This is a genomic window from Ruegeria sp. O5 (assembly GCF_056535105.1).
In genome coordinates, this window is sequence record NZ_JBQERN010000003.1 from 225,997 (window position 1) to 309,657 (window position 83,661).

General features: G+C 58.0%; 85 protein-coding genes, 1 tRNA gene and 2 pseudogenes (1 of these 88 only partly in view). 59 read left to right on the forward strand and 29 right to left on the reverse strand.

The window, feature by feature from the left end; translation table 11 throughout:
* Positions 1-896, forward strand: partial view of a DegT/DnrJ/EryC1/StrS family aminotransferase gene (locus tag ACR0M3_RS07215; protein WP_480910064.1) — the 3' portion only. It extends 295 nt beyond the left edge of the window; only the last 896 of its 1,191 coding nucleotides appear in the window; its start codon lies off the left edge, out of view; the stop codon is at positions 894-896.
* 164 nt (positions 897-1,060) lie between these two features.
* Positions 1,061-2,224: an isovaleryl-CoA dehydrogenase gene (locus ACR0M3_RS07220; protein WP_480481794.1), complete on the forward strand. Its 1,164-nt coding sequence runs from the start codon at positions 1,061-1,063 to the stop codon at positions 2,222-2,224.
* Between the two features lie 50 nt (positions 2,225-2,274).
* Here the strand turns inward: ACR0M3_RS07220 and ACR0M3_RS07225 are convergent, their stop codons facing one another.
* Positions 2,275-2,880: an OmpW/AlkL family protein gene (locus ACR0M3_RS07225; RefSeq protein ID WP_209504463.1), complete on the reverse strand. Its 606-nt coding sequence runs from the start codon at positions 2,878-2,880 to the stop codon at positions 2,275-2,277.
* Between the two features lie 136 nt (positions 2,881-3,016).
* Here ACR0M3_RS07225 and ACR0M3_RS07230 point away from each other — a divergent pair, with 136 nt between their 5' ends.
* From ACR0M3_RS07230 to ACR0M3_RS07390, 33 genes are all read left to right on the forward strand, one after another.
* Positions 3,017-4,543, forward strand: coding sequence for an AMP-binding protein (locus ACR0M3_RS07230; protein WP_480910065.1), 1,527 nt, complete (start codon positions 3,017-3,019; stop codon positions 4,541-4,543).
* Positions 4,540-5,100 carry a lysozyme inhibitor LprI family protein gene (locus ACR0M3_RS07235; RefSeq protein WP_480910066.1) on the forward strand — a complete coding sequence of 187 codons (561 nt, stop codon included), beginning with the start codon at positions 4,540-4,542 and terminating at the stop codon, positions 5,098-5,100. Before ACR0M3_RS07230 ends, ACR0M3_RS07235 begins: the two co-directional genes overlap by 4 nt.
* On the forward strand, positions 5,097-6,704 hold the full coding sequence (locus tag ACR0M3_RS07240) for a carboxyl transferase domain-containing protein (RefSeq protein ID WP_480910067.1): 1,608 nt from the start codon (positions 5,097-5,099) through the stop codon (positions 6,702-6,704). Before ACR0M3_RS07235 ends, ACR0M3_RS07240 begins: the two co-directional genes overlap by 4 nt.
* 1 nt (position 6,705) lies before the next feature.
* On the forward strand, positions 6,706-7,131 hold the full coding sequence (locus ACR0M3_RS07245) for an ASCH domain-containing protein (RefSeq protein ID WP_480910068.1): 426 nt from the start codon (positions 6,706-6,708) through the stop codon (positions 7,129-7,131).
* 3 nt (positions 7,132-7,134) lie between these two features.
* Entirely contained in the window at positions 7,135-9,066 is a 1,932-nt protein-coding gene (locus tag ACR0M3_RS07250; RefSeq protein WP_480910069.1) for an acetyl/propionyl/methylcrotonyl-CoA carboxylase subunit alpha, read from the forward strand.
* A 78-nt stretch (positions 9,067-9,144) separates the two neighbouring features.
* A complete protein-coding gene (locus tag ACR0M3_RS07255) occupies positions 9,145-9,996 on the forward strand; it encodes a hydroxymethylglutaryl-CoA lyase (protein WP_480910070.1) in 852 nt (283 codons plus the stop codon).
* A 1-nt stretch (position 9,997) separates the two neighbouring features.
* The gene (locus ACR0M3_RS07260; RefSeq protein ID WP_480910071.1) at positions 9,998-10,780 is read left to right on the forward strand and encodes a crotonase/enoyl-CoA hydratase family protein; all 783 of its coding nucleotides are present in this window, start codon (positions 9,998-10,000) and stop codon (positions 10,778-10,780) included.
* Between the two features lie 193 nt (positions 10,781-10,973).
* On the forward strand, positions 10,974-11,339 hold the full coding sequence (locus tag ACR0M3_RS07265; RefSeq protein ID WP_480910072.1) for an NADH-quinone oxidoreductase subunit A: 366 nt from the start codon (positions 10,974-10,976) through the stop codon (positions 11,337-11,339).
* Positions 11,330-11,863 (forward strand): NuoB/complex I 20 kDa subunit family protein, encoded by a 534-nt coding sequence (locus ACR0M3_RS07270; protein ID WP_209504454.1) that lies wholly within the window; start codon positions 11,330-11,332, stop codon positions 11,861-11,863. Before ACR0M3_RS07265 ends, ACR0M3_RS07270 begins: the two co-directional genes overlap by 10 nt.
* Before the next feature lie 12 nt (positions 11,864-11,875).
* The gene (locus ACR0M3_RS07275; RefSeq protein ID WP_267362853.1) at positions 11,876-12,481 is read left to right on the forward strand and encodes an NADH-quinone oxidoreductase subunit C; all 606 of its coding nucleotides are present in this window, start codon (positions 11,876-11,878) and stop codon (positions 12,479-12,481) included.
* Positions 12,481-12,654 carry a hypothetical protein gene (locus ACR0M3_RS07280; protein WP_010442775.1) on the forward strand — a complete coding sequence of 58 codons (174 nt, stop codon included), beginning with the start codon at positions 12,481-12,483 and terminating at the stop codon, positions 12,652-12,654. Before ACR0M3_RS07275 ends, ACR0M3_RS07280 begins: the two co-directional genes overlap by 1 nt.
* 1 nt (position 12,655) lies before the next feature.
* Positions 12,656-12,778, forward strand: a complete 123-nt coding sequence (locus tag ACR0M3_RS07285; protein ID WP_267362849.1) for a hypothetical protein — start codon at positions 12,656-12,658, stop codon at positions 12,776-12,778.
* A complete protein-coding gene (locus ACR0M3_RS07290) occupies positions 12,778-14,001 on the forward strand; it encodes an NADH-quinone oxidoreductase subunit D (protein WP_480910073.1) in 1,224 nt (407 codons plus the stop codon). Before ACR0M3_RS07285 ends, ACR0M3_RS07290 begins: the two co-directional genes overlap by 1 nt.
* Positions 14,001-15,101, forward strand: a complete 1,101-nt coding sequence (nuoE, locus tag ACR0M3_RS07295) for an NADH-quinone oxidoreductase subunit NuoE (protein ID WP_480910074.1) — start codon at positions 14,001-14,003, stop codon at positions 15,099-15,101. The genes ACR0M3_RS07290 and nuoE overlap by 1 nt, the downstream gene beginning before the upstream one ends.
* A gap of 30 nt (positions 15,102-15,131) precedes the next feature.
* Positions 15,132-15,353, forward strand: a complete 222-nt coding sequence (locus ACR0M3_RS07300; RefSeq protein WP_209598087.1) for a DUF5337 domain-containing protein — start codon at positions 15,132-15,134, stop codon at positions 15,351-15,353.
* A gap of 12 nt (positions 15,354-15,365) precedes the next feature.
* Positions 15,366-16,664: an NADH-quinone oxidoreductase subunit NuoF gene (gene nuoF / locus ACR0M3_RS07305; protein ID WP_209504919.1), complete on the forward strand. Its 1,299-nt coding sequence runs from the start codon at positions 15,366-15,368 to the stop codon at positions 16,662-16,664.
* 6 nt (positions 16,665-16,670) lie between these two features.
* The gene (locus ACR0M3_RS07310) at positions 16,671-17,087 is read left to right on the forward strand and encodes an MAPEG family protein (RefSeq protein WP_480910075.1); all 417 of its coding nucleotides are present in this window, start codon (positions 16,671-16,673) and stop codon (positions 17,085-17,087) included.
* A gap of 37 nt (positions 17,088-17,124) precedes the next feature.
* A complete protein-coding gene (locus ACR0M3_RS07315; protein WP_267362834.1) occupies positions 17,125-17,475 on the forward strand; it encodes a hypothetical protein in 351 nt (116 codons plus the stop codon).
* Between the two features lie 98 nt (positions 17,476-17,573).
* Positions 17,574-17,978 carry a DUF5333 domain-containing protein gene (locus ACR0M3_RS07320; RefSeq protein WP_480910076.1) on the forward strand — a complete coding sequence of 135 codons (405 nt, stop codon included), beginning with the start codon at positions 17,574-17,576 and terminating at the stop codon, positions 17,976-17,978.
* Between the two features lie 5 nt (positions 17,979-17,983).
* Complete coding sequence (gene nuoG, locus ACR0M3_RS07325) at positions 17,984-20,005, forward strand: NADH-quinone oxidoreductase subunit NuoG (RefSeq protein ID WP_480910077.1); 2,022 nt, start codon at positions 17,984-17,986, stop codon at positions 20,003-20,005.
* Positions 20,002-20,217: a hypothetical protein gene (locus tag ACR0M3_RS07330; protein WP_480910078.1), complete on the forward strand. Its 216-nt coding sequence runs from the start codon at positions 20,002-20,004 to the stop codon at positions 20,215-20,217. The genes nuoG and ACR0M3_RS07330 overlap by 4 nt, the downstream gene beginning before the upstream one ends.
* Positions 20,210-21,247 carry an NADH-quinone oxidoreductase subunit NuoH gene (gene nuoH, locus ACR0M3_RS07335; protein ID WP_117868407.1) on the forward strand — a complete coding sequence of 346 codons (1,038 nt, stop codon included), beginning with the start codon at positions 20,210-20,212 and terminating at the stop codon, positions 21,245-21,247. Before ACR0M3_RS07330 ends, nuoH begins: the two co-directional genes overlap by 8 nt.
* Position 21,248: 1 nt before the next feature.
* A complete protein-coding gene (gene nuoI, locus ACR0M3_RS07340) occupies positions 21,249-21,743 on the forward strand; it encodes an NADH-quinone oxidoreductase subunit NuoI (RefSeq protein ID WP_209504445.1) in 495 nt (164 codons plus the stop codon).
* Complete coding sequence (locus ACR0M3_RS07345; RefSeq protein WP_480910079.1) at positions 21,740-22,150, forward strand: carboxymuconolactone decarboxylase family protein; 411 nt, start codon at positions 21,740-21,742, stop codon at positions 22,148-22,150. Before nuoI ends, ACR0M3_RS07345 begins: the two co-directional genes overlap by 4 nt.
* Positions 22,147-22,749, forward strand: coding sequence for an NADH-quinone oxidoreductase subunit J (locus ACR0M3_RS07350; protein ID WP_480910080.1), 603 nt, complete (start codon positions 22,147-22,149; stop codon positions 22,747-22,749). Before ACR0M3_RS07345 ends, ACR0M3_RS07350 begins: the two co-directional genes overlap by 4 nt.
* Positions 22,746-23,234 (forward strand): hypothetical protein, encoded by a 489-nt coding sequence (locus ACR0M3_RS07355; RefSeq protein ID WP_480910081.1) that lies wholly within the window; start codon positions 22,746-22,748, stop codon positions 23,232-23,234. The genes ACR0M3_RS07350 and ACR0M3_RS07355 overlap by 4 nt, the downstream gene beginning before the upstream one ends.
* Before the next feature lie 4 nt (positions 23,235-23,238).
* Positions 23,239-23,544: an NADH-quinone oxidoreductase subunit NuoK gene (gene nuoK / locus ACR0M3_RS07360; protein ID WP_005984024.1), complete on the forward strand. Its 306-nt coding sequence runs from the start codon at positions 23,239-23,241 to the stop codon at positions 23,542-23,544.
* Positions 23,545-23,550: 6 nt separating this feature from the next.
* Positions 23,551-25,701 (forward strand): NADH-quinone oxidoreductase subunit L, encoded by a 2,151-nt coding sequence (nuoL, locus tag ACR0M3_RS07365; protein WP_480910082.1) that lies wholly within the window; start codon positions 23,551-23,553, stop codon positions 25,699-25,701.
* Positions 25,701-27,245 (forward strand): NADH-quinone oxidoreductase subunit M, encoded by a 1,545-nt coding sequence (locus ACR0M3_RS07370; RefSeq protein WP_480486200.1) that lies wholly within the window; start codon positions 25,701-25,703, stop codon positions 27,243-27,245. Before nuoL ends, ACR0M3_RS07370 begins: the two co-directional genes overlap by 1 nt.
* Before the next feature lie 15 nt (positions 27,246-27,260).
* Positions 27,261-28,703: an NADH-quinone oxidoreductase subunit NuoN gene (gene nuoN, locus ACR0M3_RS07375; protein WP_480910083.1), complete on the forward strand. Its 1,443-nt coding sequence runs from the start codon at positions 27,261-27,263 to the stop codon at positions 28,701-28,703.
* A 54-nt stretch (positions 28,704-28,757) separates the two neighbouring features.
* Positions 28,758-29,507 carry a biotin--[acetyl-CoA-carboxylase] ligase gene (locus ACR0M3_RS07380; RefSeq protein WP_480910084.1) on the forward strand — a complete coding sequence of 250 codons (750 nt, stop codon included), beginning with the start codon at positions 28,758-28,760 and terminating at the stop codon, positions 29,505-29,507.
* An 11-nt stretch (positions 29,508-29,518) separates the two neighbouring features.
* Positions 29,519-30,298 (forward strand): type III pantothenate kinase, encoded by a 780-nt coding sequence (locus ACR0M3_RS07385; protein WP_209504438.1) that lies wholly within the window; start codon positions 29,519-29,521, stop codon positions 30,296-30,298.
* Positions 30,295-31,962, forward strand: coding sequence for a ribonuclease J (locus ACR0M3_RS07390; RefSeq protein ID WP_480910085.1), 1,668 nt, complete (start codon positions 30,295-30,297; stop codon positions 31,960-31,962). Before ACR0M3_RS07385 ends, ACR0M3_RS07390 begins: the two co-directional genes overlap by 4 nt.
* A gap of 10 nt (positions 31,963-31,972) precedes the next feature.
* Here the strand turns inward: ACR0M3_RS07390 and ACR0M3_RS07395 are convergent, their stop codons facing one another.
* Both ACR0M3_RS07395 and ACR0M3_RS07400 read right to left on the reverse strand, forming a co-directional pair.
* Positions 31,973-32,674 carry an NUDIX hydrolase gene (locus tag ACR0M3_RS07395; RefSeq protein WP_480476934.1) on the reverse strand — a complete coding sequence of 234 codons (702 nt, stop codon included), beginning with the start codon at positions 32,672-32,674 and terminating at the stop codon, positions 31,973-31,975.
* Positions 32,675-32,699: 25 nt separating this feature from the next.
* Positions 32,700-33,098 (reverse strand): DUF983 domain-containing protein, encoded by a 399-nt coding sequence (locus ACR0M3_RS07400; RefSeq protein WP_480476112.1) that lies wholly within the window; start codon positions 33,096-33,098, stop codon positions 32,700-32,702.
* Positions 33,099-33,317: 219 nt separating this feature from the next.
* On the opposite strand from ACR0M3_RS07400, the gene ACR0M3_RS07405 reads away from it, so the two are divergent.
* From ACR0M3_RS07405 to ACR0M3_RS07420, 4 genes are read left to right on the forward strand one after another with little or no spacing between them, the layout of a single operon-like run.
* Complete coding sequence (locus ACR0M3_RS07405) at positions 33,318-33,788, forward strand: EF-hand domain-containing protein (protein ID WP_267362793.1); 471 nt, start codon at positions 33,318-33,320, stop codon at positions 33,786-33,788.
* A 6-nt stretch (positions 33,789-33,794) separates the two neighbouring features.
* The gene (locus ACR0M3_RS07410; RefSeq protein WP_480481774.1) at positions 33,795-34,412 is read left to right on the forward strand and encodes an RNA polymerase sigma factor; all 618 of its coding nucleotides are present in this window, start codon (positions 33,795-33,797) and stop codon (positions 34,410-34,412) included.
* Entirely contained in the window at positions 34,402-34,755 is a 354-nt protein-coding gene (locus ACR0M3_RS07415; RefSeq protein WP_267362789.1) for a hypothetical protein, read from the forward strand. Before ACR0M3_RS07410 ends, ACR0M3_RS07415 begins: the two co-directional genes overlap by 11 nt.
* A complete protein-coding gene (locus ACR0M3_RS07420) occupies positions 34,752-35,225 on the forward strand; it encodes a periplasmic heavy metal sensor (protein WP_480898963.1) in 474 nt (157 codons plus the stop codon). Before ACR0M3_RS07415 ends, ACR0M3_RS07420 begins: the two co-directional genes overlap by 4 nt.
* 5 nt (positions 35,226-35,230) lie before the next feature.
* Here the strand turns inward: ACR0M3_RS07420 and ACR0M3_RS07425 are convergent, their stop codons facing one another.
* On the reverse strand, positions 35,231-36,631 hold the full coding sequence (locus ACR0M3_RS07425) for a diguanylate cyclase domain-containing protein (protein ID WP_480898019.1): 1,401 nt from the start codon (positions 36,629-36,631) through the stop codon (positions 35,231-35,233).
* An 89-nt stretch (positions 36,632-36,720) separates the two neighbouring features.
* On the opposite strand from ACR0M3_RS07425, the gene ACR0M3_RS07430 reads away from it, so the two are divergent.
* The 5 genes from ACR0M3_RS07430 to ACR0M3_RS07450 all read left to right on the forward strand — a co-directional run bounded on the left by ACR0M3_RS07430 (position 36,721) and on the right by ACR0M3_RS07450 (position 41,095).
* Complete coding sequence (locus tag ACR0M3_RS07430; RefSeq protein WP_267362783.1) at positions 36,721-37,005, forward strand: DUF3572 domain-containing protein; 285 nt, start codon at positions 36,721-36,723, stop codon at positions 37,003-37,005.
* Positions 37,006-37,029: 24 nt separating this feature from the next.
* Positions 37,030-37,722 carry an HAD family hydrolase gene (locus ACR0M3_RS07435; protein WP_480481770.1) on the forward strand — a complete coding sequence of 231 codons (693 nt, stop codon included), beginning with the start codon at positions 37,030-37,032 and terminating at the stop codon, positions 37,720-37,722.
* 118 nt (positions 37,723-37,840) lie between these two features.
* Positions 37,841-39,400, forward strand: coding sequence for a trimethylamine methyltransferase family protein (locus ACR0M3_RS07440; protein ID WP_480481769.1), 1,560 nt, complete (start codon positions 37,841-37,843; stop codon positions 39,398-39,400).
* Between the two features lie 118 nt (positions 39,401-39,518).
* The gene (locus tag ACR0M3_RS07445; protein WP_480481768.1) at positions 39,519-40,106 is read left to right on the forward strand and encodes a heme NO-binding domain-containing protein; all 588 of its coding nucleotides are present in this window, start codon (positions 39,519-39,521) and stop codon (positions 40,104-40,106) included.
* Positions 40,103-41,095: a diguanylate cyclase domain-containing protein gene (locus ACR0M3_RS07450; RefSeq protein ID WP_480537459.1), complete on the forward strand. Its 993-nt coding sequence runs from the start codon at positions 40,103-40,105 to the stop codon at positions 41,093-41,095. Before ACR0M3_RS07445 ends, ACR0M3_RS07450 begins: the two co-directional genes overlap by 4 nt.
* Before the next feature lie 38 nt (positions 41,096-41,133).
* Here the strand turns inward: ACR0M3_RS07450 and ACR0M3_RS07455 are convergent, their stop codons facing one another.
* The 8 genes from ACR0M3_RS07455 to ACR0M3_RS07490 all read right to left on the reverse strand — a co-directional run bounded on the left by ACR0M3_RS07455 (position 41,134) and on the right by ACR0M3_RS07490 (position 48,689).
* Complete coding sequence (locus tag ACR0M3_RS07455; RefSeq protein WP_480910086.1) at positions 41,134-41,832, reverse strand: CbiX/SirB N-terminal domain-containing protein; 699 nt, start codon at positions 41,830-41,832, stop codon at positions 41,134-41,136.
* Between the two features lie 61 nt (positions 41,833-41,893).
* Complete coding sequence (locus ACR0M3_RS07460) at positions 41,894-42,826, reverse strand: AEC family transporter (protein WP_480910087.1); 933 nt, start codon at positions 42,824-42,826, stop codon at positions 41,894-41,896.
* 33 nt (positions 42,827-42,859) lie between these two features.
* Entirely contained in the window at positions 42,860-43,678 is an 819-nt protein-coding gene (locus tag ACR0M3_RS07465) for an MBL fold metallo-hydrolase (RefSeq protein ID WP_480910088.1), read from the reverse strand.
* Entirely contained in the window at positions 43,675-44,481 is an 807-nt protein-coding gene (locus tag ACR0M3_RS07470) for a TatD family hydrolase (RefSeq protein ID WP_480910089.1), read from the reverse strand. The genes ACR0M3_RS07465 and ACR0M3_RS07470 overlap by 4 nt, the downstream gene beginning before the upstream one ends.
* Entirely contained in the window at positions 44,478-45,599 is a 1,122-nt protein-coding gene (locus tag ACR0M3_RS07475) for a DNA polymerase III subunit delta' (protein ID WP_480910090.1), read from the reverse strand. Before ACR0M3_RS07475 ends, ACR0M3_RS07470 begins: the two co-directional genes overlap by 4 nt.
* A 3-nt stretch (positions 45,600-45,602) precedes the next feature.
* Positions 45,603-46,229, reverse strand: coding sequence for a dTMP kinase (tmk, locus tag ACR0M3_RS07480; RefSeq protein ID WP_267362759.1), 627 nt, complete (start codon positions 46,227-46,229; stop codon positions 45,603-45,605).
* Positions 46,226-47,392, reverse strand: coding sequence for a D-alanyl-D-alanine carboxypeptidase family protein (locus ACR0M3_RS07485; RefSeq protein WP_480910091.1), 1,167 nt, complete (start codon positions 47,390-47,392; stop codon positions 46,226-46,228). The genes tmk and ACR0M3_RS07485 overlap by 4 nt, the downstream gene beginning before the upstream one ends.
* Positions 47,393-47,408: 16 nt before the next feature.
* The gene (locus ACR0M3_RS07490; RefSeq protein WP_480910092.1) at positions 47,409-48,689 is read right to left on the reverse strand and encodes an SPOR domain-containing protein; all 1,281 of its coding nucleotides are present in this window, start codon (positions 48,687-48,689) and stop codon (positions 47,409-47,411) included.
* A gap of 202 nt (positions 48,690-48,891) precedes the next feature.
* Between ACR0M3_RS07490 and ACR0M3_RS07495 the strand changes: the two genes are divergently transcribed.
* Positions 48,892-48,981: transfer RNA gene (locus tag ACR0M3_RS07495), tRNA-Ser, on the forward strand.
* Positions 48,982-49,332: 351 nt separating this feature from the next.
* On the opposite strand, the gene ACR0M3_RS07500 is transcribed toward ACR0M3_RS07495, so the two are convergent.
* Genes ACR0M3_RS07500 through ACR0M3_RS07510 form a run of 3 tightly spaced genes read right to left on the reverse strand, consistent with a single transcriptional unit; the run spans position 49,333 to position 51,676 of the window.
* The gene (locus tag ACR0M3_RS07500; protein ID WP_480910093.1) at positions 49,333-51,036 is read right to left on the reverse strand and encodes a recombinase family protein; all 1,704 of its coding nucleotides are present in this window, start codon (positions 51,034-51,036) and stop codon (positions 49,333-49,335) included.
* Positions 51,033-51,449 carry a DUF2924 domain-containing protein gene (locus ACR0M3_RS07505; RefSeq protein WP_480910094.1) on the reverse strand — a complete coding sequence of 139 codons (417 nt, stop codon included), beginning with the start codon at positions 51,447-51,449 and terminating at the stop codon, positions 51,033-51,035. Before ACR0M3_RS07505 ends, ACR0M3_RS07500 begins: the two co-directional genes overlap by 4 nt.
* Positions 51,446-51,676: a DUF3489 domain-containing protein gene (locus tag ACR0M3_RS07510; protein ID WP_480506338.1), complete on the reverse strand. Its 231-nt coding sequence runs from the start codon at positions 51,674-51,676 to the stop codon at positions 51,446-51,448. The genes ACR0M3_RS07505 and ACR0M3_RS07510 overlap by 4 nt, the downstream gene beginning before the upstream one ends.
* Before the next feature lie 463 nt (positions 51,677-52,139).
* Between ACR0M3_RS07510 and ACR0M3_RS07515 the strand changes: the two genes are divergently transcribed.
* The 4 genes from ACR0M3_RS07515 to ACR0M3_RS07530 all read left to right on the forward strand — a co-directional run bounded on the left by ACR0M3_RS07515 (position 52,140) and on the right by ACR0M3_RS07530 (position 56,968).
* Positions 52,140-53,534 carry a site-specific DNA-methyltransferase gene (locus tag ACR0M3_RS07515; protein WP_480604333.1) on the forward strand — a complete coding sequence of 465 codons (1,395 nt, stop codon included), beginning with the start codon at positions 52,140-52,142 and terminating at the stop codon, positions 53,532-53,534.
* Positions 53,527-53,961: a DUF5681 domain-containing protein gene (locus ACR0M3_RS07520; RefSeq protein WP_480506340.1), complete on the forward strand. Its 435-nt coding sequence runs from the start codon at positions 53,527-53,529 to the stop codon at positions 53,959-53,961. Before ACR0M3_RS07515 ends, ACR0M3_RS07520 begins: the two co-directional genes overlap by 8 nt.
* A complete protein-coding gene (gene terL / locus ACR0M3_RS07525) occupies positions 53,948-55,426 on the forward strand; it encodes a phage terminase large subunit (RefSeq protein WP_480898941.1) in 1,479 nt (492 codons plus the stop codon). The genes ACR0M3_RS07520 and terL overlap by 14 nt, the downstream gene beginning before the upstream one ends.
* A 156-nt stretch (positions 55,427-55,582) precedes the next feature.
* Positions 55,583-56,968 carry an IS1182 family transposase gene (locus ACR0M3_RS07530; RefSeq protein ID WP_480910095.1) on the forward strand — a complete coding sequence of 462 codons (1,386 nt, stop codon included), beginning with the start codon at positions 55,583-55,585 and terminating at the stop codon, positions 56,966-56,968.
* Between the two features lie 198 nt (positions 56,969-57,166).
* On the opposite strand, the gene ACR0M3_RS07535 is transcribed toward ACR0M3_RS07530, so the two are convergent.
* Genes ACR0M3_RS07535 through ACR0M3_RS07565 form a run of 7 tightly spaced genes read right to left on the reverse strand, consistent with a single transcriptional unit; the run spans position 57,167 to position 65,505 of the window.
* Positions 57,167-58,552 (reverse strand): M20 family metallopeptidase, encoded by a 1,386-nt coding sequence (locus ACR0M3_RS07535; RefSeq protein ID WP_480472952.1) that lies wholly within the window; start codon positions 58,550-58,552, stop codon positions 57,167-57,169.
* Between the two features lie 12 nt (positions 58,553-58,564).
* Complete coding sequence (locus ACR0M3_RS07540; protein ID WP_480472950.1) at positions 58,565-59,971, reverse strand: amidohydrolase; 1,407 nt, start codon at positions 59,969-59,971, stop codon at positions 58,565-58,567.
* 20 nt (positions 59,972-59,991) lie between these two features.
* Positions 59,992-60,996 (reverse strand): ABC transporter ATP-binding protein, encoded by a 1,005-nt coding sequence (locus tag ACR0M3_RS07545; RefSeq protein ID WP_480910096.1) that lies wholly within the window; start codon positions 60,994-60,996, stop codon positions 59,992-59,994.
* Positions 60,993-61,970 carry an ABC transporter ATP-binding protein gene (locus ACR0M3_RS07550; RefSeq protein ID WP_480472948.1) on the reverse strand — a complete coding sequence of 326 codons (978 nt, stop codon included), beginning with the start codon at positions 61,968-61,970 and terminating at the stop codon, positions 60,993-60,995. Before ACR0M3_RS07550 ends, ACR0M3_RS07545 begins: the two co-directional genes overlap by 4 nt.
* Positions 61,967-62,890 carry an ABC transporter permease gene (locus ACR0M3_RS07555; RefSeq protein WP_480472946.1) on the reverse strand — a complete coding sequence of 308 codons (924 nt, stop codon included), beginning with the start codon at positions 62,888-62,890 and terminating at the stop codon, positions 61,967-61,969. Before ACR0M3_RS07555 ends, ACR0M3_RS07550 begins: the two co-directional genes overlap by 4 nt.
* Positions 62,887-63,864, reverse strand: coding sequence for an ABC transporter permease (locus tag ACR0M3_RS07560; protein ID WP_480486506.1), 978 nt, complete (start codon positions 63,862-63,864; stop codon positions 62,887-62,889). The genes ACR0M3_RS07555 and ACR0M3_RS07560 overlap by 4 nt, the downstream gene beginning before the upstream one ends.
* Before the next feature lie 60 nt (positions 63,865-63,924).
* Positions 63,925-65,505: an ABC transporter substrate-binding protein gene (locus ACR0M3_RS07565; RefSeq protein WP_480486505.1), complete on the reverse strand. Its 1,581-nt coding sequence runs from the start codon at positions 65,503-65,505 to the stop codon at positions 63,925-63,927.
* A 181-nt stretch (positions 65,506-65,686) separates the two neighbouring features.
* Here ACR0M3_RS07565 and ACR0M3_RS07570 point away from each other — a divergent pair, with 181 nt between their 5' ends.
* The gene (locus ACR0M3_RS07570) at positions 65,687-66,598 is read left to right on the forward strand and encodes a LysR family transcriptional regulator (protein ID WP_480486503.1); all 912 of its coding nucleotides are present in this window, start codon (positions 65,687-65,689) and stop codon (positions 66,596-66,598) included.
* On the opposite strand, the gene ACR0M3_RS07575 is transcribed toward ACR0M3_RS07570, so the two are convergent.
* On the reverse strand, positions 66,595-68,136 hold the full coding sequence (locus ACR0M3_RS07575; protein WP_480486501.1) for a M81 family metallopeptidase: 1,542 nt from the start codon (positions 68,134-68,136) through the stop codon (positions 66,595-66,597). The genes ACR0M3_RS07570 and ACR0M3_RS07575 overlap by 4 nt on opposite strands.
* Positions 68,137-68,239: 103 nt before the next feature.
* On the opposite strand from ACR0M3_RS07575, the gene ACR0M3_RS07580 reads away from it, so the two are divergent.
* Positions 68,240-68,788 carry an RES family NAD+ phosphorylase gene (locus ACR0M3_RS07580; RefSeq protein ID WP_480492724.1) on the forward strand — a complete coding sequence of 183 codons (549 nt, stop codon included), beginning with the start codon at positions 68,240-68,242 and terminating at the stop codon, positions 68,786-68,788.
* 217 nt (positions 68,789-69,005) lie between these two features.
* Here the strand turns inward: ACR0M3_RS07580 and ACR0M3_RS07585 are convergent, their stop codons facing one another.
* Positions 69,006-70,565: an acetolactate synthase large subunit gene (locus ACR0M3_RS07585; RefSeq protein ID WP_480473298.1), complete on the reverse strand. Its 1,560-nt coding sequence runs from the start codon at positions 70,563-70,565 to the stop codon at positions 69,006-69,008.
* A gap of 121 nt (positions 70,566-70,686) precedes the next feature.
* Positions 70,687-70,872, reverse strand: a pseudogene (locus ACR0M3_RS07590) (hypothetical protein); the annotation flags it as partial.
* A 153-nt stretch (positions 70,873-71,025) separates the two neighbouring features.
* Here ACR0M3_RS07590 and ACR0M3_RS07595 point away from each other — a divergent pair.
* Entirely contained in the window at positions 71,026-71,643 is a 618-nt protein-coding gene (locus tag ACR0M3_RS07595) for a GNAT family N-acetyltransferase (RefSeq protein ID WP_480473296.1), read from the forward strand.
* A 322-nt stretch (positions 71,644-71,965) separates the two neighbouring features.
* Positions 71,966-72,982: an alpha/beta hydrolase family protein gene (locus ACR0M3_RS07600; RefSeq protein ID WP_480486015.1), complete on the forward strand. Its 1,017-nt coding sequence runs from the start codon at positions 71,966-71,968 to the stop codon at positions 72,980-72,982.
* 217 nt (positions 72,983-73,199) lie between these two features.
* On the opposite strand, the gene gcvA is transcribed toward ACR0M3_RS07600, so the two are convergent.
* A complete protein-coding gene (gene gcvA / locus ACR0M3_RS07605; RefSeq protein ID WP_480910097.1) occupies positions 73,200-74,129 on the reverse strand; it encodes a transcriptional regulator GcvA in 930 nt (309 codons plus the stop codon).
* Positions 74,130-74,207: 78 nt separating this feature from the next.
* Here gcvA and ACR0M3_RS07610 point away from each other — a divergent pair, with 78 nt between their 5' ends.
* Positions 74,208-75,437 carry a serine hydrolase domain-containing protein gene (locus ACR0M3_RS07610; RefSeq protein WP_480910098.1) on the forward strand — a complete coding sequence of 410 codons (1,230 nt, stop codon included), beginning with the start codon at positions 74,208-74,210 and terminating at the stop codon, positions 75,435-75,437.
* 4 nt (positions 75,438-75,441) lie between these two features.
* On the opposite strand, the gene ACR0M3_RS07615 is transcribed toward ACR0M3_RS07610, so the two are convergent.
* The 3 genes from ACR0M3_RS07615 to ACR0M3_RS07625 are packed head-to-tail and all read right to left on the reverse strand — an operon-like array spanning position 75,442 to position 79,045.
* Complete coding sequence (locus ACR0M3_RS07615; RefSeq protein ID WP_480910099.1) at positions 75,442-77,229, reverse strand: ABC transporter ATP-binding protein; 1,788 nt, start codon at positions 77,227-77,229, stop codon at positions 75,442-75,444.
* The gene (locus ACR0M3_RS07620) at positions 77,226-78,101 is read right to left on the reverse strand and encodes an ABC transporter permease (protein WP_480910100.1); all 876 of its coding nucleotides are present in this window, start codon (positions 78,099-78,101) and stop codon (positions 77,226-77,228) included. Before ACR0M3_RS07620 ends, ACR0M3_RS07615 begins: the two co-directional genes overlap by 4 nt.
* A complete protein-coding gene (locus ACR0M3_RS07625) occupies positions 78,098-79,045 on the reverse strand; it encodes an ABC transporter permease (protein ID WP_480910101.1) in 948 nt (315 codons plus the stop codon). Before ACR0M3_RS07625 ends, ACR0M3_RS07620 begins: the two co-directional genes overlap by 4 nt.
* Positions 79,046-79,238: 193 nt before the next feature.
* Here ACR0M3_RS07625 and ACR0M3_RS07630 point away from each other — a divergent pair, with 193 nt between their 5' ends.
* From ACR0M3_RS07630 to ACR0M3_RS07650, 5 genes and pseudogenes are all read left to right on the forward strand, one after another.
* A complete protein-coding gene (locus ACR0M3_RS07630) occupies positions 79,239-80,102 on the forward strand; it encodes an alkaline phosphatase family protein (RefSeq protein WP_480910102.1) in 864 nt (287 codons plus the stop codon).
* A gap of 110 nt (positions 80,103-80,212) precedes the next feature.
* Positions 80,213-81,790, forward strand: a complete 1,578-nt coding sequence (locus tag ACR0M3_RS07635; protein ID WP_480910103.1) for an ABC transporter substrate-binding protein — start codon at positions 80,213-80,215, stop codon at positions 81,788-81,790.
* Positions 81,791-81,895: 105 nt separating this feature from the next.
* Complete coding sequence (locus tag ACR0M3_RS07640) at positions 81,896-82,999, forward strand: glycine cleavage T C-terminal barrel domain-containing protein (protein WP_480910104.1); 1,104 nt, start codon at positions 81,896-81,898, stop codon at positions 82,997-82,999.
* Positions 83,000-83,060: 61 nt separating this feature from the next.
* Positions 83,061-83,201: an FAD-dependent oxidoreductase gene (locus ACR0M3_RS07645; protein WP_480910105.1), complete on the forward strand. Its 141-nt coding sequence runs from the start codon at positions 83,061-83,063 to the stop codon at positions 83,199-83,201.
* 73 nt (positions 83,202-83,274) lie between these two features.
* Positions 83,275-83,432 (forward strand): annotated as a pseudogene (locus ACR0M3_RS07650) (transposase); the annotation flags it as partial.
* Positions 83,433-83,661 lie beyond the last annotated feature (229 nt).

An 83,661-nucleotide genomic window follows, 5' to 3' on the forward strand; every position in this document is an offset into this window, starting at 1 on the left:
CAATTGCCTCGGTCGGGGCGCGGGCGATCTTTGTCGGCGTCACCGAAAACCTGACCATCGATCTGGAGGATCTTGAGGGTAAACTGGATCAGGCCCGTGTCCTGATGCTTAGCCATATGCGCGGGCATCTGTGTGATATGGATCGTCTGATGCAGATGTGTGACGCGGCGGGCGTTATCGTGATCGAGGATTGCGCACACACGATGGGCGCGGCTTGGCGCGGTCAGTTGTCGGGACGGCAGGGGGCAATCGGGTGTTATTCCTGCCAGACCTATAAGCACGTAAACTCGGGCGAGGGTGGTTTGCTGGTTACAGATGACGCGGAACTGGCGGCCAAGGCTACAATGCTGTCGGGGTCATACATGCTGTATGAACGCCATCTGGCAGCGCCGGGACCTGAAGTGTTCGAGCGGATAAAGTACACCACACCCAATGTGTCCGGTCGCATGGACAATTTGCGCGCCGCTATCCTGCGCCCTCAGTTGCGGGATCTGGACCGGCAGGTGAAACGGTGGAACGAGCGCTATCGCGAGATCGAGACCGGGCTGCGCGGCACTCCGGGCCTGACAATAGTCGAGCGACCCGAAGAGGAAACCTATGTCGGGTCTTCGATCCAGTTCCTGCTGCTGGATTGGTCGCCTGAGCGGATAGCCGACGTTATCAGCCGCTGCGCCGCGCGTGGGGTCGAGATCAAATGGTTTGGCGGGGCTGAGCCAACAGGGTTCACGTCGCGCTATGACAGCTGGAGATATTTCGAAAGTGAACAGATGCCGGAAAGTGACCGTGTTCTGGCAGGCATCATGGATATGCGTGTGCCGCTGACCTTTTCGCTGGAGGATTGCCGAGTGATCGCGCGCATCATCCGAGCCGAAGTGGGCGCAGTTTATCAATCCTAGCCAAACAGAGTGCGCTTTCAGCGCACGCTCGACCCTTGAGAGCGCCGCCCGGTCCGGGCGGCGTTTTGTGTTTTGGTCCAGGCTTTCACAAAGATTGACCGAAGACAGATTCGCTGTTAGAGATTTATTGAACACTTGTTCATTAATGCGGAGGGAGGACACAGATGTTCATGGCCACGATGAAGTTTGATCTGGGTGAGGATGTGAACGCCCTGCGCGAGATGGTACATCGGTGGGCGCAGGAGCGCGTCAAGCCGATGGCGGCTGAGATTGATGCCAAGAACAGCTTTCCGAATGAACTGTGGAAAGAAATGGGAGAGCTTGGGCTATTGGGTGTCACCGTGCCAGAAGAATACGGCGGTGCGGGCATGTCCTATTTGGCGCATACAATTGCTGTCGAAGAGGTCGCGCGTGCTTCGGCCTCGGTTTCGTTGTCTTATGGGGCGCATTCCAACCTGTGTGTGAACCAGATCAAGCTGAACGGTTCGGAAGAGCAGAAACAGAAATACCTGCCGCGCCTGGTCTCGGGCGAACACGTAGGCGCGCTGGCAATGTCGGAACCTTCCGCAGGTTCAGACGTGGTGTCGATGAAGCTGCGGGCGGAAAAACGCAACGACCATTACCGCCTGAACGGCAACAAGTACTGGATCACAAACGGGCCGGACGCGGATACACTGGTGGTTTATGCCAAGACGGACCCCGATGCCGGATCAAAAGGCATTACCGCATTTCTGATTGAAAAAGAGATGAAGGGTTTTTCGACCTCACCCCATTTCGACAAGTTGGGGATGCGCGGGTCGAACACGGCTGAACTGATCTTTGAAGATGTTGAAGTGCCGTTCGAGAACGTACTGGGAGAAGAGGGCAAGGGCGTAGCCGTGCTCATGTCAGGTCTGGATTATGAGCGCGTGGTTCTGGCCGGGATCGGCACCGGCATCATGGCCGCCTGTCTGGATGAGGTGATGCCGTATCTGGCCGAGCGCAAGCAATTCGGCAAACCGATTGGCAGCTTCCAACTGATGCAGGGCAAGATTGCCGACATGTATACCGCGATGAACTCGGCCCGGGCCTATGTCTATGAGGTGGCTAAGGCCTGTGATCGTGGAGACGTAACCCGGCAGGATGCAGCGGCGTGCTGTCTTTACGCATCCGAACAGGCGATGGTTCAGGCGCATCAGGCGGTTCAGGCGCTGGGCGGGGCAGGGTTTCTGTCTGACGCACCGGTTAGCCGGATCTTCCGGGACGCCAAGCTGATGGAGATCGGCGCAGGCACCAGCGAGATTCGACGGATGCTGATCGGCCGGGAAATGATGAACGAAATGCGCTGAATGAAGACGCCCCGCAGACGAGGTTACAGCGGGGCGTTTCGATCAAAGGATCAGAAGCGATGAACGTAGGAAATACCGACCAGCCAAGGGTCGATGTTCGCAGTGCCAATATCGGCTCCGTTCAGAGTGACGTCCGAGTCGATGTCGAACCAGCGTACATTCAGACGGACTGCACCTTTGTCGGTGATCATGTAGTCGAGACCGGCTTGCAGCGAAACGCCGAAGGAATCATCGACCTTGAGGTTGCCAAGGGCAGATTGCTCGTCAAAGAAGATGGTATAGTTCAGACCGGCGCCGACATAGGGCTTCCAGGCGCTATTGGTCGGGAAGTGATAGTTCAGCGACAAGGTGGGCGGCAGATGCTTGACGCTGCCAGCGTCCACGCTTCCGCCCAAGGTGACGTTATGTTTGAACGGGGTCGCGGCCAGCAGCTCGATCCCCAGATTGTCCTGGATGAAATACTCGGCGGTGAAGATCGGGCGCGTATCCGAGTCGATATCGGCGCTAAGGCCGGCCAGTGTTCCGTTGTTGGATTTCGGGTCCAGATAACCCACACCGATACCGAGCGTCCAATCCCCCTGAGATTGGGCAAACGCAGGTGCAGCCAGAGCCACCAACGCGGTGGAAAGGGTCAATGCGGCGAGTTTCTTGGTCATTGTCTTGCCTTTGGTTCTGTTGATGACCTTGGTGTTGCAGCGATTGGAACTGCCCACTCTGATCTGCATCAAGTTTATGTGAAGGAATTGGGTGCAGTTGAACCGCGAAGTGCAGGAAATATAGGGAAAATTCGCCGTGCTAACCGCTGAGCGCATACCGGGTTTGCGCCCGGATGGAGGCTGGGTTCTGCCGGACAGGCTGAACATGGCGCAGCAGTGCCTGCGGCATGCGGGGGACCGGGTCGCGCTGATCGATTTGACCGGACCGGACCCGCAGCACATCAGCTTTGCGCAGCTGTCGCAAATGACAGACGGAATAGCCCGCGCATTATTGCGCCATGTGCAACCCGGTGATCGCGTCGGAGTGTTGCTGAGCCAGTCGCCATGGTGCGCGGCGGCCCATCTGGCGATCTGGAAGATCGGGGCTGTGTCGGTCCCTTTGTTCAAACTGTTCAAGCAGGACGCGCTGCGGTCGCGGGTCAGTGACGCTGGTGCCCGGATTGTACTGACCGACGCCGAAGGGGCTGATCTGTTGGGTGATCTGGCCGCGCCGTTGATTGCATCGGAAATTGGCGAAGATGGCCCCGCTGTGCCATCTGCCGCGACCGGCCCTGACGATCCGGCGGTGTTGATCTATACCTCGGGCACAACCGGCAGCCCGAAGGGCGCGCTGCATGGGCACCGGGTTCTGACCGGTCATTTGCCAGGGGTTTCGATCAGCCATAATCACTTGCGCGAAGGCGACTGTCTTTGGACCCCGGCGGATTGGGCGTGGATCGGCGGGTTGTTCGACGTGCTGATGCCGGGTCTTGCGCTGGGCATTCCTGTTGTCGCGGCACGGCTTGAGAAATTCACCCCCGAGGCCTGCGCTGACATCATCGCGCGTGGCGGGGTGCGGAACGTCTTTTTCCCACCAACGGCGCTGCGAATGCTCAAGGCAGCAGATCAGGTGATCCCCGGTCTGCGCTCGGTCGCGTCCGGGGGTGAACCGCTGGGTGCCGAAATGCTGGCATGGGGCCAGAAGGCCTTTGGTCTGACGATCAACGAATTCTATGGCCAGACCGAGTGCAACATGGTCGTATCCTCCTGCGCCGAAGATTTCCCTGTGCGCCCCGGCTGTATCGGCCAACCGGTGCCGGGGCATGAGGTTGCGGTGATTGATGAGGACGGAAACCCGACCGGGGACGAGGGCGACGTCGCCATCCGGCGCGGCTCGGCCTCGATGCTGCTGGAATACTGGAACCGACCCGAGGCAACCGCCGAGAAGTTCCGGGGCGATTGGCTGATCACCGGTGATCGCGGTGTATGGGAGGGCGACTATCTGTGCTTTGTCGGTCGGGATGATGACGTGATTACCTCCGCCGGGTATCGCATTGGCCCCGCCGAGATCGAGGATTGCCTGCTGACCCACCCGGCAGTGGCGACGGTTGGCGTGGTCGGCAAACCCGACCCGCTGCGGACCGAGATCGTGAAGGCTTATGTGGTGTTGAAGACGGGGGCCGAGGCGGCGGAACAGGAGTTGCAGGACTGGGTCAAAGAACGTCTGGCGCATTATTCGTATCCGCGCGAGGTGGCGTTTCTGGACGAGTTGCCGATGACGGTGACCGGGAAGGTAATCCGGAAGGAATTGAAAGCGCGGGCAGAAAGGGAATTGAGAAAATGAGCCGTTTCAACTCGTCAAATATGCTTCGTATTGTATCGGGTTTCTCATTGACCGTTTCGCTAACTTTCTCTGGAGGTAAGGCAGCAGTTGGGGATTCCGAAAATCTGATCTTCCTACCTTATGATGCAATGAAACAAGACGTTGTATCCTGTATGGAAAACGAGGACTTTCTAGGCGAACCAGAGTCCTGTGCTCGAGTATCATTCGAAACTTGTATGAAAGACTGGCAAGTTCCTGCCTCTCGCTCCAAAGCAGCTAGCTGCATCCATCATGAATATCTTATCTGGAGAGAGCAGTACCAAGAGGTTCTGTTAAACATGCTGTACACGGCGCAAAGTACCGATCGCGATGCAGCGACGGATGCAAGCCCAAACATTGATGCCTTCGCCCAGATAATGAGTATTGAGAGCCAATGGCAGCAGTTACGTGAAAGCGAGTGTAGATATGCGATGAGTCTGGCGGCTGGCGGAACCGCCGGAAACACGATTTACCCAGTATGCCTAGCTGAATTCACGGCGCAGCGTATTGCGCTCCTCAATGCTCGGAGAAGAAAATGAAACTCACATCCAAAGCCATGCCCGGCTCCGAGGGCTTCAAGACAAACCGCGCCGCTCATCTCGATGCGCTGGCGCAAATCTCTACTGCTGCCGAAGCAGCCCGTATGGGGGGCGGTGAGAAATCCCGAGCGCGGCATGAATCCCGAGGAAAGATGCTCCCCCGCCGAAGGGTGGCGAACCTGCTTGATCCGGGGTCTCCGTTTTTGGAAATCGGCGCGACAGCGGCGCATGGGATGTATGGTGATGCAGCACCTTGTGCCGGGGTGATCGCCGGGATTGGCCGGGTGCAGGGGCGCGAGGTCATGGTGGTGTGTAACGATGCCACCGTGAAGGGCGGCACCTATTATCCGATGACCGTCAAAAAGCACCTGCGCGCGCAGGAGATTGCCGAGGAAAACCATCTGCCGTGCATCTATCTGGTCGACAGTGGCGGCGCGAACCTGCCCAATCAGGATGAGGTGTTCCCAGACCGCGACCACTTTGGGCGTATCTTCTACAATCAGGCGCGGATGAGCGCGAAGGGTATCCCTCAGATTGCCGTGGTGATGGGATCATGCACGGCGGGTGGGGCCTATGTACCTGCGATGTCCGATGTGACGATCATCGTAAAGGAACAGGGCACGATCTTTCTGGCAGGGCCACCATTGGTCAAAGCTGCAACGGGTGAGGTTGTTAGCGCCGAGGATCTGGGTGGCGGCGATGTGCACACACGCCTGTCGGGTGTGGCGGATTATCTGGCCGAAGATGATGCACATGCGCTGGCATTGGCGCGGCGGGCTGTCGGGTCATTGGGGGGTGCCGGGCTGAAGCCCGGCCTACTGTTCGAAGCACCCGAGGAGCCAGCTTATGATCCGGATGAAATTCTGGGTGTCGTTCCCGCCGACTTGCGCACGCCCTATGACATCCGTGAAGTGATCGCACGGCTGGTCGATGGCTCTCGGTTTGATGAGTTCAAACCCCGCTTTGGCGAGACACTGGTCACCGGCTTTGCCCATGTCAAAGGGTGCCCAGTCGGGATCATTGCCAACAATGGCGTGCTGTTCTCGGAGGCTGCGCAAAAGGGCGCGCATTTTGTCGAGCTGTGTTCGCAGCGCAAAACGCCCCTGGTCTTCCTGCAGAACGTCACCGGCTTTATGGTCGGCCGCAAATACGAGAACGAAGGGATCGCCCGCCACGGCGCCAAGATGGTGACGGCAGTTGCAACGACGAGCGTTCCCAAGATCACGATGCTGGTGGGCGGCTCGTTTGGGGCCGGGAACTATGGCATGGCAGGACGCGCCTATCAGCCAAGGTTTCTGTGGACATGGCCGAACTCTCGGATTTCGGTGATGGGGGGCGAGCAGGCCGCAGGCGTATTGGCGACAGTCAGGCGCGACGGGATCGAACGACAGGGCGGTACCTGGTCGGCCGAGGAAGAGGCCGAATTCAAACGTCCGACGCTGGACATGTTCGAAGAGCAATCGCACCCGCTATATGCCTCGGCCCGTCTCTGGGACGATGGCATCATCGACCCGCGCAAAAGCCGCGATGTGCTCGCCTTGTCGCTGAGTGCGGCGCTGAATGCCCCGATTGAGGAGACACGTTTCGGCGTGTTCAGGATGTAAGATGAACGTTTCATTGAATGACGTCATGGCCCGCTATCCTGGTGCCCAGACTTTCAAGTTTGGTGACAATGCCCGGCTGAGTGCTGAGCTGCTGGCTCTGGTACGATCAGGGCGGAAAACGGCAACCTGCGGTGCGTTGCGCAACTATCCCGAAGGTAGCCCTGACACTCCTGTTGTCGGGCGGAGAGACATTGCGCTGGATTGGGATGATCGTCCGGCATTGGTGATCGAAACGGTCGACGTCTCGACCTGCCGATACTGCGACGTAACCGAGGATTTCGCGTTGGCAGAGGGCGAAAATGAAACGCTCGAGGGATGGAGAGAGGGGCATCGCCAGTATTTCGAACGCAATGGCGGGTTTGATCCCGAGATGGAGCTGCTGTGCGAACGATTTCGCCTTGTCGAAGTTCTGGCGGTTGAGGGGTAAGCTATGTTCAACAAAATCCTGATTGCCAACCGGGGCGAGATCGCTTGCCGGGTTATGGAAACCGCTCAGAGGATGGGCGTGTCCTGTGTGGCTGTTTATTCCGATGCGGACGCTGCGGCCAAGCATGTGCAGATGGCGGATAAGGTCATTCATATCGGCGGCCCCGCCCCGGCGGAAAGCTATCTGAAGGGCGATGTGATTATTCAGGCTGCGCTGGATACGGGCGCGCAGGCGATCCATCCCGGTTATGGCTTCCTGTCAGAGAACCCCGATTTCGTCGACGCGGTCGAGGCTGCGGGTTTGACCTTTATCGGCCCATCAGCGGATGCGATCCGCAAGATGGGCCTCAAGGATGCGGCCAAGGTGTTGATGGAACAGGCTGGCGTGCCCGTGGTGCCCGGCTATCACGGCGACAATCAGGATCCCGAACATTTGGCGGGTGCGGCGGATGCGATTGGGTATCCGGTGCTGATTAAGGCCGTTGCAGGCGGCGGCGGTAAAGGTATGCGTCTGGTCGAACGCCCCGAGGATTTCCGTTCCGCATTGGACAGCGCACGGGGCGAAGCCAAAACCGCTTTTGGCAATGACGCAGTGCTGGTCGAGAAATTCGTGGCCAAACCTCGCCATATCGAAGTGCAGGTATTTGGTGACGGTACCCATGCGGTGCATCTGTTTGAACGCGATTGCTCGTTGCAACGCCGCCATCAGAAAGTGATCGAAGAGGCACCAGCCCCGGGCATGACTTCTGAGATGCGCGAGGCGATGGGGCAGGCCGGTGTGCGCGCCGCCGAGGCGATAGGTTATAAGGGTGCAGGCACGGTTGAATTCATCGTCGATGCCTCGGACGGGCTGCGCCCCGACAGATTCTGGTTCATGGAGATGAACACGCGCCTGCAGGTTGAGCACCCGGTGACAGAAGCCATCACTGGCGTCGATCTGGTGGAATGGCAGTTGCGCGTTGCAGCAGGAGAGAGCCTTCCCAGGCAACAGGATGATCTGTCGATCTCGGGCCACGCCTTCGAAGCCCGGCTTTATGCCGAGGACGTGCCGAAAGGATTCTTGCCGGCGACAGGTACACTGACCCATCTGGTTTTCCCGGCCAACTGCCGTGCGGATAGTGGCGTTCGCGCAGGCGACACGATCAGCCCGTGGTATGACCCTATGATTGCCAAAGTGGTGGTACACGGTCCGACCCGCGCCGTCGCGCTTGAGACGTTGAACCGAGTGCTGCGGGAGACCGAAGTGGCGGGCACCGTTACGAACCTCGCCTTTCTGGGCGCGCTGACCCGCCATGACGGATTTGCCTCGGGCGATGTAGATACGGGCCTGATCGGGCGCGATCTTGACGGGTTGGTGCAGGAATCGCCGACTTCGGCCACAACCGCTGTTGCGGCTGCGATGACCGCACTGAATCTGGTGGATGTCGCGCCTGACACCGGGTTTTCGCTCTGGGCTCCGTTGCATCGGGCGGTGCAATTGTCCGATCAGGGAGAAGTTCTTGATCTGGACGTGCAAGTCGACGGGTCGGATCGCCAGCTTTGGCAGCTGGGCGAACACCGTGTCGTGGCCGAGCGGATCTCGGGGCGGTGGGCGCTGAGCGGCGCACCGATGCCCCGGGTGGCTGTCAGCGGAACTACTTTGACCGTATTTACTGACTACGGTCGCAGTTTCGACGTTATCGATCCGCTTGACCGGGATGCCAGCGCGACGGGTGACACCAACGTGATCGAGGCGCCGATGCCGGGTCTGGTCAAGGCAGTCTTTGCCACCGCGGGGCAAACCGTTCAAGAAGGCGACCGTTTGGCTATTCTCGAAGCGATGAAAATGGAGCATTCGTTGCTGGCCGCGCGCGATGGTGTGGTGGCCGAGGTGCTGGTCAAAGATGGCGCGCAGGTCGAGGCTGGGGCGGCTTTGGTGCGTTTGGAAGAAGAGTGATCTGTACCCGCGCGGTTTGACGTGGCACGGTCGCGCGATCCGTATTTGGAATGAGAACAAGCCATAAGGGGTTCTGACATGGGTGATCTGGTCGAAATCTACGAAGTTGGACCGCGCGACGGGCTACAAAACGAAACACGTGAGATACCGGTTGCCGACAAGGTGGCGCTGATCAATTGCCTCAGCCGCGCCGGATTTCGACGGATCGAAGTTGCAAGCTTTGTCTCTCCTAAATGGGTTCCTCAAATGGCGGGGTCGGCGCAAGTTCTGGCCGGTATTACCCGCGCGGACGGAGTGCGGTACGCGGCGTTGACGCCGAATATGCGCGGGTACGAGGATGCGCTGGCCGCCAAAGCGGATGAGATTGCCATTTTTGCGTCTGCTTCCGAGGGGTTTTCCAAGGCAAACATCAATGCCTCGATCGCCGAGTCAATCGAACGGTTCACGCCGATTCTCGAAGCGGCGCGTCATATCGACCTTCCGGTTCGCGGCTACGTCTCTTGCGTGACGGATTGCCCCTATGATGGCCCGACCCCGCCCGAGAAAGTCGCCGAAATTGCCGACCGGTTGTTTGCGTTGGGCTGTTACGAGGTGTCATTGGGGGACACGATCGGGCAAGGCACGCCAGACAAGATTGCTCATATGCTTCTGGCGGTTCGGGAAAGGGTTCCTGTGACGCGGCTTGCCGGGCATTTTCATGACACCAATGGGCGTGCAAACGACAATATCGATGCGGCACTTTCGCTGGGTGTGCGTGTGTTCGACGCGGCCGTGGGTGGGCTTGGCGGTTGCCCATATGCTCCGGGGGCTGCGGGTAATGTCGCGACTGAAACCGTTGCAGCGCATTTGCACCGGTTGGGCTATCAAACCGGTCTGGATATCGATGTGGTCGAAGAGGCCGCGCAGATGGCCAAGGCGTTGAGAGGCTAACATGTTCGAAACAATCTCGATTTCAGCAGACGAACGCGGTGTTGCCACGTTAACTCTGGACCGGGCGGAAAAGCACAACGCGCTCTCGGGTCAGATGATTGCCGAGCTGACGCAGGCCGCGTCGCAACTGGGTCAGGATGGCTCTGTCAGAGCGGTCGTTCTGGCTGCTGCGGGAAAGACGTTTTGCGCTGGTGGTGATCTGGGATGGATGCAGGACCAGATGGCGGCCGACAAGGCGACGCGGTTTGTCGAGGCGCGCAAGCTGGCCGAGATGTTGCAGGCGTTGAACACGATTCCCAAACCCCTGATCGGGGCGCTACAAGGCAACGCCTTTGGCGGAGGTGTTGGAATGGCGGCCGTGTGCGATGTCGCCATCGGTGTAGATAGTCTGAAGATGGGACTGACCGAGACCCGGCTTGGGCTGATCCCAGCGACAATCGGCCCTTATGTTATCGCTCGTATGGGTGAGGCGCGGGCACGGCGTGTATTCATGTCGGCCCGGTTGTTCGATGCGCCCGAAGCGGTTGATTTGGGATTGCTGGCAAAGGCTGTGCCTCCCGAGCAGCTTGCGACCGCGATAGAAGATGAAGTCCGGCCCTATCTTTCGTGCGCGCCGGGGGCAGTCGCGTCAGCCAAGGCTCTGGTTCGAACTCTGGGACCTCGTATAGATGATGCCACAATCGACCAGACCATCAACGAACTGGTCGAACGCTGGGAAACGGAAGAGGCGCGTGAAGGGATCGCGGCGTTCTTCGAAAAACGTAAACCTGCATGGAATAAGTAAGTTTACCGAGTTTCCGCAAGCCAATGCAAAACGCGCGAAATGCGATTCTATGCCGCGCTGTCAAGCGTATGTTTGATGGTGAACGGGGCTGTGTTCGGTTGACCCTCTGACCCGGCGGGGATAGAGAATGTCCAGTCAACACGCCAATTGACGGCGCACCCGACAAGATGCGTGCGCAAGAAAGGAGCTATTCGTGGAAGACCTGCTGCGGGAGTACCTCCCGATTCTGGTGTTTCTGGCCGTTGCCGTAGGCCTTGGAATCGTCCTGATTCTTGCCGCCGTTGTACTGGCTGTCCGCAGTCCCGACCCCGAAAAGGTCAGCGCATATGAATGTGGCTTCAACGCCTTCGACGATGCGCGAATGAAATTTGACGTCCGATTCTATCTGGTCTCGATTCTCTTCATCATCTTCGATCTTGAGATCGCATTCCTGTTTCCCTGGGCCGTCGGGTTCCGCGATATCAGCGATGTCGGCTTCTGGTCGATGATGGTGTTTCTGGCCGTGCTGACCATCGGCTTTGCCTATGAGTGGAAGAAAGGGGCCCTGGAATGGGAGTGATGACCGGTGCAAACACCGCTGGCGTCGACAAGGAAGTCGCCACCCAGGCCCTGAATGCCGAGTTGCAGGACAAAGGTTTTCTGCTGACCTCGAGCGAGGATATCATCAACTGGGCCCGTACCGGTTCGCTGCACTGGATGACCTTTGGTCTGGCCTGCTGCGCGGTTGAAATGATGCACACCTCGATGCCGCGCTATGATGCGGAACGTTTCGGCATCGCCCCGCGCGCCTCTCCGCGCCAATCTGACGTGATGATCGTGGCCGGCACGCTAACCAACAAGATGGCCCCTGCCTTGCGCAAGGTTTACGACCAGATGCCCGAGCCGCGCTATGTGATCTCGATGGGGTCCTGCGCGAATGGCGGTGGTTACTACCACTATTCCTATTCTGTCGTGCGTGGCTGTGACCGGGTTGTTCCGGTGGATATTTATGTGCCCGGCTGCCCTCCGACCGCCGAGGCGCTGCTTTACGGTCTGCTACAGCTACAACGCAAAATCCGCCGCACCGGCACAATTGTACGCTGAGGGGAAGGGTAGATGAGCGAAGCACTCAAAGAACTCGGCACCCAGCTTGAACTGAAACGAGCCGATTGTGTTCTGTCCTGGGATGTGACCCATGGTGAGCTGAACGTCGATGTAGCGCCGTCGAACCTCGTGGAATTCGTAGAATTCCTGCGGTCGGACCAAAATTGCAAGTTCTCGACACTGGTGGATATCACCGGCGTCGATTACCCCGAACGCGCCAAGCGGTTCGACGTGGTGTATCACTTCCTGTCGATGTACCAGAACCAGCGCATCCGTCTGCGGGTTTCGATCCGCGAAGATGACATGGTGCCTTCGATAGTCGATATCCACCCCTCGGCCAACTGGTTCGAGCGTGAGGTGTTCGACATGTTCGGCATCCTGTTCTCGGGCCATCCAGACTTGCGGCGCATCCTGACGGATTATGGCTTCCGTGGCCATCCGCTGCGCAAGGATTTCCCGACCACGGGCTACACCGAGGTGCGTTATGACGAGGCGCAGAAACGCGTCGTCTACGAGCCGGTCAGTCTAGTGCAGGAGTACCGTCAGTTTGATTTCATGTCCCCATGGGAAGGTGCGAACTACATTCTGCCAGGGGATGAGAAACAGGAGACCGAATAATGGGTGGCATCTGGTGGCTGATCCTGTCTGCGCTGACCATCATTCCGATGGTGAAGATTTTGCCGTTCTTCGGGATCAACAAATACTGGTGCCTGCTGTGTCTGGTTCCTTTCGGCACGATCGCATTGCTGTGGTGGGTCGGGCTGAAACTGCAAGAGTTGGAGCGCCGCTGAGATGATAGGTGAGTTGATCATTCTGGGCGCGTTTGGGGTTCTACTGGCCGGGTCTGCGGTCAAGGCGGTCGAGGCCGAAAAGGTCCGGGTTCGGGCCGAAGCAAAGAAGAAACGAGGGCGTTGATGGACGGCTCAAGATATGATGACGGCAGCACGGACGCGCTGAGCGGCGAGCAGAAGATCCGCAACTTCAACATCAACTTCGGCCCGCAACACCCCGCGGCGCACGGAGTTTTGCGTTTGGTGCTCGAGTTGGACGGCGAGATTGTCGAACGTTGCGACCCGCATATCGGCCTGCTGCATCGTGGCACCGAAAAGCTGATGGAAAGCCGGACGTATCTGCAAAACCTGCCGTATTTCGACCGTCTGGACTATGTGGCACCGATGAACCAGGAACATGCCTGGTGTCTGGCCATCGAAAAGCTGACCGGGGTCGAGGTGCCGCGCCGGGGCTCGCTGATCCGGGTTCTGTATTCCGAGATCGGGCGCATTCTGAATCACCTGTTGAACGTGACGACACAGGCGATGGATGTGGGCGCTCTGACCCCGCCGCTGTGGGGTTTTGAAGAGCGTGAAAAGCTGATGGTGTTTTATGAGCGTGCCTGTGGCGCCCGCCTGCACGCCGCTTATTTCCGCCCCGGTGGTGTCCATCAGGACCTGCCGCCCGAACTGCTGGACGATATCGAGGCCTGGAGTCACGAATTCCCAAGCGTCCTTGATGACATTGATGGGCTGCTGACCGAAAACCGCATCTTCAAGCAGCGCAACGCCGATATCGGCGTGGTGTCCGAGGATGACATCCAGAAATACGGCTTCTCGGGCGTGATGGTGCGTGGATCGGGTCTGGCCTGGGACCTGCGTCGCGCGCAGCCCTACGAGTGCTATGATGAGTTTGAATTCCAGATTCCCGTCGGCAAGAACGGCGATTGCTATGACCGCTACCTTGTCCGCATGGAGGAAATGCGCCAGTCGCTGCTGATCATCCGTCAGGCCATCGCCAAAATCCGCGAGTGTCCCGGTGACGTTCTGGCCCGCGGCAAGTTCACCCCACCGAAACGCTCGGACATGAAGACCTCGATGGAGAGCCTGATCCATCACTTCAAGCTGTATACCGAAGGCTTCCACGTGCCTGCCGGTGAGGTCTATGCTGCCGTCGAAGCCCCCAAGGGCGAGTTCGGCGTCTATCTGGTCGCCGACGGCACTAACAAACCCTACCGCGCCAAACTGCGCGCACCGGGCTTCCTGCACCTGCAAGCCATGGACCACGTTGCCAAAGGCCACCAACTGGCCGACGTCGCCGCCATCATCGGCACCATGGACGTCGTATTTGGAGAGATTGACCGCTAATGCTCCGCCGTCTTCATCCCGAACAACCCGAACGCTTTGCCTTCACCGCTGCCAACCAGCAATGGGCCGAAGCGCAGATCACCAAATACCCCGAAGGCCGTCAGGCCAGCGCGGTCATTCCGCTTCTGTGGCGCGCACAGGAACAAGAGGGATGGCTGAGCCGTCCGGCGATTGAATCCGTCGCCGACATGCTGGGTATGGCCTATATCCGTGTGCTTGAGGTTGCTTCGTTTTACTTCATGTTCCAACTGCAACCCGTTGGGTCGGCTGCGCATATTCAGGTTTGTGGTACGACCTCCTGCATGATCTGCGGAGCAGAGGACCTGATTGCGGTCTGTAAGGAAAAGATCTCGGCGAAACCGCACGAACTGTCGGCTGATGGCAAGCTGAGTTGGGAAGAGGTCGAATGCCTTGGCTCCTGCACCAATGCGCCGATGGCGCAGATCGGCAAGGATTACTACGAAGACCTGACCGCCGAGAGCTTTGGCAAGATCCTCGATGATCTGGTGGCGGGGAAAGTTCCGACGCCGGGCCCACAAAACGGACGTTATGCGGCTGAACCGCTCAGAGGGCTGACCAGTCTGACCGATCATGAGGCTGGAAAGGCCCGGTATAACGCCAGCGTCGAACTGGCCACCGGTATTGGCGATACGGTCAAACGCATCGACGGGACCGAGGTTCCGATCCTGACCCCTTGGTTGGGCAAGGATGGCAAAGCGGCTGCGACCAAAGCGGCACCGAAGCCGCCCAAAGCGCCAGCCCCGGCGAAACCTGCTGCGAAACAGGCCGCTGAGGCGAAGGCAGCGAAAGAGGACCAGCCCGAAACACTGGCAGGCGCGCGCGACGGCAAGGCAGATAACCTGAAACTGTTGAAAGGCGTAGGCCCCAAGCTGGAGCAGACGCTGAACGAGCTGGGCTTCTTCCACTATGATCAGATCGCTGCCTGGACACCGGAACAGGTCGCCTGGGTCGATGCACGGTTGAAGTTCAAGGGCCGGATCGAGCGCGATGGCTGGATTGAACAGGCAGCCATGCTTGCGGCGGGTGAGGAAACCGAATTTGCCAAACGTGCCAAGGAAGATGGCACCTACAAAGACTAAACGGGTGCCCTATCCGGGCATCGGGGGATGATGGACAAGGACAAGGATCAGGCTATAGCCCGAAAGGGCCGACATATCGGCATCGTCATTGCGGTGACGATGGTGATCTGGCTTGCCATGAACCTGTTCATTGGCCCTGCGCTGGGTTTAACGGCCCGGCACGCGCTGCTGTTTGATTTTGCCGCTCTGGCGGCATTCATTTATGCGGGTGTGAACATTTTTCAACTCTGGCGCATGCGTCAGGACAGCTGAAGGTAACGAATGATGCTGAAGGATCAGGACCGGATCTTTACCAACATCTACGGGATGCACGAACGCACGCTGAAAGGCGCGCAAGCCCGCGGGCATTGGGACGGCACAGCTGGCCTGATTGAAAAGGGCCGGGACTGGATCATTCAGACGATGAAGGATTCCGGGCTGCGCGGACGTGGCGGTGCGGGCTTCCCAACTGGCCTGAAATGGTCGTTCATGCCAAAGGAAAGCGACGGTCGCCCTTCCTATCTGGTTGTGAATGCCGATGAATCCGAGCCCGGCACCTGCAAAGACCGTGAGATCATGCGCCATGATCCCCACACGTTGATTGAAGGGTGTCTGATCGCCTCTTTCGCGATGAACGCACATACCTGCTATATCTACCTGCGCGGCGAATACATCCGCGAGCGTGAGGCATTGCAGGCTGCGATTGATGAGGCCTATGACGCGGGGCTTCTTGGCAAGAATGCCGCTGGTTCGGGCTGGGATTTCGATCTTTTCCTTCATCACGGGGCAGGGGCCTATATTTGTGGCGAGGAAACAGCCCTGATCGAAAGCCTTGAGGGCAAGAAGGGTATGCCGCGGATGAAACCTCCGTTCCCGGCGGGTGCCGGGCTGTACGGATGTCCGACCACTGTGAACAACGTGGAATCCATCGCGGTGGTGCCGACCATTCTGCGTCGGGGTGCGGATTGGTTCGCTGGATTTGGTCGCCAGAACAACGCCGGTACCAAGCTGTTTGCGATCTCGGGCCACGTGAACAACCCATGTGTCGTCGAAGAGGCGATGTCGATCCCGTTCGAACAACTGATCGAAACCCATTGCGGCGGCATTCGCGGCGGGTGGGATAATCTTCTGGCGGTTATCCCTGGTGGATCCTCGGTTCCCTGCGTGCGCGGTGAAAACATGCGCGACGCGATCATGGATTTCGATTACCTGCGCAACGACCTGGGGTCGGGTCTGGGTACGGCAGCGGTGATTGTGATGGACAAATCCACCGACATCATCAAGGCGATCTGGCGCCTGTCGAAGTTTTACAAGCATGAAAGCTGTGGCCAGTGTACGCCATGTCGCGAAGGCACCGGCTGGATGATGCGTGTGATGGATCGTCTGGTGCGCGGCGAGGCTGAACTGGAAGAGATCGACATGTTGTTCGACGTGACCAAACAGGTCGAAGGACACACGATCTGCGCTTTGGGCGATGCGGCCGCCTGGCCGATCCAGGGCCTGATCCGCAATTTCCGGGAAGAGATCGAAGACCGCATCAAGGCTCAGAAATCGGGCCGTATGGGTGCGATGGCAGCGGAGTGAACGAAGATGGAAGTGTTTGCTGAATATAGCCACGCGATTGCGTCGGTTGTGCTATTCACGCTGGTTGTATTGTTTCTGGCGCCGTTTTCTGCACTGGCCAAACAAGCCAAAGGGCTGGCACCCGGTGCGACGCCCGAGCGGGACTATGCCGACAAGGCGTATCGTCTGAACCGGGCCTATCTGAATGGAACGGAAACACTTCCTGCGTTTGTGACTGTCATAACAGCGGCGATTTTGCTGGGCGTCAGCCCGTTCTGGGTAAACCTGCTGGCCTCAGTGGCGTTGGTTGCGCGCTTGGCGATGCTGGTTGTGCACCTGAAAGGGATTGGCAAGCCAAGCAGCGGTCCGCGGACAATTCTGTATGTGATCGGCTGGGCGTGCATGGTCGTGATCGGGCTTATGGCATTGGTGGCGGCGTTTTGATGGCGACGCAGCGGAACAGAAAACAAAGAGGGAAAGTATGAAGGCCCCCAAAGCCCTTATTGTTGTGTTGGCGCTGGCTGGTGTTTCTGCATGCGGTCTGGTGAAGCCGTCGGCAGACCGGCTTTTGTTCGACGGCAAGTCGTTCAGGGCCAAGGCGAAGGTGGTCAACAAGAAAACCTCGCCCGCGGACTTTACGGTTGTCGTCAAAGGCGTCTCTGCTTCACTCGATGGTGCGCGCGAGGCCGGACGTCATGAAGGTACCAAATTCTGCATCCAGAACTTCGGATCGTCTCGGATTGCTTGGAAGGTGGGTCCGGATACTGACCCGCAGAACCTCAGCGTCAGCAATGATCAATTGACATTTGCAGGAACCTGCCAGCGGCCATGACCGGTGTTTTTCCATATCTTCGGTGGGCGGGCAGGGTGTTATTGCCTAGCAGCAGCGAACCGCTTCGTCTTGGACAGTCCAAGACGAAAGGAAAACTCATGTCTGTCATAAAACTAGTTGCCCTCGCATCGTTGATTGCCTTGCCGGTGGTGGCAGAAGCAAAGCCGCCCTTGAGGGATGTCAAAGAGATCGACAACGAACTCTACTACATCGCCATTGCAAATGAGATCTCCGAGTTCTGCCCATCGATCAGCGGGCGGCGATTGAAAGCGATTAGTGTGATGTGGGGACTGCGGTCCAAAGCGAATAATCTGGGGTACTCGGACACAGAAATCCGCTCCTATGTCGAGTCGGATGCTGAAAAGGATCGGATGCGGGCCAAGGGCGAGGCCTATCTGGCGAAAAACGGCGTGTCCTACGACAACCCCAAAACATTCTGCTCTCTGGGGCAGAAGGAAATCCAAAGAAACAGCGCCATTGGCGTTTATTTGAGAGCGAACTGAGAGCCATGTCTGACCTCCGCAAGATCAATATCGACGGGCAGGAAATCGAAGTCGATGGTGCGATGACCCTGATACAGGCTTGTGAACAAGCCGGGGTCGAGGTACCGCGTTTCTGCTATCACGAGCGTCTGTCGATTGCGGGAAACTGCCGGATGTGTCTGGTTGAGGTAGTGGGCGGTCCGCCGAAACCGGCTGCCTCGTGCGCGATGCAGGTGCGCGATCTGCGCCCGGGGCCGGAAGGGCAGCCGCCGGTAGTCAAGACGAACTCTCCCATGGTCAAGAAGGCCCGCGAAGGGGTGATGGAGTTCCTGCTGATCAACCATCCATTGGATTGCCCGATCTGTGATCAGGGCGGAGAGTGCGATCTTCAGGACCAGGCGATGGCTTATGGCCTGTCCGGTTCGCGGTTCAAGGAAGCCAAACGCGCGGTTGATGATCTGGATCTGGGACCGCTTGTGGGCACCGCAATGACCCGCTGTATCAGTTGCACCCGCTGCGTGCGCTTCACCACCGAAGTCGCCGGGATCACTCAGATGGGTCAGACAGGGCGCGGTGAGGATGCCGAGATTACCTCGTATCTGAACCAGACGCTGGATTCGAACCTGCAGGGCAACATTATCGACCTGTGCCCGGTTGGGGCACTGACCTCGAAACCTTATGCGTTTACCGCCCGCCCGTGGGAATTGACCAAGACCGAAAGCATCGACGTCATGGACGCGCTGGGATCGAACATTCGTGTCGATACCAAAGGGCGCGAGGTGATGCGCTTCCTTCCTCGCAATCATGACGGAGTGAACGAGGAGTGGATCAGCGACAAAACCCGCTTTGTCTGGGACGGGTTGCGGCGTCAGCGTCTGGACAAGCCTTACATCCGTGAAAACGGCAAACTGCGCCCGGCCTCATGGTCCGAAGCACTGACCAAGGCCGCTGAGGCGCTGAAAAGCGCTGAGAAGCCAGCCGGTATCGTCGGTGATCTGGCGCCGGTCGAGGCTGCGTTCGCTTTGAAGCAGATGATCGAAGGGCAGGGCGGTGTTGTCGAATGCCGCACCGATGGAGCCAAGCTTCCGGCTGGGAACCGTGGCGCATATGCCGGGACCGCCGCGATTGAAGACATCGATACGGCCGAGCGTATTCTTCTGATTGGCACCAACCCGCGCGATGAAGCACCGGTTTTGAACGCGCGTATCCGCAAGGCGTGGGCGCATGGGGCCGAAGTCGCTTTGGTAGGTCCAGCGGTCGATCTGACTTATGCGTACCATCATGTGGGCGATGACCGCGCGGCGCTGCAAAAGGTTGTCGACATGGGGGGCGACGATGAAATCAGGGGCAAACGCTCGCTGGTCATCATCGGGCAGGGAGCGCTGCAGGAGGCGGATGGTGCCGCTGTTCTGGCTGCCGCGCAAACAATTGCCGCAAATACGGAAAGCGGCCTGATCATTCTGCACACTGCGGCGTCGCGCGTGGGCGCGATGGATGTGGACGCGACCAACGCAGGCGGCATGGAAGCGATCAATGCTGCGGATGTGATCTATTACCTTGGTGCGGATGAGGTCGAAATTGGCGAAGGCGCGTTTGTGATCTACCAGGGCAGCCACGGAGATCGGGGCGCACACCGCGCAGATGTGATCCTGCCGGGCGCGGCCTATACTGAGGAAAACGGTCTGTTCGTGAATACGGAAGGCCGTCCGCAACTGGCGATGCGCGCCGGGTTTGCGCCTGGTGAGGCCAAGGAAAACTGGGCCATCCTGCGTGCGCTGTCGGCCGAGTTGGGGGCGACACTCCCCTATGACTCGCTTGCGCAGTTGCGCACAGCCTTGATCGAGGCGGTTCCCCATCTGGCCCGCATCGACGAGGTGATCGAGAATGAGGTTCAAGCGCTGGAGGCCGGGTCTTTGGGCAAGGCGACCTTCCGCAATGCGATCAAGGATTTCTATCTGACCAACCCGATCGCTCGGGCCTCGCAACTGATGGCCGAGCTTTCGGCGCAGGCGCAAGCCCGCAAAGCTGAGAAGATTGCGGCGGAATGAACGAAAGCAGTTTCATATCGCAAGCCAGCGGTGTGGTTGGGTCGCACCTGACTGCGCCGGAAATGTGCGGGAAACGAAAGAAAAAGGGTGGCGCTATGGCGGCAGATGCTGTTTACACCAACGCGCCGACCCAGCCGCAGTTTGCGCAGGCATCTGGCCTTTGCATCGCGCGCGAAAAACGGAATACCCACGGTGTGAGGACCAATGGCTGAATTCTTTAACACCCCCGGCGGAATAGCCATCATCATTCTGGCGCAAGTGCTTGCTGTTGTTGCCTTTGTGATGATCTCGCTGTTGTTCCTTGTTTATGGCGACCGCAAAATCTGGGCCGCTGTCCAGATGCGCCGCGGGCCCAACGTGGTCGGCGTCTACGGTCTGCTGCAATCGGTGGCAGATGCGTTGAAATACGTCGTCAAAGAGGTCGTGATCCCCGCAGGAGCCGACCGCACGGTTTTCATCCTCGCGCCGCTCACCTCTTTCGTGCTGGCGATGATCGCCTGGGCGGTGATCCCGTTCAACGATGGCTGGGTCCTGTCGGATATCAACGTTGCGATCCTCTATGTCTTCGCCGTGTCTTCGCTTGAGGTTTATGGCGTGATCATGGGCGGTTGGGCGTCGAACTCAAAGTACCCGTTCCTCGGCTCGTTGCGCTCAGCCGCGCAGATGATTTCATACGAGGTTTCCATCGGCCTGATCATCATCGGTGTGATCATCTCGACCGGGTCGATGAACTTTGGTGACATCGTGCGGGCACAGGATGGGTCGTTCGGCTTCTTCAGCTGGTACTGGCTGCCGCATTTCCCGATGGTCTTCCTGTTCTTCATCTCGGCACTGGCCGAGACGAACCGACCACCGTTTGACTTGCCCGAAGCGGAATCGGAACTGGTGGCGGGTTATCAGGTGGAATATTCGGCCACGCCCTTCCTGCTGTTCATGGCGGGCGAATACATCGCCATCTTCCTGATGTGCGCCCTGACGTCACTGCTGTTCTTCGGCGGCTGGCTGTCGCCGATTCCGGGTCTGCCCGATGGCGTGCTGTGGATGGTCGCCAAGATGGCGTTCTTCTTCTTCATCTTCGCGATGGTCAAGGCGATCACACCGCGCTACCGCTATGACCAGCTGATGCGCTTGGGCTGGAAAGTGTTCCTGCCGTTCAGCCTCGTTTGGGTGGTTTTTGTTGCCTTCGCGGCAAAATTCGACTGGTTCTGGGGCGCGTTTGCGCGTTGGAGCGTAGGAGGCTGATATGACCCAAATCGACTACACCCGCGCTGCCAAATACTTCCTGCTGCAAGACTTTTGGGTCGGCTTCAAACTTGGCATGAAGTACTTCTTCGCACCCAAGGCCACCGTGAATTACCCACACGAAAAGGGCCCCCTGTCCCCGCGCTTCCGGGGTGAACACGCCCTGCGTCGTTATCCCAACGGTGAGGAACGCTGCATCGCCTGTAAACTGTGCGAGGCGGTGTGCCCGGCGCAGGCCATCACCATCGACGCCGAACCGCGCGAAGACGGCAGCCGCCGCACCACGCGCTATGACATCGACATGACCAAGTGCATCTATTGTGGTTTCTGCCAAGAGGCCTGCCCGGTCGATGCCATCGTCGAAGGCCCGAACTTTGAATTCGCGACAGAAACCCGGGAGGAGCTGTTCTACGACAAGGAAAAACTCCTGTCGAACGGCGAGCGCTGGGAAGCCGAGATCGCGCGCAATCTGGAACTGGACGCACCGTACCGATGACTGACAGCCCGACAAATCCGTTCGAGCTGATGATGAAACAGGCTCAGGACATGGCCAAGGCGATGAACCCGGCGATGGAAAGCTTCTCGCCCAAAGGGTTTGAGGCGCTGTGGCCGACCATGCCGAAAGAGATCATGGAGATGATGTTCGGCAACACCGTCAACAAGGACGGGCTGGATGCCAAAACGCGCCTGTTGCTGACGCTGGCCGGGCTGACCTGTCAGGGCGCTCAGGCGGATTCGGCCGTGCGTCAGACCGTGCGCCATGCGCTTGAGGCGGGCGCAAAGAAACAAGAGATCGTGGAAACGATCGGTCAGATGTCGGTCTTTGCCGGCATCCCGGCCATGACCCGCGCGCTGGATCTGGCGCAAGAGGTCATGGGCGATAACGAGGATGAGGATCAATGACCGTCTTTGCCTTCTACCTGTTTGCCATCAGTGCCATCACCGGCGGGCTGTTCACGGTGATCAGCCGCCAGCCGGTGCACTCGGTCCTGTGGCTGATCCTGGCGTTTCTGTCCTCGGCAGGGCTGTTCGTGCTGCTGGGGGCCGAGTTCGTGGCGATGCTGCTGATCATCGTCTATGTCGGCGCGGTCGCGGTTCTGTTCCTCTTCGTGGTGATGATGCTGGACGTGGACTTTGCCGAGCTCAAGGCCGAAATGGCGCGCTATATGCCGCTGGCCCTGCTGATTGGTCTGATCATTCTGATGCAGTTTGTCATGGCCTTCGGTGCATGGGACAGCGCGCAGGGCGCGGCAGCCAATCTGGCCCAGCCGGTCCCGGCAGACCGCCACAACACCGAGGCGCTTGGCCTCATCCTTTACGATCAATATTTCCTTCTGTTCCAACTGGCGGGCCTGATCCTGCTGGTGGCCATGATCGGAGCCATCGTTCTGACTCTGCGCCACCGCAAAGACATCAAGCGTCAGGACATTATCGGCCAGATGATGCGCGACCCGGCCAAGGCGATGGAGCTGAAGGACGTGAAACCGGGGCAGGGGTTGTGAGGTTCAAAGCCGTGATACCTGGGCTAAGTTTCGCTTTTTTCCCCGCGACTGTTTTCGCAGCGGGTATCGAAGCTTGCGAAGCTCTTCCGATTATGTCGCATCACGTGTTCGAGACGAACCACAGAATCGTTGGCAACGGCGTTGTCTCTTACTCTGAGATTGGCTCTATCTGCACCGACGAATTGGTATGCACACATACTGAGTTTGTTTTGTTTGCGGCTTGTGAAAGCGGTCAAACGATGCGCGTCGTAGCGAAACTTGAACGGGACTTCGACGGTACTCATTTGGATCGCGTCGATGAAGCAAATGAAGTTGTCCAAGTACTAGCATCTGCTGAAACAAGTTATTCGTGGACTTCGGCAACAAAAGCCTTTGAGCGAAAGGCATTCCAGATCGACGACTACATTGAATCGAAAGAAAACTGCGCCTGTGCAATGGCGTTTCCCGAGCTTCGCAACGGGAAAGAGAAATTCGAGGGACTCTAAGACGATGATCGGACTTGAACACTATCTTACGGTCGCGGCGACGCTGTTCGTCATCGGCATCTTCGGTCTCTTCCTGAACCGCAAGAACGTCATCATCCTGCTGATGAGCATCGAACTGATGCTGCTGGCGGTGAATATCAACCTCGTGGCTTTCTCCAGTTTCCTCGGCGATCTGGTCGGGCAGGTCTTCACGCTGTTCGTGCTGACCGTTGCAGCGGCCGAAGCGGCGATTGGTCTGGCCATTCTGGTCTGTTTCTTCCGCAACCGTGGCACCATCGCGGTTGAAGACGTCAATATGATGAAGGGGTAAGGGAACATGGAAACCACCATCCTCTTTGCCCCGTTGGTGGGCGCGCTGCTCTGCGGGTTCGGCTGGAAGTTCATTGGCGAGAAAGCCGCCATGTGGACGGCCACGGGCCTACTGTTTCTGGCCTGTCTGCTGTCTTGGCTCGTATTCTTCACCTTCGACGGCCACACGCAGCAGATCGAGATCATGCGCTGGATCGAAAGCGGCTCGCTTTCGACAAGCTGGGCCATCCGTCTGGACCGACTGACGGCAATCATGCTGATCGTGGTGACGACCGTCTCGGCGCTCGTGCACCTGTACAGCTTCGGCTACATGGACCACGATCCGCAATGGCGCGAAGGCGAAAGCTATAAGCCGCGCTTCTTTGCCTATCTGTCCTTCTTCACCTTCGCCATGCTGATGCTGGTGACGGCGGACAATCTGGTGCAGATGTTCTTTGGCTGGGAAGGCGTGGGTGTCGCCTCATACCTGCTGATCGGGTTCTATTATCGCAAGCCTTCGGCCAATGCGGCGGCAATCAAGGCTTTCGTGGTCAACCGGGTTGGCGATTTTGGGTTTGCTCTGGGCATCTTCGCGCTGTTCTTCCTGACCGACAGTATCAACTTCTCGGATATCTTTGCCTCTGCTCCTGCGCTGGCAGAAGAGAAGCTGCATTTCCTTTGGGGGGAATGGACCGCGATCGAAGTTATCTGCGTTCTGCTGTTCATCGGTGCGATGGGTAAATCGGCGCAGTTGATCCTGCACACATGGTTGCCGGACGCGATGGAAGGCCCGACGCCTGTGTCAGCGCTGATCCACGCTGCGACCATGGTGACCGCAGGTGTCTTTTTGGTCTGCCGCATGTCCCCGCTGATGGAGTTCGCACCGGGCGCAACAGGGTTCATCACTGTTCTTGGGGCCTCGACTGCGTTTTTTGCGGCCACTGTTGGTCTGGTTCAAACCGATATCAAACGTGTCATCGCGTATTCGACCTGTTCCCAGTTGGGCTACATGTTTGTGGCGGCGGGCGTCGGCATGTATTCGGCGGCGATGTTCCACCTGTTCACGCATGCCTTCTTCAAGGCGCTGTTGTTCCTTGGGGCCGGTTCCGTGATCCACGCGATGCATCACGAACAGGAGATGACCGAATATGGCGGTCTGCGCAAAAAGATCCCCTATACCTTCTGGGCGATGATGATCGGCACTTTGGCGATTACCGGTGTTGGCATCCCGCTGACCACCTTTGGTTTTGCCGGTTTCCTGTCAAAAGACGCAATTATCGAAAGCGCCTATGCGGGCGGATCAAGCTATGGCTTCTGGTTGCTGGTCGTCGCTGCCGCGTTCACCTCGTTCTACAGCTGGCGTCTGATCTTCCTGACGTTCTATGGTGAGCCGCGCGGCGACAAGCACACGCATGATCACGCACATGAAAGCCCGATGGTGATGTTGGTGCCGCTGGGAGTTCTGTCGCTGGGTGCGGTATTCGCGGGCATGATCTGGTACGGAAACTTCTTTGGCCATGCGGACAAGGTTGGCAAATTCTACGGTATTCCGGTTGCAGAAGCTTCAGAGCATGCCGAGGCCGGTGATCACGCGGCGGCGGATGCGTCGCACGGCGAAGACAGCCATGCCGATGAAAGCCATGCGGCTGACAGCCATGCTGATGAAGGTCATGGTGAGAAGGATGTCAAGGGTGGCGATCATCACTATGTCTTTGCGGGCGAGCCGGGTGAAGGTGCGCTTTATATGGCGCCGGACAACCACATTCTGGACGATGCGCATGCGGCCCCGAAATGGGTCAAGGTTTCACCCTTCGTCGCCATGTTGCTTGGCTTTGTCGTGGCCTATTGGTTCTACATCGTGAACACATCGCTGCCGGCACGTCTGGCCGCGAACCAGCGTCCGCTGTACCTGTTCTTGCTGAACAAATGGTATTTCGACGAAATCTACGACGCGATCTTTGTCAAACCCACTATCGCTCTTGGCCGGTTCCTGTGGAAACGCGGTGACGGCAACACGATTGACGGCTTCCTGAACGGGGTTGCAATGGGCGTTGTTCCCTTCTTCACCCGCCTCGCAGGCAAGGCGCAGACCGGGTACATCTTTACTTACGCCTTCTGGATGGTTTTGGGCATTGCGGCCCTTGTCACCTGGATGTCGATCGGCGGAGGCGCACACTAATGGACAATATCCTATCTATTGTCACCTTTATCCCCGCCATCGCAGCAGGCATTCTGGCGCTGTTCCTGCACGGCAGCGACGTCGCAGCGCAGCGCAACGCCAAGTGGATTGCATTGCTGGCGACAACTGTGACGTTTCTGGTGTCTATTGGCATCTACACAGGCTTTGATCCTTCGAACACCGGCTTCCAGATGGTGGAAGAGGGTGAATGGCTGATGGGTCTGAAATACAAGATGGGTGTGGATGGCATCAGCGTTCTGTTCGTGTTGCTGACCACCTTCATCATGCCGCTGACCATTCTGGCCAGCTGGAATGTGACAGACCGCGTCAAGGAATACATGATTGCCTTCTTGCTGCTGGAAACGCTGATGCTGGGCGTGTTCATGGCGCTGGATCTTGTGCTGTTCTACCTGTTCTTCGAGGCGGGTCTGATCCCGATGTTTCTGATCATCGGTATCTGGGGCGGCAAGGATCGTATCTATGCCAGCTTCAAGTTTTTCCTTTACACCTTCCTTGGCTCGGTGCTGATGCTGGTGGCCATGGTCGCGATGTATGCTGACGCGGGCACCACGGATATCGAAGCTCTGATGGCCCATCAGTTCGCATCCGAGAGTTTCAGCGTGTTGGGTGTCTATGTCACCGGCGGTATGCAGACGTTGATGTTCCTGGCCTTCTTTGCATCTTTTGCGGTGAAAATGCCGATGTGGCCGGTGCACACCTGGTTGCCCGATGCGCACGTTCAGGCGCCGACGGCGGGCTCGGTTGTGCTGGCGGCGATCCTGTTGAAGATGGGCGGCTACGGCTTTCTGCGGTTCAGCCTGCCGATGTTCCCGGTTGGCTCGGCGGTGATGACTGATCTCGTGCTGTGGATGTCAGCCATAGCGGTTGTCTACACCTCGCTGGTGGCATTGGTGCAGGAAGACATGAAAAAGCTGATCGCGTATTCCTCTGTCGCGCATATGGGCTTTGTCACGATGGGCATCTTTGCTGCGAACCAGCAAGGCATTGACGGCGCGATTTTCCAGATGCTGAGCCACGGGTTTATTTCGGCCGCGCTCTTCCTCTGTGTCGGCGTGATCTATGACCGGATGCACACCCGCGATATCGATGCCTATGGCGGTCTGGTCATCCGGATGCCCGCCTATGCACTGGTCTTCATGCTGTTCACCATGGCCAATGTCGGACTGCCGGGCACCAGCGGGTTTGTTGGTGAGTTCCTGACACTCATGGGTACATTCCAGGTTAACACCTGGGTGACCGCCGTTGCGGCGACCGGTGTGATCTTCTCGGCAGCCTACGCGTTGTGGCTCTACCGCCGCGTTGTCTTTGGGGACCTGATCAAGGAAAGCCTGAAGGCGATGACCGACATGAGCTCTCGCGAGCGGCTGATTTTTGCCCCGCTGATCGTGATGACGATCCTGTTGGGGGTCTACCCGTCGCTGGTGACCGATGTGATCGGGCAATCGACGACGGCACTCATTTCGAACTATGACACGGCTCTGGCCGCGGCTGAGGCTGCGACCCAGACTGCCGCTTCGCATTAAGGGAGCTTTGGAGACATGATCCAGGCTGATCTGACAATTATCCTGCCGGAAATCGTTCTGGCGATCTATGCGATGGTGGCTCTGTTGGGGGCAGTCTACACGTCGAAAGACGGGCTGGCTTCGGTTCTGGTCTGGACCACGGCGGGCCTGATGGCGTTCCTGGCGATCTGGATCGCCACCCAGGGCAGTGGCACCAACGTGGCCTTCAACGGCATGTTCGTAGATGACGGGTTCGCGCGTTTTGCCAAAGTTGCCATCCTTTTGTCGGCAGGTGCCGTTCTGGTGATGAGCCAGGAATACATGGCACGCCGGGGTCTGCTGCGCTTTGAATATCCGCTGCTGGTGGCGCTTGCTGCCGTTGGTATGATGATGATGGTCAGCGCGGGCGATCTGATGTCTCTTTACATGGGGCTCGAGCTGCAATCCCTTGCGCTGTATGTTGTTGCCGCGCTGCGTCGTGACAGTGCGAAATCAACCGAAGCAGGGCTGAAATACTTTGTTCTGGGCGCTCTCAGTTCAGGTCTGCTGCTGTATGGTGCGTCGCTGGTCTATGGGTTCACCGGCACGACACTGTTCTCGGGCATTATTCAGACGGTCCATCATGGGGACGTCTCGGTTGGTCTGTTGTTTGGCCTGATCTTCCTGATCTCGGGTCTGGCATTCAAGGTCTCGGCGGTTCCGTTCCATATGTGGACACCGGATGTCTATGAAGGGTCGCCGACGCCAATTACGGCCTTCTTTGCCACCGCGCCGAAAGTCGCGGCAATGGCCTTGTTTGCACGTCTTCTGCATGACGCTTTCGGAGGCGTGGTCAAAGACTGGCAGCAAGTGATTGTTCTGCTGTCGGTGCTGTCAATGCTGCTGGGGGCGGTTGCCGCAATTGGTCAGCGCGACATCAAGCGACTGATGGCGTTCTCGTCGATTGCCCATATGGGCTATGCGCTGATCGGTTTGGCGGCTGGCACCGAGTTGGGTATTCAGGCGATGCTGATGTATCTGGCGATTTACGTGACCATGAACATTGGCACGTTTGCGTTTATCCTGATGATGGAACGCGACGGCAAACCCGTCACTGACATTGATGCGCTGCGCCAGTATTCCAAACGTGATCCGGGCAAGGCCCTTGCTGTTCTGATCCTGATGTTCTCGCTTGCCGGTGTCCCACCGATGCTGGGTTTCTTTGCGAAGTTTGGTGTTTGGCGGGCTGGTGTAAGTGCCGATTTGACAGGCCTTGTTGTGGTCTCAGCCATCGCATCGGTAATTGGCGCCTTCTATTACCTGCGGATCGTGTTCTACATGTATTTCGGGGCCGAGAACGAGGACCCGATCGAAACGCGGTCGACACCCGTTCTATGGGTCGCCCTGATGGGGTCCGCGGCGCTGATGCTGATCGGGGTCTTCTATCAGTTCGGGATCGAGGGCGCGGCCGCTGCCGCGGCGGCGACTCTTGTCAACTGAACGTTTTGCACAATCTGAGAGAGGGGCTCGGTCGCGTGACCGGGCCTTTTTGATATGACCAAGTGGCCACAAGGCTATGGCCTGCACGAGGTGCAGGAAGTCGATAGCACACTCAACGAAGCGGCGCGGATTGCCCCCAATGCCCGTGGTCCTGTCTGGATCATGGCGCATCATCAGACGGCTGCGCGTGGGCGACGCGGACGGCCATGGGCCAACCCCATGGGCAACCTTGCCGCGACACTTTTGATGCGCCCCGAAGGTGCACCAGAACAGGCGGCACTGCGCAGTTTTGTTGCGGCACTGGCTCTGTTTGACGCTTGCGTCTCTGTGACAGGGCGTGCGGCGGGGCTGTCGTTGAAATGGCCCAATGACGTACTGCTGAACGGTGGTAAGCTTGCTGGTATTTTGCTGGAAAGCGCCGGTCAGGGGCGCGGTGTAACGCATCTGTCGATCGGTATTGGCGTGAATTTGGCCAACGCCCCAGACGCCGACGTGGTAGAACCGGGCGCGATCCGTCCCGTCTCGCTGTTGTCGGAAACCGGTGCAAACGTCACGCCCGAGGATTTTCTGACCGAGCTTGCCTCGGCCTATGCCAAATATGAAACTCAGTTTGTTACCTACGGGTTCGAACCCATTCGCACTGCGTGGCTGTCCCGTGCTGCCCGGCTGGGCGAGGTTATCACGGCCCGTACCGGCACGTCCGAGACGGTTGGGACCTTCGAAACGGTAGACGCAAGCGGTAACCTTGTCTTAAACACCGCCAAAGGCCGCGTAAGCATTCCTGCGGCGGATGTCTATTTCTGAAAGGGGCGCAAATGCTTCTGGCCATTGATTGCGGCAATACCAATACAGTCTTCTCAATCTGGGACGGTCAGGAATTTCTGTGCACCCTGCGTACCTCGACCCATCACGCACGCACGGCGGACGCCTATTTCACCTGGTATTCGACGCTGGTGAAACATTACGGGATCGAGGCGAATATCTCGGATGTCATCATTGCCTCGACTGTGCCGCGCGTCGTGTTTAACCTGCGCATCTTTGCTGATCGCTTTTTTGGGTGCAGGCCTCTGGTTGTGGGTAGGCCGGATTGCCTGTTGCCTGTGCCGCCGCGCGTGGATCAAGGGACTGTGCCGGGCCCGGATCGACTGGCCAACGCGGTTGGCGCATTTGACCGTCATGGCGGCAATGTCGTCGTGGTGGACTTTGGTACCGCAACAAATTTCGACGTTGTCGCCGCGGACGGTGCTTATGTAGGGGGCGTCATCGCTCCGGGTGTGAACCTCAGCCTTGAGGCTTTGCACCAGGGCGCAGCTGCACTGCCGCATATCGACATCACGCGACCCGAGAAGGTGATCGGTACAAATACGGTTGGTTGTATCCAGTCGGGCGTGTATTGGGGATACTCCGGCCTGATTGAGGGGCTGATCGCGCGGATCAAGGCCGAATATGGAATGCCGATGAAAGTCGTGGGAACCGGAGGGTTGGCCCCCTTGTTCGATCAGGCCGACGTGGGGTTCGACGTAATCGAAGATGATTTGACGATGCACGGCTTGACCGTGATTCATCGCTACAACAAGGAAAATGGCTCGATATGAGCAGTGAAAGATTGATCTACCTGCCGCTGGGTGGCGCGGGCGAAATTGGCATGAATGCCTATGTGTACGGATATGGTCAGCCCGGGCAGGAACGCCTGATCCTGGTGGATCTGGGCGTCACCTTTCCCGATATGGACACAACACCGGGTGTCGACCTGATCTATGCGGATACTTCCTGGTTGAAAGAACGGGCCGACCGGCTGGATGGCGTTTTCATCACCCATGCGCATGAAGACCATGTCGGCGCGGTGGCTCATTGCTATGAGGCACTGGGAGCTCCGATCTATGCCCGAGCTTTCACGGCCAATATCGCGCGTCGCAAGATGGAAGAATATGCGCACCCGACCGATGCAGTGACAACCGTGTCCGCTTGGCCTGAAACGGTTTCAGTCGGACCGTTTACCGTCGGTTTCCTTCCGGTTTCACACTCGATCCCGGAAAGTGCTGCGTTGGTCATCGACACGCCCGCAGGACGCGTGGTGCACTCGGGTGATTTCAAGCTGGATGCAAACCCGGTCGTGGGCGAACCCTTCGATCCCGACCTGTGGGCTGAGATTGCCAAGCCGGGTGTCAAGGCGTTGGTTTGCGACAGCACGAATGTTTTCTCGGCGCATCCGGGCCGTTCGGAATCCGAGGTCGGGCCAGAGATTACAAAGCTAGTCGAAAGCGCCGAGGGTATGGTTGTGGCTACCACCTTTGCGTCCAACGTCGCGCGGGTCAAAACATTGGCAGAGGCGGGCGCACGCGCGGGGCGTTCAGTTGTGTTGCTGGGGCGCGCAATGCGGCGGATGATCGAGGCCGCGACTGAAACCGGTATCCTGTCGGACTTCCCCAAGGTGATCAGCGCGGAAGAGGCGCTGGACCTGCCGCGCCAGAACCTGATGCTGATCGTGACCGGCAGCCAGGGCGAGCGCCGTGCGGCAAGCGCGCAACTGGCCCGCGGCAAGTACCGTGGTCTGGAACTGTCCGAAGGCGACCTGTTCCTGTTCTCGTCAAAAACCATTCCCGGAAATGAACGTGGCGTGATTTTCATCATGAACCAGCTCAGTGAAAAGGGCGTGGATGTGGTGGATGACAGCTCGGGCCTCTATCATGTCTCTGGCCATGCGAACCGGCCCGATCTTGAGAAGGTGCACGCGCTGATCGATCCGCAAGTTGTGATCCCAATGCATGGAGAGCACCGGCACCTGCGCGAACATGTCAAACTGGCTGAGCAGGGTGGCAGAACGGGTGTGCTGGCCGTGAACGGCACCATGCTGGATCTCAGCGGCAATGCACCCGTGGTGATCGACTATGTCGAAACCGGGCGTACCTATCTGGACGGTACAGTGAAAATCGGTGCGATGGACGGTGTGGTACGGGACCGTATTCGCATGGCGCTGAACGGCCACGTAACTGTGACAGTCGTTCTGGACGAAGAAGACGAGCCGCTGGGCGAACCGTGGTGCGATACGATGGGTCTGCCCGAGGTTGGAACGTCCCGGGCCGGATTGGTCGAGGTGTTGGAAGAAGACCTGAACCAGTTCCTGATGCGGGCGGCAGCCAAGACCCTACGGGATGACGACAAGCTGGAAGACGAAATGCGCCGGATTGTGCGTCAGACGGCAAAAGCGGAAATCGGCAAAAAACCCGAAGTGACGGTGGTTGTCAGCCGGATGCGGTGAAACTGATCGGTCAGTCGTGCTCGGGCATCGGATAGCCTCTGAGCCGCAGGAACAGATTGGCTTCTTCGTTGTTCTGATAGAACGGAACCGATACTGGCGGCTCGGGTGAGGTCACCCGGGCCGCGACCTCGGCCAGAACAACCTCGGTGATAAACGGCAGATCCAGGTCGCGCGCCCGATCCAGTTCCACCCATTGCAGATGCGACAGCTCGTCCGAGGCATGGCTGAAATCATCCAGATCGCCCTGCAGCGCATCGGCATCGACCAGAAAAAACCGCGCATCGAACCGGCGGGGGCGACCGGGCGGTGTGACTGCGCGAAAAACAAACTGCAGCGCAGCTGCCGACGGCACGTAACCCATGGCGGAAAAGCTCTGCCAGTCGTCGGGAATGCTGCCCGGCCAGTGTCCTGTCTGGCCAAGGACAAGTCCTGTCTCTTCCCAAAGCTCGCGAATTGCTGCGGCGGCAAGGGCGTGTTGTTTTCCGGATTCCGCCTGTTCCGCCAACCGCTCAGAACACAGGTCAGGCAGTGCGGTCGCAAGCGGTACATCCGCATCCGCCGGATCGACCGCTCCACCGGGGAACACGAATTTGTTGGGCATGAACACAGCCTTGGACCCACGTTGACCCATCAGGATCGACGGATTGGTCCACCTGTTCCGCAAAACGATGACGGTTGCGGCGTCGCGGATGGCGGTCTTGTCGGTCATCATGCCCAGAACAATCGCTTCTTCCGGCTCATGAATCGTTGCCAAAACCGTGCATACGACGCGCCCACTGATAGGCGACCACAGCGCCTTTCAAACGGGGGAGCAAAAACAGCGACAGTGCAATGCAAGCAATGGAAAACCCGATGGCCATTACCCATGGGTCCGGGCGCCAGTTCACATACGAGACGTGCAGGGCCGGGGCCAACAAATGCCCGACCAGCAGGATCGTCAGATAGGCGGGCCCATCATCGGCGCGATGATGAAACAGTTCCTGTCCACAGTTCGAGCAGGTGTCATTCACTTTCAGGTAGCTGTGCAACAGCTTGCCTTCGCCGCAACTAGGGCACTTGCACCGAAACCCTTTGACCAAAGCGGGCCAGGTTTCACGCTCGCTCTGGGTTGTGGTGTCGATCGTCTGATCCGTCATAATATAACTCGCGCAGTAATCTTTGGCGGATAATGCGCCTGAACGGGTGGTTTTTAAAGGGGGGTGCGTCGCTTTGCAACGCACCTAGGGTGAACCACGTTGTGAAATACCGAGATGGTTCAAAAAAAGTTGCTGACACTGCGACGGAATTCCCTGCCTCGCGCGTTTGAATGGATATGAGCAGCGGCACTCAGGCCGCGTCAACAAGGGAAAACCGAAATGAAAAACGCAAAGTTCATCACGGCGATTGTCCTGTCGGGTGTTGCAATCACCGGCACGTCTGTTCTGGCGGCTGGCCCGGGTGGTCGTGAGCCAGTGTCCTTTCAGGAATTGGATGCCAATGGCGACGGTCAAGTGACACAGCAGGAAATGGAAGCACATCGCACCGAGCGTTTCTCGGCCGCGGATACTGATGGGGACGGCCAGCTCAGCCTTGAGGAGATGCAGGCCGCCGCTCAGAAAAAAGCAAACGACCGCGTCACCAAAATGTTCGAAAACAACGATGCGAACAAAGACGGGTTCCTAAGCCAGGACGAGTTGCCGAAACCGCGCCGGGGTGACAAGATGTTTGACCGGATGGATGCAGATAACAGTGGTGGAATATCGGAACAGGAATTTGCCGATGCCAAAGACCGGATGGGACGGCACCATAAGAAAAAGCACCACAAGTCGGGTGCAATCGACAACTGATGCAGGGTGGAGGACCTGACCTCCCACCTACACGATGTTCGCGGTGCGGGTTGCACCGCGAGCTCTCTCAGCGACGATGTGTTGCTGGGCCAATTTGCTGAGGGTGACGCACAGGCTGCGCGGGTCTTAACCGATCGCCTTGGGCCGCTTTGTTATTCCGTCGCGTTGCGTATGTTGGGCAATCGGGCCGAGGCAGAAGACGTAACGCAGGAGGCGATGATGCGGATGTGGCAGATGGCGCCGGAATGGGTGCCGGGTCAGGCCAAAGTGTCGACATGGCTGTATCGCGTGACGTTGAATCTGTGTGTGGACATTCGGCGCAGGAAGTCCCCCGGCAGGTTGTCGGATATTCCTGAGCCAGAAGATGGCAAAGCCAGCGTAGCCGACCGACTGCAGGATGAGGCCCGCGTGGATGCATTGCAGCTTGCCCTGTCTCAGCTGCCGGAAAGGCAGAGGCAGGCAGTGATTCTGCGCCACATCGAAGAGTTGCCCAACCCTGAAATTGCCGGGATCATGGGAATTTCAGTAGAAGCGGTCGAAAGCTTGACCGCGCGGGGCAAACGAAGTCTGACCGCGATACTGGCCGGGCGACGTGAAGAACTGGGGTATGACGATGACGGATGAAAACCTGGAACTGGATCATTTGTTTGCGCAGGCTCGGCAAAACCGACCGGCGCTGCCCGACGATCTGGCCGTGCGCATTCAGACAGATGCTGAAAAACTCCGCCTCAGTCGCCTAAGGCCCGAACCGCGTCCTCAATCTTCGATCTGGCATCGAATGATGGACAATGTAGGTGGCTGGCAGGGGTTGGGCGGCTTGATCGCCGCAAGTGCGGCGGGGCTCTGGATCGGCTTTTCCGCGCCGGGGTTCCTGCCTGATCCCGCCAATCTGCTGGCATCGCAGGAGACGGTCCTTTTTGTGGCGGACCTTGGGTATGACACGAGTTTTCTGGAGAGCACTGAATGAATGCTGCCCCTAAACCGAAACGCCGGTGGATGACGGTTTTGCTGGTTTCGTCATTGGCACTGAACCTGTTAGTTGTCGGTGTTGCAGTCGGAACCGTGCTGCGCCTGAAGGATGGAGATCACACCGAGGCACCGCCGGGGTTCGGTCCTGCGCTGTATCGCGCTTTGCCGAAAGATGACCGCAAAGCGATGCGAGGTGAACTGTCTGCGCTGCGCGAAAAAGACTTAAGGGGGCGCAAACAGGACTTTCAAGCCCTGAGCCTGGCGCTGCGCAGGGTGCCCTTCGATCCGGTCGCCGTTGAAGTGTTGTTGCAGCAACAGTCGCAGGCGACGGCAGAACTGCAACTAGCATTGCAGACACAATGGCTGGCTCGCGTCACCGCGATGAGTGACGCAGAGCGGCAGTCTTATGCGGACAGGTTGCAAAAGATCGTCGAACGCGGGCCGCATGGGCACAAGAAAAAGGATTGACGGGTTCAGGCTGCGCTTTGCCTGATACTCACCTGATTGCGCCCCGCTTTTTTTGCCGCGTAAAGGGCTTTGTCGGCGGCTTTCAGGATATCTTCAACAGGAACGGGTGTGCGTTCTTTTCCCGGCGTACCCGATTGCGGCATCTCCAGCCCAATGCTGATCGTGACGTTAACCCGCAAACCTTGGTCCGATAGTCGGAACGGGGCGCGACAAATGCTGTCACAGATGGTCTCAGCCAGTTTTCTGGCTTGCTTTTGTGACACATCAGGTACTGCAAACATGAACTCTTCACCGCCGATACGGGCGACAAAACCTTTGGATCCAAGTGCGCTTTGCATGCGTTTTGCGGCCTGCGTCAGAACACAATCACCGGCGCCATGGCCATGGCAGTCATTGATGGTCTTGAAGTGGTCCAGATCCGCCAGCATGACGGCAAAGCCACGTCCGGTACGGGCAGACTGGCGCGCGATCTGATCCAATGCCCGCATGGCGTAACGACGATTGTGCAGCCCGGTCAGCGGGTCAATCCAGGACTCGGCGATCCCTTTTCTCAGTGATACGCGCAAATGATCAAGCCGTGCCTTGCGCGCAATCTGATTGTTCAGCCGCAACAGGATCTCTTGCGCGCAGAACCCCCCCAGGCATACGGCGTCCGCTCCTCTGTCCAGCGCTTCCGAGGCCTGCACGGCGTCGTTGTCCTGCAGGATGCCAATCAGGACAGTGTTCCGGGTTGCTGCGCGTGACCTGAGATCTGCAAGGATATTCAGCGCGGACGGGGGCGAGCCCAGTTCGACCACAATCGCGTCCGGTATCGGCCCGGACAAAACGCCTTGCAGGTTCGATTGAAGATGCCAGGACAGATCGAAATGGTGGTGGCCTTGCAAGGCCTTGTGCCAAAGGGCACCAGTTCGGACAGTATCGGTCAAGATATCAACCCGGGCCGCGTTCGGTGGGCTGATCATGACAGGGGCGGGTTCCCCAAACCCAATAGGTTGCGATCCGTTGCTGACCTGCAAATCTTGAGTAGCTGCACGCGCGCGCAAAAGGCTGCGAATGCGTGCCAGTAGCAACGTATCTTTGAAAGGGTGCGTCAACACATCGTCCAGCCCGTCTTTCAGGGCACGCAGGCGCGCGTTTTTGTCATTCTGTGCTGCCAGTACGACAACGGGCACGTCATCAAGGCCTGATACTTCGGTGAGGGCTTTCTTGACATCTGCGGCTGTTCCATCGGGCAATGTTTGGGCCGTCAGAACAAGGTCTGGCTGCACGCGACGGGCAAGGGCTTGTAGCCCTTCAAGTTTTCCACCCTGCACCACGTGGTACCAGGCAGCAGTCAGTTGAACCTTCAGCATTATGCGGTTGGTTGATACCCCGTCGAGGACAAGGATGGTGCCTTGCACAGACATAGTCGTTCACCGTTGATTGCATGCGTGAACAAATTGTTTATGAGTCTGGTTAACAAACTCTTTCCAACACCATTCTCTGAGCGCGGTTTATGCCCCTATCGCCCGATTTAGCCGAGACTCTTGCTCTGACAGCCCTGGGGTGGCTGGTCAGCAATGACGAGCTTTTGCCTGTATTTCTTGGCTCGACAGGCGCTTCGATCGGGGATGTTCGCAATCGGGCCGGTGATAGGGACTTTCTGGCTTCGGTTCTCGATTTTCTGGTGCTTGACGATTCGTGGGTCATGGCGTTTTGTGACGCCAACTCGATCGCCTATGATCACCCGGCCCAAGCGCGGGCCGTTCTGTCAGGCGGTGGCGATGTACACTGGACCTGAACACCTTTTCCGCAGGAGCACGCGATGCCAATAGAAGCAATCGTCTTCGACAAGGATGGCACTTTGTTCGATTTTGCCAAAACCTGGGGAACCTTCGGGCGCTCGTTGCTGATGCGTCTGACAAAGGGGGATGTAGACCGGGCGGTGGAACTCGGGAGCGTCATCGGGTTTGACTACGAGCAAGAGCGGTATGCCACAGATAGCATTGTGATCGCCGCAACGGTCGAAGAAATCGCCGAGGTGCTTATTGCGCATGTTGACGATGTGACATTGCAGGAAGTTGTGGACATGATGAATGCCGAGGCCGCAGCCGCTCCTCAATCCCCTGCCGTGCCGTTGGGCCCATTCCTGAAAGGGTTGCAGCAATCCGGGATCAAACTGGGCGTTGCGACAAATGACAGTGAGCACCCGGCATTGCAGCATCTGGAATCTGCTGGAATACGCGAACACTTCGATTTTATCGCCGGGTATGACAGTGGTCATGGGTTCAAACCGGGGCCAGGTCAGTTGCTGGCCTTTGCCGCACAGGTCGGGGTCGAGCCGTCGCGCATTGCAATGGTGGGTGACAGTGTTCATGACCTGCAAGCGGGGCGCGCAGCCGGGATGATCACCATTGGCGTTTTGACCGGATTGGCAGAAGCAGATGCGCTGGCACCGATGGCGGATGTGGTCTTGCCGGATATCGGTCACATTCCTGCATGGCTGGCCGAAAAATGATGGGTTGATCCGGAAAATCGACGCTCAATTATAGAAAACCGACAAGCTCTGTCGCAGATGGAGCGGCCAGAAATGCGTCTTCGGGTCTTGCTTGTATCAAGCCAGAACGGAGGCAACCATGGCCGAGACCAACACACGCAAACGCCGCGGCGGAGGACGCGCAGGTGCGGCAGCACGCAGGGGCAGCGCGGTGATTGACCAGATGCCGTGGGACCCACCCATCAATATAGATCGCCCGACTGAACCGCTGGATCAGGCCGGGATCGAAGCGATCCATGAAGGGGCCATGCGTATTCTGGAAGAGATCGGGATCGAATTCTACAATGAAGAGGCAATCGGCATCCTGCGCGAGGCGGGGTGCACGATCGATGGTGACAACGTCCGCATGGGGCGCGATTTCGTCATGGAGATGATCGCCAAGGCGCCCAGCCAGTTTTCCATCACGCCCCGCAATGTTGACCACAGGATCGAGATCGGTGGAAAGAACATCCTGTTCGGCAACGTTTCGTCGCCGCCTAATTACTGGGACATGGAGATTGGAAAGAAAGTGCCCGGCAATCGCGAGATGTGCCAGAATCTTCTGAAACTGACGCAGTACTTCAACTGTATTCACTTCGCTGGCGGATATCCTGTAGAACCCGTCGATATTCATGCCAGCGTCCGGCATCTGGATGTGCTGTATGACAAGCTGACCCTGACCGACAAGGCGATGCACGCTTATTCGTTGGGTAAGGAACGTGTCGAAGATGTGATGGAAATGGTGCGCATCGCGGGCGGTCTCAGCCATGAGGAATTCGAGGCCTCGCCACGGATGTACACCAACATCAACTCGACCTCGCCGTTGAAGCATGACCATCCGATGATTGATGGCTGCCTGAGATTGGCGCGGCGCGGGCAGGCGATTGTCGTAACCCCCTTTACGCTGGCGGGGGCAATGGCACCGGTAACGATGGCGGGGGCGGTTGCCCAGTCCCTGGCCGAAGCCTTATGCGCTATCGCTTTGTTCCAATATGTGCGCCCCGGTATTCCCTGCGTAATCGGAACGTTCACATCGAACGTGGACATGAAATCAGGCGCGCCCGCTTTCGGGACGCCGGAATACATGCGCTCGACCCAGATGACCGGGCAGATGGCGCGATATTATGGGCTGCCGCTGCGTTCATCCGGTGTGTGTGCGGCCAATGTGCCAGACGGGCAATCCGTGTGGGAAACCTCGAATTCGCTCTGGGCGGCCGTGCAGTCGGGCACCAACATGGTGTACCACGCCGCCGGTTGGTTGGAAGGCGGCCTGATCGCAAGCCCGGAAAAATTCATTATGGATTGCGAGGTTTTGCAGCAAATTCAGCGTTATATGAACCCTGATCTAACCGCGACCGGACCGGATGAGATTGCTTTGGATGCCATCCGCGCGGTTGGCAATGACGGTCACTTTTTTGGAATCCAACACACACAGGATCGCTACACCACGGCCTTCTACCAGCCCTTCCTGAGCGACTGGAAGAACTATGAGGGCTGGGAGGCCGCCGGAGGCATCTGGACGGCTGAGCGTGCGCATCACATGTTCAAAGAGATCATCTCGAGCTTTGAGGCACCTCCGATGGACGATGGTATCCGCGAGGAACTGGCCGAGTTCGTTGAACGCCGCAAGGCTGAAGGCGGCGCGCCGACGGACTTCTGACTGGGCGGGTAGTGTCGACTTGATACTCCGTTGCTTTCACAGCAACTCGGGGCGAATTTTGGCTATTTGTTAAGGTTTCTCAGACCACAGTGCCAAGGACACCAAACTGAGGCATCCGATGCATGGTCTGATCAATCGGGCGATACAGTCCTTTGTCGGCGCGACCTACGGGCAATCCTGCTGGGTTCGCGTGACCGAAGGTGCGCGGCTAGGGTTTGTCGAATTTGAAGCCATGCTCATCTATGATGATGACATGACGACCCGGTTGCTTGAGGCCCTGAGTATTGACCTCAATCGACCACAGGCGGAAATCCTCGAAGATCTGGGAACATATCTGGTGTCCCATCCGAACATGGAAGGGCTGCGCCGACTGCTTAGGTTTGGGGGTGTCACCTATGTTGAGTTCCTTCATTCCCTCGATGATCTTGCGGATCGTGTAAGACTGGCTGTCTCTGATCTGAATTTGCCTGCGCTTGAGTTGAGAGAGCTTTCAGCCACGGAATACCAGTTGTGCTGCCTTCCGGACTTACCGGGATTCTCCAGTGTTATGGTCGGGGTCCTGCGCGCGATGGCCGATGATTATGGTGCGCTGGTGATGCTGTCGCATGAGGGTCGTCAAGAGTGTTGTGAAATCATTTCAATCATTTTGGTCGAAAGCGCCTTTGCCGAGGGGCGCCATTTTGATCTGGGGGCTCGGAACAGATGAAACATACTCAGGAACTGGCAGATCTTCTGGAAACGCTTTGCCCGATGTTCCTGTTGGTGGACCGAAGCGGACGCATTCAACAAGCGGGTCCGACACTGCAAAAGCTGCGGCCCGAATTGCCTTTGGTCGGGCTGGGTGTTCTGGACGTGTTCGAGCTGATCCGCCCCAGAACAGTCACCACCCTTCCCGCGTTGATGTCGATGGCCGGTGCCAAACTGCATCTGAGATTTCGCGATGAACCGCGTACGACCCTGAAAGGCCTGGTCGCGCCCTTGCCCGACTCGGGCGGTGCAGTCATCAATCTGTCATTCGGTATTTCGATTTTGGATGCGGTTCGGGATTACGCCCTGACAAGCGCTGATTTTTCCGGCACTGACCTGGCGATCGAGCTGTTGTATCTGGTCGAAGCCAAATCCGCCGCGATGGAAGCGTCTCGTTCACTTAATCTCAGGCTTCAGGGGGCAATGCTAGCCGCGGAAGAGCAGGCATATACCGATACATTGACAGGATTGAAGAACCGCCGCGCGATGGATCATTTGTTGGGGCATCTGATCCTGGCAAATTCTACATTTGCCCTTATGCATCTGGATTTAGACTTCTTTAAATCCGTGAATGATCGGCTGGGCCATGCCGCCGGGGATTACGTTCTGCAACAGGCGGCCCGCATCATGCTTGAAGAGACGCGTGGAGACGATACGGTTGCCCGGGTTGGTGGGGATGAGTTTGTCATAATTTTCAAGGGCCTGACGCGGGAAGAAACTCTGGAGTCCATCGCCGGCCGTCTGATCGCAAGGTTGAATGAACCCATGATGTTTCAGGACCAACCGTGCTGTATCTCTGCAAGTATCGGAACGGCCTTGTCCACCCAGTTCAAGGTTCCCAAAGCCGCCGACATCCTTCACGCCGCCGACGTCGCCCTTTATCAGGCCAAGCGAGACGGCCGGTCCTGCCACCGCCTGTATTCCACGCTGATCAAAGCGCAAACCTGAGTTTTCCTGCTTCCGGGTCAAAGATTTCAGGCGAATTTTCAAGCGAGCTGAACGGCCTTTTTTAACTGCTTGGCAATCTGGTGCCGGATGGGTGGCAGTTCCCCTACCACTGGCAGCAGAACGCCTTTGAACCCTGCTTGGCTCAATCCTGCAGGCACGTCGTCCACTGCGTGCCCCCCGGTGCAGGCAAAGAACGGAAGGCACAGCGCCTGAGCCCCCGTGCCGGTTGCGGCTTCGGAAATGGAAGGTGGTTCTTCAACAAACCCAACGCGGACAGATTTGAAAGCCAGCATTTCCTCAAGTTGAGATGCGAAGTTCAGAGCCACGACCGAGGGGTTTCGGCTACGCCCTGACCCATGTGCGGCAATAACCAGGTCGGTCGACGCAGCTGCCCAATTCCTTTCGGACAATTCGGATTGCAGGGCGCGTGCGGTCAATTCCGGTAGCTCTGGGTCAACACCCAACGGGTCTAGAATGCGCGCTTTGTGATCCCCTAATCGTTTGGGCAAAGCGCTGGTGACAAACCATCCATTTGCCATGAAAAGCGGATAAATGACCGTGTTTTCCGGCAGGCTGCTCAGCTTAGCCTCGAACGCGCCGGGCGCGGCCAGAGTTGCTGCATGCACCGTTACATGCTCGGTCAGGGCGTCGACCGTAGCCGCGAACGCAGCCAAAGCAGCCTCGGCCGGTTCTGGATCGGACGGCTGACCATGTGCGACGATGATGGCATGTGGCATTTGGATCTCCTGACACGATATGCGTTAGGTGCCTCTGTGCGAACCGAAGTCAACACTACTGTTAGCCCAGAACCGTTAGCCAAAGCCAGACAGTCAGGATGGATGTGGCTGTCCCAATGAGAACAGCCGAAGCTGCCACCCGCTTGGCGCGGCCATACATGTTAGCAAAGATATAGGCGTTGAACCCCGGCGCCATGGCTGCGTTCAACACGCCCGAGCGGAACAGATCCTGAGGCAGCCCTGTGGATTTGCCGAATATCCACACAAGGCTGGGATGCAGCATCAGCGAGATTGCGCAAACAAAAGCGATGGTGCGCAGATCGCCTTCGGGTTTGTATTTGACCAGTACCCCGCCCAGTGCAAACAGGGCGCCAGGCAAGGCGGCCCGCGTGATCAGACCAAGGGCTTCGTCCACTACAGCCGGGATGGCCAAACCGGATAGATTAACCACGAATCCCAGTGCAATACCAAGGATCAGCGCGTTCTTGAACATTGCCGACAGAACAGAACGCGCCATGCGTACGCCACCGTTTCCGCGATTGCGGACAACCTCCATCACCGTGATCCCTACGCCGTAACAAAACGGGGAATGGAAGGCGATAATCGCATAGTTGCCTGTCAGGTTCTCGGGACCATAAGCGCGTTCGGTAATCGGCAATCCCAGCAGAACCGAGTTAGAGAACAGGCAACAAAACCCGATTGCCACGCAGTCTTCCCATTCGCGGCCGAAAATGATGCGCGCACCAAAAAGACCAGTGATGAAACACATGGCGGCGGCGGAATAGAAACTGGCCAAAAGCCGGGGATCGAAACTGGCGCTGAGGTCCAGATGCGCGATGGCAAGAAACAACAGGCATGGGATCGCGAACCCTTGAGTAAATCTCATCAGCCCGTCGACATGGTCTTCTTTGAAATATCCTGTTCGTGTTGCCGTGTAACCGGCGCCGATCACAAGAAAGACAGGAAGAATGACGTCAATCAGACTTTGCAGCATTTGGCCCCCGTGCAACGGCCAGGTTGCGATATCTTATGCAAAAGGAACAGGGGCCTGAAACGCGTGATGTATCACCATCCCGTCATAGGCGGGGGTGATATTGTCCGGAGTTTCTGCATCGACGGTCATATAGTCCAGATCGATATGCATGTTGGTTAGTATCGCCTGTTTTGGTTGCAGCTTCTCAATCCACTCAAGCGTTTTTTCCAGATGTGCATGTGTGGGATGTGGGCTTCGGCGTAGGGCGTCGATGATGAGATATTCCAACCCTTCCATTTCAGGCCATGCGTCGTCGTATATTTCGGCAACATCCGGCAAATAGGCGAGCCGTCCCATGCGAAAACCTAGAGAATCTATCGAGCCGTGATTGACCTTGAATGGACGAAACGGAATGGGCCCGCCGGGTCCATCAATTTCGAACGGTCCGTCGATGGACTTGAGGTCGAGGATCGGAGGATAAGGTGACCCTTCGGGTTGAATGAAGGCGTATCCAAACCGCCCCAGCAGGGCGTTCTGGGTATCACCATCAGCCCAGACCGGTACACGGGTTTTCATGTTGAACACGATCATGCGCAGGTCGTCGATTCCATGGACATGATCCGCGTGAGAGTGTGTATAGACTACACCATCAAGCCGCCCGGTGCCCGTGTCCAGCAACTGGCTGCGCATGTCCGGGGTCGTATCAATCAACACTGAGGTTGTGCCGCCGGGGCCGTTACGCTCGACAAGCAGGGAACAGCGCCGGCGAATGTTCTTGGGGTTAGCAGGATCGCAAGCACCCCAGTGGCCACCCAACCGGGGTACGCCGCCTGACGATCCGCAGCCCAGAATGGTAAATCGCAATTCGGTCATGCAGCGGCCCTGTTCGTTGCCGCCTTGCTGAACAGCCGGTCAAAGTTTGCCTGAGTTTGGGCGGCAAAAGCCGGATACTCCAGACCGAACACTTCAGCCCCTTTTCGGGCTGTATGTGCGGTATAGGCCGGTTCGTTTCGCTTGCCACGATAAGGGGGCGGCGCAAGATAGGGCGCATCGGTTTCCACCAGAATGCGATCCACCGGTGCGCTTGCGAAAATGTCGCGCAACTCCTGGCTTTTGGGAAAGGCCGCAATGCCGGACATGGACAGATAAAACCCAAGATCCAGCGCGGCTTTGGCCAACTCGGCCGAGGACGAGAAACAGTGCATCACGCAGGAATAGGGCGCGTTGCGATACTCTTCGGCCAGAATTTGGGCCATATCGTCGTCTGCCGCGCGGGCATGAATGATCAAAGGCAACCCTGTGCGCTGGGCGGCTTCGATATGAATGCGCAGAGATTGCTTCTGAAGCTCAGCGCTGTCGGCGGTATAGTGGTAATCCAGACCTGATTCACCGATGCCCACAAATTTGGGATGTTGTGCCAGCGCAACCAATTCATCGACCGAGACCATAGGCTCGTCAGCGGCGCTCATCGGATGGGTGCCTGCGGCGTAGAATACCGGTGCATGGGCTTCGGCAATTGCGCGGACTGCGGGTTCATTGCGCAGCTTGGTGCAAATCGTCACCATCCGGGTCACGCCAGCATCGGCCGCGCGCGAGATGATGTCGTCCAACTGACCGTCAAAATCCGGGAAGTCCAGATGGCAGTGACTGTCGGTGATCTGGGGGGTGTCGCTCATCTGACCTGGCCGGCGGTTTCCTGTATCTTGAACACCGTATCTAGGACCAGAGCGACAGGGTCAAGGTTCACCGCCTGACCATGTCGCGTGCGGGCTGTGATTGTCGCTGCGACTTCGGCCCAGCGACGGGCCTGATCCGAAGAATCTGACAGTCTGGCCAGCGTTTCAGCTTCGTTAGGGGCGGCCTCAGAGGTCGGCGGTGCGCCGGTTGCCCCGGTCAGGGCCAGCCGAGACAAGGCGATATCGATCAGTGTCAGCAGCAAATCAAACCGCTCGGCCGCGCCGCGTTGTGCCGCAGCCTCGGCCAGAGCCAGCGCGCGCTGCCGGTCCAGGCGGGGCAGGGTGCCCAGAATGGCAATCAGTTCGGCATAGATTTCAAGCCCGCCCAGATTGATCAGGCGAACGGCCTCCCCGACCGAGCCAGCGGCCAATGCGGCGAGATATTCGGGGTGCGTCGGTAAGGTCGTCCCGGTTTGCGACAGCGCGTCCTGCATATCCCCGGCACTCAGGGGCCCAAGACGCAAGGTCCGGCACCGAGAGCGGATGGTCGGCAACAAGCGCGAGGGTTGGTGCGATACCAGCAAAAGAGTTGTACGCGCCGGAGGCTCTTCCAGCATCTTCAGCAAAGCATTGGCGGCGCTGACATTCATCTCATCCGCCGAATCCACGATTACGACCCGGCGCCCGCCATCGGCAGAGGACAGGCCAAAGAACTTTCCCAGCTTTCGGACGTCGTCCACAACGATTTCGTTGCGCAGCCGCCCCTGATCATTCAGCGACCGGGCTATCGCGGCCAATCCCGGCTCGGCCCCGGCCAGAATGCGACGTGACACCGGGTGGTCGCGATCAATGTCGAGCGTCTCTGGCGGTGGCGGCGCGCCAAACAGCCCACCGTCGTTTGCCAAAGGTGTTGCCAGCAAGAACCGCGCAATCCGCCAGGCCAACGTTGCCTTGCCGACGCCACGCGGCCCGGTCAGCAACCAGCCGTGGTGCAGCCGGTCCGAGTTGTAGGCGGTCAGAAACGCCTGTTCCGCCGCATCCTGACCAAAAAGCCGGACGGTCTCGCGGGGATGTGGCGCACCGGGCACCTGATCCGGAGAGGGGATTTCGTCATTCATCGTCTATCGCAAAGCAGCCTGGACGATTTCTGTCACATCCTGCGCAACGCTGTCCATGTCCCGGTTACCGTCCACCACGCGGAAACGGTCGGAAAACTCATGGGCCAGTGCCAGAAAGCCCGCCCGCATTTTCCTTTGTAGGTCCGGGCCGAAATCTTCGAACCGTTCTTCCGCGCCTTGCCGCCCTTTGGCGCGGGACAGGCCGGTATCGGGGTCCATGTCGATCAGCAGCGTCAAGTCCGGCTCGCGCTTGATCATCAGGCTGTGCAGCTGATCAACAAGGCCGCGCAGATCGCCCCGCGACAGGCCCTGATACATACGTGTGCTGTCGGCAAAGCGGTCGCAGATCACCACTTGCCCTGCGGCAAGTGCGGGTTCGATCGTACGTTCCAGATGGTCGCGGCGGGCGGCCGTGAAAAGCAGGATTTCCGTTTCGGCCGACCAGCGGTCGGGATCACCTTCCAATACCAGGCTGCGGATTTCCTCCGCGCCGGGTGAGCCGCCCGGTTCACGCGTCAAAACGACCTCATGACCCTGCGCCCGCAGTTGATCCGCCAGCATCCGCGCCTGAGTTGACTTGCCTGATCCGTCAATGCCTTCGAAAGTCAGAAATAACCCCGCCTTGGTCACATCGACTCCAGTGGGTTATTGATCACGTCTTTCAGAACTATGCCGCCAACGGTCAGCATACGGACGACAAATCCACCAATTGCAACGTCTTCCGCTGCCACCAGTGGACGTCGAATTTCCGGCAATCCTTCAGGCTTGATGACAAGTTCGGCCAGTTGCTGGCCTTTCTTGACCGGTGCATTGACGGGACCCTGATACACAACTTCGGCCTTGACGTTTTGTGTGCCCAGAACCGGAAACAGAACCGTCAGATCGCCGTCAGGTACAAGGCCTACGGTCTTCTTCTCGCCCATCCACAGCTTGGCTTCGGCTATCGGCGTTTCCGCGTTGGCAACTGTCCTCTCGACAAAATTTCGAATCGACCAGTTAACCACGGCCTCAGCCTCCTCTGCCCGTTGACCGGTGCTGTCCAGCCCGCTGAGGACAAAGATGACACGGCGATCGCCTTGTTTGGCAGACCCGACCAGGCCGTATCCGGCCTCCTGCGTGTGGCCGGTTTTCAGGCCATCCGCGCCAATGCTCAGTTTCAGCAATGGATTGCGGTTACGGGCATTCGATGGCGCACGGCCATCGAATTCGAATACCTCTTCTGAAAACAGGGGGTAGTATTCGGGAAAGTCGGTAATCAGCCTGTCGGCCAGAACCGCAAGATCATGAACCGACATCATATGTCCGGCGGCAGGCCAACCGTTCGAGTTCGCGAAATTCGAGTTGTTCATACCGATCTGCTTTGCGCGCTGGGTCATATAGCGGGCAAACCCGGCCTCTGTCCCGTCAGGGCTTAGCGCCTCGGCGAGGACCACGCAGGCGTCGTTGCCTGACAGAACGATGATGCCGCGCAGCAGATCCTCGACCCGAACCCGGTCCTGCGTGTTCAGAAACATGGTCGAGCCGCCATAGCTCATCGCGTGTTCGGACACGGGCAGGGTTTCGTCCAGCGTCAGTCTTCCGTCACGCAGCGCTTCGAAAGCAACATACAGCGTCATGAGCTTGGACATGGATGCAGGAGGCAAGGGCTGATCGGCGTCTTTCGCCAAAAGCACCGTACCGGTGGTCTGATCGATCACATAAGCCGCGCGGGCAGATGTATCAAAAGCCTGAGCCGGGATTGCCAGAACGGCAAGCCCAATGGCCAGAACAGAAGTTCGCAATGAGGATAGCATGTTATGCCTCCTTGTATCAGTCGGACACGGTGAACGCATCTTTGAAACCAAGGTCCTTTACATCTTTTTGAATGGCCTTGCGTTCGGCCCGGGTTGCGGCAGGGCCAACCAGGACCCGCCATACTGTTTTGTTTTCGGTTTTCAGTTCCCGCACAACAGTCGACATGCCATTCCGGCGCACTTTCTCGGCGGCGGCATTCGCATTTGCTTCGACGCTGAACGTGCCGATCTGCACAAATGGTTTGCTCAGCGGAGACGCAGCGCCTGTTGCCGCCGCTGCGGCAGGAACCGCTTCGGTCGCGTCAATCGCGGATGCAGCGCCTTCGATGGGATCCAGTGGCGTTTCGGTGATCTCAGTGGGGTCTTTCTTTTGCCACCACTTCCGTTTTGCAGGCTTTTCAGCGGGGGCTTCGACCGGCGCGTCCGACAACGCCGGTGCAGCTGCGGCTGCCGCAACATCTGCGGCCACATCAGCACCGCCTGTTGCTGCACCCGCCGCAGCCACGGTGGCTCCCGCCGCTGCCGCTGTTGGCTCTTTTTTCTGCCACCACTTCCGCTTGGCGGGTTTTTCTTCAGCGGGCTCTGTTGGGTCCTCAGTGGCTGATGCCGCAGCTGTGGTCGTGTCCGTACCTTCGGTCGCTGCGTTGGCAGAACTTGCCGCATCCGCCGCAACCACTGCCGAACCGGCTGCTGCCGCTGGCGCCTTCTTTTGCCACCATTTCGGCTTGGCCGGTTTTTCGGTATCTGCCGCGGATGGATCGTCGGTGGCCGCGGTGTCCGATACCGCAGCCGTATCTGCCGCCTCGTCTTCCGGTTTGGGCGCGTCCTCGGGTGGTGATTCCTTTACAGCTTCACGGCGCAAAGCGACCACACTGACCTTTGTCGGCGCGCCCGCCAGCATTCCGAGCTGTTCCGCAGCCGCAGATGAGACCTGTAGCGCCGGGCCGGGCAGGTTGCGTTCACGTCGGAACAGGGCCCCTGTTACAGACTTGTTGTTTGCGGTGTTCGTAATTACGACACGCTCGGGCTGGGATACTTCCGGATAGGCAACCCAGATCCCGCCCAGCGAGGGCCTGCCATCCCAAAGCCCCGCTTCGGTGACCTGAAAAACCTCGGGGGCTTCGACGTCACGCTGCGAGCCCGAGGCTACCTCGGGAAGGAGTTCGGTTTTGTTTGAGTTTTCTTCAGGTTTTTCAGCCTCTTGAAGAATGTCTTCACACCCGCTCAAAACTGTCAAAGTCAACGCCAGATACGCCAACCGTTTCGGTCCCGGGCGTGTCATGATCGCTCGCTTCATCTGCTTATCCCTTGCCTGAAGGGGTCTCGTTCTCGGAACCCCGCTGCCGGTCTGCTGGTTCTGCTTGCCAGCCTGTTTCGGTCTATTTCGGGGATCATAACGCGGCTGAAGAGTCATGGAAAGACCGCTGCGCGGGCTTCGGCAAGAAATCCCGATTTCGACTTGCCTCTGACCGAACTTGCGCTTAGACCCTGCCTTCGACGGGGAGGTGGCAGAGTGGTCGAATGCGGCGGTCTTGAAAACCGTTGGGCGTGAGAGCGTCCCCAGGGTTCGAATCCCTGTCTCCCCGCCACTCATACCTGTCTCACTTCAGTTGTGTTTTCTGACCCGAAATTGTGTCGCAATTTCCGCGAGTTGGCGCGTGCGCTTTCAATCAGAGACGGAGCGGACTGTACATTCAGAGCGCAATTCCGGCCGCAGTCTCAGTGCCGCATTTTGGCGGGGTCGCTTTGGGCTGGATTTCCCTGATAACCTGCAATTTACAGGGAAATTTCGCGAAACAGGTCTGAGTTCCGTTATTTCACCTGTCGGAACTGTATGTTTTTCAGAGGTTTATGTTGCAAATTCCCTAAAAAGTGGAACAGGGAACTTCCTCGCGGGAACAGAGAATTGTTCCACCGGATCAGGTAGGGCAAACCCTATATCAGGGACGCAGGATTTGAAGCAATAAAAAGCCGAACTGGCGTTCCTGTTCGGTCCAGTCAACTGGGTGGGTCACGCTGACCAGACGCTTGAGTGTGAGTTCGGGCGGCTGAGTGCCGTCGAGAATCGCGGCTTGAATCTTCGGTGAGAGAAACGCGAGCTGGGAACGGGTACGGATGAAGGCGCAGGGAACGCTCTCGCGGCGTGCAATCTCCATCAGTTGAACTCCGGATTTCAGATCTCGGGCCCAGCCATGGGCGCGGATCAGCATGGACCGGAGGTGGGGATCAGGTTGGGGTGCCATATCTCCGGCGATGACCTTGGCCTCGACGCCGCGGCGGCGCAGATCGAAAGATGCGGTGACGTGGGTGAGATCCGGGTGCAGATGGTCCGCAGCAATACCAACTGCGCTTGCCAGAGTCTTGGGGTTTAACTCGAGTTCAAAGTGTCCTCGTGCAATTTCGCCGCTGGCCAGAAGAGCAGCGCCCACATAACCGCCTTGGCGTTGAAGCCGAGTCACCAAATCGGCAATTGACGTCTGGATCACCGCGGCTGACCCAGCCTCGGGCTGCGCCAGTACTTGGTGCGCGGCGGCGGCCTCTTGAAGATGTCTGGCGATGACATCAATGACTGCGTTTTCCAGCGCCGGGCCGGGCAGTCGCCAGCCGGAGGTATCCTTGCCGCCCGAGATCAGTCGATTGGAGACGTAATAGCGCAACCGTCGGCCTTTGCGCGTGGTGTGGGTTGGCGTCAACCGATCACCAGTTTCGTCCTGCAGCAGACCAGTGAGCCAGGCGCCGGGGTCATTGGTGCGTTGGCGCGCATCAGGTGAAGGGTCTGCACGGGATCGCTGCGACGCTTCGCGCATTTTCTCCTGCACCCGGTCCCAGATGTCCTGGTCGATGATCGCCGGATGTTGCCCGTCCCAGATCTTATCCTTGTGCCGGATTTTTCCGAGGTAAACCGGGTTGCGCAGCAGATAATAGATCTGGCCGCGTGACAGCGGGCAATTCCCCTTCACGCTTCCATCCGCCCGAACAGCCCGTTTTGATCGCAGGTCTTCTGCCGTTGCCCGCTCTTCTACTTTGCGCAGGCAACCCAGCTCATCATAGAGCCCAAAGAGATGCCGGACCGTTCTGGCCTCATCCTCATTCACGACCAGCGTTCTTGCTTTTGGGTCGGGGTGGCGGTCATAGCCGAGCGGCAGGTTGCCGCCCATCCAAAGCCCCTTTTTCTTAGACGCTGCAATCTTGTCGCGAATACGTTCCGCGGTGACTTCCCGTTCAAACTGAGCAAAGGACAAGAGTACATTCAGGGTCAACCGACCCATGGATGAGGAGGTGTTGAATGCTTGTGTGACGGACACAAAAGAACAGTTCGCTTGTTCCAGCCGTTCGACCAGCTTGGAGAAGTCGGCGAGCGATCGGGTCAGCCGGTCGATCTTGTAGACCACAACCATGTCGATGCGCCCGACATCTATCTCTTCAAGAAGGCGCTGAACGGCAGGGCGCTCTAGGGTGCCGCCCGACAGGCCACCGTCATCGTAGCGGTCTGGCAAAAGGGTCCAACCTTCGTGCCGCTGGCTGGCGACATAGGCCGCGCAGGCCTCATACTGAGCGTCCAGCGAATTAAAGTCCTGGTCCAGTCCATCTTCTGAGGACTTGCGCGTATAGATCGCGCATCGGATTTTACGGCGCGGGCTCATTTGGCGATCTTTCGGGTGAGTCCGAAAAAACGCGGCCCTGACCAATGCGCGCCGGTAATCTCTCGGGCTATGGCTGAGAGCGAGCGATAGGACCGACCGTTCCAAGTGAAGCCGTCCCCTGTCACATCGACCATATGGGTCACGCCATTCCACTCGCGCAGCAGGCGCCCGCCGGGTTTAAGAGCAGGGCAGGCTGGCCGGGGTTTTTTCTCGGAACCCTTTTCCAGCGTGGCTTTGACCTGCCGGGGTAGCCCGCCATGACAGCGGGACTGCATCTCAAAGGCGATAAAACGGCGCAGGAAGGGTTGGCTGAGCATGGCGGGCGCGGGTTGATCAAACAGTTGCTGCCAAAGCGTGACCAGATCCGATCGACTCATGGCGGCCAGATCGGCGACGTCGCTGGTCTTGGTCATGACTCTTCTCCTGTTCCCGCCGTCAGGTGATACGTGGATGATCCATTTTGTTTGTCGGATGTCCGCCGTTCAATCGTCGCGCCTTTCTTCCGTAACCCACTCAATGCCGCTCGGACCGAATGAGGCTGCCACCCCGTTGCTTTGCAGAGCGCCTCAAGGCTGGCACCGTTCGGGCGACGCAACAAAGCTTGCACCTTGTCAATTTTGGTTGGTTTGGATTTGGACATGTATTGTCTCCTCTGATCTGGGGCTGGCGGAATGCCGAACCCCCGTACCGAGGAGCGCCCGAATGGCTCGGGCGTGGGTTCAGTGATGCGTGGTTCGCAGCAACAGTCCAGCTCTTTCTGGGGCAATCCGAAGAGGGCTGTGTTATGTCGGGTGTTGCTGCTGTACCCCCGATTATTCGTCAACAATCTTAATTGGTTACTTTTTGCTTGGGGGTTGCAATTGCAAAAGCCCGCGCATAGATTCTAGCCAGCCCTGCAAGGGACAAGGTCCCACGGGGAGGTGAATACATCTCCCAGGCAGCATTCGGCGCCGCATTTTTCGAAGCGGATAAGACCGAGAGCATTCGAAGGGGCAACGAACCGGATCGATTGGTCCGGAGAGTTGCTATTCGTGCTCTCTCCGAATTCCCAACACGATCCTTTCTTGTCGACGCTAACGAGCGTCAAACGAAAGGAGGCGGCAATGCCTACTAAGAAAACACAGAGCGACGCCAAGGCGTCCAAAACGCCGATCTGGATGGCGGACAAAGTCATTCAATCCCAGATCAGCCAGATCAAGCTCTACGACAATAACAACCGCGTGCATACGGCCAAGAACATCGACAAGCTGAAGGCGTCGGTGGCCAAGTTTGGCTTTGTCACCCCGATCCTGTTGGATGGTTCGGGCACAATCATAGCGGGTCACGGCCGCTATGAAGCCGCCAAGGCTCTGGGGTTGATGTCGGTGCCGACTGTTGTCGCGGATCACTTGTCAGACGCGGAAGTGCGCGCTCTGCGCATTGCGGATAACAAGCTGGCGGAGTTGTCCGACTGGAACGAAGCTGCTCTGCAGATTGAATTTGCCGAGCTGATGGATCTCAGCCTTGATGGCGAGCTGGACTTTGATCTGGACATCACCGGGTTCGAAACACCGGAGATCGACATTATCATCGACGGCACGGGCGAGGCCACGGAGACCGAAGCAGAATCTGTTGAGACGCCGAACCCTGCGGCACCCGTAGTCACGGAGCCGGGCGACCTTTGGGTTCTCGGAGATCATCGCATCTTCTGTGGGGATTCCTTGCAAGCCCAGAGCTACGACACTCTGCTAAAGAGCGAACGCCCGCAGATGGTGTTCACAGATCCTCCTTACAATGTAGCGGTCAATGGGCATGTTCGCTGTGGCACCGGTGGCGATCATCGCGAGTTTGCCATGGCGTCAGGAGAAATGTCGGCCAGCGAATTCCGTAGCTTTCTCTCGGACGTGAACAACCGGCTGATTGACTGCCTGCCGGACGGAGGCATCGCGATGATCTGCATGGACTGGCGTCACATTGAAGAACTGATTGCGGCCGGCAAGGCAGGCGGCTTTGATCTCATCAATCTTTGCGTCTGGAACAAGACGAACGGCGGGATGGGCAGCCTTTATCGTTCCAAGCACGAGCTGGTCGCGATCTTCAAGAAACCAGGTGCGGCGCATATCAACAATGTCGAACTGGGAAAACACGGGCGCAACCGGACCAATGTCTGGGACTATGCCGGTGTGAACAGCTTTGGGGCAGGGCGTGAAGCGGATCTCGCTGATCATCCCACGGTGAAGCCGACAGCCTTGGTTGCAGATGCCATCATGGATGTGAGCCACCGCGGTGATGTTGTGCTGGATACCTTTGGCGGATCCGGCGCGACGTTGTTGGCAGCTGAGAAAACTGGGCGCCGGGCGCGGCTGATTGAGCTCGATCCGGCTTATGTCGATGTCGCCATCCGCCGTTGGCAGGAGATGACCGGTGAGAGCGCCGTGCACGCGGTAACAGGCCAGACGTTCGATGCGCATTCTGCGGCAACTGATGCCACCTCAGAGCTGGAGGTGGGTCATGTCTGACAATACGAAAGAGTATGAGGTCGGCTACGGCAAGCCGCCCAAAGCAACCCGGTTCCAAAAAGGGCGATCCGGAAATCCGAAAGGACGACCGAAAGCTGCCAAAGGCGTGAATGCCAGCCTGAAACGCGAACTGGAAACCAAGATCACAGTCCGCGAAGGCAACCACGAAACCCGAATTTCCAAGGCGGAGGCAATTGCAAAGCGGCTCATGGCAGGTGCTTTGAAGGGCGACACGAAATTGCTGATGGCGCTTCTTAAGGTCGACTCTGATCTGTTTGGCGGTTCAGATGATGGGAGCGGACAGGCCAGCGCTGCTTTGGAAGGGCCGGATAAGGTCGACTACGACATCCTCCGGGATTTCTTTTCCAGCCAATTGGACGGTGACGGCGGTGCGGAAGATGAGGAGGCGGAAGATGACGGCTCCTGATCCAAAAATGGTCCTGCAAGCCGCGCGCGAGGTTTGCCGGGACAATTTCTTTCCCTTTGTTTGGCGTGTGTTTGACACGCTGCACCAAGGAACTGACCACAGCTTTGATCCGGCTTGGCATGTGCGGGCCATGTGCCATGAGTTGGACAACGTTCGCGTCGGCGAGAACAAGCGGTTGATTATCAACATTCCGCCCCGGTGCCTGAAATCGGTCACCGTGGCCGTTGCCTATGTCGCTTATCTTCTCGGTCATAACCCCAGCGCCAAGATTATTGTTGCCAGCTACGGGCTGGATCTGGCACGCAAACATTCCGAGGATTGTCGTCGGATCATGTCTGCGCGCTGGTACCGGGGAATGTTCCCTGAAACGGTCTTGGCTAAAAAGGGCAACACCTCAGAAGAAATCCGCACCACAAAGGGAGGCAGCCGTAAGGCTGTCTCCATCGGAAGTTCTGTGACTGGACATGGCGCTGACTACATCATCATCGATGACCTGCTGAAAGCCGGCGATGCGGGCTCCGAAGCTGAACTGGTCAAGGCACAGGAGTTCATTGAGGGGACCTTGCTGTCGCGCTTTGACAACCCGTCCGAAGGGCGTGTGGTTATGGTTGCACAGCGGTTGCACGAGATGGATCCGCCGGGTTATCTGCTGGACCGCGGTACCTATCGGCACCTGAACCTGCCTGCCATCGCCGAAGACCATGAGACAGTGCCTCTTGGGCGTGGAAGGGTCATGTGCCGCAAACCGGGTGATCTCCTTTGCCCGTCCCGTTTGGATCAGGACACGCTGGATACCAAGCGTCGTGAAATGGGCGCAGCCGTGTTCAATTGCCAGTATCAGCAGAACCCCATTGCTCCCGACGGGTCACCCCTGCGCTGGGAGTGGTTTGGTACCTACAAGACTATCCAAGATCGCCGCTGGTATCAGCTTGTCGTTCAAAGCTGGGATACGGGGATGTCTGCGGATCCCCGGTCCGACTTCTCGGTCTGTACAACCTGGGGGTTCCGAGAAAATGCGTGGTACCTTCTCGACGTCTGGCGTGGGCAGGTGGACTACCCAGACCTGAAAGCCAAGGCACTGCAGCTTGTCAGTCGCTGGGATCCGGATCGAGTTCTGATCGAGGATGCCGCTTCTGGCAAACCGCTTTTGGACGAATTGTTTCGTGATGACCGTCGGCGCTATGAACGCATTAGACCTGACAAGGACAAGGAAACCCGGTTCCAGTCCGCGTGCGGTCCTATCGAAGAGGGCAAGGTGTATCTGCCTGCAGACGCGCCCTGGCTGGCGGCGTTCAAACGGGAACTGCAGTCCTTTCCACGCGGTCGCAATGACGATCAGGTCGACAGCTTTGCCCACTTTCTGAACTGGTCCAAGGGATTGGGATTCTACCGCGCGCTAGGCCATGATCATCAGATAAACATCGAACGTCGCGAGCGCCGTCGCGAGCGGATCAGACGGCGGTAGAACAGAAACCAAAGTTCGAGGCCGGTAGTCGGCCTAGAACCGCCCAGCGAAACCTTGGTCATTGGGTCCGAACGGCGTATTTTGTTGAAAAACTCTTCCTTGATCGAGGGCTGAACTGCTGATTCAATTCCTTTAGTGGGGGGGGGAGGACCAGCCATGATGGGACCGAAGCAGGAAGCGCAGGCGGCGTTGTTCTACGAATTTTCTCTTGAGAATCATATTCCCCAAGACCACTTGCTGCGCTCGATTGATCGCTTTGTCGATCTGGGTGGCATCCGCGCCTATCTCGCAGATTTCTACAGCCACACCGGTCGGCCATCCGTCGATCCTGAGCTGCTGATCCGGATGCTGCTGGTGGGATATTGCTTCGGCATCCGATCTGAACGGCGGCTTTGTGAAGAGGTGCATTTGAACCTGGCCTATCGTTGGTTTTGTCGCCTCGATCTGACTGACTGCGTGCCTGATCATTCGACGTTTTCCAAGAACCGACATGGTCGGTTCCGTGAGAGTGAGCTGCTGCGTCATCTGTTCGAGACGACTGTTGCGCGTTGCATCGCGGAAGGTTTGGTCAGCGGCCAGCGCCTGGCAATTGATGCCAGCCTGATCGAGGCGGATGCCAACAAGCAGAATTCGACACCCAAAGAAGATTGGTGCGTCTCCGACATCGACCCGGCAGATGCGCCTCGCGCCGTTCGCGAGTATCTCGATACGTTAGATGAAGCTGCATTCGGTGCCGCCAGCGAAGTCCAGCCCAAGTTCACATCCCATTCCGATCCTGCCAGCCAGTGGACGGCAGCGCGTAAAGGGCCAGCATTCTTTAGCTATTCTGACAATTATCTGATCGACACCGACCATGGCGTCATCGTCGATGTCGAGGCGACCCGTTCGATCCGACAAGCCGAGGTCGGATCAACCAAAACCATGCTGGACCGGGTAGAGGATAAGTTCGATCTGCATCCCGAACGGCTGATCGCGGACACCGCCTATGGCACCGGGCCGCTCCTGGGTTGGCTTGTCGACCGCAAGATCGCACCACATATCCCGGTCTTCGATAAGTCCGGCCGCAACGATGGCACCTGGACCCGCGCCGACTTTGAGTGGGACGCAGAAAACGATCAATATGTCTGTCCAGAAGGTCACGCCCTGAAGCAGTTCCGCCGTAACTACTCAGACCCGAACAGGGGGCCGACTGGCAAGGGCACTGCACGTTATCGCGCCTTGAAAGAGGTCTGTCAGATCTGTCCATCCAAAGCCAAATGCTGTCCAAACACCGAAGCTCGCAAGATCACCCGTGAGGAGCACGAAGACGCCCGTCAGGTCGCACGCGACATCGCCAAGACCAAGCAATACGAGATCTCGATGAAACTCAGAAAGAAGGTCGAGATGCTTTTCGCCCACCTCAAACGCATCCTCGGGATGGGACGGCTCCGATTACGTGGCCCATGCGGTGCAAATGACGAATTTCTCCTCGCCGCCACAGCCCAAAACCTCCGCAAACTGGCCAAGATATTCCCTGCACCGCAGCAAATGCGCAAAGCCTGAATGGAAACGCACTCGCGCTCTGTTCAAAGCACCACTTTCTGCGTCAGCAACCGTTGTTTTTCAACAGAATCGGGCGGACAGCTGACTTTCGCTGCATATGCGAGAGCAACTCTACCAATCTGTGAAAGCGGTCATTTACAGTCAGATATGCGATACACGCCCGATCCAGGTACGGATGAAGTCCTTTGTGGCGCGGGATCAGAGCGACCTGGCAAGGTCGCCAATATCCCAAAAAAGCCCGGCCATTGCGCGCAATGCATCACGCGAAACTGACTTTAACACGTGCTCGTTTGGCGCGTGCTGCGAACAGCCGCGATAGGAGTGCGGCACCCAAACCGTTGGGAGACCGAGCAAATCGGAAAAGACCTCGTTGGGCAAGGAACCGGCGAGATTTGGCAGGACATGGGGTGGCTTCCCACACGTTTTTTCAAGCGAACGCGCGACAAAAGACACCCACGGATGGTTGGGCGACGTTCGCGTTGCATCAAAGAAGCTGCGGTCATGAGGCTTGATCTGAACGATCTCAAAACCTCTCGCATCAAGGTGGCGTCGAAGGGCGGGCAGGATATCGGATTGGTTAGTGCCAACAACGAAGCGGAGCTGGCAGGCGGCTATGGCAAATCCCGAGATCGCGTTGACCGGTGCCTCGGGGACACCGCTTTTCATTGCGAGGACCGCAAAACTGTTCCAGCCGAAGACGCGTTCGGCCGGTGTCAGGCCTTCCTCTCCCCAATTCTCGTCAATCTTCGGACCACCATCCCCGCCAACCGGCAAGTTGCGCAGGGTGTCCCGGATGTCTTCAGTCAGGCTGGTCGGCCGCCATTCTGGTATTTGGATTTGGCCCCGCACATCGGTGATCGTCGAGAGGGCTTGTGCAAGGATCATCGCGGGGTCGGCAAGCAAACCGCCCCAGTTACCCGAATGGTGCGCGCCGTCTCTTAGATCAACGATGAGGTCGAACGAATTGCCGCCCCTTGCCCCCATGAACAACGTGGGCGTGTCGGACTGAAGGCGCGGCCCGTCCGATGCGATCAGGACGTCTGCGGCTAGGTTGTCCTTGTGCTTGGCGCAAAACTCCGACAACCCCGGTGATCCCATTTCTTCGCCCATTTCAATGAGAATGCGCATGTTGAAGCCGAGCGCTCCACGGGCCTCAATGACAGCGCTCAGCGCCGCCAAATTGATGAGATGCTGCCCCTTATTGTCGGCTGTTCCGCGTCCATAGAGGCGGTCGCACTCATCAACCAGTCGAAATGGGTGAAGCCCGTCGCGCCATTGATCCGTTTGCGCGCGGATCACGTCGCCATGCCCGTAGGACAGGATTGTCGGACGCGTGTCGTCCTCGATGCGCTCTGCAACCAAGATCGGTCCGGCATCGTGCACAGGGTTCGGGTAGATTTCACAGGAGAACCCGAGTCTGCTCAGGCGCGGAACGAGGGCTTCCTCAAGATAGCGCGGAAGCTCCGCGGCTTTTTCTTGTGTCTGGCTCTCCGTCTCATGGGCAACCAGTTCGCTAAGTTCTGTTGCAAATTGACCGGTGTCGAAAAACTGGGCGGCGTTGTCTATTGCAGAGGCGCGGGTCACGGTTGTTTTGCCTCAGACAGGTGGACGCACGTCGTCCGGGATCGGACATGTGTAAGGTGTTTGGCCCAGATGGTCTTGATGCGTCGCGCATGCAGCTTCGATGCGCGAGGGATCCTCAACCAGTCGACAAGCTGTCGCGGCCATTGCTTTTGCCGCGTAGACCATGCCTTTGTGAGCCGCGGGCGCCTTGCCTTGTGCCACTGTTTGCCACGTATGAAACGGCGTTCCTATAGCACAGGTGGCAACTCGTGCCTGAACGGTTGGGACTGCCCAACTCACGTCGCCAACATCTGTCGAGCCTTCGCCGCCATCGCTGTGGCGATCAAGAGGTGCGATGAAGTCGCAGAGTGCGAGATTTTTTTTGGGCTTAGCACCGATCCGCTTGAAGGTCGTATTGATGTCAGCGGCGGTTAATGTGGTCTGAATGTCGCGGGCAAAACTGAGATCTGCCTCGTCAAAGGCGACGGGTCCAAGTTTCTCTAGCTCGTGCTGCATGGTTTCTTCCAAAGGACGGTTGCCAAGCAGGTTTGAAACGCCGGAAAAGACCTGGCTGGTAACTTGCGTTCCTGTCATCAGCGCCGCGCCGTCCGCAATCTTTCGGACGCGCGTAACCAAATCGGCGAGGTCCGGTAGCGAGCTGGCGCGGACGAGTTGGCGCACTGTGGCCTTGGCCTGCACCACGTTCGGCGCAACACCACCTGCATCGAGATAGGCGTAGTGAACCCGGGCGCTGTCGGGCATGTGCTCGCGCAGGTAATTTACACCGATGTTCATCAGTTCAACCGCATCAAGCGCCGACCTACCCAATTCCGGTGCACCCGCCGCATGGGCAGCTTTTCCATGAAAAGTGAAATCGATCCGGGTGTTCGCGAGCGATCTGGCCTCATTCACGCCTGTGAAGGTCGCTGGATGCCACGAGATGGCTGCGTCGACATCATCGAACAGTCCTTCGCGCACCATGTATGTCTTGGCCGCGCCCCCTTCTTCAGCGGGGCAGCCATAGTATCGCACACGGCCCTTGATGCCGTTTTCGGCCAGCCAGTCTTTCACCGCCGTCGCGGCCAAGAGTGCGGCGGCCCCTAAAAGATTGTGACCACACCCATGCCCGTTGCCACCCTCTTCAAGCGGCTGATGTTCAGCCACACCTGGCGCCTGGCTCAGATATGGCAGCGCATCGAACTCGCCGAGGATGGCAATCACCGGACCCTCGTCTCCTGCTTCGCCAATCACGGCCGTAGGAATGCCAGCTGCGTTCTCTGTTATCTTGAAGCCCTGAGCGCGTAACATCTGCACATGTTCGGCGACGGACTTGTACTCGGCATAAAGCGTCTCGGGCGTGTCAAAGACTCGATCTGACAAGGCGATAAAATCATCACGATGGCGGTCGACGTGGTCCCAGATCGGATCGGCGTTTTTCAAGGGGCTCTCCAGCTTCTCGTTCAAACGGTTTCGGCGTGTTCCAGCAGGCAAGCCGTTTCGCGCCCGCCGCGCCCCGCTTTCAGTTCAGGAACAGTGGTGCGGCACTCAGCGGTCGCCACCGGGCAACGCGGGTGGAAGGTACATCCAGATGGCGGATCGAGCGGCGACGGAATTTCCCCCTCAATCGGGGCAAACTCACGCCGGCGCTGATCAAGGCGCGGAGCCTCTGCAAGCAGCGCTTTCGTGTAGGGATGGCGTGGGTCCGAAAAAATTTCCTCAGTCGATGCGCTCTCGACAATGCGGCCCAGATACATGATCGCCACGCGGTCGGCGATGTGTTCGACGACGCTCAGGTCATGGCTGATGAACAGATAGGTCAGGCCCAGCTCTTCGCGCAGATCCATGAACAAGTTGATAACCTGCGCCTGGATCGACACGTCCAGCGCAGCGATGGCTTCGTCGCAGACAAGGAACTTCGGCTTCACGGCGAGCGCACGTGCAATTCCAATCCGTTGCCTCTGACCGCCGGAAAACTGATGCGCGTAACGCCGCTTGAGCGACGGGTCGAGGCCGACCTTGCGCATCACGTCGTCCACGTATTCCGCACTCTCTGCCTTGCGGACGATCCCATGCATACGCGGTGCTTCGCCGATGATATCTTCGACGCGCATTCGCGGATTTAGGCTGGCAAAGGGGTCCTGGAAGATCATCTGAATTGCGAGGGTCGCCGCGCGTTTGTCGGTGCCGTTCAACGTCGCAACATCTTTGCCTCCGTAGAACATCTGTCCGTCACTTGCAGGGTGAATGCCGGCAACAACACGTCCCAAAGTGGACTTGCCGCAGCCGGATTCGCCGACCAATCCCAGAACCTCACCCTTTTGAATCGACAGGTTCACGTTATCGACAGCATGGACCGTTTCTTCCCGGATGATTGCGCCAAGTCGCTGTGCGATTTTCCCCGCGACGTCCAAACGTTTGGTGAAGCGCTTCGAAACGCCTCGGATTTCAACGAGCGGCTCACTCAAAGCGTCGTCTCCTTGGTGCGTTGCGGATTGAAACAGCGAAGGCTGCGGCCATCCACGTCCTTAATCGGGGGGCGCTTGGAACACGCTGCCGTTCGGGCCTGACAACGCGGTCCAAAGGCGCATCCTTCAGGCAGGGCGAGCATGTTTGGCGTCATCCCTTCGATCTGGAACAAACGCTGCCCGCGCCGGTTCGCCGTCGGAACCGATCCGAGAAGCCCGACCGTATAGGGATGCAACGGACGGTCGATAACATCGTCGATACTGCCTTGCTCAACGATCCGTCCTGCGTACATCACCGAAATCCGGTCCGCGAGCCCTGCCACAACGGCAAGGTCATGCGTGATCCAGATCATCGCGGTTCCCGTGCGTTTCGTCAGCTTCTGTGCCTCGTGGATGATCTGCGCCTGAATTGTCACGTCGAGCGCTGTCGTCGGCTCGTCGGCAATAATGAGGTCCGGCTGGTTCAAGAAGGCTGTCGCAATCGCCACGCGCTGCCGCATCCCACCGGAAAGCTGATGCGGATAGGCTTGCAATCGCTCTTCCGGCGATGGGATGCCAACCAAACCAAGCGCATCACGGCTTCTTTCCCAGGCGGTTTGGCGGCTTACGTTTTCATGGGCGAGAATGGCCTCGATCATCTGCGTATCGACGCGCAGGACCGGGTTGAGCGTCATCATCGGATCCTGAAAGATCATCGAGATTCGGTTGCCACGCAAGGTCTTGAGTCGCTCTTCCGGTGCGTTCGCGATCTCGTCACCATTAAAACGGATTGACCCATCGACGATGCGCCCGGGAGGATCGATCAGCCCAAGGATGGAAAACCCGGTGATCGACTTGCCCGACCCGGACTCACCCACCAGACCCATTACCTCGCCCTTGGAGACGGTGAAATCCACACCATCTACGGCCTTGACCACACCCGCGTGCGTGAAGAAGTGGGTCTTTAGCCCGCTGACTTCGAGTACTGCCGTCATTTCTTCAACCTCGGGTTCAAAACATCGCGCAAATGGTCGCCCACAAGGTTGATGGACACGACCGTCAGCAAGAGCGCGATGCCGGGGAAAACGGATATCCAGTAGCGCCCGGACAGCATGTACTCGAAGCCATTTGCGATCAGCACCCCAATCGACGGTTCAGTCTGTGGAAGGCCTACGCCAAGAAACGAAAGCGTCGCTTCCAATGAGATTGCGCTGGCGGTTTGCACCGTGCCAACGACGATCAGAGGCGCCATGCAATTCGGAAGGATATGGCGAAAGACGATCCGGGGTCGCGATATTCCAAGGCATTGCGCGGCTTCGACATATTCCTTGCCACGCTCGACAAGCGCGGTCGCGCGAACCGTGCGGGCGTAATAAGCCCATTGCGCGATCACGAGGGCGAGGATGATCTTGTCGACACCCTTACCAAGTGCCGCAACCATCATCAGCGCAACAAGCGATGCCGGGAACGACAGTTGAAGATCCACGATGCGCATGATGAACGCTTCGGTCCGGCCTCCGGCGTAGGCCGCGACCAGACCGATCGCCATACCGATCAGAAGGGCAATCACCCCAGATGCAAGCCCAACGGTCAGAGAAATACGCAAGCCATAGAGAATTGCCGAGTAGAGATCGCGTCCAGACCCGTCCGAACCGAGCCACATCGTGTATCCGTCGAATGCTTCGGAACCTGGAGGCAAGCGCCCATCCATGACGCTGACCTGGCCAAGATCGTAGGGGTTCTGCGGCGTGATCCAGGGTGCCAGGATGGCCAGCAGAACGATGATCAGGAATATGCCGAGCGCCGCTGTTGCGATCCTGCTTTCGAAGAACTCGGCCCGAAATCGCTGGAACGGCGTCTCGACTTTAGGGGACTTGGCGGGGGTCAGAGAATGATCTGTGACGGTGTCGGTCATGCGCCCTGATCCTGCAAACGAACCCTCGGATCGAGGATCGAGTAGAGTATGTCGACGATCAGATTGATCAGCACGAAGAACAGTACGATGATCATCAGATAGGCGACGACGACAGGCCGATCCAATTGCAGTATTGCGTCGATCAGCAGTTTGCCCATTCCCGGCCACGCGAAGATTGATTCAGTCACCACCGAGAACCCGATCAAACTACCGAATTCGAGGCCCATGACGGTCACTACCGGGATCATGATGTTTTTCATTACATGCACCAGAATGATGCGTCGGGTCGAAAGCCCTTTGGCCCGGGCATACTTCACGTAATCCTGTCCCATCGCTTCCCGGACACCCGCTCGGGTAAGGCGGATTGCCAGTGAAATCTTAAGAAGCGCTAGGTTGAGAGCAGGCAGGAAGATGTGGCTCAACCCATCGAGCGTAAAAAGGCTGCTGTGAATCCCAAGAAACGAGCCGATATCGCCGCGCCCTGTCGCTGGGAGCCATCTAAGTTCTACGGCAAACAGCATGATGAGCATAAGCCCGACCCAGAAGGTCGGCAGCGAAAACCCAAGGATTGAGCCAGCCATAATGCCCTTGGACAGCGGGCTGTCGGGATAGAGCCCGGCATAAAGACCCAATGGAATACCGATCACGATAGCAAGAAAGAGTGCACTGAAGGCCAGTTCCATCGTGGCAGGCATATGGTGCAGGATCAGTTTGAGCGCGGGCTCACCGAAGACGAAACTGTCGCCGAGGTCACCCTGTGCAGCACCTTTGAGGAACAACCAGTACTGTTCCCAAATAGGCCGATCCAATCCAAGCCGTCGAATTGCAGCTTCGATGTCAGCCTGATCCGCGTCGGGGCTGACCAGCATGTAGACCGGGTCACCAACGATATTGACGCCGAAAAAGACAATCACCGACATCAGGAAGACAACAAGCATTGCTTGCAGCAATCGGCGAATGACAAAAACGGTCATGAGGACATTCCCTGGGCAAACGCTCCGGGCCGCTGCGAAGGCGGCCCGGATGCATTGCGATTACTCTTTCACGACGCCTGTCGCGAGAGTGTATTCGTCGGTCCGAGGGATGTAGCTCAGACCTTTTTTGGCCGCCCAGGTGTTGACCTGGAAGTGCGTCGGAATGATCGCCACGTTCTCGATCGCGCGCTCTGTCGCCGCGGCGAGCAGTTCCTGCCGCTTTGCGTCATCGACTGTTCGCAGGGCTTCTTCGATCAGTGCGTCGGTTTCAGCATCCGAGTGCCGGCCACGGTTCGATGATCCAAAGCCCGCATCCTTGTCATGGGTGTGGATCAGCGATTTGAGAGGCGAGGACGCTTCGCCGGACCCCGCGCCCCATCCGACGAGGATAAAGCTGAACTCCGGCAGACCCTCTGGGCTGCCTTTGGACGCGCGTCCAAAGTATACCGAACGCGGCATTGTTTCGACGGCTGTCTTGATGCCAACACGGGTCAACATTTGCGCAATTGCCTCGGCAATTTTGGCGTCGTTGATGTAACGGTCATTCGGCCCATGGATTGTCATTTCAAATCCATCGGGATAACCGGCTTCAGCCAGAAGCGCTTTAGCACCGTCCGGGTCATAAGCCACGACGTCCAGATTGTCGGACACGCCAAAGAACCCCTCGGGCAGAAGCTGGCCGGCGGGCAGGGCAACCCCCTCCATGACACGCTCAACGATTGCATCGCGGTTGATCGCCATGCTGATCGCCTTGCGGACGCGGACGTCCATGAGGGGGTTCTTGATATCGCCGCCACCGTTGGCCTTCACAAAGGGTGAATCCTCGCGGAATTGGTCCATGTGAAGATAGATCACTCGGTTGGACACGCCCTGGCTCAGCTGGATACCATCATTGCCCTGAAGTGTTGTGATATCGGTCGTTGGTACGCCCGATATCATGTCGACGTCACCGGCAAGAAGCGATGCAACACGGCTCGGACCGGACGTGATTGGGCGGAATTCCACCTCGGACCAGATCGGCGCGTCACCCCAGTAGTCGTCGTTCCGCACCAGTACGATGCTTTCACCCGGTGTGTAACTTTGGAACTTGAACGGCCCTGTGCCGATGGCGGCCGTACCCGCGTTGAAGTCTTCCGTCGTTGCTTCGCAGCCCACTTCTGAGATCACAGGGATCGTGGAAATGTCATTGCCCATCAACGGATAAGGTGCGGCCGTTTTGAAATGCACCGTGTAGTCATCGATCTTGACGACTTCCTTACCCTTAAGATAGGTGCCGTATCCCGATGGAGAGTTCGGTACGTCCGGCGCGCGCGCCATGGTGCAGACGACGTCGTCCGCCGTGAAGTCGCTTCCGTCGTGAAACTTAACGCCTTCACGCAGCTTGAACTCCCAAGTTAATTCATCAATCGGCTCCCATGACACGGCAAGACCCGGCGATAGGCGCTGCTTCTCATCCTGCGCGATCAGCCGGTCAAAGATGTGCACGGACATCGCGTTGTTCGGACCCAGGTTGTGAAAATGCGGATCGAGTGACGTCGGCTCCGAAGCGAGGCCGATCGTTAGTTTTTCGGCCGAGACAGCACCGGCGCCGAAAGCCAAAATGCTGACAGCGACGGCTGTCACAGATGTGAGTTTCCTCATCAAAAAGACTCCCTGTTTGTTTGGCGCTTGTGAATGGGCGAATCTTTGGCCGATCCCGCGCCCTATTAAAAAAGGCTAGCTACCGCAAAAATCATTGCCAATACATATTGCTATGCGACTTTGCATAGACCAATCCAAGAGTTTGGATGTTCAGCCGCTCGTACCGGGGGAGTAATGTAGCATGACGGAACACAGACACAGACTGCGCGAGTTCGAGTCGCTAAGAGCCGTGATCACGACTGGGACAACCATCGGCGCCGCGCGGCGTCTCGGGATTTCGCAGTCTGCCGTGAGCCGGTCCTTATCACAACTCGAGGCCCGTGTTGGGCGAACGCTCTTTCTCCGGCGATCGGGACGTATCGACCCAACAGACGAAGCCTTGCGTCTCAACGAAAAACTGGACCCAATTTTCGAGACGCTGGCGGACATTGAGGGCGCAGAATGGGCTACTCCGGATAACGAGCCGTTACGCCTGATCGTGCCGCCGACTCTGGCACATCACTTTGTCATCTCCAGGGTGGCCAGTTTTCTCAAGAAGAATGAAGGAAAGCAGCTTCAATTGGATATTCAGGCCACGGACGTGCTGGTCGCCGGCATTCTCGACCTCCGCTATGATCTTGGTTTGACGAGTGCGATGATCCAACGAACGGGTGTTCATCTCATGCCTTGGCGCCGCAGTCAGGTGGTCTGCGCCATGCCGAGCAACCATCCGCTATCGGAAAAACGAGTGGTGACGCCGCACGACCTTGAAGGCGTCGCGCTGATCGAGTTTCTGCGAAGGCTGGGGACGCGAGCGATCACCGAAAAGATCTTTGCGCGCGCTGGAATTCGGCCGAAACAAGTCGCAGAAACGGCAACGAACATGGCCGCACTGGAGCTCGTCCGCGAGGGTTTGGGCGTGACGCTGATCAATCCCTTCCCGTTGTTGTCGTCAGGGATGGAAGGTGTCGTCGTCAGGCCATTTGACGCCGCAATTTTTTATGACACGAGCTTTGTACTTCCATCAGGCAGGCCACCTTCTCAGCTTGCCCGCCAGTTCATGCAATTTGTCAAGTTGACGACGCCGCAGGACAAATACTCAGAGCCCGTCTAGCGCAGCATCTTAGCCGACCACGAGGTGTCGACGTCCATCGGAAAGTTCGGTCGTGGCAAATTCGCAAACGGCCAGCGGTCGTGAACTGGCGACGTAAGCCCGCCCGTGTCGACCTCAAATACTTGGTTTGGCCCAAACCAGTTGGAAAACCCGGCCCGAAAGTGGCCTCGGGATTTCACAACAACAGTCCGGGCAGCCGCAATATCCAGCCCGAACATATGAAAGAACACGGGGTCGGCAGTCTGTGTGCGATCGGTGATCACCACCACGGTGATACCACCAATACGAAGCGCAGCGGATGGCCCTAGGGCCAATCTCCGACCAGCCGTCATGCCCAGTTCACCTACCACATCTCCATTATGGAGACCCAAGACCTCTGCATCCGCCTCAAAAGGCACATCCCATTGCGCCCAGAAAGCGCTGGAATCGGAAGACCGGTTGAATCGTGCCCTGAATTTGCCGCCGACACCGATGCCATGGGCTTCGTTCGCAAGTTCCGGATCACAAAAGGAACCGAATAGGCATTCTTCGACTTTTGCCGCATGAAGAGCGGCTAACAGTTCCGTCGTCCTGCCACTGCCGCCGCCACCAGGATTGTCACCGGCATCGGAGAAAATCACAGGCGTGCGCGCTTGGTCAGCGGAAATTGAGATCGCTTCCGTCACGGATGTCAGTTTCCGAACGAAATCCTTCCTCAATGACCAGGCCATGTCTGCCAATTCTTCCGCCAGTGCATTGGCCGCCTTCTGGTCCTCACGCGCGGTGACAACGATGCTCAGACCGTTGTCGGGCGTGTCGGAGAAAAGAAAATTACCGAAGATCGATACGTTTAGAATCTCACCTCGACCTTCGGCTTGTCGTCGCTGACCATGGTCGATCAGCGCGCCATACGGGTGCTCGGCACTTAGCAGGGTCACGGATGCCGGAACAAGAGGCAGTTTAACATGCGCGGTTTGGGGCCGGACGCCCGACGCCAAAACCCGGCGCAACGAAAAGGCGGCTTCCTCGCCACGTTCTATTTGATCGACGTGAGGATTGGTCCGATAGCCGACGATCAGGTCACAGGCATCGACCATCCGTTGTGAGATATTTGCATGCAAATCGAGTGTCGCGATGACAGGTACGTCCGGTCCGACAACTCTCCGAATGCGTGACATCAACAAACCGTCGGGGTCGTGGTCGTGCTCGGCAACCATCGCGCCGTGATTGCAGATGTAGACTGCGTCGACAGGGCCAGCTGAGCGAAGCATGTCTTCCGAAGTCACCATGATCTCTTCGATCACGGTTTTTCGTACTGGACCTGCGGGATGGCTGGCTGCCAAGATACAGGGTACCGGCGTCCAGTCGCCCGTAGCATCCATCGCCCGGACAAAGGCCGCAAATTCTATTGCCAGCTTTGGTGTCGCGGATCTGGCTTCAGATATCAAAGCATCGCTTGTAAGCCATGTCAGAGACTTAAAGTCTGACAAATCAGCCGGGGGTGCAAAGCGATTTGACTCGAGAATTGCGCCAAGGAGGGCGATCTTTGGAGCCGTCATGCGAGAGGCCTTTGGAAATGCAACACAGTGCGAGGAAACATGAGTAAGTGATTTCAATCAAGATATCATGCGTCTTCTCTGTTCTAGGAAAACCACTGCCGCCTTGCGTCTTTCCTATAACGCGACGCGCAAACGATCAGTGCCACCCGTTATGCTGACAGAAGTTTCCGGAGAATTCGTAAAGATTGTTTGGGCCGATGACCCAGACGTTCACCTCATGCGCGGCGCACCGGATCGCCCACCCGCCCGGTTCAATCGCCGGGGGCAGGACGCTTTGTATCTGAGCCCTGATGTCGAAAGCGCAAAAGTCGCTATTGGTCAGGACGTTAGGAAGGATGATCGCCCGCGGGTTGTGCTGACCTTCGAGGTGGAACGATGTGCGTTATTCGATCTGCGCAGCCCCGAAGCCGCGGATATTTATGCACTCGCCAGTCAGCCCTGGCGCAAACTCTTAGCTGCGGGCGGAGAGCCGTCTTCATGGCTCGCTGCTGATCGGCTCAGAACAGATCGGCATATCGGGTTGATTGACCCTTCGCGAAGGCGTCCGGGTCTTTGGCACATAACTTTATTTCGATGGAGCGAGCCAGGCGCACCTGGCGTGTTTCGGCGTAGTGAAGTGAAGCCGGTTTCCGTCCTGCCGGATTATCGGTGACGTTTAAGGTGCGACCAACTATCATTTCGCAATTATGGTCATCGCGAAAATTGGCTGTGTGGAGGACATTGTCATGAGTTCTCTTCTGGCACGCCAATGACATTTTTTTGCATGTTGTTTGAGCGCTCGTGACAGTCTGCTTTCAGTGCCAAAATGTAGCTTCGCTTTGGGTAACGAAAGGCGGCTTTGGGCCGCCCGTTTCAAAAAGAATTTGTGTTCAAGATGCTGGCGGGCACATGACTTCGATCAAGGAAGGGCCGTCACGTGATAGCCCCGCGGAAAGGGCTTTTGCAAAGCTATCGGTGTCTTCAATTCGTATTCCGGGAACCCCATGCCCTTTAGCGAGCGCAACCCAATCAAGCGTTGGGTTTTCCACATCAAACATTGCCTCCGCATTCTTGCCAAAACTCTCAACACCGACATTTGCCAGCTCATCTCGAAGGATTTGATAGCCGCGGTTTGCAAAAACAATCACCGTAACGTCCAGGCTTTCGCGTGCCATCGTCCACAAAGATTGCAACGTATACATGGCTGATCCATCGCCTGTTAGAGCAATTACTTTTCTATCTGGACATGCAATTGCTGCGCCGGTTGCGCACGGTAGGCAAAGCCCTATCGCACCACCGGTTCCCCCAAGCAAGTCATGTGGTCGCGCGGTTGCAGTCGGAGGAATGACGTGAAACCCGGACGTCACGGATTCATTGCAAACGATAGCATTCTCGGGAATGAGGGCCGCTAACGCTTGGCCGACTTTCGCTAGGGTGAGATCTCCGGTTGGGATTGGAGGCAGGTCGAGAGCGTATGTGTTCAGCTGTGTCTTGCTCGAAACACCAACCGCATCTGCCAGTGTTTGAAGAGTCCAGGCAATATCATCCGTCGGAGCACACAGGCTTGAAACCGTGCAACCGGCGGGCTCGGGTGTGCTCGGTTTGCCCGGGTATGCAAAGAAGGCAACGGGTTGGTCGGCGCCGATCAAAGTGATTGACGATGTCTGTTCAAGCTGAGCGATCTTGGGTGCAATTGGATACACAAGTTGATCCAATTTGGCAGCCCCGGCCCCCTTCGAAATTCGAGGGATTAGAGTATCCGCCAACAGGCGGCATCCGGTTTTGACGGAAATTTTTCCAGCCAGTACACGAAGTGGACCAAAAAGCGCGGAACCACCTATCATCAAAGCCGCGTTTGCAGTCTTCAGACGCATGGCTGCGGCCTCGATGCCTTCCAAGGACGGGCGATGAAGTGGTTGGGCCAGAATGCTATTCGTCGCAGGGCCAGTCGCTGCATCCCAAGCAGTATCGGCGGGAAGAACAAGAGTGGCGATCTGGCCGTTTTGAGATCGGGCGGCCTGGATGGCTGCGGCCCCGTCCGATGCGACGCTTGTGGCCTGATCAGAAACTCGTGTCCAATGGCTTATGGCCTGACTTACGCCAATAATGTCGCCTCTGAGTGGGCTTTCATAGCGCAGGTGATGTGTTGCGTGATCTCCCACCACATTCACGATCCCGGACCCTGATTTTCGGGCGTTGTGTAGATTGGCAAATGCGTTGCCTAGCCCCGGTGCAAGATGCAGCAGAGTGCCGGCGACGTCCCGTTTCATGCGGTAATAGCCGTCAGCGGCGCCCGTCGTTCCACCTTCGAACAGGCACAGAACACAGTTCATCTCGGGATGTCTATCAAGAGCCGCAACAAAGTGCATTTCAGACGTGCCTGGATTGGCGAAAACCGTATCCACACCATTGTGAAGAAAGGTTTTGACTAACGATTCTGCGCCATTCATTCGATCACCGCCAACTCTGATTTCAACGAACTTTATGGGAGAGACAATCTAAAAGTAACTGAAAAAGCTTTCGATGATGTGCAGGCCGTCAATCGTCATCGATGCCCTCGCCCGTAAGACATGCCATGTTGAACAACGCGAAATCGCGGTGGTTTTCGGCCAGTTCAAGTCGAACTCGGGTCGCCCAGACATGCTTGGGTTTTGGCGGCCGCTTCTGACCGACGATACGTCCTTTGTTCCAGGTTGGGCGAAGCGCGCGAACGGCAGGTATGTTTGGGTTTCCATGACTGATCCTCCGATCCGCCATGCCCTCCCACAACGACAACCCGACATTGACGAGAAACAATATTACAGGATGCTGCGTCGCCTCAGAGGCCTGCTGGGAGCTCGACGTAGCCATCCATCGTTGCTTGAGCAGGACAATAAATTGCGCATTTGACAACAAGTATTTGCGGCCCACATGCTGAAACGTGAAAATCGAGGTGTAACGACCAAAGGTAATTTCATGTTTAGATCATCAACCCGAAGTGAAGCAGAAAGTTTGTTAAGCGGACTTGCTCTTGGATTTTCTGCGGACCCGTTCATGCGTTGGCTGTATCCTGAACCTGCCGATTTCCTTACCCACTTCCCGCGAGTAATGGATTTCTTTGGCGGGCGTGCATTTGAACAGGGTAGCGCGTTTCGGAACGATGATTTCACTGCTGGCGCACTTTGGCTTCCGCCAAGCATTCACCCTGACGAAGAACGGCTTGTCGCCTGTTTTGAGCAGACGGTCTCACCAGAAAAGCATGATGCGTTGTTCGAAACCTTCGGGCAGATGGACAATTATCATCCCGATGAGGATTGCTGGCATTTAGCATTTATTGCGGTCGATCCAATTCGCCAAGGAAAAGGATTGGGGTCCGCGTTGCTTGAATGCTGCCTCAAACGTTGTGATGAAGATGGAAGACCTGCTTACTTAGAGTCGACAAACCCTACAAATCTATCGCTGTATAAGCGCTATGGTTTCCAAGAGATGGGTCTAATCAAAGCCGACCAAGCCCCACCCCTGTTTCCGATGTTTCGAGCCGCCCAATAGCGGTAGATCAAACGGCTGCATTGTCTGCAATCTGTGAGTTCGGCAGTTTCAGGATATTTATGTCCGTAGCGAATGGCCGGTCTGGTGAAGCCGCACTGCGGCACCAGTGACTGCGATGAATGTCTCTTATGGGCCGGAGTGGTGGTCTGAAGACCACCTCCCACTCAGGATCCTGTGCCGCCTCCGATGTCTGGTTCGAGCCCACTTTGACCGATGCTGCGGTGTGGGCGAATGCCGGCTTCGAGGAACTTACCAACTGAGCAGAATGTTTATTGAAAATTCCTAGAAATTTCCAGAGCGTTGCCGATGAAGGAGACTCACGATGGTAAACTGTGGTTATCGAACCGGCGTGATTTGGGATGTGACGCGCTCAAATTGGCAAAACAATGCAGACCGCCCAATCGCTTGGTCAGCATGGTATCCAGTCGAAGATGTAGAGACAACTGAACGGCCTCCGGGGCAATTCTTTGAACTTGGAGAAGTTATCTGGGAAGCCACACTGGCCCCGAAGGAGACTTTTCCCGTCATACTGTTATCACATGGTACTGGTGGCACAGCTGAAAGCCTTGGTTGGATCGCCCGCGCGCTGGCATCGGAAGGCTATGTGGTCTTGGGCGCAAATCACCATGGCAACACTGGCTTGGAGCCTTATCGCGCCGAGGGCTTTCTTTGCTGGTGGGAACGAGCGACCGACCTGTCAATACTGCTTTCGGAGGTTGGGTCGAAGGGCTTCTTCGCCAACAGATTGGACCTCGATCAAGTAGCAGCACTCGGGTTCTCTCTTGGGGGACATACGGTCTTGGCCCTGTCAGGTGCGCGAACTTCTTTGGATGAGTTTGACGCATGGCGCAGGGCCAACGAGAATACTGAAGGTGGCCCGAGAGAGTTTCCGGATGCAGCGGAACAAATTCCAACGCTGATGGAAACTTCGGATGCATTCCGCGTATCTTGGGCACGTCATAGCAATGATTACTCAGACGTTCGGATTAAGTCTGTTGTTACGATTGCGCCAGCGCCACCAATCCGTTCATTCGTTTCCACCTCAATCACTGAAATTCAGTTGCCTGCTGTTATCCTTACCGGAGGTGCCGATGATGAAGCGCCATCAGAGCATTGTGCCGATTGGCTTGCTTCACAGAACGACAAGTTCCATCTCTGCTGCCTTGGCCGACACGTGGGACACTACACGTTCTTGGATTTCCCTTCTGACAAGTCGCTCATTGGGAAAGAGGACATCTTTTCAGATCATGAAAGTGTGGACAGAAGAAAAATTCATAAACAGACAATAGAAATCGTAATTCAAAGCCTAAGGACGACAGTAAGCAAACGTGAAGCTTGACCACCTCCTGGTGGGAAAGCAGCCATTGGCGCAGCCGCAGCAAACGGCAACTTCGTCCGCGATGTGTGAGTCCACTCAGTCTCCAATTTTGCAAGTGCTGCGAGCGACCGCTAAGCGGGCTGCGTCTGCAGCATTCTAGACCATGTTTGAGTGGCTGGTATGGGCCGAACCCGATGCTGAACGGCGAGATCATTCGCCTTGATGCCGGCGTTCGGCTTCAGGCGCGGTAAGCCTCACGGACTCGCCTGTTTTCCGGGTCGTTTTCGGCCGTTTCGATCAACCACTCCCGGAATTTCTCGGCATCCGGATGGTCGCGGCCTGTTTCTGGTGAGATGAGATGGAAGGCTTCCTGCAAAGGTGCTTCGATACCGAATGGCTCGACGAGTCGGCCTCGCTCTATCTCGATGCCAAGCATCGAGGAGCGGGCCAATGCCACCCCGCCACCGCGTGATGCAAACTCGAATGCCAACAGCGACGTATCGAATTGCAGCCCCTGGCCCGAATTGATGCCACTTACCTCTGCGAATCTGAGCCAATCGGCCCAGCCTTCCTCATAGCCAAGCACATGCAGGAGACGGTGGTGGGCAAGGTGCTTCGGCTCCTCGATCGCGTGTTCACCTTCCAGAAGTGATGGTGCGCAAACGGGTTTGATCACTTCCCACGTCAGTCGATCAGCCTTGTAACCGGGCCAGCGTCCCGTGCCGTACTGGATGTCGAGGTCAAATCGCTCGTTGTCGAACTGGTCACCCCAGACACTGGAGACCAGACGGACCTCGGTATCTGGGTGGCGATCAAAAAAGCCCTGAAGCCGGGGCGCGATCCAGTTCACGGAATATCCGACCGGCGCGCGCACTGTCAGCACCTCGGAGCGCCTGAACCCGAAGACCTCTTCAGTGCCCGCCGCAAGGCGTTCGAAACCGTCGCGGACCTTCGGCAAATAGGCCGCGCCGACTTTGGTCAGAACAAGACTGCGAGGTTTGCGCTCGAACAGTGGTTCGCGCAGGTAGTGCTCCAGAAGCTTCACCTGCTTGCTAATCGCGGCCTGGGTGAGATTCAGTTCCTGGGCGGCATTGGTAAAACTCAGATGCCGCGCCGATGCCTCAAATGCGCGCAGCCAGGTCAGATGTGGAAGGCGTCGGGTGCTCATGGCCAACTCATGCATAAATATCGTTTGGTTATAGGGTGATTATAGGTCGCTTGAAAGCATTGGTCTAACAGGCGCAAGATGGAGCCGGAATCCACCGGAGGTGCCGCCTTGCCCATCGATTACAACCTTGGTTTTGACCCGCAGCGCCTGCGGCGCATATCGCAGTGGATGGAGGCTAATGTCCGCGACGAGCGGCTGAGCGGTCTGGCGGTACAGATCGCAAGACGGGGGGAGGTCGCGTTTTCCGAACACGCGGGATATGCCGACACGGCGACGCGCCGGCCCGTCACACCCGATACGATCTGGCGGATCTATTCGATGACCAAACCGGTCACCTCGCTCGCGCTACTGATGCTGTATGAGGAAGGAGCGTTCCAGCTGGATCAGCCCATTGCCGATTTCCTGCCGGCCTTCGGCGCGCCGCGCGTTTGGAAGGGACCGGACCATGCGCTGGACGCCACCGAACCGGCCCGGCGCCCGATCACCATCCATGACCTGCTGACCCATCAGGCCGGTATCGTCTATGGAGACCACCAAGGCAACGCTCTGGAACAGGCCCTGTCGGCAGCCGGGCTCGATTTCGACCGCAGTTTTGTCACCATGGCGGAAGCCGTCGATACGCTGGCCGGGTTTCCGTTGGCGTTTCATCCTGGCGACCGCTGGTTCTACGGTCTGTCGACCGATGTCCTGGGCCATCTGATCGAAGTCATCAGCGGGCAAACGCTTGGCGACTTCCTGAAGGCCCGGATCTTTGACCCTCTTGGCATGTTGGATACCGGGTTTTCAGTGCCTGAAGACAAGGCGGGTCGCCTTGCCACGCTCTATGATCATACCGCCGCGGGATTCGAACCATCAGCAAAACAGGACCGTTGCATCGCGCCGGTGACGCTGGAAAGCGGCGGGGGCGGATTGGTCTCGACGATGGCGGACTACCAGCGTTTCGCGACGATGCTGTTGCGACGTGGAGCCTTTGACGGTGGAGTGCTACTTGGCCGCAAGACCTTCGATCTGATGGTAACGAACCACATGGGCGGCGATTTGGCTAGCAGGGGGCAGGCGCATTTCAGCGAAACCACATTCGAGGGGATCGGGTTCGGCCTTGGAGTTTCGGTGATGCTGGACCCGGCGCGGGCAAAGATCGTCGGTTCGCCCGGAGAGTTCGCCTGGGGCGGCATGGCCTCGACGGCGTTCTGGGTGGACCCGGTCGAGGAAATGACCGTGATCCTGATGACCCAACTCATACCCTCGAGCGCCTATACCCTGCGCCGTCAACTGCGCGTGCTGAGCTACCAGGCGCTTGTCGACTGACCGTTCAGGTGACCGGAAGTGCTTCAGCGTCAAGGTGGCAAGCGACAGACAACCCGCCGGCAAGGTCGCGCAACGGCGGATTGACGCTGTCACATGTTCCGGCAATCACATGGGTGCAGCGATTGGCAAAGGGACAGCCTTTGGCGCCGATGACGACGCTTCCGGCGCTGGCGGCCTTGGCTTCGCCGGTATCGGCCACCCCTTCGAGCCAGCCTTGCCGCATCTCGGGGACCGAGGAGAGGAGCAGTTTGGTATAGGGGTGAAAAGGCGGGCTGAAGACAGCCTTTGACGGTCCCTTCTCGACCACCCGTCCAGCGTAAAGCACCACCACCTCATCCGCAAAAGAGGCAACGGTCGAAAGGTCATGGCTGATGAACATATAGGCCACACCCAGCTTGTCCTTGAGCGATTTCAGCAGGTCGATGACGCCCGCCGCAACCACGGTATCCAGTGCAGATGTGACCTCATCACACAGGATTACCTTGGGGTCGGCAGCCAATGCACGGGCGAGGTTGATGCGTTGTTTCTGCCCGCCCGACAATTCGCCCGGGTAACGCGAGGCAAAGCTGCGTGGCAGGTCGACCAGTTCCAGAAGCTCGCCAACCTTGTCTAAACGCGCGCGCCCCTTGAGGCCCTGATAGAACTCCAGCGGGCGGCCAAGGATATCACCGATCCGCTGGCGCGGGTTCAGCGCGGTATCGGCCATCTGGAACACGATCTGGCATTCCTTGAGCGTATCGCGCGACCGATCCTTCACGCCAGCAGCGGCAACCTTCCCATCGAGCTTAATCTCTCCCTCTCGCAACGGCGTCAGACCGGCGACGACCCGCGCCAGTGTGCTTTTCCCGCAGCCGCTTTCACCAATCACCCCCACAACCGATGCCGCAGGGACATCGACCGAAACATCCGACAGGATGGTCACCGCCCCATAACCCGCCGTGATGTTTCGCGCGGAGATGACAGGCGCTTGCGGCGCGCTGGCCTCATTGTGATCGACCAGATGCGGTGCGGGCCGGACGGCGTCCATCAGCGAGCGGGTATATTCGTGCTTCGGATCATTCAGGATCTGGGGGGTTGGGCCTTCCTCGACCATTTCGCCGTTTTTCAGAACAAGGATGCGGTCCGCCACTTGCGCCACCACCGCCAGGTCGTGGGTAACATAGATGGCCGCCGTGCCCTGATCGCGGATGATGTCCTTGAAGGCTTTCAGCACCTCGATCTGCGTCGTCACGTCCAGCGCCGTTGTCGGCTCATCAAGGATCAACAGGTCCGGCCCGCAGGACATGGCCATCGCCGCCATGAGGCGCTGCAACTGACCGCCCGAAACCTGGTGCGGAAACTTGTCGCCCACGGTGTCGGGGTTCGGCAGGTCCAGCTTGCGGTAAAGATCGACGGCTGTGGCGGTCAGCGTCGCGGCATCGCCGGCGCCATGCCAGAGCGGTGCCTCGATCACCTGCTTGCCGATCCGAAGCGCGGGGTTGAAGCTGGCTGCCGCCGATTGCGCAACGTAGGACACTTCGTCACCGCGCAGAGCATGGCGCTCATGCGGTGACAGTTTCATGATGTCGCGCCCGTTCAGCCAGATTTCTCCTCCCGCGATGCGGCAGCCAGGCCGGGCAAACCCCATCGACGCCAGCGAGATCGTGGACTTGCCCGACCCGCTTTCACCGATCAGGGCCAGCACTTCACCCTTGGCAACGTTCAGCGACACGCCCTTGACGATCGGCAAATAGCTGCCCCCGGGCGGACGACCCTCGACGCGCAGGTTATTGATGGTCAGGATATCGCTCATTGGTCGATCTTCTCCAGAACGGTTTCACCTTGCTGACGCTGCTGGAACCAGTCGACAAGCAGGTTCATTGATACCGTCAGCGAGGCGATGCAGGCGGCCGGGATCAGTGCAGCGGAGGATCCCAGGAACAGCCCGCCGACGTTTTCCTGCACCATTAGGCCCCAGTCGGCGGCCGGTTCCTGAACGCCGAGCCCCAGAAAGGACAGGCCCGACAGGAACAGGATGGAAAAGGTGAAGCGCAGTCCAAACTCGGCGATCAGCGGGGCCATGGAGTTTGGCAGGATCTCGCGCGTCAGGATCCACCAGGTGCCTTCGCCGCGGGCGCGGGCGGCCTCGACAAAATCCATGACGCCGATGTCGTAGCCAAGCGCGCGCGACACCCGGAAGACGCTGGTCGACAGCACCAATCCGACCGTGAGCACCAGAACCGTGATCGAGGTCCCGAATGCGCCGATCACCACGAGGGCCAGCAGGGTCGACGGGAAGGCCATGAAAGCCTCGACGATGCGGCTGACTACGATGTCAAACCAGCCCTTGAGAATCGCAGCGGCAAAACCCAGCGTCACACCGAAGGCAAAGGAAATCACCGTGGTGATCAGCGCAAGCAGAAGCGTCGTGCGCACCCCGTAGATCAGGCGCGAGAAGACGTCACGCCCCAGTTTGTCCGTCCCCAACAGTCCGCCTTCGCCAATTGGTGCAAAGGTCGTCCCCGAGATCATCTCGGCCTCGCCATGCGGCGCGATCCATGGCCCGAACAGGGCAAGGATCAGCCAGAACAGAAGGACCGAGCCCGCGATGGTGGCGGTCCAGGTCAGGCGCAGGCCCGCAAAGACCGAAGCGCGCGGTGTGGGCAATTCGGTTGCGTCGCTCATTTGGGGTACCTCAGGCGCGGATTGGCCATGATGGACAGGACATCGGCCAGCAGGTTCAGAAGGATATAGACGGCGCCGAAGATCATGGCGCAGGCCTGGATCAGCGGGATGTCCCGCAGCGTGACGCCATCGACCAGCAGACGGGTCAGGCCCGGGACCCCAAACACGGTTTCGACGATGATCACACCCGAGACCATATAGCTGAGGTTCAGCGCGATCACGGTCAGGATCGGGGACAGCGCATTGGGCAGCGCATGGCGGATGACCAATCGGCGCTTTGGCAGACCCTTGAGCGCGGCCATCTCGAGATATGGCGAGGTGAAAATGTTGATCACCGATGACCGCGTCATCCGCATCATATGCGCAAGAACCGCAAAGCTGAGCGTGGCAACGGGCAGGGCAAGTGCCCGGAAATTCTGCCAGAAATCGAAATAGGGACGGGTATTGGCAGAGGCCGACAACCATTTCAGCTCGACCGCGAAGACCTTCATCAGGATAAGACCGATAAAGAATTCGGGCACCGCGATCAACGCGAGTGTCGCCATGGCCAGCGTCTTGTCGACCTTGCCGCCGGCGCGCATCGCCGACCAGAGGCCAAGCGCCAGCGACAGCGGAACCGAGATCGCTGCCGCCAGCAGCGCCAGTCGCAGTGTGTTCCACATCCGGCTTTCTATCATGTCGGCCACGGGACGCTTGGTTGCCAGCGAGGTGCCCAGGTCACCCTGCACCATCCCACCCAGCCAGTCGAAGTAGCGCACGATGGCCGGGCGGTTCAGGCCCATCTCCTCACGCAGAGTGGCCAGCGCTTCTTCCGTGCGGCTTTGTCCCAGAATCGCCTCGGCCACATCGCCGGGAAGGATCTCGGTCGCGCCGAAAATGATGATGGATGCCAGCAGCAAGGTCAGAAAACCCTGCGCCAGGCGCGTCAGTATGATGCGATACACCTCGTTCCTCCCTCAAGGCTGCTCGCAGTTTCAGGGCAAGCGTCGTTTTCGACAAACAACCATAGAAGACATAATGGGTGTGTTTTCGTTATGGGTCGGGCATGGGTTGCCTTGGATCAGGGCAAAGCCCGGTTTTTTGTTGTTTGCCCGATGCCGACTTGAGGCGGCACAAGTTCTGAAATCGGAGAAACCCATGACTAAAGCTAAAAAGCTACTTCTCATAATCCTGGACGGCGTGCCCTACCGGAATTTTCGACGCCTGTTCGGCAATCTCGAAGGTTGGGTCGCCTCGGGTAAGGCACGCGTGCGTCGGATGCGGTCGGTCCTGCCGTCCACATCCTCGGCCTGCTATGCTTCGATGCACACCGGCCTTCCGCCGCACGTCCACGGCGTCACCGGGAACAAGCACCGCCAGCGTCTTGAGGTTCCAGATGTCTTTTCCGAACTGGCCGGGGCGGGGCGCAAGACCGGTGCCGTGGCGCTGAGTTGGTGGAGCGAACTGTTCCACCGGATGCCGTTCGACCCCGTGCGCGACATCGAACTCGACAGCCCAGAGGGCCCGATCCACCACGGCCGTTTCCACACCATGGCCGATGCGACGGAAGCCAACCAGATGAGCCCGTCCGATGCCGATCTGTTCGCCACATTGACCTATCTTTGCGAGGCCAAGGGGATCGACTACGGGCTGCTGCATACGTCGACACTTGACAGCATGGGGCATCGTTTTGGTCATGGGAAACGAGAGATGAGCGACGCCTGCTACTATCTTGACGCTGCACTTGCGCCCTACGTGACCCGTTGGCGTGACCTTGGCTACGAGGTAATTGTGACCGCAGATCATGGTCAGGATGATCTGGGCCATCACGGTGGTGCCGGAGAGGATCAACAGGACGTTGCCTTCTACTACTTCGGTGACAGTGACTTGCCTCCAGAAGAGACGATGCTGGACCAACTGGCACTTGCACCATCGATCTTGACGCGAATGGGTGTGACAGTTCCAACAGGCATGACCGCAGAACCATTCCTGACGTGCGAGCGGTGCAAGTCGGACCCATAACCTCAGTTATGGCAAAGTCGTGGAATCGGTTGTTTGTGCACCGCGCCGGTCCCCCGCAATCTTTCCTCAATAGCGGGGCAGCCCGTCATCGGTCATCTGGGAGGAAAAATATGTCCGACATCGACAGCCTGGTACGGCAATACAAGGCCGGCGCGCTCAGCCGCCGGGGTTTTTTCAAGCGCGCGGGCGCTTTCGGCCTTTTGGTGCCGGCGGCCAGCGGTATCCTTGCGATAGCCGGACCGGCCCGTGCTGAAGAACCGAAGCGCGGCGGCTGGCTGCGGATTGCACAGGGCAACACGGACAACACGCTCGAGCCTGTGCGCATGGTCGATACCGATGACGGCATCTATTCGAACTGCGTCTATCAGCGCCTGACCCGTTTCGCGCCGACGCTGGAGGTCGAAGGCGACGCGGCTGAAGAATGGAGCGTCAACAACGCGGCCACCGAATGGAGCTTCAAGCTGCGTGGCGGCCTGACCTTCCACAATGGCCAGCCTGTCACCGCCGCCGATGTGGTCGAAAGCCTGTCGCGGCACATCGCCGAGGGCTCGGAATCCCCTGCCAAGGCGCTGCTCTCGACCGTCACCGCGATTGAGGCGCCAGACGCCACGACCGTCAAGATCACCCTGTCCTCGGGCAATGCCGACCTGCCGGTGATCATGTCCGACTACCATCTTGCCATTCACCCGGCAGGCCATACCGATTTCGCAATGGCCATCGGTTCAGGCCCGTTCAAGGTGATGGAGTTCATCCCCGGTGAACGTGTGGTCCTTGAGCGGTTCGAAAACTACTACGAAGAGGGCAAGCCCTATCTCGACGGGATCGACTTCATCCCTGTGCCGGATGCTAACGCGACGCTCAGCACGCTGCTGGCCGGTGACGTCGACGCCATCCGCGACGTGCCCGCTTTCGCCGTAGAACAGTTGAGTGGCAACGACGCCATCACGCTGCACAATACGCCCACGGGCGGTTTCACCAATATCGTGATGATGGTCGACCGCGCGCCGACCGACAACGCGGACTTCCGCAAGGGTATCAAGCATGCGTTGGACCGGGAACTTATCCTGAACCAGGTGTTCAAGGGTATCGGCACGATCTCGGCCGACACGCCGATCGGGCCGACCTACAAATACTGGTGCGAGGACGTGAAGCCCGCTGAATACGACCTCGACAAGGCGAAATTCCATTTCGACAAGGCAGGCGTCAACGCGGTCGATCTCTACACGTCCGAGACCGCGGGCAGCACCGCAAACGACATCGCGCTGACCTTCCAGCAATCCGCGAAGGGTGCGGCAGATATCAACGTCATCAAGACCCCGTCTGATGGCTACTGGTCGAACATCTGGATGCAGAAACCGATGACCATGTCGGGTTGGCAAGCGCGTCCGACGGTCGACGCTTTCCTCACCATCGCGCATATGAACGGCGGCAGCTGGAACGAAACCATGTGGGGATCAGACACGTTCGACGCCATGATCCTTGCCGCCCGTGCCGAACTGGATGAGGCCAAGCGCGCGCAGATGTACTGCGACATGCTGCACATGATGAACGACGACGGCGGCTTCGTGAACCCTGTGTTCCAGAACCAGCTTGAGGCAACGGCAAAGAACGTTATGGGCTACACGCCGCATTCGGTCGGCGCGATGGGTGGGTTTGGACAGACGCTGCGAAACGTCTGGCTCGCCTAAGAAAACATCCTCTCTGTCAGAGGCATATGCCGACTGACTCCTGGCCGCCGGTCCACCCGGATCGGCGGCCCTTCGTTTTCCTTCCACTCAATCTCCGGGGCAACCATGTTCTCGATCTCGCCTTCCACACGTCTGCGTCCTTCTCCCTTCTACGAGGCGACTCTTGCTGACGGCGTCTGTGCCATGACGACGTACAACCACATGCTGATGCCCTCCTCGTACGGCCACCCCGAAGAGGAATACTGGCGCATCATCAACGGCGTCTCTATGTGGGACGTGGCGGTCGAACGCCAGGTGCAGTTGAAAGGAACGGACGCAGGGCGGCTGGCGCAGATCCTTGCGCCCCGTGATCTGTCGAAATGCAAGATCGGGCAAGGCAAGTATGTCCCCCTGTGTAATCACCACGGCGTCCTGATCAATGATCCTATCCTGCTGAAGCTGGACGAAGACCGCTATTGGCTGTCCATCGCCGACAGCAACATCTGGTTCTGGGCCGAGGCCATCGCGCGCGAGCGCAGTTTGAATGTCGAGGTGAGCGAGCCAGACGTATCGCCGCTAGCCGTGCAGGGGCCAAAGGCGGAAACCGTTGTCGCCTCGATCTTCGGCGACTGGGTCCACGACCTGAAATACTTCTGGTTCCGCGAAACAGAGATCGACGGAATCCCCGTGGCGGTGGCCCGGTCCGGCTGGTCCAAGCAGGGCGGGTTCGAAATCTACCTGATGGATGGCACTAAGGGCACTGCGCTCTGGAACATCGTCAAGGAAGCCGGACAGCCCCACGGCATCGGGCCGGGCAACCCCAACTGGTGCGAACGTGTCGAAAGCGGGTTGGTCTCATATGGCGGCGACTCGGATGGGCAAACCAATCCGTTCGAGGTTCGGATGGGCAAGTATGTCGATCTTCATGTGCCTGACGACACGATCGGGATCGAGGCCTTGCGCCGCATCGCGGCCGAGGGGCCGAAACGGCATCAGCTGGGAGTCGTCCTGGACAACTCGGAGCCTGTCAAGGCGGAGTTCACGTGGAATGACATCGATATGGACGGTGCGCGCATTGGCGACATGACCACCTGTGTCTGGTCTTATCGCATGAAGAAGAACATCGGGTTCGCACTTGTAGCGACTTCGGCCAAACCCGGTGACCGGGTCGTCGTGAGGCGCGCGGCGGGTCCCGTCGCAGGAACCCTGTGCGAATTGCCTTTCCTGTGAGTTTGACATGACCTAAGTCGCCGAGGCGGCAAGAGAAACGCCGGTCATTCACCGCACCGAAGTGCTCGTTGTCGGAGCCGGCCCCCGGGGGCTTGGCGCCGCGTTGGCGGCCGCACGGACGGGGATCGAAATCTGTCTGCTTGAACGCTTCGGCTGTTTCGGCGTTGACCTGCTCCTCGAAACTTCCCTCGTTTTAGCGTAGAGTTTGCTCAACCTTTTGAAGGAGCAAACGAATGTGAAAGTGCCATTTCACAGAAACCCGGAGCGTCAGGGTAATCAAGGAACAGGAAGCCGGGACGCAAATAGTGGAGGCGTGCCGCAAGCACGGCCTCAACCAGGGCACGTTCACAAATACAATTCGAATTTCTGCGGCATGGAGGTGTCGGACGTTGCCAAGCTGAGGGCTGTGGAAGATGAGAACGCCAGGCTCAAATCGGCGCGTTCAATCCGAAACGGCCGTTCGTGCTTTGCGCTGCGAACGTCGATTCGCCACCCTCCCTGTCTGAGATCCAGGTCGAGATGCATGGAATCCAGCCATTATCGAACAGGCGGCAAATTCACAATTTGTCCGGATAGTGTTGAAAAAGTCCATTGATTGGTCGGTCTGTCGCTGATTCACTCGTTTTATGAGCGGAGGTGCGGCGATGATGGGACCGAGGCAG

Excerpts from the sequence above, each read along its gene's own strand:
- nuoE (WP_480910074.1), top strand. The coding sequence starts at position 14,001 with ATGCTCCGCCGTCTTCATCCCGAACAACCCGAACGCTTTGCCTTCACC.
- ACR0M3_RS07250 (WP_480910069.1), top strand. The coding sequence starts at position 7,135 with ATGTTCAACAAAATCCTGATTGCCAACCGGGGCGAGATCGCTTGCCGG.
- ACR0M3_RS07430 (WP_267362783.1), top strand. The coding sequence starts at position 36,721 with ATGCCCCTATCGCCCGATTTAGCCGAGACTCTTGCTCTGACAGCCCTG.
- ACR0M3_RS07315 (WP_267362834.1), top strand. The coding sequence starts at position 17,125 with ATGAAGGCCCCCAAAGCCCTTATTGTTGTGTTGGCGCTGGCTGGTGTT.
- ACR0M3_RS07615 (WP_480910099.1), bottom strand. The coding sequence starts at position 77,229 with ATGAGCGATATCCTGACCATCAATAACCTGCGCGTCGAGGGTCGTCCG.
- nuoL (WP_480910082.1), top strand. The coding sequence starts at position 23,551 with ATGGAAACCACCATCCTCTTTGCCCCGTTGGTGGGCGCGCTGCTCTGC.
- ACR0M3_RS07475 (WP_480910090.1), bottom strand. The coding sequence starts at position 45,599 with ATGAATGACGAAATCCCCTCTCCGGATCAGGTGCCCGGTGCGCCACAT.
- ACR0M3_RS07455 (WP_480910086.1), bottom strand. The coding sequence starts at position 41,832 with ATGCCACATGCCATCATCGTCGCACATGGTCAGCCGTCCGATCCAGAA.
- ACR0M3_RS07280 (WP_010442775.1), top strand. The coding sequence starts at position 12,481 with ATGGGTGGCATCTGGTGGCTGATCCTGTCTGCGCTGACCATCATTCCG.
- ACR0M3_RS07290 (WP_480910073.1), top strand. The coding sequence starts at position 12,778 with ATGGACGGCTCAAGATATGATGACGGCAGCACGGACGCGCTGAGCGGC.
- ACR0M3_RS07235 (WP_480910066.1), top strand. The coding sequence starts at position 4,540 with ATGAGCCGTTTCAACTCGTCAAATATGCTTCGTATTGTATCGGGTTTC.
- ACR0M3_RS07465 (WP_480910088.1), bottom strand. The coding sequence starts at position 43,678 with ATGACCGAATTGCGATTTACCATTCTGGGCTGCGGATCGTCAGGCGGC.
- ACR0M3_RS07575 (WP_480486501.1), bottom strand. The coding sequence starts at position 68,136 with ATGACGGCTCCAAAGATCGCCCTCCTTGGCGCAATTCTCGAGTCAAAT.
- ACR0M3_RS07260 (WP_480910071.1), top strand. The coding sequence starts at position 9,998 with ATGTTCGAAACAATCTCGATTTCAGCAGACGAACGCGGTGTTGCCACG.
- ACR0M3_RS07435 (WP_480481770.1), top strand. The coding sequence starts at position 37,030 with ATGCCAATAGAAGCAATCGTCTTCGACAAGGATGGCACTTTGTTCGAT.
- ACR0M3_RS07300 (WP_209598087.1), top strand. The coding sequence starts at position 15,132 with ATGGACAAGGACAAGGATCAGGCTATAGCCCGAAAGGGCCGACATATC.
- ACR0M3_RS07485 (WP_480910091.1), bottom strand. The coding sequence starts at position 47,392 with ATGCTATCCTCATTGCGAACTTCTGTTCTGGCCATTGGGCTTGCCGTT.
- ACR0M3_RS07510 (WP_480506338.1), bottom strand. The coding sequence starts at position 51,676 with ATGTCCAAATCCAAACCAACCAAAATTGACAAGGTGCAAGCTTTGTTG.
- ACR0M3_RS07515 (WP_480604333.1), top strand. The coding sequence starts at position 52,140 with ATGCCTACTAAGAAAACACAGAGCGACGCCAAGGCGTCCAAAACGCCG.
- ACR0M3_RS07415 (WP_267362789.1), top strand. The coding sequence starts at position 34,402 with ATGACGGATGAAAACCTGGAACTGGATCATTTGTTTGCGCAGGCTCGG.
- ACR0M3_RS07440 (WP_480481769.1), top strand. The coding sequence starts at position 37,841 with ATGGCCGAGACCAACACACGCAAACGCCGCGGCGGAGGACGCGCAGGT.
- ACR0M3_RS07610 (WP_480910098.1), top strand. The coding sequence starts at position 74,208 with ATGGAGCCGGAATCCACCGGAGGTGCCGCCTTGCCCATCGATTACAAC.
- ACR0M3_RS07555 (WP_480472946.1), bottom strand. The coding sequence starts at position 62,890 with ATGACCGACACCGTCACAGATCATTCTCTGACCCCCGCCAAGTCCCCT.
- ACR0M3_RS07380 (WP_480910084.1), top strand. The coding sequence starts at position 28,758 with ATGACCAAGTGGCCACAAGGCTATGGCCTGCACGAGGTGCAGGAAGTC.
- ACR0M3_RS07390 (WP_480910085.1), top strand. The coding sequence starts at position 30,295 with ATGAGCAGTGAAAGATTGATCTACCTGCCGCTGGGTGGCGCGGGCGAA.
- ACR0M3_RS07395 (WP_480476934.1), bottom strand. The coding sequence starts at position 32,674 with ATGATGACCGACAAGACCGCCATCCGCGACGCCGCAACCGTCATCGTT.
- ACR0M3_RS07530 (WP_480910095.1), top strand. The coding sequence starts at position 55,583 with ATGATGGGACCGAAGCAGGAAGCGCAGGCGGCGTTGTTCTACGAATTT.
- ACR0M3_RS07445 (WP_480481768.1), top strand. The coding sequence starts at position 39,519 with ATGCATGGTCTGATCAATCGGGCGATACAGTCCTTTGTCGGCGCGACC.
- ACR0M3_RS07330 (WP_480910078.1), top strand. The coding sequence starts at position 20,002 with ATGAACGAAAGCAGTTTCATATCGCAAGCCAGCGGTGTGGTTGGGTCG.
- ACR0M3_RS07620 (WP_480910100.1), bottom strand. The coding sequence starts at position 78,101 with ATGAGCGACGCAACCGAATTGCCCACACCGCGCGCTTCGGTCTTTGCG.
- ACR0M3_RS07595 (WP_480473296.1), top strand. The coding sequence starts at position 71,026 with ATGCTGAAACGTGAAAATCGAGGTGTAACGACCAAAGGTAATTTCATG.
- ACR0M3_RS07345 (WP_480910079.1), top strand. The coding sequence starts at position 21,740 with ATGACTGACAGCCCGACAAATCCGTTCGAGCTGATGATGAAACAGGCT.
- ACR0M3_RS07630 (WP_480910102.1), top strand. The coding sequence starts at position 79,239 with ATGACTAAAGCTAAAAAGCTACTTCTCATAATCCTGGACGGCGTGCCC.
- ACR0M3_RS07500 (WP_480910093.1), bottom strand. The coding sequence starts at position 51,036 with ATGAGCCCGCGCCGTAAAATCCGATGCGCGATCTATACGCGCAAGTCC.
- ACR0M3_RS07320 (WP_480910076.1), top strand. The coding sequence starts at position 17,574 with ATGTCTGTCATAAAACTAGTTGCCCTCGCATCGTTGATTGCCTTGCCG.
- nuoH (WP_117868407.1), top strand. The coding sequence starts at position 20,210 with ATGGCTGAATTCTTTAACACCCCCGGCGGAATAGCCATCATCATTCTG.
- nuoI (WP_209504445.1), top strand. The coding sequence starts at position 21,249 with ATGACCCAAATCGACTACACCCGCGCTGCCAAATACTTCCTGCTGCAA.
- ACR0M3_RS07405 (WP_267362793.1), top strand. The coding sequence starts at position 33,318 with ATGAAAAACGCAAAGTTCATCACGGCGATTGTCCTGTCGGGTGTTGCA.
- nuoG (WP_480910077.1), top strand. The coding sequence starts at position 17,984 with ATGTCTGACCTCCGCAAGATCAATATCGACGGGCAGGAAATCGAAGTC.
- ACR0M3_RS07270 (WP_209504454.1), top strand. The coding sequence starts at position 11,330 with ATGGGAGTGATGACCGGTGCAAACACCGCTGGCGTCGACAAGGAAGTC.
- ACR0M3_RS07585 (WP_480473298.1), bottom strand. The coding sequence starts at position 70,565 with ATGAATGGCGCAGAATCGTTAGTCAAAACCTTTCTTCACAATGGTGTG.
- gcvA (WP_480910097.1), bottom strand. The coding sequence starts at position 74,129 with ATGAGCACCCGACGCCTTCCACATCTGACCTGGCTGCGCGCATTTGAG.
- nuoK (WP_005984024.1), top strand. The coding sequence starts at position 23,239 with ATGATCGGACTTGAACACTATCTTACGGTCGCGGCGACGCTGTTCGTC.
- ACR0M3_RS07285 (WP_267362849.1), top strand. The coding sequence starts at position 12,656 with ATGATAGGTGAGTTGATCATTCTGGGCGCGTTTGGGGTTCTACTGGCC.
- ACR0M3_RS07470 (WP_480910089.1), bottom strand. The coding sequence starts at position 44,481 with ATGAGCGACACCCCCCAGATCACCGACAGTCACTGCCATCTGGACTTC.
- ACR0M3_RS07520 (WP_480506340.1), top strand. The coding sequence starts at position 53,527 with ATGTCTGACAATACGAAAGAGTATGAGGTCGGCTACGGCAAGCCGCCC.
- ACR0M3_RS07245 (WP_480910068.1), top strand. The coding sequence starts at position 6,706 with ATGAACGTTTCATTGAATGACGTCATGGCCCGCTATCCTGGTGCCCAG.
- ACR0M3_RS07255 (WP_480910070.1), top strand. The coding sequence starts at position 9,145 with ATGGGTGATCTGGTCGAAATCTACGAAGTTGGACCGCGCGACGGGCTA.
- ACR0M3_RS07600 (WP_480486015.1), top strand. The coding sequence starts at position 71,966 with ATGGTAAACTGTGGTTATCGAACCGGCGTGATTTGGGATGTGACGCGC.
- ACR0M3_RS07350 (WP_480910080.1), top strand. The coding sequence starts at position 22,147 with ATGACCGTCTTTGCCTTCTACCTGTTTGCCATCAGTGCCATCACCGGC.
- terL (WP_480898941.1), top strand. The coding sequence starts at position 53,948 with ATGACGGCTCCTGATCCAAAAATGGTCCTGCAAGCCGCGCGCGAGGTT.
- ACR0M3_RS07570 (WP_480486503.1), top strand. The coding sequence starts at position 65,687 with ATGACGGAACACAGACACAGACTGCGCGAGTTCGAGTCGCTAAGAGCC.
- ACR0M3_RS07640 (WP_480910104.1), top strand. The coding sequence starts at position 81,896 with ATGTTCTCGATCTCGCCTTCCACACGTCTGCGTCCTTCTCCCTTCTAC.
- ACR0M3_RS07385 (WP_209504438.1), top strand. The coding sequence starts at position 29,519 with ATGCTTCTGGCCATTGATTGCGGCAATACCAATACAGTCTTCTCAATC.
- ACR0M3_RS07425 (WP_480898019.1), bottom strand. The coding sequence starts at position 36,631 with ATGTCTGTGCAAGGCACCATCCTTGTCCTCGACGGGGTATCAACCAAC.
- ACR0M3_RS07225 (WP_209504463.1), bottom strand. The coding sequence starts at position 2,880 with ATGACCAAGAAACTCGCCGCATTGACCCTTTCCACCGCGTTGGTGGCT.
- ACR0M3_RS07550 (WP_480472948.1), bottom strand. The coding sequence starts at position 61,970 with ATGACGGCAGTACTCGAAGTCAGCGGGCTAAAGACCCACTTCTTCACG.
- ACR0M3_RS07635 (WP_480910103.1), top strand. The coding sequence starts at position 80,213 with ATGTCCGACATCGACAGCCTGGTACGGCAATACAAGGCCGGCGCGCTC.
- ACR0M3_RS07310 (WP_480910075.1), top strand. The coding sequence starts at position 16,671 with ATGGAAGTGTTTGCTGAATATAGCCACGCGATTGCGTCGGTTGTGCTA.
- ACR0M3_RS07240 (WP_480910067.1), top strand. The coding sequence starts at position 5,097 with ATGAAACTCACATCCAAAGCCATGCCCGGCTCCGAGGGCTTCAAGACA.
- ACR0M3_RS07400 (WP_480476112.1), bottom strand. The coding sequence starts at position 33,098 with ATGACGGATCAGACGATCGACACCACAACCCAGAGCGAGCGTGAAACC.
- ACR0M3_RS07370 (WP_480486200.1), top strand. The coding sequence starts at position 25,701 with ATGGACAATATCCTATCTATTGTCACCTTTATCCCCGCCATCGCAGCA.
- ACR0M3_RS07565 (WP_480486505.1), bottom strand. The coding sequence starts at position 65,505 with ATGAGGAAACTCACATCTGTGACAGCCGTCGCTGTCAGCATTTTGGCT.
- ACR0M3_RS07490 (WP_480910092.1), bottom strand. The coding sequence starts at position 48,689 with ATGAAGCGAGCGATCATGACACGCCCGGGACCGAAACGGTTGGCGTAT.
- ACR0M3_RS07220 (WP_480481794.1), top strand. The coding sequence starts at position 1,061 with ATGTTCATGGCCACGATGAAGTTTGATCTGGGTGAGGATGTGAACGCC.
- nuoN (WP_480910083.1), top strand. The coding sequence starts at position 27,261 with ATGATCCAGGCTGATCTGACAATTATCCTGCCGGAAATCGTTCTGGCG.
- ACR0M3_RS07505 (WP_480910094.1), bottom strand. The coding sequence starts at position 51,449 with ATGACCAAGACCAGCGACGTCGCCGATCTGGCCGCCATGAGTCGATCG.
- ACR0M3_RS07420 (WP_480898963.1), top strand. The coding sequence starts at position 34,752 with ATGAATGCTGCCCCTAAACCGAAACGCCGGTGGATGACGGTTTTGCTG.
- ACR0M3_RS07460 (WP_480910087.1), bottom strand. The coding sequence starts at position 42,826 with ATGCTGCAAAGTCTGATTGACGTCATTCTTCCTGTCTTTCTTGTGATC.
- nuoF (WP_209504919.1), top strand. The coding sequence starts at position 15,366 with ATGCTGAAGGATCAGGACCGGATCTTTACCAACATCTACGGGATGCAC.
- ACR0M3_RS07450 (WP_480537459.1), top strand. The coding sequence starts at position 40,103 with ATGAAACATACTCAGGAACTGGCAGATCTTCTGGAAACGCTTTGCCCG.
- ACR0M3_RS07560 (WP_480486506.1), bottom strand. The coding sequence starts at position 63,864 with ATGACCGTTTTTGTCATTCGCCGATTGCTGCAAGCAATGCTTGTTGTC.
- ACR0M3_RS07275 (WP_267362853.1), top strand. The coding sequence starts at position 11,876 with ATGAGCGAAGCACTCAAAGAACTCGGCACCCAGCTTGAACTGAAACGA.